The sequence below is a fragment of the Cupriavidus sp. HPC(L) genome, from assembly GCF_000307735.3.
GTDB lineage: Bacteria > Pseudomonadota > Gammaproteobacteria > Burkholderiales > Burkholderiaceae > Cupriavidus.
Genome location: NZ_AMPR02000223.1, coordinates 1 through 114,333, shown reverse-complemented (window position 1 = coordinate 114,333; position 114,333 = coordinate 1). Strand labels below are relative to the sequence as shown.

The window sequence follows — 114,333 nt, the reverse complement described above, 5'->3', positions numbered from 1 at the left end:
GGCGGACGCGCGGCGAACGGATTGACGGCGTCCGCAACGCGTTGGCCCAGCGTGTCCAGGTCCACCGGCCGGCAACGCGGGCGGCTCCCCGCGAGCGTGTCGACCCATTGGGCGGTGGCCGGCTCGTCGATCCGCTGTCCGGGTTCCCGCACGGCGCGAATGACCGTATCCGGGTCGACGCGGCCATCGGCATCGGGCGTCAGCGCATCGAGCGCGGCGGCGAGGCGGTTCAGGTCCGTCGTGGTTTCGCTGTCCATCAGCATCCGGAACATGTCATCGGCCTGGCGCTCGTCGTCGAACGCACGCCGCACCGCGTCCTTCTGCAAGGGGGCGGCGTCACCGCGCGGCCGGTGCCAGATCGCATCGGGATCGTCGGGCGGCGCCGGGCAGGCGGCGGCCGCCTCGAGCAGCACGCGATGGGCAATCACGCCATCGCGCGTCAGCACCGAGCGCGCAGGGCCCGGACGCAGCGCGCGCCGCGCGGCCGACGACCAGATCGCCGGCACCATGCCGGGCGTGCGTCCGGTCAACACCGACGACACTGTCTGCTGCGCGCTGACCGGCATGCGGCCCAGCATGGCGCCGAGCACTGCGAGCTTGTCGACGGGGTCGGGCGGCATATGGCGGAACCACAGCGAGCGCGACACCTCGACGCCGAGCGCGACGTTGCCGATGCGCTCGCGTGCGATCGCCAGATCGCCCGCACGCGTGGCGGCGGCCTTGGCGATGCGGTCCTGCCACGCAATGGCGGCCCATGCGCCGAGACCGGCCGCGCCGCGATGGCGCGGATCGGTATGGAGCTGCGCGCTCCATCCGGCCGCGGGGCTGGTGCCCGGCATCGTGAACGGCGCGTGGTAGCGCGGTGCGGTCAGCAGCCAGCGGCCCGGCGGTACCGGCGGCATTGCGGTCAGCGCGGCGGTTTCCGCGGCGAGCCAGGGCGCGAGGGGCTCGCCTGGTGCGCCGACCATGCTGACCCGTTGCAGCGCGCCGCCCATCGGCAGCGCGACCGTCGTGGGCTCGCCGGCGGCGGCGGGGCCTCGCCGCTGGTATCGCAGCTTCGCCCGGCCGAAGTCCTCCTTCAGCTCGCCGTCGACCGGCGTGCGCAGCCGCTTGGCGATGTCCCGGAAATCGCCGCCTTCGCCGGTACGGAAGCCCCAGCTGTCGTAGCAGGTCACGCGCACCGGCTGCCCGGCGGCGACGGGCCATGCATCGCGCAGCGTGCCGTCGGGCTCGACCACATACGCGGGTACCAGGCAGGCGACGTACGCCGTTTGCGCTTCGAGCTTCAGCGGACTCAGGATGCGGCTGTACCAGTCGCCGTCGACCTCGTGCAAATGCGCCCACTGGGGCGACTGATCCAGCCGATGGTCGTCTTGCGCCTGCGCGGACAGCGTAACGCGGCCATCGCCGCCGGGCACGACGTCGGTGGGCAGCCCCACCACCAGTACCAGCCATGGCCGGATGGCGCTGGGCAGCGCGGGATCAGGCGAATACCGCCACGGCAAGTCCAGCGTATCCGGGTGGCTGAATTCGACCAGCGCCCGCTTGGTGTTCTCCGCATCGGACGCGCCGGGCGGCGGGTAGCGCCGGGTGATCGTCCCGGGCGCCAGCCGTTGCACGTCGCCGGGGCCGAACAGCTCGTAGGGGGCGGGTGCGGTGATCGAGCGCGGCGTTCCGCCGGTGACGATCTCTTCGAGCGTCAGCGTGGCGCCGGCCTGCAGGCGTCCCGCGACCACATTGCCGTTGGCGCCGTGGCGCAGCGCGGTGACCCGCCAGGAAAGGAACTTCGCCATGCTCAGACTCCGGACAGGTCGACCGGCGACAGCAGGTCGGCCATCGGCACCGCGCCCCCGGTACTGTTGTGGCGGGCAAAGGCATGCGCGGCGGTGGCGCTGGTGTAGCTCGCGAATTCCGTCGGCGGCACCGTGGTCCACACTTCGCGGGCCGCGTGGATCAGCTGCGCCGTGTTGCCGAGCGCGGGGGGACGATGGCTGGCCGCGACCAGATGCGCGATCGCCCTGAGGTCGGTGCGCTGGGCGATCCATTCGTCCTCGAGCCCGGGCAGGATCACGACCAGGTCGACTTTCCGGTCGTCGTTCTGCGCCGCGCTGTCGTGGGGCGGGCCGCCGCTCAACACCACGCCGGCATCGAGCACGTCGAACGGCGGACGGTTCAGCTGCTCGGCCTCGTTCAGGTTGCAGTAGTGCCCCGGCGCGAAGCGTTCGAGGACCGGCTCGCCCGGCGTCAACACACGCGCGCCCCCGCGTGCAGGCAGCGGCAGGCCGTCCACTCGGTCGATCGGCAGGCCCAGCGGCGCGCGCCGTTGCGACCATTGCAGCGCGCCGGTCGGCGGCACCGCGGCGATGCCCGGGCGCGTGGGGCGCGGGGCCAGCACCACCGCGGGATCGTCGATCGACGCGGCCCGCACATTGCCGGCACGGACGATCTCCTGCTGCAGGATCGTCAGCAGCTCGCCTGGGCTCGCGGCCATGTCGGCCGGGCCGCTGCCCAGCGAGAAGGTCTCGTCCCAGGAGACGTCGAACAGGAAGGTCTCGATGGTCAGCCGGCCGCGGATCACCAGCGGGCCGGGACCGGACACGGTGCCGTCGAGCCGCACGCCGCCGAAGCTGAAGCCCCCGGCGCGCACGTCGAATCCCGCGGACGCATTGGCGACGAAGGCGAACGGGCGGAACTGCACCAGCGCGTCGATCTGCAGGAAGCCATGCGCGGTCAGCCCCATCGAGAACGTGATATCGAACCGCCCGCCCAGCTGGATCGTGTTGGTCGTGAACGCCAGATAGCCTTCGGCGCGGATCGACAGCGGCCCACCCAGCGTTTGCATCGACAGCCCGACGCGGCGCAAGGCCGGCAACTGCGCCGGCTCGGGGTTGAAGCCCGGATAGAAGCCACCGATCGACACCACCGCATACGCCTGGCTGCCCCAGTGCAGCCGCAGCGCGGCATCGCCGTACACCGAGAAGACGCCGAGCACGTGGCTGTCGACCAGGCTGGCGTCGAGCGATATCAGCGCCTGCGCCGGATCGACGATGCCCAGCAGGTCCAGCCGCAACTGCACCAAGCCAGGCACGCCGGGAATGCCGGCACGCGCGACGCCGAGCAGCACGACCTTGCCGCTCGGGACCTCGGCCACCAGGCCGAGATCGAGCGACAGGAAGCTGCCCGCGCCGGCCGATAGCCACGCGAGCCGCAAGGTCGGCGCGACCAGATGGCTGCCGCGGAACGCGGGAAAGAAGCGTTGCAGCGCCTCGATCGCAAGGCTCGGGTTCGCCGGCGGGCGCGTGGCCAGCAGCGTGTCGGCCGCCGCGCCGGACCGCACGGCCAGCGCCAGCGCATCGGTATCGGCGCGACGGTGCACGCCGACCAGGCCGCCGACGCGGTCCAGCGAGAAGCCGAACGACAGCTGGATCGGCGGGACGAACGACACGCCCATCAGTGCCAGAAACGATGGCACGCCGTCGGGCAGGCGCTCGAGCACGGCCGACGCGCTGACCGATACCGCGCCCAGCGGCACGTTCAGCGCGCCGCCAAAGCCGGTCCCCGAAGGCAGGCGCACGATCGCGCCGCCGCCGGGCAGGCCGCCGCCGAACGGCGAGGGCAGCGAGACCGCAATGCCGGACGGTTGCCGGGGTCCGACGGCGAACGGCGGCAACGCGGAGTTGTCCGGCAGCCTGGGCTGCAGTACCAGCGCGGACGAGGACAGCGCCAGCTTCAGCGGGCCGAGCGGCAGTTCGCCATTGAGGCCGTGGGGGCTGTCCCAGTTCAGCGCGCGCACCAGGTCCTGCAGGCCCGGGATATCGGGCAAGCCTTCGAGCAGATACCGGTTCAGATGGGCCGCGAGCCTGTTGCGCGCGGCGGTCCATGCATCGACCGCCGCGGTCCAGGCGGCCGCCGACGGCGCCTGCTGCGCGAACTGGTCCAGCTGCTGTGCGGCGGCCTGCAGCGCATCCAGATCCGCGGAGGGAGCCGCCGGGCCGAGCGTGCGCCGCAGGCTGTGCCCCAATTCCACCGCGTACCGGATGACTTCGCTGCTGGCCATGCGTCGTGCCCTGGCGGACTGCGTCGATCGAGGACCGCCCGATCAGGCCGGGCGAGCAGGCGGTCCGTGCGATCCGGGTGGGGCAGTGCCGCGTGTTGCCGCGCGGCACCCCCGATGCCTCACACGATGGAAGGACAGGGACGTCTTATCTGAGGCGACAGCAACGGGGGACGCAAATGAATTCTGTGCAGGTCTGATACTCGCGCGGTTTTATTCGTATCAGCGCTGAAACAGTGCGAGGGCGCGGGGGTTTTTACGCCGCAGCGATCGAGACCGCGTTACCGGCGAGCCGCGTGCCGCCGCTCACGCCAGATCAACGCGCCATAGACGAGTCCCGCGGCAACGCTGGTCTGCCCGCTGTAATGGACCAGACCGAGCGCCCAGCCGCGGTGCGTGACCAGCAACCACAACGCGAGCAGCAGTCCCAGCCAGCCGGCCGCGCGCAGCAGCCGCGTGCGCGACCGTGGCAACGAAGCGGCAAAGATCGCTTGCTGATGGCGCTCCATCGCGAGCGCCAGCGCGCCGAAGGCGGCCAGGCACAACAGGAAGGCGAGCAGGTCCATCATGCGCCGTCCTCCGACAGCGTGGCGGTGGCCGTGGCGGTGACGGACCCCGCGCGCGTCCTTGGGGCGGGCCTGGCCTGCGGCCGATGGCGCGCGGTGCGCACCGCCAGCATCGCGTGCAGGGCGGCGAAGGCCCAGATCATCAGATCGAAGCCGGCAAACACCCAGTCGCCGTCGGCCAGGCTGCGCCACAGCCCCCGGTCGGTCGTCAGCGCGTTGAGCACGGGCAGCAGCGCGAGCAGCAGGGCGCCCAGCCACAGCAGTTCGATCCAGGCCTTCCTTGCCGGACGCAGCAGCGCGTACAGCAGCGTCGCCGCCCACGCGATGAAGAACAGATGGATCTCCGATGCGGCTCGGGCTGCGAGCTCGGCCGGCAGCAGGCGATTGCCCCACAGCATCGCCGTCATCGCGATCGACAGGCCGGCGATCGCCGCGATATTGAGCCGCTCGACCAGCCAGAAGCCGAAATACGGCCGCTCCGGATTCCGCAGCTTCTGGCGACGCTTGACGGTCCACATCACCAGACCGGTGCCGACCATCGCCGTGCCGGCCAGGCTGACGATGAAGTAGAGCCAGCGCAGTTGAAGATCGCTGAATCGCCCCAGGTGCAGCGCATACATGACGCCGCGCACCTCGGCCGCCGGTCCGACGCTGTCGCGCGCCTCGAGCAGCTTGCCGGTGGTCCCGTTGAACACCAGGTACTGCGGGCTCATCGACACGCGCGCGGCCTCGCCGCGCAACACGGTGACGCGGGCCGAGGCATCGCCGGCATGGGCGATCGTTACGCGGCTGATGTTGTGCTGGCCCCAGCGTGCCTGTGCCTGGCGCACCATGTCGTCGATCGGGGCGAGCTGGGCCGGCACGCCGCTGGGCTTGACGGGCGGCGGGGAGGCATTCATTTGCGCGGTCAGCTGCTGCCGCTCGGCCGGCGTCTTGAATGCCGCCTGCTGGCCCCACGGCATATACATCGCCATCAGCGTCACCAGGCCGGTATAGGTGATCATCAGGTGGAAGGGCAGGCCGAACACCGACAGCGCGTTATGCGCATCGAGCCAGGAGCGCTGGCCCTTGCCCCAGCGGAAGGTAAAGAAGTCGACGAAGATCTTCTTGTGGGTGATTACGCCGCTGACGATCGCCACCAGCATGAACATCGCGCAGAAGCCCGCGAGCCAGCGCCCCCACAGCACCGGCATGTAGTGGAACTGGAAGTGGAAGCGATAGAAGAACTCGCCGCCGTTGGTATCGCGCGCCGCAACCTTCTGGCCGGTGGCCGGATCGAAGGTGCCGCTGTCGAAGGCGCGCTTGCCGGACGGCGCGCCCGGCGTGCGCCAGAACGCGCTGACGACGTTATGCCGGTCCGTGGGCATCTCCATGCCCCACAGCGGGCTGCCGGCGGCCACGGTCCCCAGCGTGTCGGCAACGCGCTGGGCCACCACCGCGGGATCGGGCACCTCGAGCTGATGGGCTAGTTCCGGCCGCATCCACTGCGAGATCTCGTCCTTGAAATAGCTGACCGTCCCGGTCAGGAACATCGCGTACAGAATCCAACCGACCAGCAGTCCGGCCCAGGTATGCAGGTCGGACATGGTCTGGCGGATACCGCGGCCCTGGGCGGCTTTGTTGTTGTGGGCCTTCGCGGTAGACGTCACGATGCACTCCCTACGGCGCCGGCATACCAGGCGGCCAGCAGCAACGGGGCGGCCGCCACCAGCAGGCCGGCCCACGCGCGCCCCGCGCTGCGTACCGCGAACACCCAGATCACGGCGCCCGCGTAGATGGCGAAACTGGCCAGCATGCCGGTCAGCACGGCCTGCGGCTTGCTGATCGGCAGCGCCAGCGCGGCGACGCTGGCCAGCGCCGCCAGCGCATAGCCGCCCAGCACCGCGGCGACGATGCGCGAAACGAGCGAGCCGATCTTCAGGGCTCGGGGCACGGCGGCTTGCATTTAGTGGTTGGCCTTCTTGGTCGGTGCGGGAATGGCGGGCACGGCGGGCAGGCCGTCGGGTTTGACGTAGGTCAGCGTGCTGACATAGTCGACGCGATGGTATCGCTCGGGCCCGCCCTGGCCCTGGCGCTCGCCCGGGGTTTCGTCCTGGTGGCTGACCTCGGCGACATAGACCCCTTGCCACGGCATGTCGAAGGCGACCTTGCCTTGCTCGTCGGTCTGCTTTTCCTTGGCCCATCCCGACTGCGTGACCAGCGCGACCTTGGCCTTGGGCAGCGGCTTGCCGCGGAAAAAGACCTGCAGCTCGCCGGCCTTGCCCGCCGGCACCACGTCCAGCACCAGCTTCGGCGCCTGTGGCGCCAGCTCGGTCACCAGCCGCGCGGCCGGGAAATACCAGCCGGTCAGTTGCTGGTCGCCGCGCTTGAACGGATACAGCGGGTAGTGGGGCGCCTGGGCGACGATCGCGTCGCCGGCCTTGGCCCGGAAGGGCAGGGCATAGCCGTCGCCGGTCTTGACACCGTCGGCAGCCCGCTCTTCCTTGGACGACAGCAGCGCGGCGCTCGGCACACCGAGCTTGTCCAGCGTGCCTGGCGAGACCTCGCGCAGGTTCTCGGCGAACTCGCCGAAGCGGACGCTGGCGTTCTGGCCCGGCGCCTGTTCGATCCAGATCTGGTGCGACTGCGCCGCGGTGGCGAACGCCATCAGCGCGAAGGCAAGCGATGCGGTAGGTTTCATGGAATCGTCCTTGGATAGTCCTGGATAGCCGTTAGAAGTCGAATTGCGCCGACAGCATCAGCGTGCGGGGAGCGGCCACGGTGACATAGGTCCCGCTGGCCAGCCAGTAGTTGTCGTTGAACAGGTTCAGCACATTGGCGCGCAGCACCACCGGCGTGCTGCCGATGCGGGTCCGGTAGCGGGCGCCGATATCGTAGCGGGTATAGCTGGGCAGGCTCAGCGTATTGGCCGCGTTGAAGTACATCGACGAGGTATGCAGCACGCGGCCGGACAGGCTCAGGCCCTGCACCCACGGCGTATCCCAGTCGACGCCCAGGTTGAAGGTGCGCTTGGGCACGTTGTTGGCGTCCTTGCCGTCGTTGACGCCGCCGGCGGTACGGGTCAGCTTGGCGTCGAAGAAGGTCGCGCTGGCCATCAGCCGCAGGCCGCGCATCACTTCGCCGTAGGCCGACAGTTCCAGGCCGCGGTTGCGCTGTTCGCCGTCGAAGCTGTAGATGTTGGTGGCGGGATCGGTGACGGCGCTCGGGCGTTCGATCTGGAACACCGAGACGGTGGTGGTGACGCGGCGGCTCCAGTCGACCTTGACGCCGGCCTCGTACTGCCTGGACTTGTACGGCGCGAAGACCTCGCCCGCGTTCTCGGTGCCGGCCGGCGCGACGCCGCCGCGCGTCAGGCCCGCGGTGTAGTTGCCGTAGACCGACACGTTGGACAGCGGCTTGATCACGATGCCGGCGAGCGGCGAGACCGCGCTGTCGTCGTACTTGCCCGACTGCACGCCAGCCGTGAAATTTTCCAGCGCCACGCGCTGGTGGCGCAGGCCGCCGGTGATCAGCACGCGATCGTCGGCGAAGGACAGCGTATCGGTCAGCGAGAAGCTGGTCAGTTCGGTTTCGGAGGCGCGCTGCGGTTCGTCACGGGTGCCGCGCACCGGCGGAATCGGCACGGGGTTGTAGATGCTGGACGGCACGCCGTCGCTGAGCGGATTCGCCCGATAGAAGTTGCCGGCCTCCTGATCGAGCCGCGTCGCGCTGAACGTAACGGTATGGCCGACGTTCCAGGTTGCAAAGCTTGCGCGCGCGCCGACCTCGGCCGTGCGCGTCTTGCTGTACGCGTCGTACCAGGCGTTGTTGACGGTGAAATTGCCCAGGGCATCGACTCGTCCCGACGGGAAGTCCTGATACGTCGATCCCTCGTGATAGCCCGCCGCGCCCCATACCATCAGGTTAGGCGCGAGGTCGTATTCGACCCGGCTCATCACGGCCGTGTCGTGCAGGTTCAGCTTGGTGCCGGGGTAGAAATTCCGGTGACCGGACGGCGCCTCGGGAATCGACGTGACGCCGGCCAGGAAGCCGATCTGCGGCCGGAAGTTGTCGATGCCCTCGTGCTGGCTGTAGGCATCGAGCGACCAGCGCAGCTTGCGGCCGCGATAGTCCAGCCCGATCGCGCCGACCGTCTGTTCGGCGCGGCCATCGTCCAGCGTCGTCTTGCCGTTCTGGTAGGCGCCGTTGAAGCGCACGCCCCATTCCTTGTTGTCGCCGAAGCGGCGGCCGATGTCGGCCTGCACGCCGGGCTGCGACTTGCTCTGGAAGGTGCCGGTCAGGCGGGTCAGCGGCTCGTCGCCGGCACGCTTGGTGACCACGTTGATCGCGCCGCCGATGCTGCCGTTCGGGCCGATGCCGTACATCAGCGTGCCCGGGCCCTTGAGCACCTCGACGCGCTCCATCATCAGCGCCGGCATCCGGCTCGCGGAGGCCATGCCATAGAGGCCGTTCAAGCCAACGTCGCCGCTTGACACGGTGTAGCCGCGGATCTGGAAGTCCTCGCCGAAGCCGCCGCTCGAGGTCAGCGTGCGCACCGAGGCCTCGCCGACGACCACGTCGGCCAGCGTGCGGGCTTGCGTGTCCTGCAGCATCTCGGCCGTGTAGTTGGTGGTGCTGAACGGCACGTCCATCACGTCGGCCGTGCCCAATACGCCGAGGCCGCCCCCGCGCGCGACCTGGCCGCCCGCATAGGGCGCGGGCAGCCCGCCGTCGTTGGCGGAGGCGACCACGGTGGCCGTCGGCAGCGTCGCGACGCCGTCGCCGGCCTGCGCAGACCGCGGCGCGCCAGTGACGACGTAGGTGCCGTTCGCCTGCTCGACCGCCACCAGCCCCGAACTGGCCAGCAGCGTGTCCAGCCCGCGGCGGACCGTGTAGTCGCCCTTCAGGCCGCCGCTGCTGCGGCCGGCGGTCAGTTCCGGTTTGAACGACAGCATGATGCCGGCCTCGCGGCCGAAGCGGCTGAGCGCGTATTCGAGCGTGCCGGCCGGGATGTCATAGCTGCGGCTGGCCGCGGCCGGCTGTGCATGGGCGATGGCCGGGAGGGACAGCGCCGGCGCGGCAACGGCGGCGCCGAAGGCGATCTGCCGCGCCGCGCGGGCCAGCAGCTTGCGCCGGAATCGGTGAGTGGGCTGGCGCGTCGGCGCCGTGACGTGGACCCGGAGGGAAGCCATGATCTGACCTTTCTGAAGGAGGAGAAGTTGGAGTGCTCACCTCCATGACCCGCGAAAAACCAAAACGGATCAGCTCGCGGCAAATTTTTTTCAGATCTCCGGTAATGGGCTGGCTGGCAATCCTGCGTCGTCCCCGCGAAGACGGGGACCCAGTGGCTTGCCAGGACGCTGGATTCCCGCTTTCGCGGGAATGACGTGGTGGGTTTTCGGGCATCGTCGGCATCGGGTCGCTACGCGGCAGGCTTGGGGGTCAGCCGGATCTCGCGTCTTCCCCACAGCCGTGTCACCACTTCGGTGCGCACATCCAGCGTCGTACCCAACGCGCTCAACACCTTGCCGATGTCGTCGACCGGGAACGAGCCGGACACGCGCAGGCCCGCCAGCGCCGGGTCGCATGACAATGCGTCATTGCTGTAGCGGCCCAGTTCCACCAGGAAATCGTCCAGCCGCATGCTGCGGGCGACGATGAACCCTTCGGCCCACGACGCGCCGGCGGTCTCGGCCGGGGCAGTGGACGTGATGCCGTCCGCGGTGTAGCTGGCGCGATAGCCGGCCGGCAGCACGATCGAGCGGCCATCATTGTCTCTGCCATTGGGGCGGATTTCGACCTTGCCCTCGAAGACGCTGACGTCGGTATCGTCGCCGCGCTGGCGCACGACATAGCGCGTGCCGAGCGCCTGCGCCGTGCCCTGCGCGGTTTCGACGAGGAAGGGCCGGGATGGCGATGCATCGTCCTTCGCCGTGGCGATCAGGATTTCACCGGCCAGCAGCCTGACGCGCCGTTGGACCGCCTCGAATTCGATATCGACCGCGCTGGCGGTGTTCAACCACAGCTGCGTGCCGTCCGGCAGCATCACCACGCGCCGTTCCCCGACCGCGGTGCGATGGTCCGCGGCCCATTGGCGCCACGCTGTTTGGTCACGCGCGCTCCAGGCCAGTCCACCGGCGAACAGCGACAGCGCCAGCACCTTGATCGCGCGCCGGCGCCTGGTCGGTCCTGGGGATCCCGGCGGGGCGAGCGCGGCCCGCGCGAGTTCGGCGGTCACCGGCGAGGACAGCGGCCGCAGCCGGTCCTTGACCGATTCGATCCGCTGCCAGGCCCGTTCGTGATCCGGATGCGCGGCGCGCCAGCGCTGCCAGGCCTCGACGACCTCGTGCGCCACGTCCTCGCCCTGCAGCTCGAGCAGCCATTCCAGCGCGCGCTCGGCCACGTCGGCCGGGATATTGGCCGCGTCGGCGGTGGTCTGGTACCAGGTGGAGGCCAAGGCGGCGATATCCGGGTTGATGCGGTCGTTATCCGACGAACGACAGGTCGGCGAAGAAGCATCGCTGCAGCGCCTTGACGACATAGCGCTTGACCGTCGGAATCGAGATGCCCAGCGCCTGCGCGACCTGGGCGTGCGTCTGCCCGTCGAGCTGGGACAGCAGGAAGGCTTCCTTGACGATCCGCGGCAGCCCGTCGAGCAGGCAATCGAGCTCGAACAGGGTCTCGAGCAGGATCGCCCGTTCCTCCGGCGACAGTTCGGCGCGGCTTGGCGCCTGCGCCAGGGCTTCCAGATAGGCGCGTTCGAGCTTCTCGCGCCGCCAGTGGTTGGACACCAGGCGCTGCGCGACGGTGGTCAGGTAGGCGCGGGGCTCGTCCAGCCGGCTCGGTACGCGGTCGCTGTTCAGCAGCCGCACGAAGGTGTCGTGCGCCAGGTCGCCGGCCTGCTCGGCACTGCCCAGGCGCCGGTGCAGCCAGCCCTTGAGCCATAGATGGTGGTCGCAATACAGCGACTCGATGCTCGTGGGTGGCAGGCAGACCGGCGTAGACATGTTCCAGCAGGGGGTTCCGCTCGACTGCCGCTCCGGCGGGTCGGAAGTGGGCAAGGCGCAACGGAGGGCGGAATGAAAAAGGGAGGTGATGAAAACAGGATGATGTAAATAGTAATCATTATTAATAACAGAGTTAAACGAAATCTGTCAAGGCAGCATCGGGGCCAGCCGCAAGGAGGGCGTGCGCATCGTCCGCCGTCCGCCCGTTGCCACATTTCTGCCATGCCGCCGCCATAGTCCGCCGCGACAATCTTCGGCTTCTCCCCCAGCAAAGGAGCAGACCCGTGTCCTCACTCCAATCCAGGTTGACCAGGCTGGCGGCCCTGGCGACGGTTGCCGTGCTGGCTGCCTGCGGTTCCGATGACGACGGCGCGGGCAATCCCGGTCCGGGCTCGCCGCCGCCGGCCGCGGTCGCGCCGGGCACCCGGGCCACGCTGGCCTTGCTGGAGACCGCCGATCTGCACAGCAACGTGCGCAGCTACGACTATTTCAAGCTGGCCGAAGACCAGACCATGGGCTTCGAGCGCGTCTCGACGCTGATCAAGCAGGCGCGCGCCGAATTCCCCAACACGATGCTGCTGGACAACGGCGACACGATCCAGGGCACCGCACTGGCCGATTACCAGGCGCAGGTCAGCCCGCTGTCGTGCGGCGATACGCTGGCGATGTACAAGGTGATGAACGCAGCCAGGTTCGATGGCGGCGGCATCGGCAATCACGAGTTCAACTACGGCTTGCCGTTCCTGAACCAGGTCACCGGCAACCGCTTCAACGTCGACGGGCTGCCCGAGCCGGCGGCGCAGACCGCTTGCGCCGGCCCGACGTTTCCGCAGGTGCTGGCCAACGTCTACAGCGTCAAGTCGAAGGGGCCGCTGTTCCAGCCCTACACGATCATCACGCGGCAGTTGAGCGCCACGGCGCCCGACGGCAAGGCCGTGACGGTGCCCGTCAAGGTCGGCATCATCGGCTTCGCGCCGCCGGCGATCATGACCTGGGACAAGCGCTGGCTCGACGGCAAGGTCTACACGGTCGGCGCCAGGGAAGCCGCCGAGCAATACATCCCGGAAATGCGCGCCAAGGGCGCCGACCTGGTGGTGGTGATCTCGCATGGCGGCCTCGATGCGTCGACGTATTCGCCCAACATGGAGAACGCGAGCTGGCATCTGTCCAAGGTGCCCGGCGTCGATGCGATGCTGATCGGGCATTCGCACCAGATCTTCCCCGACGCCAACAGCACCGTGGCGCAATTCAACCTGCCGGGCGTCGACAAGGCCAAGGGGCTGGTCAACGGCGTGCCGACGGTAATGGCGAACTACTGGGGCAAGCACCTTGGCGTGATCAAGCTCGAACTGGCCCATGACGGCACGCGCTGGACGGTCGACAAGAACGCGACCACGGTGCAGGCGCGCTCGATCCAGAAGGCCGACAAGAGCTATGTCGAGGCCGACCCCGAGGTCGCCGCCGCGATCGAAGCCGAGCACCAGGCCACCATCGCCTACGTGAAGACGCCGATCGGCACCACCGACTACCGGATGAACAGCTACTTTGCTGACGTTGGGGATCCGGGCGCGATCCAGATCGTCAACCAGGCGCAGGCCGCCTACGTCAAGGACTACATCGCCGCCAACCTGCCGGAGCTGGCATCGCTGCCGGTGCTGTCGGTGTCGGCGCCGTTCAAGAGCGGTTTCGGCGGGGGCAGCGACTACACCGACGTGCAGGCCGGCAACCTGGCCATCAACAACGCCGCCGATCTCTACCTGTATCCGAACACGGTCTACGCGGTGAAGGTCAACGGCGACGAGTTGAAGGCCTGGCTCGAGACCGCGGCGCGCCGCTTCAACCAGATCAGCACCACGGCCACCACCGAGCAGAAGCTGATCAGCAGCTTTCCGGGCTACAACTTCGATATGTTCACCAGCGCGGACCTGAGCTACGAGATCGACGTAACGCAGCCGGTCGGCAGCCGCATCCGCAATCTCAGCTACCTCGGGGCGCCGGTGACCGCCAGCCAGCAGTTCATCGTCGCCACCAACAACTACCGCGCCAGCGGCGCCGGCAACTTCCCGGGGCTGGACGGCAGCAAGACCGTCTACGCCTCGCCCGATGCGAACCGCGACGTGCTGATTGCCTACATCAAGAAGATCGGCACCATCACCCGTGCCGCCAACGGCTCGGCACGCAGCTGGCGTTTCACCAAGGTCGCGACCGCGGGCAAGGTGGTGTTCAGTTCCGCGCCGGGGCAGCTGCCGCAGGCGCAGGCCGCCGGTCTCACCAACATCACGCTGGAGAGCGCCGACGACGGCTCCGGCAAGAACCTGGCGAAATATGCGATCGACCTCGACAGCTGAGTGGCCGGGCGGCGGCAAGCGCTTCGCGTGGCGCCGGCTGCGTCCGTTGCCGGTCATCGGCACGATGGCGGTATTGCTGGCCGCTGCATGCGTCGCCGGTGCGGCGCTTTGGCGCCACCATGCCGCGCACCACGACGACGCGCGCCGGATGCAGCTGGCGCAATGGCAGACCTTGGCCACGGCGGCCGGCGACGTTGACGCGCTGGCCGCGCTGTGTGCCGCGGCCGAGCGCGGCGAGACCGCCGCGCAGACCGCGCTGGGCGAAGCGCTGGGGTCGCGGCCAAATGCCGCCGAGCGAGAACAGGCACGCCAGTGGCTGCTGCGCGCGGCGGCGACGGGCGACGCGCGTGCCAATTTCGTGCTCGGCAAGGCCGCGTTCCTTGGCGGTGCTGGCGGCGACGGCGGCGCGGCGATAAACGGCAAGCCCGACCATCCGGCGGCCTGGCGGCATCTGCGCGCCGCGGCAGAGGCGGGCCATGTCGGCGCGGCCTACTACCTCGGCCTGCTCCATCGCGGCGGTTACGGCGCCGAGCCGAACCCCGGGGAAGCGGCGCGCTGGTTCACGGTGGCGGCCGAGGGCGGAGTGGCGCAGGCGATGTTCATGCTGGCCAACGCCTATCGCGAGGGCAGCGGGGTAGCGCGCGACGACGCCAAGGCCGTGGCCTGGTACGAAGCTGCCGCGGAGCGCGATCATCCGGAATCGATCCAGGCACTGGCCATCGCCTACCGCCATGGCGAGCTGGGCCTCGATCCCGACGAGCGCAACTTCCGCTTCCACCTGGTCGAGACGGCGCACGCGCTGAAGCATCCGGCCCTCGAGCCCTGAAATCGCCCCGGATTGAACATCTGCCCAGTCGATCGGGTTCGCCGCCCCCGCCGCGCGACTAGGCTGGGCTGGCCGGCGGCTTGCTGGTGCCCTTGAGCAGTGTCCGGGAGAGCGCCAGGATATTGGCCTCGGCCGCATCCTTGCGCCAGATCAGCCGGGTCACCATGCGGCCTGATTTGGCGGGCAGCGGATGCAGGCTCAGCCGGGCTCGCTCGCTGTAGATGCCGACGATGCTGCGCGGTACCAGCGCAACGCCCATGCCGACCGCCACGCAGCCCAGGATCAGGTGATAGGAGCCGACTTCGACGACGCGCCGCGGCCGCGTCCGCGAGCGGGCGAACCAGTCCTCGAGGCAGCGGCGATGCGGACAGCCCCGCGGAAAGGCCAGGATCGTCTTCGAGGGGATGTCCTTGGGCGAGGCGATCGGCGGATGGCCGGCGCCGGCCACGATGACCAGTTCTTCCTCGTAGATCGGCATCGCGTTCAAGCGCTTGTCGGAGACCGGGTCGGTGGTCAGTGCCGCATCGAGCCGGCCATCGATGACCAGTTGCGCCAGCTCGGCCGGATCGCCCGACGACAGCTCCAGCGCGACGTCCGGATACATCTCGTGGAACAGGCCCAGCGGCGCAGGCAGGCGAACCGCCGCCGTGCTCTCCATCGCGCCGAGCCGCAGCGTGCCGCTGGGCCTGTCGTTGCGGGTGGCCTCAGCCGCTTCGTCGGCCAGATCGAGCAGCCGTTCCGCATAGTCCATCAGCACCTTGCCCGCCGGCGACAGCGCCAGCTTGCGTCCGTCGCGATGGAACAGCGTCACGCCGAGCTTGTCTTCCAGCTGCTGGATGCGGACGGTGATGCTCGATTGCGCACGATGCAGAGATTCCGCGGCCTTGTTGATACCGCCGGCCTGCACGACGGCGGCGAAGGTCTTCAGGTCCGACAACTCCAGCATATCGATTTCTCCGAATGATCCGTTCGGGATAATTCATTTTACGCGATGGAAAGTCGCTCATACAGTTTCGGTAAGGCAACTGCATGGACGAGGCTCAACCGATGACCGTATCGCGTTTCGCAATCCCGAACGGCATGGCCGCCGCAGCGGCCGGCGTGTCCGCCAACGTCGTGTTCGGCGCGTCGTCGCTGTACTGGCGGCTGCTGGCGAGCATTGCACCGACGACGCTGGTCGGCTATCGCATCTTCATTTCGCTGGCGACGTTGCTGGCCATCCTGTGGCTGACGGGGCGGCTGCGGGCCCTGCGCGGCAAGCTGGCGCCGCGCGTTCTGGCGCTGCATGTCGCCGCATCGTGCCTGGTGGTGGTCAACTGGGGCGTCTTCATCTGGAGTTCGATCCACGGCTACGTCGTCGAGACCGGTCTCGGCTATCTGACGGCGCCGTGCATCTCGATCGCGGCCGGGATCATCGTGTTTCGCGAGAAGGTGGACAAGCTCGTCGGCGGCGCGCTGCTGGTCATCGCGGCCGCGATCGCACTGCTGTTGTGGCGCAGCGGCGAACTGCAGCACTGGCTATACCTGACCGCCGCGATCAGCTGGGGTGGCTATGCCTGCCTGAAGAAGTTCACGCCGCTTGACGCGGTCAGCGGCCTGCTGATGGAGACGGTGTTCCTGTCGGTCGGCTGCGGCCTGGCACTGATGTTCTCGGACCTGACGCTTTCCCTGCCGGCGGATATGTCGAAGCCGCATCTGGCCGCGCTGGCCATGGCCGGGCTGGTGTCGGCGGTTCCGCTGATGTTGTTTTCCTATGCGGCCAACCACCTGTCGCTGTCGATCAGCGGCCTGCTGCAATTCATCCTGCCGACCACGCAGTTCGTCGTGGCGACGTTCGTCTACCGGCAGCCGGTATCGGCCAATACCGTGATCGCACTGGCAATGATCTGGCTGGCGCTGATGGCCATCGCGATCCGGCCGCTGCTGTCGGGACGCCGCCCCGCGAGCGCGGGGCGGCCGTGACGATGCGCTACTTCTGGTATGCCGGCACCACGAAGCCGGCAAAGCGCTGCTGCGTCACGGCCTTGAACGCGGCGGAGCGGTAGGCATCCCGGATTTCGGCAACGAAGGGCTTGTTCAGATCGCTCGTTTTGACGGCCACGAGATTCATGTAGTAGTCGGGGATCTTTTCCAGCGCCAGTGCCGAGGTCAGCTTCAGCCCGGAGGCCAGCGCGAAGTTGCCGTTGACGAAGGCATAGTCGACATCGTCGAGCGAGCGGGGCAGTTGCGCCGCTTCGAGCTGCACCAGCTTGAGCTTGTGCGGATTGCCGGCGATGTCCCGCTCCGATGCACGGACCGCGTCCGTACCGGGCTTCAGCGTGATCCAGCCGATCTGCTGCAGGATCGCGATGGCGCGCGCCAGATTGGTCGGGTCGTTGGGCAGCGAGACGGTCGCGCCCGGCTTCACGTCGCTCAGCGCCTTGTGCTTGCGGCTGTAGATGCCGATCGGTGCCGTCGGCACGTGGATTACCTCGGACAGCTGCAACTTGCGGTCGGCCGAAAAGGTCTTCAGATAGACCGAGTGCTGGAAGGCATTGGCATCGAGCGCACCGTCCGCCAGCGCCAGGTTTGGCTGCACGTAGTCACTGAATTCGACGATGGTCACCTTGTAGCCTCGGCCTTCCAGGATCGGCTTGATGCCGTAGCGGATCTGGTCGGCATAGGGGCCGGCGGTCGCACCGAAGCGGATTTCCTTCTTGTCAGGGTCCGCGGCACTGACGGACTGCATGGCGCCGGCCGCCAGCAGAAGGGCGGCCAGTATCCGGACTCGGCTTGCGACTCGCATCGAATTCTCCCGTTGGTTCTCGATTCTGTTCTGCGACTGGTTCTGCTGCGGCGCGGTTGCGCCGGGGAACATGCCGGCCCATTGTAGGGACGGGCGAGACGGGAGCGAAGCTGCAAATTGGCATGCGCATATGCGGCGGGCGCATATGCGCAACGAACGGGCTGCGTCGGGGGCGACCTACCGCGCCATCACCTTGTCCGGCGTCATCGGCGTCGTTCGCAGGCGCCTGCCGGTCGCATGGAAGATCGCGTTGCTGATCGCGGCCGCGACGCCGACGATGCCGATCTCGCCGACGCCCTTGGCGCCGATGCGGCTGACGATGCGGTCGTCCTCTTCGATGAAGACGACATCGATATCGCGGATGTCGGCGTTGGCCGCGACGTGGTACTCGGCGATGTCATGGTTCATGAAGCGGCCCAGCGCATGGTCGGCATGCGTTTCCTCGTGCAGCGCCTGGCTGATGCCCCAGACCACGCCGCCGATCACCTGGCTGCGGGCCGTCAGCGGATTGACGATGCGGCCGGCCGCCACCGCGCTGACCACGCGCATCACGCGCACCAGCCCCAGCGCCTCGTCGACGCGTACCTCGCAGAACACGGCCGAATGGACCGCTCGGACGGTCTTCTTCTGTTCCGCAAGATTGGGCACCAGCAGATAGCGCACGCCCAGCTTGTCCTTGCCGTTGGCCGACAGCAGATCGGTCAGCGGCATCGCAGCGGCGGGATCGGCGCGCAGGCAGATCATGCCGTCGCGGAATGCCACCTGTTCGAAGCCGCAGCCGTGGAAGGCGCTGTCGCGCAGTCCTCGGGCCAGGCGCCACAGCTGGCGTCGCAGGCGTTCGCAGGCACCGTCGACGGCCGAGCCGACGGTCGCCACATGCGAGGAGCCGCCCTCGATCGGCGCGAATGGCAATTCCGAATCGCCGAGGCGGAACACCACCCGTTCCAGCGGCAGGCCCATCGCGGAAGCCGCGATCTGCGTCATCGCGGTATAGGTGCCGGTGCCGATGTCGCTGGCCGCGCTGGCGACTTCGAGCATGCCGTCCGCATGCAGCGTCGCACTGGCGCGCGCGGCCATCTGCATCGCGTCCCAGGTTCCCGTGGCCATGCCCCAGCCGACCAGTTCGTGGCCGTCCCGCATCGAGCGCGGCTGCAGCGGGCGCTTGTGCCAGCCGAAGCGCCGGGCGCCCTCGTCATAGCATTCACGCAGCGACTTGGTCGAGAAGGGCAGGCCCTTGTTGCCGTCGCGCTCGGCGTAGTTGGCGAGCCGCAGCGCCAGCGGGTCGATGCCGACGGCGTACGACAGCTCGTCCATCGCCACTTCCAGCGCATGCACGCCGTGGGCCGCGCCCGGCGCGCGCATGTCCATCGGTGTGTAGTGGTCCAGATCGACCAGCCGATATTCGAGGCGAACGTTTTCGCTGGCGTAGAGCTGTCCCGACCAGTTCGCGACGACCTCGACGTAGTCCTCATGGCGCGACGTTTCCGCGGCGACCTCGTGGATCACGGCCTTCAGCCGGCCCTCGGTGTCCGCGGCCAGCCGAACGCGCTGCCAGGTTTCCGGACGATGGCCGAAGGTGAACATCTGCTGGCGGGTCAGCACCACGCGCATCGAGCGTTGCAGCTTCAGCGCGCCCATTACCGCCATCAGCAGCGGGTACTGCGGCCGCAGGCCCGAGCCGAAGGCGCCGCCGACGAACTGGTTGCGCACCACCACCTTGCGCTTGGGCAGGCCGAAGACGCGCGACACCATCCACCGGCAGTTCTGCGAGCCCTGGGTCTTGTCGTGGATCAGCAGATGGCCGCGGCTGTCGCGGATCACCGTGCTGGCGTGCATCTCCATCGGGTTGTGGTGCTCGACGCCGGCGTAGTACTCGGCATCGATCTTGACCGGCGCGGCGTCGAAGGCCGCATCGGCGTCGCCTTTCGGCTTCGGTGTTGGCGAATAGCCGGCCTTCAGCGAGGACGGCTCGTGGCTGTGCTGCAAGTTGGCCAGCAAGTTCGTTTCGTGCGGTGTGGCCTCGTACTGGACCTGGACCAGCATCGCGGCGTAGCGCGCCAGTTCGAAGGTCTCCGCCACCACCAGCGCGACCGGCTGGCCGCTGTAGTGAATCTCGTCGTCGTACAGCGGCCGGAACGGCGAGCCGGCCGGGGCCGTCATGTCCTTGTAGAACAGCCGCAGCGAGCGGACCTTGGGACGGTTCTCGTGCGTGATCACGTCGATGACCCCGGGCACCGCCAACGCCTGGCTTGCATCGATCGAAACGATGCGGCCGCGCGCAACGGTGCTGTTGACCACCACGCCGTAGGCGAGATCCGGCGCGGGATGCTCGGCCGCGTAGCGCGCGTGGCCGGTCACCTTGGCAACGCCGTCGATGCGGGGCGTCGGCGTGCCGATCCCCGACTGCCCGGAGCCGGGCAGCGCCACCGGCTGCTGATTCTCGTCGATCGGTTCGAGCACGGTCTTGGTCATGCCAGTGTCTCCTCGCGATAGGCGTCCTGACCGGTGTTGGTCAGAATGCCGGCCGCCGCCATTTCCAGCGCGCGCACGATCGCGCGCTCGGCCAGTGGAATCTTGAAGCCGTTGTTTGGGCCGTTGTTTGGGCCGTTATTCGGGGCATGGTTGGTGCCGCCGTTGCGCGGGCTGTCCGGCCAGCTTTCCGGCAGCGCCGGACCGCCCCAGGCGCGCGCGTCGCGCAGCACGAAGCGGGCCGCCTCGGCGAACGCTTCGGCGTCCGCCGGCTTGCCGACCAGCAGGCCCTCGGCCTCGGTGTCGCGCCAGGGCTTGTGGGCGACGCCGCCCAGTGCGAGCCGGGCGGCGCGGATGCGGCCGTCGGCCTCCAGATCGAGAGCCGCCGCCACCGACACCAGCGCAAAGGCGTACGAGGCGCGCTCGCGCACCTTCAGATAGCAGCTGTGAGCGGCGAAGGCCTCGGCCGGCGGCAGCGACAGATGCGTGATGATCTCGTCGGGCGCCAGCGTGGTATCGATGTCCGGCCGATCGCCCGGCAGGCGATGGAATTCGCCGAACGGAATCTCGCGTGTGCCGCTGACCGATTCGACATGGACCGTCGCGTCCAACGCCGCCAGCGCCACGCACATATCCGATGGGTGGGTCGCAATGCAATGCTCGGTGGCGCCGAGGATCGCGTGCTGGCGGGCCAGCCCGGTCGCGGCCGGACAACCGGTGCCCGGCGCGCGCTTGTTGCACGGCACGCCGGCATCGTAGAAGTAGTAGCAGCGCGTGCGCTGCAGCAGATTGCCGCCGTTGGTCGCCATATTGCGGATCTGCGGCGAGGCTCCGGCCAGGATCGCGGCGCGCAGCAGCGGATAGCGCTCGCGCACCAGCGGATGCTCGGCGGTGTCCGCGTTGCGGGCCATCGCGCCAAGATGCAGGCTGCCGTCGGGCTGTTCCTCGATCTCGGCCAGCGGCAGCAGGCCCAGGTCGACCAGCGTGACGGGGCGCATCACGTCGACCTTCATCAGATCGACCAGATTGGTGCCGCCCGCCAGGCAGCGTGCGGACGCATTGCCCGATGCGCGCTCGGCGGCCTCATGGATCAGTGCAAGCGCCACCGGCATGGTGTCGGCGCGTTCATAGCGGAACGGGTTCATGGCGTCTGCTCCGTTGTTGCCGATGACGGCGTTGCGCCGGCAGGAATCGCGGCGGTTTCGTCTGCGTTTTCCGTTTGGCGTGCGCCTTCGTCCCGTGCGCGGCCGTTCAGCACGACCCGGGACACCGCCTCGACGATCTGCGGATACGCGCCGCAGCGGCACAGATTGCCGCTCATCCGCTCGCGAATCTCCGGCACGTTGCGCGGCGGGGTTTCGTTCATCAAGCCAGCCGCCGAGCACAGTTGTCCTGGCGTGCAATAGCCGCACTGGAAGGCATCGCATTCGATGAAGGCCTGCTGCAGCGGATGCAGCGCATGCCCGTCGGCACCGAGCCGGGCGAGTCCTTCGACGGTCGTGATGTCGGCCTGGTCGTAGGCGACCGCCAGCGCCAGGCAGGCATTGATCCGGCGGCCGTCCGCAAGAATCGTGCAGGCGCCGCACTGGCCATGGTCGCAGCCCTTCTTGGTGCCGGTCAGGTCCAGCTGCTCGCGCAACAGGTCCAGCAGCGTGACCCAGGGCTCGACGTGCAGCGTGTAATCGGCGCCATTGATGCGAAGACGTACCGGCAGCCGCGAGGGCACGGGGCGAGGCTCGTTCCGCGGGGAGCGGGTGATCGGTTTGGGCTCGGGTGCCAGCATGTCGGTCCTCCATGTGTCGCCATCAGGCCCCGACAGATGCGGAGCACCTTGGGCGGCCACGCAAGGGCTGCGCCAATGCGGCAGGAGAGGCGGCAGAAGGCGGCTGGCGCGGCGGCTGGACGCCAAGGCGGCACCAATCCCCGGCAAACGTGTGCCGTGCTACATCCGGGAGCTGCTTTGGCGTGCGGAGGATACGGTGAGGCGATGCAATCTTGACGCGTAGTCGTTGGTAAAAACGTCAGGCATCGCAGCAGGGGTTCGCCAAGGGAAGGGCAGGGTACGGGGATGGCGGCGAGCCATCAATCGATCCAACGCGCGCCGCCCGTTCGACCTCACTTCAACTGCTGGATCCGGATCATGTTGCCGGCCGGATCGCGCACGCCGAAATCGCGCACGCCGTAAGGCTGGTCGGTCGGCTCCTGCACGATCTCCGCGTCGCGCTCCTGAAGGCGCTGGAACACGGCATCCAGGTCCCTGGCACCGAGCAGCAGCATTGCGAAGGTTCCCTTGGCCATCATCTCGGCGACGGTTCGCTTCTCGTCGTCGGTGACGCCCGGCGTGGCATTGGGCGGGTACAGCACGATCGAGGTGTCGGGCTTGCCCTTCGGGCCGACGGTGATCCAGCGATAGCCGCCGAAGGCAACGTCCTTGCGCACCTCGAAGTCCAGGGCGTCGCGATAGAAGGCCAGCGAGACCTCCGGGTCGGTGTGGGGCAGGAAGGTCGAGTGGATGGTGATGTCCAAGATCAGGCTCCATGGTGTTTGAGGACAGGCGTCGGCCGCGCCGTCGCGGCGTGGGCTCGAAGCCATGTGAGCCAGTCTAGACGGGCTCTTTTTCCGGTGCTTCTCGATTCCTGATCGGTCGCGTGACCTGCCTGGCGACGCAGGCGGGAATGCCCTCGGCCTGGCCGGCGCAGTCGCGCCGGTAAACGCTCGGGGAGACGCCGACCAGTTCGCTGAACCGCGTGCTGAACGTGCCCAGCGACGCGCATCCGACCTCGAAGCAGACCTCGGTCACGCTCAGGTCGCCGCGGCGCAGCAGCGCCATCGCGCGCTCGATGCGCCGGGTCATCAGGTAGGAGTAGACGGATTCGCCGTACGCCAGTCGGAATTGGCGGCTCAGATGGCCGGCCGACATGTGGACGCTCCGGGCGAGTGCCTCGACGTCGAGCGGCTTGGCGTAGTCGCGGTCGATGCGGTCGCGGACGCGGCGCAGGCGGGCCAGGTCTCGTAGCGTGGTGTCGGGGGCGGCGGCGGGCATCGCGGTATCGTGCCATGCGCAAAGTCCGGACTCAACCTCGGGGCGGGGCCTACCCGATTGGCATGGGGAAGCCGATCGCCCACACTGCGGTCGTGAACCGGACTGGAGTCGGACATGGCCAAGACCGCTGCCCTCGGATCGCTGCACCGCCGTCTGAGCCTGTCGCTCGGCGGCCTGGCGCTCCTTGTCGGACTTCTGGGGGCGCTGGGCGCGTGGATCGTGGTCCGTCAGCTCGCCAGCGAGTTCAACGAGGATCTGCGGCACGCCGCCGCCGCGATCCGCGCAGCACCACCGGTCATGCCGGCGCCGTCCCACGGCAAGCCCCCGCCGGCCCCGCCTGTGCTGGTGCAGACCTGGGGGCCGGAGGACGGCGTCCGTCCTGGCCACAGCAGCGCCCCGTGGGTGCTGCTGCCGCGGATGCAGCTCGGCTTCTCCGACGTGGAAGCCGGCGGACTCGTTTGGGACGTGTTCGCGATGCAGGCCGGCGATGCCTACATGCAGATTGCCCAACAGCGAGCGGTCCGCGCGGCCAATGCGCGACGGGTGGCGGCGTGGGCCGCGATTCCCGTCGTGGTGTTGCTGCCGGTGCTGGTATGGGCGATCCGTGTCAGCGTCAGGCAGGCGCTGCGGCCATTGAGCGTGATCGGCGAGCGCGTCGCGCAGGCCGACCTCAATCATCTGGAGCCCGTCGATACCGGCACCGCGCCGGAGGAACTGCGCCCCTTCCTGGAATCGGTCAACCGGATGATGGTCCGGCTGTCCGGGCTGATCAATACGGAGCGCAGCTTTATCGCGAACGCCGCGCATGAATTGCGCTCGCCGCTGACCGCCCTCCAGCTGCAGGTCGAGAACCTGATGCAGGCGCCGCGCGACAACATCGACCAGCAACTCGAAGAACTGCGCCGCGGCATCCGGCGTACGGGAACGCTGATTACCAGATTGCTCGAACTGGCTCGCGCGGAAATCGGCACGCCGCGCGCGCTGGATAACGTGGCGGTGGCCGCTGTCGTCACCGATGTCGTGACCGACCTGCTGCCGCTTGCCATCGACCGCGGCGTCGACCTGGGCGTGGAGCGGCTGGACGACGTGCGGCTTGCCGCCACGGAGACGGATCTGCGTATGCTGATCAAGAACCTTGCGGACAATGCCATCCGGTATGGCGGCCGGGGAGGGCGGGTAGACCTGAGCGTGCGCCGCGACGAAGGCGGTGGCGGTGGCGGGGACAATGTCGTGATCGAAGTGGCCGACACCGGGCCGGGCATTCCCGAGGCCGCTCGCCTGCGGGTCTTCGAGCGCTTCTACCGCGGCGGCGCGACCGACGAAGAGGGCAGTGGACTCGGACTCGCCATCGTGCAGACGATTGCAGCGAACCTGGGCGGCCGCGTCGAACTGACGGGGCGCGCGGATGGCGGGCCGGGACTTGTGGCGAGGGTGGTATTGCCGCTGCGAACCGCACCGCCCGCCGCCAACCCGGCCACGGCAGCCACCGCCTGATATTGAACACGTATCGCCGGCCTTCCATGGGCCGGATGTGCGATGAAACGGGCCGCGCCGAATTTGTGCGGCCCGAATTCGTTCAGCCAGCAGAAAAGACGCTATGCCGGTAGAAGACCAGCGTTTCGATAACTGTCGACCAACATGTCGTACACAGCAATGTCGGCATGGCTTCTTGCAAAGAGTTGAGCGCCCGCGATGGCGGCAAAGATCGCGCGTGCCCGCTGGCCGCTCTGAGCCGGATCGACTACGGCCGCAGCCGACAACACCTTGCTCAGCCAGGCAATATTCACGTCTTGAAAGGCCTTGACTTCGGCCTTCACCACTTCCGGCAGATCATCCGTTTCCGCGGCCATGAAGCTGCATAGGCAAATGCGATTGCCGCTTTCGAGCGCCTTGCGAAACAACTCGGGATAGCGATGCAGGCTTGATAGCGGATCCGGCGATCTGGCGAGCAGTTCTTCAAGAGCGTCCGCTGTGCCTTGCCAATAACGCCGCGCTACGGCCGCGCCAAGATCGGCCTTGCTATCGAAATGGTGGTAGATGCTGGCGGCCTTGATGCCCACCGCCTCCGCGAGATCACGAAAATTCAAGCCGCCGTAGCCGTGCGCCTGCGCGATGCGAGTGGCCGCGGCCAGGATTCGCTCCCTGGAGCCGGAGCCGGAGCCGGAGCCGGAGGCGGGGCCAGGGGTCTCGCTCGCGCTCGTGTGCTTTGTCATCGTTTGTGCCTCTCGGACCACAATCAGTTCTTGACGTGCCGCATTGTACCTTCTATCTTCGACCCTAACGATCGTTAGGTAGATAGACTGCGGAGGTCAACGCGCCCTCCATCGGACCCGCCATTCACTTTGGAGAACGGCAATCGTGACTTCCCATTCCAACAGCATCACTGCCACAACGATATCCCCGATGCGGATCTACGATTTCCCGACCGGGCCTTATCCAACGCGCGTTCGCATTGCCTTGGCCGAAAAGAACCTTCAGTCGCGCGTCGAATTCGTGATGGTCGATCTTTACCAGGGCGAGCACAAAAGGCCGGAGTTCATTGCCACCAGGAATTACTCGGGCACACTGCCGGTGCTCGAGCTCGGCGATGGCACGTGCATTGCGGAATGTACGGCCATCACCGAATATCTGGACGCAGTCGATGGCCAACCGACTCTGACCGGCCGGACGGCGCGCGAAAAAGGCATCATCCACATGATGAACAAGCGCGCCGAACTGGAATTGCTTGATGCCATCAGTGTCTACTTCCATCACGGCACCCCAGGGTTGGGGCCGGATGTCGAAATCTATCAAAACGCGGAATGGGGCTTGCGCCAGCGCGACAAGGCAGTGAGGGGCATGCACTATTTCGACTCGGTCCTCAAACGGCAGCCGTATGTCGCTGGCGAGGCCTTTTCGATGGCGGATATCGCGGTGATCGGCGGATTGATCTTTGCCGCACTGGTCAAGCTGCCGGTGCCTGCGGAGTGCGAGGCGCTGCGAGCCTGGTACGCGAGAATGCTGCAACGCCCGACGGTCGGCAGCCAGCCGGTGTTCTCGGCGCTGTCCCGCGCATCGGCTTGAAGATCGCAGCCGTGATGGTGGAGCGCTGGCCTCGCTCCTGTCGCGAGAGTGTGCGACAGTGGCAGGGCCCGACAAGGGCCCGACAACGGCATCCGCTCGATCCGCTAGACCGGCCCACCAATGTGGACAGCGGCCGCTGCGCGAGCGCGGCGTCCGATGACGGATTCTTGACGCTTCAGGAGACACGACATGCTCAGCAAGAACACGATCTGCTTGTGGTACGACAACGACGCGCTCGATGCCGCCACCTTCTATGCCCAGACTTTTCCCGACAGCGCGGTCGGCGCCATCCACAAGGCGCCAGGCGATTATCCGTCCGGGAAGGAGGGCGATGTCCTGATGGTCGAATTCACGGTGATCGGCATTCCTTGCATCGGATTGAACGGAGGCCCGCAGGTCAAACACAACGAGGCCTTCTCGTTCCTGATTTCTACCGACGACCAGGCCGAAACCGATCGCCTGTGGAACGCGATCGTCAGCAATGGCGGACAGGAAATCGAATGCGGGTGGTGCAGGGACCGGTGGGGATTGTCATGGCAAATCAGTCCGCGTGCCCTGACTGACGCGATCACCGGTCCGGATCGCGCGGCGGCCAAGCGCGTATTCGACGCGATGATGACGATGAAGAAGATCGACATCGCAGCGATCGAGGCGGCACGGCTCGGTGGACAAGGCGCTTGATGCAGCAGGCCTGACTCTCGTTGCGATAGCGCCCGTTCAAGTCTTGTGACCATGCCGACCGAAGACATCTCGCCAGTCACCGAACCGATTGCCAGGCTGTCCGGTAATGAGCCATTTTTCATTGTCTTCAATGGCGGCTCCGGCAGTGGCGACGCGATGGAGACGCGCGCGGCGATCGAGAAGCGACTGAGCGAAGCAGGACGCGCCCATACTATCTTCACGGTGGACCGGCCCAGGCAATTGCCACGGATCGCCGAGATGGCGGTCGAACGTGCGAGACAAGCCAACGGCATCGTCGTCGCCGCGGGCGGCGACGGCACCTTGAATGCGGTGGCCGCAGCCGTGTTGCCGACGGGGCTGCCTTTCGGCATCCTGCCCCGCGGCACGTTCAATTACTTCGGCCGCACCTACGGCATCTCTCGGGAAACCGACGAGGCCTTGGCAAGCTTGCTGGACGCCCGCATCGAACCGGTACAGGTCGGCCTGCTCGACGGACGGCCATTCCTGGTCAATGCCAGTCTGGGGCTGTATCCGCAACTGCTGGAAGACCGCGAGGTCTACAAGAAGATGCTCGGCCGGCGGCGCTGGGTCGCGCTGCTGTCGGCGCTGGTCACACTGGCGCGTGCGCCGGCGCAGCTCACGCTGGACCTGCTGTCCCATGGGGAGCACCAGGTAATGCGAACGCCGACGCTGGTGGTCGGCAACAACAGCTTGCAGCTGGAGCAGGTCGGCATACCGGAAGTCGCGCATCTGGAAGACAACCGCCTGGTCGCCATGATCGCAAAGCCGGTCGGCACGCTCGCGCTGTATGGATTGTTGCTGATGGGCGCAATCGGCCGGCTGGGCGATACTTCAAGGGTCATCAGCTTCAGCTTTGAAACGTTGACGGTGCGCGTGCGCGGGCGGCGGCGCATCAAGGTCGCGATGGACGGCGAGATCCACTGGGCCCGCACGCCGTTGCACTTTTCGGTATCGCCGAAGCGCTTGCAGCTGCTGATCCCACGAGACCAAAGCCGCCTGGACCGTTCATGACAGTCAGCCGCGTCTTGCACCTGTCCGACACGCACTTCGGTACCGAGCAGACGCTGGTCGTCGAGGCCGTGCTGGAGTTGGCGGACAGCATGAAGCCGGATGTCGTGGTTCTGTCGGGCGATATCACGCAGCGAGCGAGAAGGGGACAATTTGCTGCGGCACGGGCCTTTATCTCGAAACTGAGTCGGCCGACCTTGGTGATACCGGGCAACCACGATATTCCGCTATTCAATGTCGCGGCTCGGATCCTGGATCCATATGGAGGCTACCGGCGCGCGATAGGCATGGACCTCGAACCGGTCTTCAGCAATGACGGTGTGCTTGCAATCGGCGTGAACACCACCAGGCCGTCACGACACAAGAATGGCGAAATCTCGCGCGAACAGGTCGACCGCGTGTGCGCGCAGTTGCGCCAAGCTCAGCCTCACCAACTGCGCATCGTCGTCGTGCATCAACCGGTGCGAGCGGTCGTCGCGTCGGATACGCGAAATCTGTTGATCGGGCGCGAAGCGGCCGTACCTGCGTGGGTCGATGCCGGCGTGGATATCGTGCTCGGCGGCCATATCCACCTTCCGTATGTGGCGCCGCTGCCGGCCCACTCCACGCGTCGCGCCTGGGCGGTACAGGCTGGCACCGCGGTCTCGCACCGGGTGCGCGGCTCCATTCCCAATTCCGTCAATCTCATCGAACATCGATTCGAAGACGGGCAAGTCAGCTGCCGGGTTCAGCGCTGGGATTACGACCGCAGCGGCAGAGCGTTTGTCGCCGTGAACAGCACCAGTCTGGAATTGAGCCGATAACGAATCCGCGAAAGGAGAGGACAGACTTTCGCGTGGCCGAAGTGCCGGTTCGCCAGTGTCGAATTCCGCTACGGTCGCGCACCATCTATGTTGTTAGCTCGTGGCGCAACTTCCGCCCCGATGCACTGGTTCCGGTCGTCGCGCACGCAGCCGGAGCAATCGAGCGCCGAAGGGTTCAATCGGGGAGACAGGCATCATGCCAAGACAACCATCGCACGAACTCACGCCGCGCCGTCGCGCCGTGCTTGTCACCGTGCTGGCAGTGGGGCTGCTGACCAGCGCCATGACGCCCGTGCGCGCCGACACCTGGCCTGCGCGTCCGATCCAGCTGCTGATACCCTATCCGCCGGGCGGCAGCGCCGATCTGCTGGCACGTCCGGTCGCCGCCAGATTGCAGGAGCGTCTGGGACAGCCCGTCGTTCTGGAATATCGTCCGGGTGCCGGCGGCACCATCGCGACCCAGGCGCTGGCGCGCGCGAAAGCGGATGGTCACACGCTGATCATGGTGCTGGCCGCGCACGCCATCAACGCCAGTCTGTATCCCAAGCTGCCTTACGACACGCGCAAGGACTTTGCGCCAGTGTCGCTGGTCGCCAATCTGCCGCTGATCGTGGCGGGCAGTTCCTCCCTGCGCGCCAATACCATCGGCGAGCTGATCGCCGAGGCAAAGGCGGCGCCGGGGAAACTGACGTTCGGGTCGGCCGGCAACGGCAATACCGGCCACCTCGCCGGCGAGCTGTTCAATTCGATGACCGGCGTCAAGATGACCCATGTCCCCTACAAAGGCAGCGCCCAGGTCGTGACCGCCATGCTGGCCGGAGAGGTGCAGTTGACCTTCGACAGTATTTCGACTTCGATGCCGCACATACGCAGCGGCAAGCTCCGGGCGCTCGCCGTGACGAGCGGCAAGCGCGCATCGCTGGCCCCGGAGGTGCCGACGCTCGCCGAGGCCGGCGTGCCCGGCTTCGACATCAACGGCTGGTACGCGATACTGGCCCCGGCCGGCACGCCAACCGCGGTGGTCGACAAGCTCAGCAAGGAAATCGCCATCGTGATCGCCGAGCCCCAACTGAAGAAACAATTGGCCGCAAATGGCTATGAACCAGTTGGCTCGACCCCGGCCGCGCTCGGTGCGCATATCGACGCCGAAATCAACCGCTGGAGCAAGGTGGTCAAGGAGTCCGGCGCGCGGTTGGAGTAGGGGGCTCGGCCGGCGCCGCGGACCTGTACTGGTTCATGCTTTTCCGATACACGATATAGACTGGTCTGTCGTCGCTCCCGCGCTCCATGACGTGCGCCGGACGGCCTGACAGGTCAATTCAACATCGGAGGAAGACATGGCCAAGGGTTATTGGGTCGCGATGGTTGATGTTGCGGATATGGAAAGCTATCAGCAATACATCGCCGCCAATAAAACGGTATTCGAAAAATTCGGCGCCCGTTTCCTGGTCCGCAATGGTCAAAAGACCGTCGTCGAGGGCCACCCGCGATCGCGCGTGGTCGTGCTCGAGTTCGACAGCTACCAGCGCGCGCTGGAGTGCTACCAGTCGCCGGACTATCAGGCATTGATCGCGCTGCGAGCACCGTATTCGCAGGCGGATCTGGTGGTCATCGAGGGCTACGAATAGCATCAGTGCGATATGATTTGCGCTTGTCCCGCAGTGCTGCATAGCCATTGATGTTCGCGTCCACCTTCATTTTCCGTGCAGGCCAGTACGATGCGGAATTTCATCGCCTGGATCAGCAAATTGCCGAGGTGGCCCGATCCATTCCGGGATATCTCGGGGAAGAGACCTGGGAAAACAGCGCCGCGGGGCTGATCCAGAATGTCTACTACTGGGACACCGAAGAAGCGCTGCTCGAGCTGATTCGACATCCCGCGCACATCGAAGCGAAGGCCAAACAGGCACGCTGGCTCGACGGCTATCGCGTGGTGATCGCCGAAATCAAGCGACAGTACGGGGACGGCAAGCTGAGCGGGCCGGTGGGCTAGCGCTACGGCGGATCTTTCCGACTCCACGATCACAGCGCGGCCTGCAGGCTCAAGTCCAAGCTTTCGGCGGCCGATAAGAAGAGAGCCGGGACACCGGCATCTCGTTCCTCGATCCGCCAAGAGCAATAACAATGAGCACAATCGAACCTGTTTTGCCCGCCGTGACCTTCGGAATCCCCGTGCAGCGCGACGCTACGAGCGCGGAGGCGTCCACCGATTCGCCGGACACCGTCAGCGCCACGGCGAGCAACTCCCGCAGCGAGAACGGCGCCCGTCAGAACTCCGTGAACGGCGTCAACGTTCGCATATCCGGTCCCGGACAAAGCCTGGCGCAACGCAGCGCGGCCGCATCCGGCAATCAGGACATCGAGGAAAGCGGCCTTCCTGAAACCATTCAGGACCTGCTGAAACGCATTCGTGAGCTGCGTAAGCAGTTGCAGGAGAAGCAGCAGGAGCTGCAGGCGCTGATGGCCGACCAGAGTATGACGCCACAACAGCGACAGTTGCGCCAACAGGCGCTGCAGTCCGAGCTGGCCTCGATCAACGGCGCACTGACCGAAGCACTCGGCATGTTGAATCGGACCCTGCGAGAGAGCAAAACCCCGCCGGAACAGATGCAGAAGGCCGCGACCCTGGCCATGCTGTGATGGGTCGTTGCGGCGTGCGTTGGATTCAGGAGCGGCCGGCAATCGATATAGAAGGCCCGACGGTGCGGCCCCGTGGTGTTCGGGAGTGGGTATTTTCGGTATCCGGAAAGCGCAAACTGCGACGTGACTAAAACAGCACTTCAAATTTATTGCCGATAATACTTCTTATGTTAAGTTGGCGGCGGCCGCATCGTCTCTGTCCCCGCTGGCGCTTGTCGGCCCTCGCCATTACCTGTACTCCCAGCGCGCAGGCGGCAGACTGTCCCGCTGTTGGACGCCAAGATAAGCTGTTCATCAAATTAGTCAAAGTGCCACGTTTTGTCTGGAATCTTGGACAAATGCCAGCCTTCACTGATACGACATCTCTCTTGGAACGTCACCTGCTCCTGCAGCTCGGAGACCGCATCAAGCGGCTACGGAAGGCGCAAGGCCTCAGCACGGTCGAAATGGCAAAGCGCGTGGGCATCTCTCGTACAACTCTCGCTGCAGTCGAGGCCGGCGACCCGGCGCCTTCCGTGGGGACATATCTGCGCGTTATGTCGGTCCCTCGGAGTGGCGGTCGACCTCGCCCTGCTGGTCAGCGATACGTTCCAGCCGGCGCCGGTGGGATTCTGCCGCGGCGTCCTCCCGGCGCGCTGCGCCACAGGTCGAGGTACGGGTCAGAACGGATCTCAGCCGCCATCAGGCGCAGGACCTGCAGAGTTTGGCGCTACACAGAGAGGCAGTTCGACTGATCGAGGCCGATCCTGCCCTACTGTTCCGGGCACAGGAAGGACCTCGAGCACATCATCCGGGCTGCGGCCGAAATAACGAACCTGAGCGCAGTGGCACCGTCAGGTGGTAGACAGTCCCATGCGTCCAGAAAGGGCTTTCGTCATCTCGCCAATAAGGGCGCTTCGGTGCGCAAACGTTTTCTTGGCGCCGTCCAGCCGCTTACAGCTTCCCTGCCCGGCGTGCCGACGTCCGCGACAACGCCGCCCAGTCCAGATGGCCTTCATCGTGCGCGAGGCTTTCGATGTGGGCGTCACGCAATGCGCTTGCCAACGGCAGCGGTACGTTGACTTGCTCGGCAGCCGCCAACGCAAGACGTATGTCCTTGAGGCCAAGTGCCAGCTTGAACCCGGCCGGCTCGAAGCGCTCCTCGGCGATCGCCTTACCGTAGCCCTTGTAGACCGGCGCGGCGAACGCCGTCGACGTGACCAGTTCAAGAAAATCGGCCTTGTCCACGCCATGTCCCTGCGCCAGCGCGACCGCCTCGCCCATGGTGCCGATCGCGCTGCCGATCATGAAATTCACCGCCAGCTTGGCGGCATTGGCCTGCTCGGGCCGCTCGCCCAGGTACCAGGTCTTTTGGCCCAGCACGTCGAACAGCGGTTGCACTGCCGCTACTGTCGCGGCAGCGCCGGCAGCCAGGATATTGAGTTCGCCCGCTTCGGCGACATTCACGCGGCCGAGCACTGGTGCGGCGACGTATCCAACGCCTTGCTCGCGGTGTAGCGCTGCCAGTTCGGCGGCCAGGGCGACCGATACCGTGGCCATGTTGACGTGGATTGCGCCGGGCTTGAGGGCGGCCAGCGTTCCCGCCTCGAGCACGGCGGCGCGTGTGGCAGCGTCGTCGGCCAGCATCGAGATCACGACATCGGCATCGGCGGCGGCTTCCCGCGGTGTGGCGGCGCTTTGCGCGCCGAACTCCGCCAACTTCGTCATCGGTGCTGGCGAGCGGTTCCAGCCCCGCACCGCGTGGCCTGCCTTGACCAGATTGACTGCCATCGGCAGGCCCATCGTGCCGAGGCCGAGAAATGCGACTTTCATATGGGTTTCTCCTTGCTCAAATGGAATCGATCATTTCCTAAATAGACAAAAAAATCAGGCCAGCGCCCTGAGCGCGGCCTCTACCACTGCATGCATGTCTTCGCGGCTGCGGCGGGTCTTGCCGACCACGCGCATGCCTTGCGTCAGACACAACAGCATCCGCGCGGTGGCCTCGACATTGACGTGGGCAGCAATGGAACCATCGTCTTGTCCCTGACGGATCAGATCGGCGAGGAATGCTTCGTTGCGTGCCAGCGCCGTGCAGACGTGGTCGGCCAGTGGTTTCTCGAACGCCGACAGCGCCACCGTGCTGCCGACGACAAGGCATCCTTGCCGTCCCATCGCCCCCTGAGAGGATTCGGCATAAAAGGCCAGCGTCTTGCGCAGCCGTTCCAGTCCAGTACCGCCCTCGCCAATGGCATGGCGCAGCTTCTCCATCCGCTGCGCGCGATACCGGTCAAACGCCGCCAGGAAAAGCTGCTGTTTGTCCTTGAATGCCTTGTAGAGACTGCCCTGTGCCAGACGCATGGCCTGCGTCAGATCGGAGATCGAGGCACCGTGGTAGCCGCGTTCGCTGAATACCCGCACGGCCCGGTCGAGCGCCTGATCGACGTTGAATTCACGCGGTCGGCCTGGGCTGCGGGAGCGGGGGCCGGAGGGGGCTTGCGGTTGGGAGGCCATGCTCAGGATATCGTTTATTTTGGAATCGATCGTTTTCTAATATAACACGGGTAACTCGCCAGCGTTAATCGCCAAGACTGCGGTGCCTCCTGTGCCAGGATCGCCCCGCGCCCTCCGCTCCCGAGCTGGACCAGCGAACGAATCACCAGCCCCGCTCGTCCTCCTCCTGCCATCGCCGACGCTGACGCTGCAGCCGCCTCAATGCCGGGATGCCGAGCCGCCATGCACGCCGGGCTTGCGGTCCCGTATGGGGATCGACCAGCAGGCTCAGCGCACGCGCGTAGTCGCGCACCAGGCCCGGCGTCCATGCCATCGTCTTCGCGCGTTTGCGGATCTGCGCGGCAAGCCAGAGTTCCGGCGTCAGCATCGTCGTCAGCAGCAGGCCCCAGCTGTGCCGATTACCACGCCGGCGCATCAGCGCGCCCTCCACTGCTGCCTCCAGCCCGCGCGCCACGCTGACTGCGCAATTGCGATACGTCAGGTTGTAGGTCGTATCCGAGCACCAGGCATCCCGGAATCGCTCGAGCCGCGCCGGATCGTAGTTGCGCAGGTGCACGCGCGCGGTGGAATCGCCCCGGCGGGCCGACTCCGTTCGATAGTCAGGTTCGAAGTGCCCCTCCACATCGTTGTCGCTGGACGCGCGCAGCGCTTGCGCGACGCTGTCGGGCGTACGATTCAACGGCGTGGCCGGGTCGAAGCTGATGTAGATGCCTTCCGGCGATTCCAGCGCGGCGTGGCCGGTCCAGATTGCGCCGTTGGCGTCGACGGCAGCGATATATCGGTCGACCAGCGGACGGCGCCGTAGCGGACGCTGTACCGACCCCGACGGCGTCCAGACATGGACCGTCAGAGCCGGGCCATCCTTGGCGGGGAGCGTCGTGGATGGTTCGGGCTGCGAAAACAGCAGCGTCTTCGTGACCTTGTGCACGGGCTCTTGCGCCGTGCCAGTACGAAACGGCGGAGAACCGGCGTCCGCGGCGCCGCCCTTCTCTGCCCCGCCGCGCCGCCGTCGCGGACCGTGCATCAGGCTTTCGATCGTTGTCGTCTCGGGAACCCGCATCGCGCGGTAGGCCAGCATGACCATGCCCCAGCCGCCGAACAACATCCACAGCGACAATGCGTAAGGCACCGTGCCCCGATAATCCGTCGGATAAGGCTGGAAGAAGAACATCGCAATCAGGATTTCCAGCGCGCCCATGCCAACGGCGAGGCGCCAGCGCGGGAACCGGACCACGCTCGCCGATATGCATTGCAGCAAGCCATCGAGCAGGAACAGCGTGCCGAAGATCATCGACAGCCAGAAGTGACCGTGATGGTGTCCAGCCAGGATCAGCGATGCCGCGAGCATCAGCGACAGTCCCTTGAACACGCGCATGGTCCGCATGCCGCCCGCGCCGACGAACGCGACGGCCAGCGTACCGATGCCGCCAGCCATCAGCAGCACCGCAAAGAGTTCGAGCGGAAAATAGACCGCGCCGTCCAGTCCATCGATGAACAACACGATGCCGGCCAGCAAAAAGGCGATGCCGAGCCAGAACATTCCGCGTGCCCGTTGGCGCAGATAGTCGAATCCCAACAGGATCAACGCGAGCCGGATCATCGTTTCCCCAGGGCGATGTCTTCCACGCGGATTCTAGTCACAATGTTGCGCCCGCGCGACCTTGTACTACTATCGTCATCGACGCATGGCGGCCGCGCGGGCGGTTCGCTCCGGCAGGAATTCGGATCGATGGGGGATACCGATGCAGTCTGCAGGCACCCGCTTCATCGTCGTGGCGATCCTGATCGCCGTTGTTTATCTGGCCGTCGGCGTGCTGTCGCGCGCCATGGCCGCCAGCGATACGCAAGCGGTCGCCGTGTGGCTAGCCTGCGGCGTCAGCTTCGGCGCCTGGCTGGTGAGTCCGCCCGGCATGTGGGCGGCAGTGCTGGCCGGCACCGTGGTTGCCGCGGCGATCTGGGGCGTGGCCGGACACGCCCTGCCCTTCGGCGCCGCGCTTGCATTCGCGTTGATCGAGGCAGCCAGCATTGCGATCGGCGCCTGGATCGCCTCGCATCGCCAGCAGGCCGCACGGCCGCTGACCGCGGCGGCACTGCTCGTGGCAGGCGCCATCGTCACCAGCGTGGTGGGCGCGACGCTGGCCGTGGAGTTCTGGCGCTGGCTGCAACCGGAGCGCGCGATCGACCTATCCCGCGAATGGCGCGCCTGGGCGTTCTCCACGATCGTCGGCATCCTGCTCGTCGCGCCCGTGATCGTCGGCTTCAAGGGATTTGCGGTCAAGCGCTCCGGCGGCATGCCAATGAAGCAATTCGGCGTCGGCGCGGCCATGTTCGCGTTGTTCCTGCTGACGACCCTGATCGTCTTCGACGGCAGCGTGCATCAGCGCTTTGGCGACGTCGCGGCGACGCTTACTTACCTGCCGATGCCGTTCCTGCTGCTGGCCTCGATGTTCTGGGGCCCGCGCGGCGGTGCCGTTGCCACGATGGTGGGCGCGCTGCTGATCATCTGGCTGACCGCGCATGGCGGCGGACCGTTTGCGATCCGCGAAGGTTTCCCGGGCGAGTCGGTGATCGAAGTGCAGGCCTATGTCTGGGTCTGGGCCGTGCTGCTTCTGGCCGGCCGCGCGCTCAACGAGGCGCGACGAATCGCACTGGCCAAGGCACGTGAATGGCAGCTGCGCTACGAACGGACGCTGCAGGCCAATGGCGTGGCGAGCGTCGAGTTCGATGCCGTCACCGGCGTGGCGTGGTGGGGAGAATCGGCCGAAGCCGTACTCGGCGCCGAGGCGGCGCAGCTGCGCAATATCCGCGACTGGCTCGACCGCGTCGACGATGCGGACCGGCCGCTAGCGCAGGCCGGCTGGGAAGCCGTGTCCGCCGGACATCGCGATATGAGCACCGATGCGTATGACATCCGGCTTGACGGCCGTGATCTGCATGTGCAGGCGCGGCTGGCTCCGGTACGGGGACCAGATGGCGCGGTCGAACGCGTGGCATGCCTGCTGCGTCTGGTTTCGCCAGTCGGCGCGGAACGCCATGCGTGAGCCCGGCGTCTTCCTGATCCACGGGCTGGGCGGCACGCAGTACGACCTGGGCTCGATGCACAAGCGGCTCAAGAACGCGGGGTTCGTCACGCATTCGCTGACCTTGCCCGGTCACGGCACGAAGCCGGAGGACCTGGTCGACGTGCGCGCGGAGGACTGGCTCGAAGCGGTACGGGCCAAGTACCACGAAATCATCGATCAGCACGACGTGCTGCACCTGATGGGGATGTGCATGGGCTCGCTGCTGGCCGTGGAAACCGCCAAGCGCGAACGCCATGCCAAGGGCAAGCTGGTGGTGCTGGCGCCGCCGGTCTATATCGATGGCTGGGCCACGCCTTGGTATCGGGGCGCGCGCAGCCTTCTCTATCGGCTGCCGGGTGTGCCCGCGCGGATGAAGGTCATGGAAGAAGACCCGTACGGCATCAAGAACGAGCAGTTGCGCGCCATCGTCAAGGCCAAGTTCGAGCGCGGCGAGAACTTCCACTATGGATGGGTACCGCTCGCTTGCATCCGCGAAGTCGACCGCTTGCGCGCGTTCGTCATGACGGGGCTGGACCGAATCGTGTGCCCGACGCTGGTCGTCCATGCGCGCGAGGACGAGCTGACCAGCCTGCGTTCGGCGACTTACCTGGTCGAACACATCGGCGGCCGGAAGCGCGCCGGGCTGGCCCGCATGGTGGTGCTCGAGGACAGCTACCACATGGTCTGCGTGGACAACGACCGCGAGATCGTCGCCCGCAACGTGCTGGAATTCTTCGATGTCACGGCCGCGGTCTCTCTGGGCATGGGACCGGTGGATGCGGCCATGGCGCCCGCCGATGTGCTGTCGCTGCTCGAATCCGTGCGGCGCCTTCTCGAATCTGGGGACTTCGCCGGTCTCTACGCCGCCGGCATTCCCGACTTTGCATGGCTGCAACCGGGCTCGAACCGCGCGACAGGCGTCTACCGCGGCGCCAAGGGCCTGGCCCGGCTCAAGGGCTGGGCGATGGGTCAGCCGCCATTGCGCTTCGGCGCCTTCGGCATGCCGAGCTTGAACGCCGGCGTGGCGGTGTTGCCGGCCACGCTGATGGCCGGCAATGCGCTCGCTTCGCCGGGCGTACTGGCGCTCGCGATGCGCGCCGGCAAGCTGCTCGAAGCACGCTGGTTTCCCGACGACGTCACGCTGGAAGACCGCTTCTTCGGCGGCGAGCCGGTTCCCGAAGGTCCGAGCCCGCAGGAAAAGGCGTTCGCCGAAGCCGCGGCGCTGTCGAAGACGCTACGCCAGGCGCCAGACAACGACACGCTGCTTGCCCTCTACGCGCTCTACAAGCAAGGCAGCATTGGCGATGTGGTAGGCGAGCGCCCGGGCGTCATGGATGTCGTTGGCCGCGCCAAGTACGATGCCTGGGCTGCACGCAAAGGCATGACGACGCAGGCGGCGATGCAGGCTTACGTCAGCCTGGTGCAGGAGCTGCGGGCGAGAGAGGAAGCGGCGGTGCCTTAGCGGTATATCCTTACCCCCAAGCGACCTCCCGCGTCGTACGTCGGCACCGTGTTGCGCGGGTACGGGAATACCGCCTACCGGTTCAATGCTTCGCGTCGTCTCTTAAAACGGGCTCACCCGTGCGAGGATTGGTCAGGGTGACATTCTCGAGCGCCTTGATTCGCCATTCGCCCGCCTGTCGCGTCAGCACGGCGAGGATCAGCGTGTCGACAGCATGCGGGCCCGCGGGGTGAGCCGTTCCGACTGTCAGCCGGCTCCAGAAATGCATGACCGCCGCATCAGTACCGATTGCCACCACGTCTATCAATTCGTTCTCGAGCGTGGAATCACTGTAGATGGTTGCGTGAATCGGGGCGTGCATCTCGATGATCGCCTCGACGCCGCGAACGTATCGCCCAAACCGGTTCACGAACGTCGCATCCTGATGGAACAATGCTCCAAAGGATTCCATATCGTGCCGGTTCCAGGCATTCTGAAAAGCTTGCAACGCTTCTTCGGGATGTTTCATATCGCTGCTATCGCAGAAAGTCGCATTTGGCTTGGCAAATTCCATGATAACAAGCGGCAGAAAATCAGGATCTGATCGCTCGATCCCATTCACCGCGGAGCCACCCTGCCCTTTCCCTGCCCAGCAGCCTCCAACACCTCGCGCACCGCATTGGCCGCATCGATAGCCCGCGGAAAGCCGGCGGTGACCGTGGTCAGGTAGACCACCTCCTTCAATTCTTCGGGGGTTACGCCCAGGCGCAGCGCGTAGCCGGCGTGGATCTTCAGCACCTGCAGGTTTCCCTGCGCCGCGAAAGCGGCGATGGCGGCGAGCTGGCGGGTGCGGTCGTCCAGCCCGGGCCGGGACCAGACATCGCCAAGGGAGTAGTCGACGATGGCGTCCGCCAGCGGTGGGAAGTCCTTGCGCAACGCGTTCAGCACGGGTTGGCCCGCCCCGCCGGAAAGCTTGTCCATAGTAGCGTTGCCGCGCTCGCGCGGCGTGCCTTGCGCCGGCAGGTTACCGGTGACCCCTTGGGCGTACGCCACGCTGAACGTAGCGCTGACGTAGATTGCGGTCAGGACAAGAGCGGGATCGGCGGAACGAAGACGGGAAAGGAAAGCGAAGCGATGGCGATCTGGCATGGCAGGCCCCTCGGCGATGGCGTTGTCTGACCGATTCATTGTCGAGCTGCGGTCGGCAGACGCGAATGCCTATTGGTCCGCGATGCTTGCCCGATTCTCTTGGCAGCCTCGGTCCCATCGGTCGGGACGCTGTGCCTGGCCTCCGGTGCGGTCAGACGGCGCCCGATACCGCATCTCGGCGGCTCGGCGTACAACGGAATGCAAGCCAAGCACTGACAGGAGGCGACCATGGCAGGAAATGTCCACGTTGTGCCGACCGACGGCGGTAAATGGGCGGTGCAGATCGAGGGAACGGACGGCACCGGCCCTACCTACGCGACACAACAGGAGGCGATCGCCTCCGCGATCGAAGCGGCGCAACAGGCGAAGGTCGAATTGTTCGTCCATGGCGCCGACGGCCGGATTCGCGAGCGCAACAGCTTCGGCAACGACCCTCGCGACATCAAGGGGTAGCGACGATCCCGGCACGCCCCCCGGGGCCCTCTCCTGCCAACCCGTTCCCCGGAGTATGTCTTGCAGTGGATTCTCGACCACAGCCAGTTGATTTCCGCGTTCACGGGCGTGGGAACCTTGCTGGTATGGGTCATCTATCTGCAGGTGTTCGTCAGCAGTTACCGGCGGCAACTGCGCGCCACGCTGTTGATCACGCGCGGCCCGGGGGACGGCCTTGCCGCGCGCTGTTTCGTGACGAACATGAGCTGGGGCCCGCTTTATGTGCAAAGCGTCCTCATTGCGCTGGAGACGCCAGACAGAACGATCGTCATGCCGGCGACCGAAACCCAGGACGAAGAACAGCGGGCCTACTCGCGGCCATTGGAGCGTACGCGGCAAGGGCCGCTGCAGCCGGCGGCGATCCGGGACATCGGCTCGTTCGAACATCTGATGGCGCCCGCACTGCGGGAGCTGCCTGAAGGGGTTGCGGCGGTGCAGGCCGTGACGATCGTTGTCCTCGGCGTCTACGGTTCCGAGGACCTTCCGGTCGGTGCGCGGCGTCGATTCGTCGTGACGCCCGCGGCAGACAGGCTGCGCTTGCATGGCGCTACCCTGGATACGGAACAGATCAGGAAGAAGGACGAACGCCGGAAGCTGCTCGCCGACCTGCAACGCGACCAATAGCCCCGGCAGGCCGGCGAATGGCCGGCCATGCCGTGTCACTGGCCAGCGGGCTCCAGCCCCGTGATGCGGACGATGGGTGCAGCGGCAGGCGACGCCAGGAACTGGATCAACTGCCGGGCTGCCTCGGGTTCACGCGCGTCGGCCGTCAGGCCAGCCGAAAAGAACACGCGCTGCTGTGCTTCGGCCGCGATCGGGCCCAGGAAATCCAGCTGGGTGAACGGCAGCAGTTCGCTGACCTGCTGGAAACCGAGATCGGCATCGCCTCGCAGCACGACGGCGCCCACACGTTCGCTCAGAATGCGGTGCACCTTGCCTTTGACCTGTTCGGCGACACCGAGACGCTGAAACAGCTCGGTCGACAGATAGGTGCCGCTGGCACTTGCGGAATACGCGATTGACCTGGCATCGAGCAAGGCCTGCCGCAAGCCTTCCACGGTACTGACATCGGGCCGCGGCTCGGTGCCCTTTCTGACCACCGCGCCGATCAGCGAGCGACCGAGGTCAACCCGTGAATCCGGCTGGACCCGCCCTTCGCGCTGCAGCGCCGCAAGGCCGCTATCGGCCAGAATCACGATATCGAATCGCTCGCCACGCGCCAGCCGGTTGGGAATGGCGTCGGCCGCGTTGCCCATCGAAGCACCATAGGCGCTGATCACGCGATGACCGGTCGCCTGCTCGAACAAGGGCACCAGCAGCTTGTACGCTGCCGTGAAGCCGCCCGAGGTCACGACATGAATATCGGCCGCCAACGCCTGGCCGGACCAGATCAGCACAGCAAAGGCAAACGCCAGTGCGCGGTGCCATGGTGCCATCAACAGGGACATCGCCAATCTCCTCTGGAACGTTCCAGGCCTTACGCCGCTTGCCTGCGTACACTGCGCAACCGCCGGACAAGAAACGGTGCAATCAGCATCGTGATCGACGCCGCCAGCAAGCCCGCCGAAATCGGGCTCGACCACAGCACCGCCACGTCGCCATTCGAAATCGACAGCGCGCGGCGCAGGTTCTGTTCCAGCATTTCGCCCAGCACGAAGCCGAGGATCAGCGCGGACATCGGGAAATCCATCTTGCGCAGGATGTAGCCGAACACGCCGAGCACCGTCATCAACACCAGATCGAAGGTGGTGGCATGCACGGCGTAGACGCCGATGGCGCTGATTGCCGCGATGGCCGGCACCAGCATCCACATCGGCGTGGAAAGTGCCCGCGCAAACAGATTGACCAACGGGATGTTCAGCACCAGCAGCATCACGTTGCCGATAAACAGCGACGCAATCAGTCCCCAGACGATATCCGGCTGCTGTGTAAACAGCATCGGGCCGGGCGTGATGTTGTACAGCGTCAGCGCGCCCATCATCACGGCGGTCGTACCGGAGCCCGGCACACCCAGCGTCAGCATCGGCACGAAGGAGCCGGTCGCCGAGGCGTTGTTGGCGGCTTCGGGTGCTGCCACGCCGCGAATATCGCCATGACCGAACGTCCCGTTGCCGCCGTAGATGCGCTTCTCCGTCATATAGGTGATCGCGCTGGCAATGGTGGCACCCGCCCCCGGCAGCACGCCGACGAAAAAGCCGATGACCGACGAACGTACCGTGCACCACCAGGTCTGCGCGGCTTCACGGGCGTTGAACATCATGCGGCCGGTGTTCTTGACCAGTTGCTGTCCCGTTTCGGTATGCTGCTCTAGCATCAACATCAACTCACTGACCGAGAAGAAGCCGATGACCACGACGATGAACTGGATGCCGTCGGACAGGTGCACGTTGTCGAAGGTGAAACGGTACACGCCGCTATTGGCGTCCACGCCGACGGTGGCCAGGGTCAGACCGATCAATGCCGCCAGCAGCGTGCGCACCGGCTTGTCGCCGACCATGCCGGCCAGGCACGCGATGGCAAATACCATCAGCGCGCAGTACTCGGCGGGACCGAAGGCGACCGCCCAGTCGGCCAGCACCGGCGCAAATATCACCAGGCCGATGGTGGCAATCACCGATCCCACGAAAGAGCTCCATGCCGAGATGGACAGCGCCACGCCGGCCAGCCCCTTGCGCGCCATCGGGTAGCCGTCGATCGCGGTCATGATCGCACCCGCGTCGCCCGGCACATTCAGCAGGATCGACGAAATGCGGCCGCCATACTCGCATCCCATGTAAACCGCCGCGAGAAGAATCAGCGCGGTCTCCGGGGGCAGCTTCATCGCATACGCCAGCGGCAGCAGAATGGCGACGCCGTTGATCGGGCCCAGCCCCGGCAGCATGCCGACCAGCGTTCCGATAAAGGCGCCGATGGCCGCGACCAGCAGGTTCGACCATTGCGACGCGATGCCGAAGCCATGCAGCAGATGTTCGAACGCACTCATAGCAGACCCTCGATCAGGGAGCCAATCGGCAGCGTGACTTCCAGCCAGCGATCGAACAGGAAGAACAGGCTGATGCCCATGACGGCCCCCGTTGCCACGCAGGCCCGCCAGCCGCCGCCGAACAGCCGGCCCAGCACGATCGTCAGCAAGGCGGTGGCAATGGCGAAGCCAAGCCACTGGAACACCAGCGCATACGCCAGCAAGGTCAGCACCATGATGGCGAGCCGGATGACGCCGCGGCGCTCTGGCCAGGCCACCCTGGTTCCCGGGAAGAGCAGCAACCAGACGCTGCACAGTGCCATCAGCACGCACAGCAACAGCGGAAATGCCCGCGGGCCGACCGGCTCGTAACTGAACTCGGCGGTAAAGCCGGTGGCCACCCACGCGGCGGCGGCGCTCAGCAGCAGCCACGCGATGGCGAAAACGCGATCACTATTCATCGATGTCTCGGCGTATTGGAAGGGCCGCGAACGCGGCGCCAGGAGGAATGCCGGGCGGCATGCGCCCGGCAAAGGCCGCTTGCCGGCCTACTTCAGCAGGCCAAATTCACGCGCCAGGGTCTGATAACGGGACACCTCGGCCCTGACATAGGCGTCCAGCTCCGGACCGGTCTTGGCGAACGGGAACAAGCCACGCGCGTCGATCGCCTCGCCAAATTGGCGGGAAGCCAGCAAGGTCCGGAACGCGGTGCTCCACCATTGGAATTCAGCGTCCGGCACCTTCGGCCCCATATAGAAGCCGCGCACGATCGGCCATTGCACATCGAAGCCCTGCTCTTTCGCGGTCGGAATGCCCGACAGCTTGCCCGGCAGCCGCTTGTCCGACAGCACCGCGAGCACGCGAATCTTGCCGGCCTCGAGCATGCCGGCGACTTCGCCGATATCGCCGGGCACGACCTGCACATGGTTACCCAGCAACGCGGTGATGGCCTCTCCGCCGCCTTCGAATGCGACGTAACGCATCGCGCGATGTTCGACGCCGGCCTGCTTGGCCACCAGTGCCGCCTTCATCCAGTCCTGGCTGCCGACCGAGCCGCCGGCGCCAAACACCACCTTCTGCGGATCGGCCTTCATCGCGGCCATCAACTCTTTCAACGTCTTGTATGGCGAGTTGGCCGCGACCGCGACCATGCCGTAGTCCGTGCCGATGGCGGCCAGCCACTTGACGTCGTCAGGGCCGTACTTGCCAAACTTGCCATGCGCAAGATTCAGCAACGAGCCGCTGGAGAACGCGACGATGGCCTGGCCATCGGCCGGCCGCTGCGCCACCACGGCGTTATAGGCGACCGCACCGATGCCGCCCGGCATATAGGTGACGCGCATTGGGGACTTCAGCTGCCCGGCGTCCTGCAACGCGCTCTGTGCGAGCTTGCAGGTCAGGTCAAATCCGCCTCCCGGCTTGGCGGGCGCAATGCATTCCGGTCGCGATGGCTGGGCTTGCGCGCTGGTCGATAGCAGCAAACCGGTCGCGAGCACGGCGGCAACAAGCTTGGGAACGGCGGTCATAGGGTCTCCTGGTCCGGTCGTTGTGGTCGTTGTTATGGCGCGCGAACACGAATTGACTTCCGCGCGATTGGCCGTATCGTAGAGCCCGATCCTGTCGCAAGCCTGTCATTGCGACTGTCACGGCCTAGCGTTTACCCTATTCCATGCGTTTATTGCTGATCGAGGACCATCAGGAGCTGGCAGCCTGGATGGTCAAATCCCTGCGGGCGGACGGATTCGATATCGATCATGTCCCCGATGGCGAAACGGCTCTGTCGATGCTGCAGGACCAACCTTATGGCCTGATCCTGCTCGACCTGTCATTGCCGGGCATCGATGGCCTGGAGGTACTGCGTATTGCGAGGGCTCGCGGCATCGGCGCGCCCATTCTGATCCTGACGGCCCGCACCGAAGTTGCCGACCGCATCAAGGGCCTGGACCTGGGCGCGGACGACTATATCGCCAAGCCCTTCGACCTCGGTGAATTGAGCGCGCGTATCAAGGCGCAGTTGCGTCGCACCCATGGTGGCCAGCCCGTGACGCGCTTCGGCGACCTCGCCTTCGACTCGGTCGAGCGCGCCTTTCTGCTGCGCGATGAACCGCTGACGCTGTCGCGGCGAGAGCATGCGGTGCTGGAGGCCCTGTTCATTCGCGCGGGCCGGGTCGTGACCCGCGAAAGCCTGCTGGGACGGGTGTTCTCGCTCGACGATGAAGTCAATCCCGAGGCCATCGAGCTCTACGTGTCGCGCGTGCGCAAGAAGCTGCGCAATGGCAAGACGACGATTACCGCCGTCCGGGGTATCGGTTACCTGCTCGAAGCGAACCATGGCGACGGCTGACAGGCGGCACAGTCTGCGCCGGCGTCTGCTGTGGCGCCTGACCATTCCACTGGTGGCGGTAGGACTCTTTACCGCCTTCACGTCGTATCGCACGGCATTGGCGGAAGCGAACCAGGCCCATGACCGCACGCTGCTGGCCTCCGCGCGCGCCATCGCCGAACGGCTGGATTATCGCAACGAGCAGCTCGTGGTCGACGTTCCCTACGTTGCCCTGGATACCTTCCAGGTCGATACGCGCGGCCGCATCTATTACCGGGTGCGAGATCCGGCCGGGCGTTTTGTCTCCGGCGATCGCGATCTACCCGCGATGCCCAACGATGTGCCGCGCAGCGACGACTACCCTGCTCTCGTGCATTTCTACAATACCGACTATCTCGGCACGCCCTTGCGTGTCGCGGCGTTGTGGCAACCGGTGGCAGGCGCTGGCGATGGCGGTATCGCTCTGGTCGAGGTCGGCGAAACGCTGGAAATGCGCGACGATATGGCGATGCGGCTGCTGGCGACCACGCTGTGGCAGCAAGCGCTGCTGATTGCCGCCTCGATTGCGCTGATCGCGCTGGCCGTACATGTCGCGCTTCGACCGCTGAAGAACATCGAGGAAACGCTGCGCGCCCGCGGCGCCGACAGTCTGGACCCCATCGACGTCCCCGAGCTGCCGCGCGAAGTCCATCCCCTGCTCGCGTCGCTGAACGGCTATCTGCACAGCCTGCGCGCCATGATCTCGCGGCAATCGCAGTTCCTCGACGACGCCTCGCATCAATTGCGCACCGCGCTGGCACTGGTCAGAACTCAGGCAGACCATGCCGTGCGCACCTATCAGGCCAAGCCGGAATGGCGCGAGATCAGGGACGCAATCGACCGCACCATCAGGCTGACCAACCAGCTGCTGACGCTGGCACGCAGCGATGCCCAGCCGCCGCATTCTGCCGCTGGCGCCGCGGCACATCCGCTCGACCTGACGGCGTTATGCAGGACGGTGTCGGCCGAGTGGTATCTGGCCGCACGCGACCGGCAGCTGGACTTTGGCCTGATCGCTCGCGACGAGGCGCAGGCCTACGTCAATGGCGACGAGGGCATGCTGCGCGAGATGCTAGCCAACGTTCTGGACAACGCCGTGCAATACACGCCGGCGGGCGGACGGGTGGAAGTGACGGTGATTGCCGGCACCGCCACGCACCTGGTTCTGGTGGACGACAGCGGCATGGGGATTGCACCGGCGCTGCGGGACAAGGCCTTCGATCGATTCGCGCGCCTGGGTAACGTGGCACAGCCGGGCAGTGGTCTGGGCCTGGCTATCGTGCGCCAGATTTGCGAGGCGCATGGCGGGCGGGTACTGCTGGAGGACGGGCCCGATGGACGAGGACTTCGGGTCCGGATCGAATTGCCCGCCGCCCCCGCGCCCGGCATTGCGTCTATCGCCCAACTTCGCCTAAGTTGATTGGGTGCGGATAGCTGCGTACGGGCGAGTCGAATATTGCGCCCGGCGCTGGCGAACCGCTTGGCCGGGAGGTCACGATGTTCGCGATCTGGGCGCTGGTAATCGGTGGGCTGATGGTAACGATGGGCCTCATCGGCTCGGTTGTGAAACGGATGCCGATCGCCCCTTCGGCGCTATACCTGCTGTTTGGCGTGGCGCTCGGACCGGTTGGCGCCGGGCTTATCTTGCTCGATCTCCACGATCCGGACCACGTCGCCGCGCTGGAGATCGTCACTGAAATCGCCGTGCTGATCTCGCTGTTCGGCGTCGGGCTGCGCTTGCGCGTGCGCATGTCATATCGGATATGGCGATTGCCGGTCCAGCTTGCCAGTGTGGCGATGCTGCTCACCATCGCCGGGGTATGCGCGGTAGGGGTCGGTTGGCTCGGCCTGCCGCTCGGCGTCGCGGTCCTTGCCGGCGCCATCCTTGCGCCCACCGATCCCGTGCTCGCCTCCGACGTGCAAATGGAGGACACCGAAGACCGCGACATCGTTCGTTTCAGCTTGACCGGGGAAGGCGGCCTCAACGATGGCACGGCATTTCCCTTCGTGATGCTTGGCCTGGGCCTGCTCGGCCATCACCAGCTGGGCCCCGGTTTGACGCGATGGATTGCCGTCGACCTGATCTGGGCAACGGTAGGAGGCCTCGCGATCGGCGCCGCGCTCGGCCTGCTGGCCAGCAAGACGATTCTTGCCTTGCGCATGCGCTTTCATGAGGCTGTCGGGCTGGAGAGCTTCTTCACGTTGGGGCTGATCGGCGTCTCTTATGGCGCCGCGTTATCGGCGAGCACGTATGGCTTCCTGGCGGTGTTTGCGGCCGGGGTGGCAATGCGCCAGGTGGAACGCGACGAAAACCCGAACACGCCGCCGGACGAAGTGCTCGGTACCGTCCCCATAAAGGGTCTCGAACAGGTCGCCACTCACGAGCACAAGGCCGCGGCGTATCTCACGCAGACCGTATCCGCGTTCTCCCTCGACGTGGAGCGTTTGGCGGAGCTATGCGTCACGCTTCTGATCGGGGCCATGCTGACTCGGGCGACGTTCAGCGTTCCGGCGCTGGGCTGCGCCCTGCTGCTCATCCTGTTGATCCGGCCGCTCTCGGTCTATCTCTCCACGGCCGGCATGGGCTTGCGGCCGGCGCAACGGCGGCTTACCGCATGGTTCGGCATCCGTGGCATCGGCTCGCTGTACTACCTGGCCTATTCGCTCGCCCATGCCCCCGAAATGGCGCAGGCCGACCTACTGCTGCAGATCACCTTGTGCACGGTCGTCGTGTCGATAGTGCTGCATGGTTCGACCGCCACGCCACTGATGGCGATGTACCAGCGGGTCCGGAGGTGACGTGGCTCTGCGCAACATCATGCCAGTAGTGCGCAGCGATGCGACATTGGTATTCATTGGTTGGGAATCCTGCTAAGTTTTCCGCGGCCATTTATCCCCAGACGGTCCATTCAGGATGCAATCCCACCATTCCTTCCCTGACAAGCGCAGCCAGCCGTGCTCAAGTGCGTCCGCCATGTCGGATAGATAAGCCGGAAGGCTTGGTGCCAGGACATACCTTCCATCGCCACTGTCGGGCATCCACAAGACAAGTTGCCCCACCGTACCAATCGGTCCAGGCACCAAATCAATAAACATCCTTACGCCGGTCACGCTTCTCGCAATGGGAATCCACTTCGGGTTCCAATAGTCGAAACGAACGGCCTGGTTCGCACGAATAGAATCGTCCGGCTGGAACCACATGTCAGCATTGCCGTCAGATGCGATGCCCTCTTCGCGCAGCGTCGACAGGAACGCCATATCTTGTCCGATGCGGTCCAAATCATGCCAGTAGAGGAATGGGAAGAAAGCGAGAGAATTCCAGTCCTGGAAGTGCTGGCCACCGTGGCACGAATAACACTGGCGTACGTCGTCCGGCAACCTCAGATTCAGAGTTTGCTCCAGTGCTTCGAAATCGGAAGAATGCGCTGGCGGCAGCAGGATCGTGTACATCGGCGCAGCACGCTCCCGCAACAGCAAGTCCAGGCGTTTCCATAGTTGTACCACGGCGGTGTTCATTTGCTAGCTCACGGTGTTACATGGACCCAAAACGCATCGCCACCATACTCGCGAACGAATGCTGGATACGGGTCCAAGCGGCTTCCAGCCTGACCAGTCTCATAGGAGAGATCAATAACACGCTCCTGCCGGTAGAACGTTCCGAGGTCGGTTCCCCCTTTTCCGTTATGTGCCGCAAGAATGTATTTCGCAGAAGTGGTCGATGGCATCTCGAAAGCCCCTTGATATGTACTGGCAAAGGGATACTCGTCGCATTGGCACGTGGGCACACCGCCTGTTGGGGAGCATGAGCTGCTTGCCCTGGGATTTTGAACGATAAGCGAGCTCGGGCTCCCGCACGAGGCGTATCGGTTAGCAACGTTCATGATAGGTATCTGCGTCCGCTGTAGTACGAGGCCAGTCCCACGTACTGAGTCGTCAGCAATGGCCCGAAATCCGGGCTTCATCTGAAACTTGCCGGGAGCGCCAGCAGTCTGGGCTTCCATGATGTGAGCCGCATACTCCTCTGCCCCAGGCGAAGATACGGTAAGCACGGCGGCGGCTTGGGGAAAAACGCAGCCGTTATCTCCGCTGTACGCAACCCCGCGGTCGCAGCGTAGCAGGATACCCGACGAGTCCAGCCGTGGATAGAACGAGATGGTCTGCCCATAGGCGCTCTGGGACGATGCACCATCGGGCGCAAAGGCGAACGTGTCGAACTTGACCGGGAAAGTCAGCGCGTCCCGCTTCAATTCGGCGGTCTGAACCCAATTGAAGGTGATGGTGTACTCGCTACTGACCTCCCCGCCATTCAAGGGAACGCTCAGAGGGCTGCCAGCCACGGTGCATTCCGGCGTGTAGCCCGAGACCTCCTGGGATTCGCCGCAGGCAAAGATCGGCATGACCTTGATGAGTGGCTGCTTGACGGGTCCCTTGTACTCAGGGTTAGGGTTGAATCCCTCCGCCTTGACGCTCACGGCCACGCGCTTGCTGAGGCGGTTGTAGGGACCATAGACGCTCATCTTGGTACGAAAGCGGACCGTTCCGATCGAATCGCCGATGACGTCACCGGTCCCATCGACTTGTGGATTGGCGTAGCTGTAGACGCCGTCCTTTTCCTTGAGCTCGACGTAGAGGTCGAACTGGTCGCTCAGGCCCGAACGGCAGTCCACATGCCGGTTCACCAATGCAAGCTGCTGATTGTCGCTCGAGGTGTCCTCGCTCATGAAAATGTAGTCAGCGTCGTTCTGGCACTTGTCCTGAGTGATGGCAGGCACGTCGACCTGGACTACCGCAGCGGGTCGGAGCATCGGCTCCTGTGTGGAAAGGGTTGCCTTGGCGTCCGGTGCACCGTCTCCTTTGCAGCCGGCAATCAAAGCAACAAGGGTAGCCGCAGCAAGCGTTGCGGCGCGGGAATCAAAAGCAAACCATTGGCTCCGTGAGCGCATGAGCTGTTTTCCAAATTCGTTTTATCCCCACGGCCGTCGTGCACACAACCGTTCCTGACAACAGACTTGGCACCAAATGCGGCGCAAGAATATCACTGGATAATTTGGAATCGCTCGAAGCAACGGATGAAACAAACTTCCATCTGGATTAAAAGAATGGCTTGCCGATGTATTTGATCAAAGGCATTTTCTCTTATTTATGCTAATTCCCTCCTAACTTTTTCCGTCAACTGAAATTCAGCAAACGGAATCCATCCCCATACGAAAGAGGGATATAAATGCAATCCTTTATCGTGTAGCGATGTTTCGGTCAGATCACTGGAGCCGGCGCCCGGATCAGCCGCACGGCGACGCGACGGCCTTGTTCCCCGCCGGGAGGAGAATGAAACTACGTCGGCAATAAGAAACTGTCTTTTGCCAAATGCCCCTTCTGAAGACTCCGCGTGGGTCGCGATCTGGAATTCGCATGTGCGGTGCATTGTCCGCAATTCGTGGATAGTCCATCCCAACGCGCCCTCTCAATTTCCCACTGTTTTGCCGCCTACACTGGTCCCCTCGACACGCACGGGAGACCGCAATGGCACACCATTCGATCCGGAACAAGACCGTCCTGATTGCGGGCGGCGCAAAGAACCTTGGCGGCTTGATTGCCCGCGACCTCGCCGAGCAAGGCGCGAAGGCCGTGGCCATCCACTACCACAGCGCGGCCAGTCAGGCCGATGCCGAAGCGACACTGGCGGCGATCGAGCGCGCCGGAGCCCGGGCCGTTGCGTTCCAGGGCGATCTCGGCAGTGCGACTGCGGTCGGCAAACTGTTCGCCGATACGGTGGCCGCGGTGGGCAGGCCGGACATCGCCATCAATACGGTGGGCAAGGTATTGAAAAAGCCGATCCTCGAGGTCAGCGAAGCCGAATACGATGAGATGGCCGCGGTCAACGCGAAGTCCGCTTTCTTCTTTCTGAAGGAGGCCGGTCGGCACGTCAACGACAACGGCAAGATCGTGACGCTGGTGACTTCGCTGCTGGGCGCATTTACACCCTTCTATTCCGCCTATGCCGGCACCAAGGCGCCAGTCGAGCATTTCACGCGGGCCGCCGCCAAGGAGTTCGGCGCGCGCGGTATCTCGGTAACCGCGGTTGGGCCGGGGCCGATGGATACCCCGTTCTTCTATCCCGCAGAGGGCGAGGACGCGGTCGCCTATCACAAGACCGCGGCGGCGCTGTCCCCGTTCTCGGCGACCGGCCTGACCGATATCGAAGACGTGGTTCCCTTTATCCGCCATCTCGTCAGTGACGGCTGGTGGATCACCGGTCAGACCCTGTTGATCAATGGCGGCTACACCACGAAGTAAGCGGTCGGCGGTTTGACGACGTTCGCCGCGGATTCTCTCCTGATTCCCCGTACCCCCATTTACGGCCTGCGTGCGCCCGATTCCATCGGCGCATGAGCAGGCCGTTTTCTTGCGCCCCGGCTCCCGGTACGACGGTCGATGCCGTAGCATGGCGGGCAACGGAAGAAATCGTATGGACCGATTGGATCAATACCGCGTCTTTGTCCGCGTGGCGGAAATGGGCAGCTTCATCAAGGCCGCGCATGCGCTGGATCTGCCGCGCACCACGGTGTCGGCGGCCATCCAGCAGCTGGAACAGGGCATTGGCGTCCGCCTTCTGCACCGCACCACGCGGCAGGTGCAATTGACCGCCGACGGCGTGCTGCTGCTCGATCGCGTTCGCCCGCTTCTTGACGAGGCCGACGACATCGGCCAGATGTTTCGCGCCAGCCAGCGCGCCGTCTCGGGAAGACTGCATGTGGACATGCCGAGCCGCATCGCACGGCGTCTGGTCGCGCCGGCGTTGCGCAACCTGTTGCGGCGATATCCCAGGCTTCAATTGGTCATGGGGTCGACCGACCGCGCGATCGACCTGGTACGTGAAGGCGTCGATTGCGCGATCCGGGTCGGGACGCTGCAGGACAGCAGCCTGGTGGCGCATCGGCTCGGCATGCTGACCCTGATCAACTGCGCCAGCGCGGACTATCTGCACGAATACGGCATGCCGGCGCATCCCGGCGATCTTTCGCAAGGCCACTGGGCGGTGGGCTATGCCTCGCCGACCACCGGACGCGAGTTGCCATGGGAATACATGTCGCACGGCACGCTGCATCATGCGACGATTCCGAGCCGCCTCGTCGTCAACAATGCCGAAAGCTATATCGCCTGCTGCACCGCCGGAATTGGCTTGATCCAGATCCCGCGTTTCGACGTACAGCACCTGCTGGACCGAGGCAGGCTCGTGGAAGTCATGCCCGAATTCCGTCCGCCTCCGATGCCGATTTCGCTCATCTATCCGCATCGCGGCCATCGATCGCGCCGCGTCGGCGCGTTTATCGAGTGGTTCGAGGAGCTGATCCATCCGCATCTCCAGGGGTGAGACCGGAGAAGCGCCACGATCGCGCCGCGAACCACCTGCACTCGCACCTGCATCGCCTCACTTTTTCACGGTCGAGGAAACGCCCTCCCCTTTTTCGGCCCCATAGGTCTTGACGAGGTAATCGACAATCGCCGGTATGTCCTCGTCTTTCAGCGGGGCGCCGAACGGCTTCTTCATCTTCTTGACGGTGGCTTCCCAGTAGGTCCGCGACGAAGTCACGGGCTGCGTCGAGACATATTGCGCGGAATGGCAGGTCATGCAATTTTGCAGCGCAAGCGCGTATCCCGGCAGGGTACTGGGCTGGTACATGGCCGTTTCCTGAGGGAGCTTGACTCCGAGCGCTGTCGCACTCGATGTTGCTGCGAAGGCAATGAGCGCAGCAACGATGGAACGCAATGTCGTTCTTTTCATGGCGCCCTCACCTGACGATGACGCGCGTGGATTCCACCACGTTGCGCATATATCCAGCGGGATTCCAGTTCGCCGTCAGAGGCTGCATCTCGCCGGACCGGCTTTTTGCCCGAACCCGCAGGTCATAGGTGCCCTTCCTGTCAGGACGGAACGCAATGGTCCACTCCCGGAACGAATACCGGCCCAGGTCCTTGCCAAGCGACGCCGCACGCCAGCTGGCGCCGCCATCGTCGGAAAATGCGACGTCCTGGATGCCGTGCCCGCCGTCGAACGCAATGCCCTTGACGATGACGTCCCGGCCTATCGGGACGACACTGTCCTGCATGTGGCTCGTAATGAAGGAGCGCACATTGAAGCGGCCGATCGGAACGGTGCTAGTGGGCGCGGTCCCCGGCGAGACGCAAGCGCAGTCATTGGCTGGAATCCGGTAGGCGGCGTTCATCCAGAATCCGTCGAACGGCTTATCCAGTACCTGGATGTGGGACAGATGCTTGACCCAATACGTACCGTAGTGCCCAGGCACGACGAGGCGCAACGGGTAGCCGTTCAGCATGGGCAGGTCCTTGCCGTTCATCGCCCAGGCCAGCATGACTTCGCCATCCATCGCGTGATCGACGGTCAGCGCCTTGACGAAGTCGGGTCCTGTTTCCAACGGAGGGCGGTCCAGTCCATCGAAACTGACCTGTACCGCGCCGGGCTTGATGCCTGCCTTTTCCAGCAGCGCCCGCAGCGGAATACCGGTCCAGCGGGCATTGCCCATCGCGCCATTGCCAAGCTGACCGCCATTGACGCGTGGATCGGAGAATCCCCGGCTATTTCCCGAGCATTGGTTGACGGCGACCAATTCGACGGGATCGGCAATCTTGCGCAATTCCCGCAGCGACAGCTCCATCGCGTTGCCGACATGGCCATCGATCTTCAGGCGATAGCTGGCGGGATCGATATCCGTGGGAATGCCGCTCCAGTGATAGCGCACGAAGAATGCGTCATTGGGAGTGATCACGCCTTCGCGAAACACTTCAAACGGTGTTTCCAGCTGCGGTGGCCGGCTTGTCAGCAGAATCAGCGGGCGCTTCTGCGGAAATGCGATCAGCTGGCGGTGGCCGTTGTCGAACGGCATTTCCCTGGTCCGCGTCGCTCCGAACACGGTCGGTGCCACCAGGCCGAGCGTTCCCTGAACCGCTAGCGCCGCACCGCTTTTGATGACGGTGCGGCGGCTTGGATCGGTAACGCTGCGCTTATGCTGGTCCCCCATTCAAGTCTCCTCGTCTTTCGAATATTGAATGGCGAGCAGCGTAAAAGATCGGGGGATACAAGTAAAACCGGTAATTTTGGTATCGCTTACCGGGAAATCAAATGCCTTTCGCCGTTCCCTGAAGCCTTATCGCCTATCGAAACGCCGCTCACGGCCTCTTGAGCCTCAAGGTCGCGTCCATAGCGTTGGTTGACATGCAAACCATCTACCCGGCAAAATAGTTTGCATGCCACCCATTCCGCCGTCCCAGCCCCCCGATTCCTCCGCCGTCGAACAATCCCCCGCGCGTCTCGGCCGTCTGGTCGGCGCCGTTTATCGCCGCTGGCGAAAAGCCGTCGACCAGAGCTTTCGCGAGCTGGGGCTGACCGATGCTTCGCGTGCGCCGCTGGTCGCGCTCTATGAATCGTCGGCGCCGAGCATGCGCCAGGGCGAGCTCGCCGAATACCTGGCGCTCGACAAGTCGTCGTTGGTCAGGGTGTTGTCGCAGTTGCGCGAGATGGGTCTGGTCGAATGGGAGGCGGACGAGTCCGACCGGCGCGCCAAGAGCATTCGCCTGACGACGAAAGGCCGGGCAATGGCCAAACGCATGCTGGGCAAGAGTCTGGAAATCGAAGCGCAGATCCTGCAGGCGCTGTCGCCCGAAGAATTGCACACGACCCGTGCCGCCCTCGAGAAAATCGCACGCCGCCTGACCGAAGTCTGAAGCGGCCCCGATCATGCAGTCCTCACAACAAGCGATTCCCCCTTCCGTCCGTGCCCCGATGTGGTTGCTGGTGTTGGTGACGCTCAGCGGCACCATGGCCATGCATATCTTCGTGCCGGCGCTGCCGCTCGCCGGCACCGACCTGCACGCCAGCACCGCGGGCATGCAGCAGACCATCACGTATTACGTATTGGGACTGGCCTTTGGCCAACTGATCTATGGGCCGGTCTCGGACACGATCGGGCGGCGGCCCACGCTGCTGATCGGGCTGGCTCTATACCTGTGCGCCAGCATCCTGGCCCTGTTCGCAACGTCCCTGACCTGGCTGCTGTTCGCGCGGATGGCGCAGGCGCTCGGCGGCGCTGCGGGCATCACGCTGGGCCGATCGATCGTCCGCGACACCGCCGCGCCTGACCGTGTGACCAGCGAACTGGCGCTGCTGAACCTGCTGACGCTGGTAGGCCCGGGCCTGTCGCCGGTCGTGGGATCGTTTCTCGCGGACCAGTTCGGCTGGCGTGCGATCTATGTATTCCTGGTCGCCATTGCCGGGGTGATGGTGTACTGCGCCTGGCGGCTGCTGCCCGAGACGAATCCGGAGCGCCGATCGCTGCAGGTGTTCACGATCGCGCGAGACTACGGCCGCCTGCTGCGCAATCGGCGCTATCTCGGCTTCATGGTGGGCGGGTCCTGTTCGACCACCGCGCTCTACCCGTATCTGGCGACCTCGCCGTACATCGTCCATGACCAGCTGGGTCTGCCTGTCTGGCAGATCGGCTGGTTTGCCACGGTCACGATCGTCGGCGCCAGTGTGGGAACGATGATCACCAAGCGCCTGGCGGGCCAGCTCAGGCCGGAGGTCTTCCTGAATGCCGGCGCGGGGCTGAGCCTGTCGATGGCATCGGCGTTGCTGCTGGTGCAGCTTGGCGGCTGGCTCACCGCCCCGCTGCTGATCGCCATCACCTTCATGCTCACGGTCGGCGCGGGACTGGCCAGCCCCGCGGCATTGTCGCGTTCGATCTCGGCGGTGCCCGGATTGACCGGCGCGGCCGCCGGCCTCTACGGCTGCGGGCAAATGGCGATCGGCGCGTTGGGCACCAGGCTGGTCGGATTCGGTTCGACGCCGGCGACGGCCTGCGCCATCGTGCAGATCGCGATCACCGGCGCGGCGCTGTGCGCATACCGCGCCGCCGCGCGCGCCGATACTGACTGACGGTCTTACTCCGCCGCGATCTTCATCGTCTTGACGTCCCGCTCCCAGCGCACCAGCTCGTCGTTGATGCGGGCGCGGAATGCCGCCGGCGTGCTGCTCTCCGGTTCGACGCCCTGCTGCGCCAGCGCGGCGACCACGTCGGGCTTGGCCAGCGCCTTGGCGGTTTCGCGCGCCAATTGCTCGACGATCGCCGGATCGGTGCCGCCGGTGGTGAACAGCCCGTACCAGCTGGAGAAGTCGTAGCCCGGCACGCCGGCTTCGGCCATGGTCGGCACATTGGGCAGCGACGGGATGCGCTTCTTCGTGGTGACCGCCAGGATCTTCGCCTTGCCGGTCTTCAGCGCCGCCATCGCCACCGGGACCGAGCCGAACACCATGTCGACGTTGCCGGCGTACAGGTCGTTCATCGCGGGGCCGTTGCCCTTGTAAGGGATGTGCAGCAGGTCGATGCCGCCCAGCTTTTCCATCAGCGCACCGGAGACATGCAGCGTGGTGCCATTGCCCGACGAGCCGTAGGTATAGGCGCCGGGCTTCTGCTTCGCGCCGGCCAGCAGTTCCTTGACGTTGTTGAACGGCAGACCGGTCCTGACCATCAGCACATTGGCCGCCTCCGCAACCAGCGACACCGGAGCCAGGCCGGTGCGCGGATCGTAGGGCATCTTGCGGGTCAGTGCCGGCATGATGGTCTGCGCGCCGGCGCTGCCGAGCAGCAGCGTGTAGCCGTCGGGCGTCGCCTTGGCGACCATGTCGGCGCCGATCAGGCCGCCGGCGCCGCCGCGGTTTTCGACCACGACCGACTGGCCCATGCTCTGCTGCAGTTCCTTGGCCAGGATGCGGGCGATGGTGTCGTTCGCCCCGCCCGCCGCGAAGGCAACCACCATGCGGATCGGCTTGGATGGGTACTTGTCCGCGGCGACTGTCAGCGAAGGCATCGCGCACAACGCGGCGACGGCGAGCAAGGTACGGCGGCGAACGGGGTTGCGAACGGTGTTGCGAACGGTGTTGCGAACGGCGGGCATGGCAGGCTTCTCCTCTTATGGTTGCCCGATGTTACTGGCCCGCTCAAATAAAGAAAATTAAGACTTTATTTGCCGTCTCCCAAGAAAAACTTAAGGCCACTGCCCGCCCCAAAACGGATCCCCAAGGTGTTACCCAAGGGGGCATCCGAAGCACTATGTCGGGGAACGTTGCCCCACTGTGGACGCGTCGGCCTCCTGCGTCCGCTCGCTCGACCAGCCGCCGCCGAGGGCCCTGAACAGGGCGGCCAGCGCGCTTTGCCGCTGCGCGGCCACGTGGATCAGCGCCGTTTGCGCGGCATAGTGGCTGCGCTGCGCCTCCAGATAGCGCAGATGATCGTCGACCCCGGCGCGGTAGCGCGCCTCGGACAGCCGCAACGTCTGCTCGCTGGTCTGCGCAACGGCGCGGCGGGCCACTTCTTCGCGGCGCAGCGTGTCGGTCGCCGCCAGCGCGTCCGAGACTTCACGGAACGCGGTCTGGATCGTCTTCTCGTAGTTGGCCACCGCGATGTCCTTGCGCACATGGGAAAGATCGAGGTTCGCGAGATTGCGGCCCCCCGAGAAGATCGGCAGCGTCAGTTGCGGGGCGAACGACCATACCGTCTGGCCCGCGCCGAACAGGTTGGACAACTCGCCGCTGGCGCTGCCGAACATGCCGGTCAGCGTGATGCGCGGAAAGAACGCCGCGCGTGCCGCGCCGATGTCGGCATGGCGTCCGCGCAGCCGCTGTTCCGCGGCGAGGATGTCCGGCCGGTGAATCAGCAGCTCGGACGGCGTGCCGGGCGCCAGTGTCTGCACCAGCAGCACGTCGTCGCGCGGCGCCTGCGGCAATTGCGCGGCGATGTCCGGCACGCCGACCAGCAGCGCGAGCGCATTGGTGGCCTGGCGAAACTCGCGGTCGGTCCGTTCGAGGTCGGCGCGCGCCTGGTCGGTCAGCCCGCTCGCCTCGTAGAAATCGAGCGCGGTGGCCGTGCCGGCCTGGCGGCGCTGGGCAATCAGCCGCAGCGACGCTTCGCGCGTCTGCAGCGTCTGCGTGGTCAGCAGATGGCGCCGCTGGGCGCTGTCCCGCGCCAGATACGCCTGGATGACCTCGGCGACCAGGCTGATCCGCGCGCTGCGTGCGGCCTCCTCGGTCGCGAAGTATTCCCGCAGCGCGGCTTCGGACAGGTCGCGCACGCGGCCGAACAGGTCGAGCTCGAACGCCGGCACTGCGACGCCGGCCTGCACCGTCTGCTGGACCGAGCCCATGCCCGGCTGGCGCAGGTCCTCGGCCACGCGTTGCCGCGTGCCGCCCGCCTCGGCCTGCAGCCCCGGGACGCGGTCGGCACGTTGCACGCGATACATCGCGCGCGCCGCCTCGATGTTCAGCACCGCCTGCCGCAGGTCGCGATTGTTCTCGAGCGCCAGCGCGACCAGCTCGCGCAACTTGTCGTCGACGATGAAGCTGTCCCATTGCAGCACGGCGGCCGATGAGGGCGCTGCCTGTGCTTCGCCGGCCGCCATCCCGGCCATCTGCGTCATCGGGCCGGACGTCCATTGCGTTGGCACTGGCGCCGCCGGCCGCTCGTAGACCGGCGCCAACGAGCAACCGGTCAGGGCTGCAGTGACGCTCAACAGCAGGCACGGCAACGTCGTGCGGGATCGAATCGATTTCATTGCGCGCCCTCCGTCGTCGTGGTTGCAGTCGGCGTCGTGGTTCGTGCGTTGTCCCCTGCATTGTCCCGATACCGCTTGAAGCGCGACAGCACCCAGACAAAGAACACCGGGGCAAACACCACACCCAGCGTAGTCGCGGTCAGCATGCCGCCGATCACGCCCGTGCCGATCGCGCGCTGGCTGGCCGCGCCGGCGCCGGTCGCGATGGCCAGCGGCACGACGCCCAGAATGAAGGCCATCGACGTCATCACGATCGGGCGGAACCGCAGCCGCGACGCCTCCAGCGCGGCGTCGATCAGCGGCATGCCCTGCTCGCGCAGCGACTTGGCGAATTCCACGATCAGGATCGCGTTCTTGGCCGCCAGACCGATGATCGTGATCAGCCCCACCTTGAAATAGACGTCGTTCGGCATGCCAAGGGCATTGACCGCCAGCACCGATCCCAGCGCACCGATCGGCACGATCAGCATCACCGAGGCGGCAATCGCCCAGCTCTCGTACAGCGCGACCAGCAGCAGGAACACCACCAGGAAGGACAACCCGAGCAGCAGCGGCGCCTGCGCGCCGGCCTGCCGTTCCTGGTACGACAGCCCAGTCCATTCGTAGCCGATGCCTGCCGGCAGCCTGGCGGCGATCCGTTCGATCTCGGCCATGGCCTCGCCGGTACTGAAACCGGGCGCGGCGTCGCCCATGATCTTGATCGTCGGATAGCCGTTGTAGCGCGACACCTGCACCGGCCCGATCTCCCACTCTGGCGTGGCGAACGCGCTCAGCGGCACCTGTTCGCCGCGCACGTTCGGCACGTTCAGCGACAGCAGCGCTTCGGGCGTCATGCGGTCGCGCACGTCGGCCTGCACGACGACCCGCTGCAGCCGCCCGACGTTGGCGAAGTCGGCCACCGTCGCGGAACCATAGGCGCTGGAAATCGCGGTATTGATCGCCTCGAAGCCGACGCCCAGCGCCTCGGCCTTGTCGCGATCGATATCGAGGCGAAGCTGCGGCGCGTCCTCCAGACCTTCCATCATCGCGTACGCCAGCACCGGCGAGGCGCTGGCCTCCTTCAGCAGCGTATCGCGCGCCGCCACCAGCGCGGCGCGTCCCAGGCCGCCGCGATCCTGCAGGCGCAGCGCGAAGCCGCTGGCATTGCCCAGCCCTTCGATCGGCGGCGGATCGACCGCCATCACGCGCGCCTCCTTCAGCCCCGCAAACTGCGCGTTGAAGGCGGCCACCTCGTCGCTGGCATGCTGGCCGCTGCCCCGCTCCGACCAGTCGGTCAGCGTCGGAAAGCCCAGCGCCGCGTTCTGGCCGCTGCCCGAGAAGCTGAAGCCCAGCACCATCGTGGTCGACTCCATCGCCTTGCGGCCGAGCAGCCAGCTCTCCAGTTCCTTGACCACGGCCTCGGTGCGCTGGTTGGTCGCGCCCGGGGGCAGTTGCACGTCGACCACGAAGTAGCCCTGATCCTCGATGGGCACGAACGATTCCGGCAGCCGCGTGTACAGCAGCGCCAGCAGCGCCACCACCATGCCGTAGACGATCATGCAGCGGCCGGCGCGGCGCAGCAGCTTCGAGTTCAGCGCGGTGAAACGCTCGGTCAGCCGGCTGAACCGGCGGTTGAACCAGCCGAAGAAGCCGCGCTTCTCTTCATGATGGCCTTGCGCAATCGGCTTGAGCAGCGTCGCGCAAAGCGCGGGCGTCAAGGTCAGCGCGAGAAAGCCCGAGAACAGGATCGACACGGCCAGCGACAGCGAGAACTGCCGGTAGATGACGCCGACCGACCCTGACATGAAGGCCAGCGGGAAGAACACCGCCGCCAGCACCAGCGTGATGCCGATGATGGCGCCCGACACCTGGCTCATCGCCTTGGCGGTCGCCTCGACAGGCCCGAGCCCTTCCTCGGCCATGATGCGCTCGACGTTCTCGACCACGACGATGGCGTCGTCGACCAGGATGCCGATTGCCAGCACCATGCCGAACATCGTCATCATGTTGACGGAGAAGCCGATCGCATACATCACCGCCAGCGTGCCGGCCAGGCAGACCGGCACGACGATGGTCGGAATCAGCGTGTAGCGCAGGTTCTGCAGGAACAGCAGCATCACCAGGAACACCAGCACCACCGCTTCGACCAGCGTATGGATGACCTTCTCGATCGCGACCTCGACGAAGCGCGAGGTGTCGTAGGGGACCGAGTACTCGATGTCGTCGGGGAAGGACCTGGACAACTCCTCGAGCTTGGCGCGGACCGCACGGGCGGTCTCCAGCGCGTTCGCGCCCGGGCGCAGTTGCACCGCGGCGCCGACCGCGCGCTTGCCGCTGGTCAGCATGTCGAAGTTGTAGTCCTGCAGGCCGACCTCGAGCCGCGCGACGTCGGCGAGCGTCACCTTCGAGCCGTCGGGATTGGCGCGCAGCACGATCGCGCCGAATTCCTCGGTGGTCGTCAGCATGCCCTTGACGGCGATGGTCGCGCTGAGCTCCTGGTCCGCGCTGCCCGGCGGGCTGCCGAAGCTGCCGGCGGGCACCTGCACGTTCTGCGCGGCGATCGCCTCGTTGACATCGGCGACCGACAGGCCGAAGCCGAGCAGCTTCTGCGGGTCGATCCACACGCGCATCGCGGCCTCGGCGCCGAAGAACTGCACCTTGCCGACGCCCGGCACGCGGCGGATCTCGTTGTTGATCCGGCGCGCCGCGTAGTCGGCCAGCGTGACCATGTCCTTGCCGGCGTCGTCGCCCTTGAAGTTGATCGAGTAGACCAGCAGGAAGCCCGCGCTGACCTGCTCGGTACGCAGGCCCTGGCGGGTGACCGCGGCCGGCAGGCGTGCCTCGGCCTGCTTGATCCGGTTCTGCACGTCGACCTGCGCCAGATCGGGATCGACGCCCGGTGCGAACGTCACGGTGATTTCCGCGATGCCGGCCGAGCTGCTGGACGAGTCGTAGTACAGCATCCCCTTGGCGCCGTTCAGTTCCTCCTCGATGACGCTGGTCACCGAATCGACCAGCGTGGTCGCGGACGCGCCCGGGTAGACCGCCGAGATGGCGATCTGCGGCGGCGCGACGGTGGGATATTGCGACACCGGCAACGACGGCATCGCGAGCAGGCCCGCCAGCACGATGAAGATCGCCAGCACCCAGGCAAAGTTGGGGCGATGAATGAAGAATCTTGGCAGCATGATGTCTGTTCAGTGGCGCGGCGCCTGCGCGCCTAGCCTCGTTCCGCCGCAGGAGGGTTCGAGGGGCCGGACTGTCCGGCTTCCCCGGTCTGCCTGGCTGGCGCCGCGGGGGCGATGGTGACCTTCTGCCCGGGACTGGCTTCGCCGCCGACCACGATGCGGTCGCCCGGCTTCACGCCCTCGAGGATCTGCCACTCGGCGCCCTGCATCGGGCCGGTGCGGACCTGGCGGGTCTCCGCCACGTCGCCCTTGCCGACGACCAGCAACTGGGCCTTGCCGTCGGGACTGCGGCGCACCGCCCGCTGCGGCACCAGCATCGCGGCGGGATCGACCGCGTGCGTGACATGCACGCGTACGTACATGCCCGGCAGCAGCAGGCTGTCGGCATTGGGCAACTGGCCGCGCAGCGACACCTGTCCGGTGCCGCGCTCGACCGAGATGTCCGAGAACAGCAGCCGCCCTTCGCGCTTCTTGTCGGTGCCTTCGATGGTCACGACGATCGGCACACCGCCTTCCGGCTCCCGCTGCAGCCGGCCCTGCTCCAGCGCCTCACGCATGCGCAGCACATCGGCGACCGGCTGCTTGAAGTCGACGTAGACCGGGTCGAGCTGCTGGATGGTCGCCATCGGCGTCGCCTCGCCCTGCCCGACCAGCGCGCCTTCGGTGACCAGCGCGCGGCCGATCCGGCCGGAAATCGGCGCCCGCACCGTTGCATACTCGAGATTGAGCCGCGCGGTTTTGACTTCGGCGGCCGCGCTGCGGCGGGCGGCCCGCGCGCTCTTGAGCGTGGCCTGCGCCGCATCGAAATCCTGCCGGCTGACCGCCTCGATCTCGACCAGCGGCGCATAGCGGCGCACCACCGCGTCGGCGTCGGCCAGTACCGCCTCGGCACGCGCCAACTCGCCTTCGGCGCGCGACAGCGCCGCCTGCAACGGGGCCGGATCGATCTGGAACAGCGGATCGCCGGCCTTGACGTCGCTGCCTTCCTTGAAGTTGCGCTTGAGCACGATGCCGGCGACCCGTGCCCGCACCTCGGCGACACGAACCGGCTCGATGCGGCCCGGCAGCTCGCTGCTGACGGCCATCGGCCGCGGCTGCGCCGTCAGCACATCGACCGAGGGCGCCGCCGGGGCGGCCGCCTGTTCCGCATTGCCGCATGCCGCCGTGACGATGACCGCGGCGGCTACCGCCAGCGTGCGCCATCCCCGCGTTGGGAAGTGATTCATGTCTACCTTCTTCAGTGTTCGGCAAAGGAGCGCATGCTACGCTCATTCATCATATGAATCAATAAAGATTCATATGGTATGGGAGTTGCCTGTTTTGCCGGATAATCCGGGACCGACGCGCTGCGTCCCCGCAAACGCCGCAGAAAGTGCTTCTTGAGATACAAAGAATGGATTTCACCTTGTCATGACCGCCGTCCCCGCATCGAACGAAGACAACAGCCGCCTGCTGGCCGCGCTCGCGCTTGCGCTGGTCGACCAGCCGCGCGGCACGCTGCAGGACCTGGCAAAAGCCGTCGGCATCAGCAAGGCGACGCTGTACCGGTTCTGCCGGACACGCGACGAACTGATTTCCCGCCTGATCGACCATGGCGTGCGCGTGCTGGCCGACGTGGTCCAGTGCGCCGAACTGGACGACCCCTCTCCCCTTGACGCACTGCGACGCCTGAATGCGAACATGATCGAGCAACGCGAGGTGGCGGCGTTCCTGATCTATTACTGGCGGGAGGTGGTTTCCGGCGTCTCGTCGGATTGGCAGACCGACTGGGAGGGCAAGCTGGACGCCTTCTTTCTGCGCGGCCAGCAGCAAGGTGTGTTTCGGATCGACATTACCGCGCAGGCACTGACCGAAATCTGGGCATCGGTGCTGATCGGCCTGCTCGACGGGGAGCGGCGCGGGCGGATTGCCCGCGCCGGGCTGGCGGGTCTGGCAGAGCGGGCTTTCCTGCAGGGGGCCGGGGTGGCCGCGACGGCGGGTTGATTGGCGAATGTCAGGACGCGGTCGGCGTCATCCCCCGCAGATGCCCGGCAGCAGCCCGTCGAGCAACAGCATCACGTGGGCCGACGCGTACAGGCCAAGGCCGAATACCGCATGGGTGACGAGGCTGCGCAAGCGGGCGACGCCGGGCTTGGGCGTGCGGCGGGCCGCGATGCCGGCGCCCATGCCGGGTTGCATCAGCAGGAAGGGAAACACCACGCTGGCGAGCCCGACGATCAGCGCGGGGCCGAGGGTCGGACGGCAGGCCCACTGCGGTCCCCAGATGGCCAGCAGCGCCGCCGCGAACAGGATGCCGGTCACGTAGTGCGCAGTCCAGCCGATCCAGCGTTCGGCCGGAATCGCCGGCGCCTGACCGATTGCCTCGTGTCGAAAACGGCCGCGTGGCATATGGCCCAGCCAACGGCCAACCATGCCGTAGTCCAGCGGCTTCATGCCGAGCCCGACCCGTTGAATCTCGGCCCAAAGGTCCATCGTCAGCGTTGCGCCGGCGCCGATGGCGACGGCCAGCAGCGGCAGCTTGTCATGCATGGCCGTGCTCCTCGCGCGCGCCCGCCGTCGCCTCGACCATCCAGCACGCCGAGGTAAACCGGACCTCGCCGCCGTCGACGTAGGGTGCGAAGGCCCGCAGCACCGTCGCGACGACGGTGTCCCGCACGTTGGCATCCAGCGTCCCGAACACTCGCCCCAGCGGCCCCACGCTGGTTACGTATCGCTGCAGTTCGCTCGCGGCAAAGGTGCATGCCAGATCGACCGGACGGATGCCGATACCGGCCCATCCGGCGGCCGACAGGATGCCGCCGACCTTGTCGGCATCGGCAAACGCGAATTGCCCGGGCCCGTCGGATGCGCGCGCCGGCAGCGCGGGCAGCAACGGCGCGGCCGCCTTCTCCGCGGTCGTCATGAATCGGTTCTCGTCAGCGCCGCGCCAGGCAATGAAGCGCAGTGCGGCACCGTCGCGCGCGGCGCGGCGCAGATTGGCGAAGGCGGCGACGGGATCGTCGAAGAACATCACACCGATCCGCGAGATCACCGTATCGAAGCTCGCCCGCGGGAACGCGTATCGCTGCGCATCCGCGCAGAGGAAGCGCGCCGTGGCGCCCTCCCGCTTGGCGCGATGCCGGGCCGCTTCGATCATCGGCTCCGACAGGTCGATGCCGGTGCACCGCCCGCGCTCGCCCAGGTCGCGCGCGACGGCGAGCGTGGTGGCGCCGGTGCCGCAGCCGACGTCCAGCACCTCGGTGCCGCCGCTGTCGCGGACGGCCTGCACGAGCAGCGCCTCCATCGGCTCGAACATCCGGTCCAGCACGTGCTGCGCCGTTACCCATCCCTGTCCGGCCGCACCGTTCCATAGTGCAGCCTGTTCGTCGTAAGCCTGCCGTTTTCCGTCCATCGTCGGCTCCTCGCAGTTGCATTGACCGTTGCATCGATCGTTGCATTGATCGTCCATGCGAGCCATCATGGCACTTCAAGTCAACTTGAAGTCAAGGGCTGCGGACATGGACATTGCAGAAGTGGCGCAACGATCTGGCGTTCCCGCCTCCACGCTGCGCTTCTATGAGGAAAAGGGACTGATCGCGTCGGTCGGCAGGCGCGGATTGCGCCGGCTGTTCGAGCCGGCGGTGCTGGACCGGCTGGCACTGATCGCGCTGGGCCGTGCCGCGGGGTTCTCGCTCGGCGAGATCGCGCTGATGTTCGCCAGCGACGGCCGGCCACGGATCGACCGCGCACGGCTCGCCGCCAAGGCCGACGAGCTTGATCGCACGATTCGCCGGCTGACCGCGATGCGCGATGGGCTGCGGCATGCCGCGGTGTGCCCGGCGCCGAGCCACCTGGAGTGTCCGACGTTCCGGCGCATGCTGCGCGCGGCGGCGGCCGGTGCGCTGGGGGGCAGCACGACGGAAGGTCCGGCGCGCGGGCGGGCCGCCGCCATGCGAACGGGGATCGCTAAACCCCGGACGTCCGGGCGCCGGAACGATGCTTGAATCGATTCAATGCGCCCGCCTGGCCAGCACCTCGTCGCGCGGCCCGGCATCGACGACCTTTCCCCCTTCCATCACGACGATCGAATCGAAGCGCGCGAGCAGGCTCGGCCGATGGACCGAGGCGACGATGCAGGCCGAAGGAAAGGCGGCGTGCATGCGGTCGAACACGCGAGCCTCGGCCTGCGGGTCGAGCGCGCTGGTCGGCTCGTCGAGCAGCAGCAGCGAGCTTCCCTGCGCCGCGAGCGCGCCGCGGGCCAGTGCCAGCCGCTGCCGCTGACCGCCGGACAGGTTGCCGCCGCGCTCGTTGATGGCGCTGGCGAGGCCATCGGGAAGGCGGTGCAATACCTCGTCGAATCCGCCCGTATGCACGGCGCCGCCCAGCGCCGACGCATCGACCGGCAGGCCGAAGGTCAGATTCTCCTCGACGCTCGCCTCGAATACCTCGGCCTCCTGCGGAATCAGCGTCGCCAGCGTACGCAGCTCCGTCCAGCCGACCGCCGCGCCGTCGCGCCGCAGTTCGCCGTGCTGCGGATGATAGAGACCGGCGAGCGTCCGCAGCAGCGTGCTCTTGCCTCCGCCGCTCGGGCCGATCAGGGCCACGCGCGCGCCCCGCCGCAGCACCAGGTCGATGCCGTGCAGTCCACCGCGCGAACCGTCGGCGTAGTGCACGGTGGCGCCGCGCAATTCCAGCGTTTGCCACGGCGCATCGGGCACCACGGCCGGCACCACGGCGTCCGGATCGCCGGGGGCGTCCCAGATCGGCTCGGCGCTGCCGTAGTCGGTGTGCATCCGCGCGAAGCTCTGGAAGTTCGCGGCCATCGAACCGACGACCGAGGCGGCCTGCTGCGCGTACTGGTAGATCATGAAGACGGTACCCAGCGCCACCGCCTGCCCCGGCGAGCGCTCCTGCAGCACGTACATCACCACCAGGATCCAGGTCAGTCCCATGCCGAGCAGGTCCACGGCGAACCACTTGCCTTCGTTGACCATGACCGCACGGCGCAGCGGTGCCATCACGGCCGCCATCCTGCGGCCGAGCAGCTTGCGCGAGGCCGCCTGCAGGCGCAGCCCGATCACCGTACCGGCGTTGCCGACAAAGTCGAGCAAGGCGGCGGCATAGCGGCGCTCGGCATCGTTCTCGGCGCGGGCCAGCTGCATCAGCGTGCGGTCGAAGCGCAAGATGATCAGCGCGATCACCACGTAGCCGGTGACGGCGATCAGGCCGCTGGTGCGCGACAGCAGCGTCAGCGCGACCAGCGGACCGACGAAATTGAAAGCGTTCTGCAGGTAGACGAACTGGTTCTGCGCGAAGTCCGACAGCGCGCGGCTGGATTGCACCACGCGGTGCTGCAACTCGCCCGAATGCCGGCCATCGCGCCAGGCCAGCGGCGCCGCGGCGATGCGCGCATAGAGTTGATCGCCCAGCCGCTCGCGTACGCGCACCCCGACGTTGCGCTCGAGCACGCGGCCCGGGCCGTGCAGCAGCCAGGAAAGCAGATAGACGCCGATCAGATAAAGAATCCAGCGGCCGGCCGTGGCGAGGCTGTCCTGCTGCAGCGCGTTGATCGCCTGGGCGGCCAGCCATGGCATCGTCAGCCGCAGCAGCTGCGCGGCGGCGAGCAGCGCCGTGGCGCCGATCAAATGAAGCCGCACGCCGCTCGCATGACGCCACAGCGCGCGATACAGGTCGCGCGCCGCGCCTGCGAGGCCGATGGCCGGTGGTCGGGCGGTGGAGTTCGACTCCGTCATGCAGTCCTCATCGTCTTGTTCGGTGTCTTCAAGGTCTTCAGATGCGACGCCGCCTGATCGGCGGCCCGGACGAAGGATACCGCCGCGCATTTGCCGAAGCACGCATGACCCTTGACCCCGGCGCAAGAATCATTTGCCGGTCACCGGGTTTTTTCGAACGGACGCGTTGCCCACAATGGCCTCATCGCGGCATTGGCATGGCCGACCGCCACGCCGATCCGCAACCGTAACCGAGAGGAACCCATGCTGTTTACACCCTATCGCCTTGGCAATCTGACCACCGAAAACCGTATCGTGATGCCGCCGATGACGCGTTCGCGCGCCGGCGATGGCGGCGTGGCGACCGGCCTGATGGCCGAGTACTACGGGCAGCGCGCCTCGGCCGGCCTGATCATTTCCGAAGGCACGCAGATCAGCCAGCAGGGCCAGGGCTACGCGTGGACGCCGGGCATCCACACGCCGGAACAGGTGGCCGGCTGGCGCAAGGTCACCGACGCGGTGCACGCCGCCGGCGGCATCATGTTCGCCCAGCTCTGGCACGTCGGCCGCGTGTCGCACACCTCGCTGCAGCCGGGCAATGCGGCGCCCGTGTCGTCGTCCGCGCTGGTGGCCGAAGGGGTCAAGGTATTCGTCGATGTGGAAGGCAAGGGTCCGGCCGGCGGCGCCGGCGAGATGGTGCAGCACTCCGCGCCGCGCGCGCTGACGGTCCCCGAGATCCACGGCATCGTTGCCGACTACGCGCAAGCTGCGCGAAACGCGCTGGACGCTGGCTTCGACGGCGTCGAGCTGCACGGGGCCAACGGCTACCTGATCAATCAGTTCATCGATTCGCAGGCCAACGCGCGCACCGACGAATACGGCGGCTCGCTGCACAACCGGCTGCGCTTTCTGAAGGAGGTCGCGCAGGCCGTCACCGATGTCGTCGGCAAGGACCGCATCGGCGTGCGCCTGGCCCCGCTGACGACGCTGCAGGGCGCGGTCGACGACACGCCCGAGGCCACCTATCTGGCGGCCGCCCACGCGCTCGGCAAGATCGGCGTCGCGTACATCCACATCGCCGAGGCCGACTGGGAAGACGCGCCGGTGATGCCGGCCGCGTTCAAGGAGGCGCTGCGCGAGGTCTATCCCGGCACGCTGATCTATTCCGGCAACTACAACAAGGCGCGCGCCGAGGAAGCGCTTGCCAGGGGCTGGGCCGACCTGATCGGGTTTGGCCGCAGCTTTATCGGCAATCCCGACCTGCCCTACCGCCTGCGCCACGACCTGCCGCTCAACCCGGGCAATCGGGCCCACTACTTCGGCGGTGGCGCCGCGGGCTATACCGATTACCCGAAATACGCGGTCAGCGCGGCGAGCGTGGCCGCCTGACGCGGCGGCCCTTCTTCGACTCAGCATGGAAGGCGGGTCCGCATGACCGCCTGGAGGATCTGCCATGTCGGCATTGGACACACTGACCGCAGGCGGCTTCAGCATCGGCGTGGAGCTGCCCCTGGACAACGACTGGTCGCCGGCGGGCCAGGTGGCGCGCCAGCGCGACGGACGCCTGCCGGGTGAACCGGATCTGTCGGAGCACCGCGCGCTGGCCCAGCTGGCGGATCGCGCCGGCTTTCGCGCGCTGTGGGTGCGCGACGTGCCGCTGTACGATCCGCACTTCGGCGACGCCGCGCAGGTCTTCGAGGCCTTCTCCTATCTCGGCTACCTGGCCGGCATCACCGAGCGCATCCTGCTCGGCACGGCGGCCATCGTGCTGCCGCTGCGGGACCCGCATCTGACGCTGAAGTCCGCGACGACGATCGACCAGCTGAGCAACGGCCGGCTGCTGCTCGGCGTGGCCAGCGGCGATCGGCCCGTGGAGTATCCGATCTTCGGCCGCGACTTCGACAAGCGCGGCGAACACTTCCGCGAGCACGTGGCGCTGCTGCGCGACGGCGCCGCCGGCCTGCCGAACGGCATCGCGTTATTGCCTCGCGCCACCGCGCTGCCCTTGCTGGTCGCCGGTCTCGCGCAGCAGACGCCGAGCTGGGCCGGACAGCATATGGACGGCTGGCTGGCCTATCCCGGGACGCCGCAGGACCATGTCCGCCGCAGCGCGCTATGGCGCGAGGTTGCCGGCGACAAGCCGTACATCAGCTTCATCCATCTGGATTTGCTGGCCGACCCGGATGCCCCGATGCAGCGGCACCGCTTTGGCGGTGCGGTCGGCCGCCATGGCCTGATCGAGGAGCTGCACGCGATGCGCGAGGCCGGCGTCCACCATGTCGGCCTGCATTTCCGGCGCAACCAGCGGCCGGTACGCGACGCGATGGAGGAAATTGCCGCCTACGTGCTGCCGCATTTCCATGCGGACGCCGAGCGGCCGGTCACCGACGCAAAGGCGGCATGACGCGACCGCGGCCGGGTCGTGCAAGCCCGCTCAGGCAATCTCGGCCAGCCGCGCGCCCGCGGCCAGGAACGTCCCGGCGCCCGCCTGCCACGCGACACGTCCGTCGCGATGCGCGTGGACCTGCATCTCCATCTTCATCGCTTCCATCACGGCGATCAGATCGCCTTCCTTGACCTCGTCGCCGAGCGCGACCTTCCACGCCTGCACCGTGCCGGCGATCGGCGACGGCAGTTCGGCGGGGTTGCTCGCGGACACCTGGGCCGCCGCGGTACCTTCGGCAGCGGAGCCGGCCGGCGCGTCTGCCAGACCGCGCAGCAGTTGGGCCGGCAAGCCCAGCACCATGCGGCGGCCGTCGACCTCGATAGCCGTGCGCAGCAGGCCGTCGTCCTGCTGCGGTTCGGCACGCGCCGCCGCGGCCAGCGGTTCGGCGAAGTCCGACTCGATCCAGCGCGTATGGACGTTGAAGCCGTCGCTGCCGACGAAATCGGCATGATCGATCACGGCGCGATGGAACGGCAGCACCGACGCCACGCCCTCGATGCGGAATTCGCGCAGCGCTCGGCGGGCACGCGCCAGCGCCTGTTCGCGCGTGGCACCGGTCACGATCAGCTTGGCCATCAGCGAATCGAAGGTCCCCGGCACCACGGAGCCGGCCTGCACGCCGGAATCGACGCGCACGCCCGGGCCGGACGGCGCGTCGAAGCGCCGCACCGCTCCAGGCGTGGGCAGGAAGCCGCGGCCCACGTCCTCGGCATTGATGCGGAACTCGATCGCATGGCCGAGCGGCGCGGGCGTTGCGGTGATCGACAGCGGCAGGCCATCGGCCACACGCAATTGCTCGACCACCAGGTCGACGCCGGTGGTCTGTTCGGTCACCGGGTGTTCGACCTGCAGCCGCGTGTTGACCTCGAGGAACGAGATCGCACCGCTTGCGCTGAGCAGGAATTCCACCGTACCGGCGCTGGTGTATTCCGCGGCCGCGCAGATGTCGCGCGCCGCGGCGTGGATGCGCTCGCGTTGTTCGTCGCTGAGGAACGGCGCCGGAGCCTCCTCGACCAGCTTCTGGTTCCGGCGCTGCAGCGAGCAGTCGCGCGTGCCGAGCACGACCACATTGCCATGCCGATCGGCGAGGACCTGCGCCTCGATATGGCGGGGCCTGTCGAGGAACTGCTCGACGAAACACTCGCCGCGGCCGAAGGCGGTGACCGCCTCCCGGACGGCCGAAGCATAGAGTTCCTCGACTTCGTCCATGCGCCAGGCGATCTTCATGCCGCGGCCACCGCCGCCGAACGCCGCCTTGATGATGATCGGCAGGCCGTGCTGCTCGGCAAACGCCAGCACCTCGTTGGCGTCGGCGACCGGTTCGGGCGTGCCGGCGACCAGCGGTGCGCCGACGCGCAGCGCGATCTTGCGCGCTTCGACCTTGTCGCCGAGCCGCGCGATCGTGGCCGGCGACGGGCCGATCCAGGTCAGGCCGGCATCGATGACGGCCCTGGCAAAGGCCTCGCTTTCGGACAGGAAGCCGTAGCCGGGATGCACGGCATCGGCGCCGCTGCGGCGGGCGATGTCGAGCAGCTTGGCGATGTTCAGATAGGTGTCGGCGGGACGGTCGCCGTCGAGGCCGTAAGCCTCGTCGGCCAGGCGCGCGTGCATCGCGTCGATATCGGCGTTGGCATACACCGCCACCGAGCCGACACCGTAGTCGGCGCAGGCGCGGATGATGCGGACGGCAATCTCGCCGCGGTTGGCAATCAGGACTTTCTTCATCGCGAGTTTCGGTAAAAGGCGCCGGCTCAGTCGGCAGACGGGTGCAGTGCTTCGAACGGGCCGATCGGGTTGAAGCGCAGCCAGGCGCCGACCGGAATCTGACCGGCGCGGTCCAGATGGTGAGGCGCCACGGCGCCGATCACCGGATAGCCGCCGGTCAGCGGATGGTCGGCCAGGAACAGGATCGGCTGCCCGCTGGGCGGCACCTGCAACGCGCCCAGTGCGGTGCCTTCGCTGGGCAGTTCGCCGGTGACGGCGCGTTCCAGCGGCACCTCGCCGGCCAGCCGCAGGCCGACGCGGTTGGACTGCGGCGTGACCTGCCAACGCTGCGCGGCCAGCCGCGCGACGGACTCGGGGGTGAACCAGTCGGTGCGCGGGCCCAGCACGACGTCGAGCACCACGTCCTGTTCGACCGTCGGCAGATCGGCCGCGGGTTCTTCCGGCATGCCGACCACGGCGCCCGGCGGCGCGGGCAGGACACCCAGCCGATCGCCGACGGCCAACGGCGCGGGACCGATGCCCGCCAACGTGTCGGTCGCGCAGCTGCCAAGCACCGGCACCATGGCAAAGCCACCACGTACCGCCACATAACAGCGGGCGCCGGCGACCGGCTGGCCGACGCTCAACGTGTCGCCATCGGCCAGGGCCACGGCCTGATGCGTCGACACCCCCCACTGGCGGCCATCGGCCGCCCGCACGGTCAGCGGCGCATCGGCACCGGTCACGGCCAGCACGGTCTCGCCCCGGCTCTGCAGCCGCAAGCCGCCGCCGACAGTTTCCAGAGCGGCGACGTCGCTGCGATTGCCGACCAGACGGTTGGCCATCCTCAGTGCGGTCTGGTCCAATGCGCCCGAGGCCGACACGCCCTGCCCGGCCTGGCCGTGGCGGCCGAGGTCCTGGAATACGGTCTGCAATCCGGTGCCCTTGACCTTCAGCGCCGCGGCGCGGGCGGATTCGCGTTGCGAGCCCTGCAAGCCCTCCGGGCCCTGCGCACCTGAAGCGGGTGCGGGGTCGTGCAGCGACGTCATGCGGCTCTGCGCGGCATCGTCCAGTGTCGCGATATCGACAAAGCGCACCCGATATCCGGGCCGCAGCAGCGCCGGCGGCTCGCGCTCCAGATCCCACATCGCCACCGGCGTGGTGCCGATGATCTGCCAGCCGCCGGGGCTCGCCTTCGGATAGACACCGCTGAAGGTCCCGGCCAGACCCACGGCCCCGGCCGGAATCCGCGTGCGCGGCGTACGGCGGCGCGGCACGTCCAGCGAGGGATGGCCGCCGCTCAGATAGGCAAAGCCGGGCGCGAAGCCGGTAAACGCGACCGTGTATTCGCTGCCGGTATGGCGGCGCACGACCTCGTCGGTGGTGATGCCAAGCCGCTGCGCGACCTCGGCCAGGTCGTCGCCGTCATAGCGGACCGGGATCTCGATCAGCGTGCGGCTGCGCTCGACGCGCTGCGACAGGTTGCGCGCGGCGATCGCGCGGACCAGCGCGGCGGCATTGGTGGCCCAGGAGCGGTAGTGCACGAGAATCGTGCGCGCGGCCGGCACCAGCTCGGCCACGCCGTGCAACGGATCGCGCTGCAGCGAGGCCAGCAGCGCCAGCGTCTGCTCCAGGTCGGCCAGCTCGACCAGCAGCGCATTCGTGGAAACGGGCAGGAAACGCAAGATGATCTCCGGATGCGATCCGCGCTCAGGCGAACGCGGACACCTTCACGCCATCGCGTTCCAGCGCCTCGCGCACGGCGCGCGCCATCTCCAGCGCGCCCCCGCTGTCGCCATGCACGCAGATCGACTGCGCCTCGACGCGGGCCACGCTGCCGTCGATGGCGACCACCGTGCCTTCCCGCACCAGGCGCAACATCCGCTGTGCGACCTCGCCGGCGTCGTGCAGCACCGCGCCCGGTTCGCGGCGGGAGACCAGCGTGCCCTGCGGCGTATAGGCGCGATCGGCGAAGGCCTCGGCGACGACGCGCAGGCCGGCATCGCGCGCCCAGCCCACCAGCGGCGAGCCGGCCAGCGCGACCAGCACCAGTTCGGGGTCGACCGCGCGGATGGCTGCGATCACGTCGCGCGCCTGGCGCTCGTCGCTGGCGATGGTGTTGTACAGCGCGCCATGCGGCTTGACGTAGCGCACCGTCGTGCCGACCGTCGCCGCCATGCCGGCCAGCGCGCTGATCTGATAGATGACGTCGGCAATCAGGTCCTCGCTCGCCACGTCCATGTTGCGGCGGCCGAATCCCTGCAGGTCGGGATACGACACATGCGCGCCCACCGCGACACCGCGCGCCGCGGCGGCCTTCAGCGTCCGCAGGATGCCGGCCGGATCGCCGGCGTGGAAGCCGCAGGCCACGTTGGCGCTGCTGACGACGTCGAGCATCGCCGCATCGCTGCCCATGCGCCAGGCGCCGAAGCTCTCGCCGAGATCGCTGTTCAGATCGATTTGCATGGCGTCGGACCTCAATGCGCGGGCTCGGCTTCGCCGACCAGTTCGCGCCCTTGCGTCTCGGGCAGCAGCAGGCAGGCGAGCACGACCAGTCCATAGGCGCCGGCCGCCAGATAGCCGATCGCGACACCGAGCGACATCGTGGCGCCCATATGTCCGATCAGCGCCGGGAACACGGAGCCGACCGCACGCCCGAAGTTGTAGCAGAAGCCTTGTCCGGAACCGCGGATATGGCTCGGATAGAGCTCCGTCAGGTAAGCGCCCATGCCGGAGAAGATGCCCGACAGGAAGAAGCCCAGCGGAAAGCCCAGCACCAGCATCGCCGCATCGGTGATCGGCAACTGCGTGTAGCAGATCACCAGGATGGCTGCGCTGACCGCGAACAGCATGAAGCACCGGCGGCGGCCCAGGTGATCGGACAGCCAGGCGCTGGTCAGGTAACCGGCGAAGGAGCCGGCGATCAGCACCATCAGGTAGCCGCTGGTGTTCAGCACCGACAGGTTGCGCTCCATCTTCAGGTAAGTCGGCAGCCAGGTCGTCACCGAGTAGTAGGCGCCTTGCATGCCGGTGGCCAGCAGGCTCGCCAGCACGGTCACGCGCAGCACGCCCGGCTTGAAGATCAGCATGAAGTTGTTGCTCTGTCCGGTGGCGGCGAGCTTCGCCTTGGTCTCGCGATACACCTCGGGCTCGCTGATATTGCGGCGGATATAGAGAATGAAGACCGCCGGAAGCACGCCGATCCAGAACAGCACGCGCCAGGCGTATTGCTGCTCGAAGACCGCGTAGACCGCCCAGAAGGCGATGGCCGACAGGCCCCAGCCGACCGCCCAGCTGCTCTGCACCAGGCCGACGGCCTTGCCGCGATGGCGGGCGCGGATCATCTCGGCGATCAGCACCGAGCCGACCGACCATTCGCCGCCAAAGCCCAGGCCCTGCAGCATCCGGGTCACGAACAGCTGCTCGGACGACTGCGTGAAGCCGCTGAGGAAGGTGAAGAAGCTGAACCACAGCACGGTCAGCTGCAGCACGCGCACGCGGCCGTACCTGTCGGCCAGGATGCCGGCCAGCCAGCCGCCGATCGCCGAACTGATCAGCGCGCCGGTCGCGATATAGCCGGCCTCGGCCTTGGTCATGCCCCACACCAGGATGAAGGTGGGGATCATGAACGTGTAGATCATGTAGTCGAAGGCATCGACCCCATAGCCGACGAAGGCGGCAAAGAGTGTCTTGCGCTCTGCCTGCGTTGTTTCTTTAAGCCACATGGTTGCGCTCACTTGGGATAACGGCGAAACGTGGGATGCTCGTCGCGCTGTCTTCACGACCCTGCGGCGACGGCGTCGAGGCAGTGAGCGGACCATCGAAACAGCCGCCCCTCCACCGCAGCGCTGTTTAGCAAGGCACGTGCCATGTTGATATATATGCACGTATTACTCAACCACCGTGGCTAGATTGTTCAACAATCATCCGGCAGGATCGATTCTGGTATACACCTAGCCGCACCCAGGCCCGCGGCGCGGCACCAATCAGGGGCATTTTGTTGAACAAAGGTGGGGTAACATCGCGCGAAACCGGCCACGCGTGCGGCGGGGTGCGGGCGCGCCCGCCGCGCCTCCCGATTCCCCAGCCGGACGACCGGTCCCTTGCAGCCAACATGACAACCAGTTCCGACGTAAAAAACCTGGCCGAGCGGGTCACCGAGCAGATTCGCCAGCGCATCCTGCATGGCGACTTCGCGCCGGGGCAGCGGCTGTCCGAGGCCGCGCTGAGCGAAAGCCTGCAGATCTCCCGCAATACGCTGCGCGAGACGTTCCGCGTGCTGACCAAGGAAGGCCTGCTCAAGCACGAGCCGAACCGCGGCGTCGCGGTGGCCATTCCGAGCATCGCGGCGATCATCGACATCTACCGGGTTCGCCGCCTGATCGAATGCCAGGCGATCGCGCAGGCCTACCCCAGCCATCCGGCGCGCAAGCACATGCGGCAAGCGGTCGAAACGGGGTTGCAATGCCGCGACCGCGGCGACTGGCAGGGGGCAGGCACCGCCAACATGGAGTTCCACATGGCCATCGTGGAACTGGCCGACAGCGAACGGCTGAACGTGATGTTCTCCCACCTGCTGGCGGAGCTGCGGCTGGCGTTCGGCATGCTGCAAGATCCGGAATTCCTGCACGGCCCTTACGTCGAGATGAACCAGCAGATCCTGCAGCTGTTCGAGTCGGGCAAGCTTGCCGAGTGCGCGACGGCGCTGAACGACTATCTGGTGCAGTCCGAGCGCATCGTGCTGTCGGCCTGCGCCCGGCATCCGATCTTCAAGGGGCGCTGAGGTTGCGCCGATGGCGCAGCCGCGCCGCTACATCACGCGCCCGAACCACCACAGCGACAGCAGCGCCGCGCCGGCGGCCAGCACCGCGCCGAGCGCGGCGAACAGCGCGGTGATTTCCGCCTGCTCGGTCTTGCCGAGCGTCAGCTTCGCGTTGATCGCGCGATAGACCTGTTTCAGCCTGGCGGCATCCTCGAGCCGGAAGTATTCGGCCCCGGTGATATTGGCGACCTCCTTCAGTACCGCCTCGTCCAGCTTGACGCGCGCCGACCAGCCGTCGGCGGACAGTACGACGCCCTGGGTCGTGCCCACGCCCACGGTAAAGACGCGCACGCCGTAGGTGGCCGCCAGTTCGGCGGCCTGCACCGCGGTCGGACCGGCGTTGCTTTCCCCATCGGAGAACACGACGATCGCGCCGGCCGCATAGGACCCCGGACCAGCGGGGGCCTCGGGGTCGGCGGAATTCGCTGCCCCCTGCGCCCCTGCCTGCGGCCCTGCCTGCGCCGGACCCGGCGCGCCGAACGGGGTGCCCGGTGGACCGCGCTTTTTCAGCGGCGAGGCGTCGCCCTCCATCAGGCGCGCGGCATCCTCGGTCGCCTGCGGGCGCAGCGCCGTCAGCGCGATCAGCAGCCCGTTGCCCAGCGCGGTGCCGCCCTGCGGCTGCAAGCGGTCGATCGCCGTGGCTACGTCCTGCTTCCTGCGGCTCGGCGCCTGGGCGACGGCCGATGTCCCCGCCATCGCCACAAGGCCAACGCTGACGCCCGCAGGCTTGGCCTCCAGCAACCCTTTGGCGGCGTGCTGAGCGGCGCGCAGCCGGTTCGGTTGAACGTCCTTCGCGCGCATGCTGCCCGACAGGTCGATGATCAGCATCACGGTCTCGATGCGGGACGGCAGCACCATCAGCGCATGCGGGCGGGAGATCGCAACGATCAATGCCGTCAGCGCAAGCAGGATCAGCACCGGGGACACGTGCCGGCGCCAGCCCGCGACACTGCGGTTGGCGAAGCCGACCGTCTTCAGCGCCGGATAGTGGACCGCCGTGCGCTGGCGGCGCGCGTCCAGCCACAAGTAGGCCAGGGCCAGCAATGGAATCAGCGCGAGCAACCACAGCATCCTGGGCCACAGGAAGCTGATGGCGGGAAGCCGGCTGATCGCCTCGCTTACGCCGTCCATGCGGCCCCCTGCTTCACTGCCGCCTTCGATGCGCCCTTCACCGTCCCCTTCGCCGTCCCCTTCACCGTGCCCTGCCGGTGACGGCGCTGCCGCGAAAAGTCCAGCAGCGCCAGGTCCAGGCGGGCGTCGGTCGACAGCGTCAGGCAATCGACGCCGGCGCGCGCGAAGCCCAGCCGCAGTTCTTCCTCGCGCGCTTGCGCGGCCGCGAGGAAGCGCTTGCGAAAGGCCGGATCGTGCGTATCGACGAACATCTGCTCGCCGGTCTCGGCGTCCTGCAGCACCAGCAAACCCAGATCGGGCAAGGCTTGCTCCAGTGGATCGACCAGCCGTACAGCGATGACCTCATGACGCCTGGCCAGCATCGCCAGCGAAGCCTGCCAGCCCGGGTCGCTGATGAAATCCGAGACGACGAACAGCACCGAGCGGCGCCGGGCCACCGCCCGCGCATGGTCGAGCAGCCCGCGCAGCCGGGTGTGGCCGGGCGAGGCGGCGGGCGTCGCATGCATGCGGTCGAGCAGATGCAGCAGTTGCCGGCGACCGGCGCGCGCCGGCACCACCGACGCCGTCATGTCGGCCGCGCCGTTGTAGAGCACGGCGCCGACGCGGTTGCCATAGCGCGTCAGCAGCAGCGCCATCACGGTGGTGAAGTCGCTCAGCAGATCGCGCTTGCGGACCTCGCCCGAGCCGAACTCGACGGAGCCGCTCAGATCGAGCAGAAACCAGACCGCGATCTCGCGATCCTCCTGGAACATGCGCACATGCGGCGTCTGCAGCCGCGCGGTCACGTTCCAGTCGATGTGGCGGACGTCGTCGCCGGCCTGGTACTCGCGCAGGTCGGCCAGGTCCAGTCCGAAGCCGCGAAACAGCGTCCGGTAGTCGCCCTGCAGCATGCCGTCGAGGCGCCGCACGACGGTCCATTCCATCCGGCGCAGCAAGGCGTCGGTACGGCTGGCGGCGACCCCGCGCGGCGCGCCCCGCGTGGTGGCCTTGTCGGAGGCGGGGTCCGGGCCGGACCGGCGCCTAGCGCGCAGCCGCCCGAACATGGGATTCCAGCGGACGCTCGGGCACCGGCATCGCCTGCACGATGCGGCCGATCAACGCATCGGCGGTGACGCCGTCGGACATGGCCTCGTAGGACAGCGACAGCCGGTGGCGCAACACGTCCGGCACCAGGTCGATGACGTCTTCCGGCACCGCATAGTGCCGGCCGCGCAGCAGCGCCAGCGCACGCGCGCCTTCGATCAGGCCGATCGTCGCGCGCGGACTGGCACCGAAGGTCACGTAGCGGTCCAGATCGTCGAGCCCGTAGCTGGCCGGCCGGCGCGTGGCCGACACCACGCGCACCGCGTACTGGATCAGTCCCGGATCGACATAGACGTTGCGGCATTCCTGCTGCAGCTCGGCCAGCTGCTCGGGCGTGGCGACCGGGCTTACGTCGATCCGCGGACCGGTGACGCGATTGACGATCACGACCTCCTCGTCCTCGCTCGGATAGCCGACCAGCACCTTCATCATGAAGCGGTCGACCTGCGCCTCCGGCAGCGGATAGGTGCCCTCGGTCTCGATCGGGTTTTGCGTAGCCATGACCAGGAAGGGCATCGGCACCCGGTGGGTCTCGCCGGCGATGGTCACCTGCTTTTCCTGCATCACCTCGAGCAGGGCGCTCTGCACCTTGGCCGGCGCGCGGTTGATCTCGTCGGCCAGCAGCAGGTTGGCGAAGACCGGCCCGCGCACCGTGGAGAACTCGCCGGTGCCCTGGTGATACATCCGCGTGCCGACCAGATCGGCGGGCAGCAAGTCCGGCGTGAACTGGATCCGCTTGAACGTTCCGCGCATGGTTCTGGCCAGCGTGTTGACGGTCAGCGTCTTCGCCAGCCCGGGCACGCCCTCCACCAGCAGATGGCCGCCGGCAAGAATCGCCACCAGCACCCGTTCGAGAAAGTGGTCCTGTCCCACCACCACGCGCTTGACCTCGTACAGCAGGCGTTCCATCAGGTTGGCGGTCTCGATGGCGTCCCGGGCTTGGTCGTTCATGGGCCTGTCGCTCCGATCTGGAAGGTCTGGAAGGCTAGAAGGGCGAAGCGCCGACGGAACCGCCCGCGCTTTCGATCGTGATGGCAAAACCGATGCCGAGGAAATTGCCGCTCTGGTTGGGATTGAGGATGGCGGTAACGATGCCGACCACCTCGCCCTTCATGTTGACCAGCGGCCCGCCCGAGTTGCCTGGATTGGCGGCGGCGTCGAACTGGATCAGCTTGTCCAGCTGCTGTTTCTCGTCGGGAGATACGAACTGGCGGTCGAGCCCCGACACCACGCCGGCCGTCACCGACGGGCCGATGCCGAACGGAAAGCCGACCGCGACCACTTCGCTGCCCGGCGCCAGTTCGCGGCTGGAGCCGAGCGTCGCCGGCGGCAGGTCGTCGGGAATCGATCTGGGCTGCAGGATCGCGAGGTCCTTTTCCGGCACGGCCTGCAGCACGGTCGCCTCGGCCGTATGCCCGTCGTGGAACCGGACCTCGACGCGGCGGGCGCCGGCGACCACGTGGTAGTTGGTCAGGATCACGCCGCTCTCGGTGACGACCACGCCAGTGCCGATGTGCCGGCCGTCGGGCAAGGCTTCCGGCGCGCCCTTCTCTGCGTGGGGACCCGGGGTGCCGGGCGTGCCGGGCGTTCCTGGCGATTTGCCCTTGGCGGTTTCGTCGCGGGGCGGGCGTTTGGCGGGGGCGGACGATTCGGGCGGCTTGCCGGGACGATCGCGCCCGGCCTTGTCGGCACGCGATTTTGCCGGGGGGGCTTCGGCGGCCGGATAGCTGCGGACCTCGACCACCGACTGGCGGATCGCCTCGGCGGCGCGCGCGGCGCGCGACGGCAGATCCTTGTTGTGCAGCGTGTGGAGCACGGCGGAATCGATGTCGGATTGCGTCAGCGCCCGCTGTTTCGGCTGCAGCAGCCAGGCGGAGCCGACGCCCGCGGCGAAGACGAGTGCGATCGCCGCCAAGGCTGTTCCGTAGATCGTCACCCGTTTCATCGCTGCCTCGAGTTCACGCGTCGGAAACTACAGTACCATCGTTCTTAACCACGCGCCAAGGAGCAGGGCATGCAGTTTCTCTGGCCTCAAATGCTCTGGCTGCTGCTCGTGCTCCCCGTGCTGGCAGCGGCTTACTTCTACGTGCTCGCCCGGCGCAGAAAGGCCGCCCTGCTGTACGCCAGTCTCGCGCTGCCGCGCGCGGCGCTCGGTCCGAGGCAATGGCTTAGGCGCCACCTCCCTCCCCTGCTCTTCCTGCTGTCGCTCGGTACCGCGTTGCTCGCCTGCGCGCGTCCCAGTGCGACCATCACGCTGCCGGCCGACACCATCACGCTGGTGCTCGCGATGGACGTCTCGCGCAGCATGGAGGCGACCGACGTCGCACCGACCCGCCTCAGCGCGGCCCAGCAGGCCGCCACCAATCTGGTCACCGGGCTGCCGGCCAACGTGCGGCTTGGCATCGTGTCATTCGCGGCGACGGCCTCGGTGGTGCTCAGCCCGACCGACAACCGGCAGGACATGCTCGAGGCGATCGAGCGCTTCCAGCTCCAGCGCGGCACCGCGACCGGAAGCGGCCTGATCGAAGCGCTTGCCGTGCTGTTCCCGGACGATGGCATCGACCTGGAGTCCGTGCTGTTCGGCAGCGCATCGGAGCTGATGGAGAACCAGGGCCGATCGTTGGACGAATCGGCGGCCGCCGAGGCCGCACGCAATCGCGAAAAGCGCGCCAGGCGCGACGACCGGCCTGCGGCGGAGCCCGGCTCCTATCGGCACGGCGCGGTAATACTGCTCAGCGATGGCCGCCGCACCACCGGCCCCGATCCGGTCATCGCGGCCCGCATGGCCGCCGAGCGCGGCGTTCGCGTCTATACGGTCGGCTTCGGCTCGCAGGATGGCGGGGCCGCCAGCGGTTCGACCATGTCTTACTACATGCAGCTGGACGAACCGGCCTTGCGGGCGGTGGCAAAGCTCACCGGCGGCGAATACTTCCACGCAGGCTCCGAGGCCGACCTGAGCCAGGTCTATCGCCAGCTCAGCACGCGGTTTGCGCTGGAGCGCAGGGAGACCGAGATCGGCGCGCTGTTTGCCGGGGCCGCGGTGCTGCTGCTGGTGGCGGCGAGCGTGCTGTCGGTGCTGTGGTTCCGGCGCTGAAGCCTGGGTCGTGTAGACGAAATGGTAAGACTCGGGACCTTTTATAGATGAATTGGTAAAGGGAGTAGAGAAATTGGTAAGTTGGCACGGCACCGTCCCATCAGGTCTTGTCAAGCCCGATACCTTCGAGGGCACGACGCCCCATAGATGAAACGGTAAGTCCGAGGGCAAAAAATAGATATTCTAGTAAGTCGAGTAGAAGGTTTGGTAAGCTGCCGCGAGCAAACCGCCCAAAGTTGCATCGCAAAATATGGCACTTACATCACTCGGTTACATGGCGCTGGTCCAGAAGTTCGATCTGCGCGTGCCGCCGCTACGCTCGACGTACGAGCTGGCCGACAAGACAGGCGTGTTGACTCGGCACACTGGCCCCGATGGCACCACTCGTGTGATTTACCCGCGAAACAGGTACCGCGGCGGCGACTCGATCGTCGATCACCTTCTCTTTGCGCTGAAGAAGGAACAGTTGGACCTGACTGTCCTGGCGGCACTGTTCGAGCACCCGGAGGCCATCGCGGCCGTGCAGGAATGGCTCCGAGCCGCGCCCACGTCGCGCTATGCCCGATTGAGCGGTTTCTACGCCAAATGGTTGGCTGGAGCCCAGTTCGACTACAACGTGCCTTCCGGCGCGCCCCGCATTCCGGCGCTCGACGAACGCGCGTATATCACCGGCCCCGTCAAGAACGATACCCAGTTCGGCGTCCAGAACAACCATCTCGGACCGCCTGCATTCTGTCCGGTGGTGCGACGCACCGACGAACTCGCGGCCTGGATTGCGTCTGACCTGCCAGACAAGGTCGCCGCGGCGATTGAGCGCCTTGAGCCAGAGGTGCTGGCCCGGGCCGTCGATTATCTGTATCTCGCCGAAACCCGTTCGACATACTCGATCGAGAGAGAGGTGCCCGATAACCAGCGCGTGGCGAAATTCCGTCGATTGCTTCAGTTTGCCGGCGCACCTGGACCTTTGACCGAGGACCAGCTATGCGAATGGCAAAACGAAATCATCTCGGGCCCGCGTAGCGAGTATTCGTATCGCGACAGGCAAAACTGGCTTTCGCGCGGTGGCCGCATGCGGAATATGGCGGACTATATTCCTCCGAATCCCGAGCAACTTGACGCAATGATGGAAGGCATTTCGCAGGTGGCCAGCCTGATTCAGACAGGGACTGTCCATCCCATCGTTGTGGCTGCCTGTGCATCTTTCGGCTTCGTGTTCGCTCACCCCTTCTACGATGGCAATGGGCGTCTGCACCGCTTCCTGATCCATCACCTGCTCCGGCAGGCCGGGGTCACCCCGGAAGGCGTCGTCCTGCCCATATCTGCACGCATGCTCAAGGAAATCGACACCTATGCCGGCTTGCTGAAGGCGTACTCGGCACCGCGCACCGCACTGCTCAATTACGTATTGGACGCCGACAGCGACACGATTCTGATCAAGTCGCCTCAACCGTATTGGCTGTATGCGTCGTTCGACGCGACTGCGTTGTGCGAGTTTGTGTTCAGGTGTATCGAGCAATGCGTCGAGCACGATCTGGCGCAGGAAATCCAATACCTGCGAGCCTACGACGCCAGTCTAGAGCGCATAGAAGGCTGGCTTGATCTGCCACAGTCGCGGCTTTCCAACCTGATCGATCTCATCGTGCAGAACCACGGAGAATTGTCGAAGCGAAAGCGCAAGCTGTTCGAAGACCTGACCCACGATGAAGTCGAACGGATAGAAAGCATCGTCCGGGACGAGTTCGACGAATACCTCAACACCTTCGGGCAGTCAGGCTGATACGCACCATCCCCGTCGGCCATGCGGCCACGGCGCTCCCCACTAAGCCGCCAGCCGATACTCGAAGAACGGCCGCTCGCGGTCATCCAGGATCGCGTACAGCGCGGCCAGATTGGCAGGGTCCGGGTTGAGCCACGCGTCGACGTGCTGCGGCTTGATCGGAATGACGCAACGGTCGTGGCCGGCCGCGGCGACTTCGGGCGGCGGCTCGTCGGTGATCGCCGCGAACGAATAGAGGTCCGGTTCGCCGGCCTCGCCCTTGTGTCGCGACCACAGGCAGGCGATCAGCAGATCCTGCGGCGGATCGGGACGGAACTCCAGCACGACGCTCTGCTCCTTCTCGTCCGGACCGAGTTCGCGGTGCTCGAGCCGATGCCGGGCCACGTGTTCATGAAAGGCGCGGATCGGCAGGATGCCGTGGCGGTAGCCGAACAGTTGGCGCCATGCCGTCTCGAGATTGTCGCGGCGTGCGTTGTACGTCCCGGGCTTTTTTCTTTCCATCGACACGTCCCAGCCGGGAAGCCGGCAGCGGTAGCGCATCGGCACGATCGTGCGCCGGCCGTCCACCTCGATCATCACCGGCGCGTAATAGCCCGGGAAGATCATCGCGTCCTCCGGGGCGGGCGTGGCGCGTTGCAGGTCGGCCAGGTTCTGCTGCAGCCGGGCGATCTTGTCGGCGGCGATGCGCTGCTCGTTCTCCGCCTTGCGGGTCGGCCGCCCGGCAAGCGCGCGCTCGGCCTCCGCCAGGCGCGCCCGCTGGCGGAACAGCTCCGCTTCCAGCCCATTGGCTTGTTCGCGGTCGCCGGCGGCGATCAGCGCGGCCAGCTCGCGCTCTTCGGGGTCGCCCTCCTCGCCTCCCCCGCCGCCCTGCGCGAACGCGACGCGCATCGCCTTGGGCAGCTTCTGCCACTCCTGGTCCTTGCGCTTTTGCCAGAACAGTTCGAAGAACTGGCGAAGGCCCATCACCGCGCCGTACTGGCGCGTGAACTTCCTGAAGTCGGCCTTGATCTGCGCGGCGTAGCACATCGGACTCTCCCTTTGGCGCTCACGAGTACACCATCGTCGCAGCCATCGCAGGGAGCGGACATCGGTATTGAGCCGAGGCAGCTCGATCCCGCCTATAATACTGTACATTCATACAGTATGGTTTCCCGATGGAACTGCTCACCAAGCTGGAGATCCTGGCGGACGCGGCCAAATACGACGCCTCCTGCGCCAGCAGCGGCGCACCGAAACGGGATTCGCTCGGCAAGGGCGGGCTGGGCGCCAGTACCGGGGCCGGCATCTGCCACAGCTTCACGCCCGATGGGCGCTGTGTTTCACTGCTCAAGATCCTGCTGACCAACTTCTGCCAGTACGACTGCCAGTACTGCGTCAACCGGCGCTCGAGCAACGTCCCGCGGGCCCGCTTTTCGCCGCGCGAGGTCGTCGATCTGACGCTGGACTTTTACCGGCGCAACTATATCGACGGCCTCTTCCTCAGCTCCGGCATTATCCGCAGCGCCGACTACACGATGGAGCAGCTGGTCCAGGTGGCGCGCTCGCTGCGCGAGGAACACCAGTTCCGCGGCTATATCCACCTGAAGACGATTCCGGACGCCGATCCCCGGCTGATCACGCAGGCGGGCCAGTATGCGGACCGGCTCAGCGTCAACATCGAGCTGCCCACCGACGGCGGCCTGCAGCGGCTGGCGCCGGAGAAGAATGCGCATACGATCAAGCGCGCCATGGGGTCGATCCGGCTCGCCCAGGAAGAGGCGGAGAGCGACAAGTCCGCGCCGGGCCGCGCGCCGGCCGGCCAAAGCACGCAGATGATCGTCGGCGCGGACGAGGCCGATGACCGCACGATCCTGCAGACCGCGCAGACGCTGTACGGCGCCTACAAGCTGAAGCGCGTGTATTACTCGGCGTTCAGCCCGATTCCCGACAGTCCCTCCGGCCTCCCCGCGCAGGCGCCGCCGCTGCTGCGCGAGCATCGCCTGTATCAGGCGGATTTCCTGATGCGCGGCTACGGCTTTCAGGCCGAGGAGCTGTTCCAGTCCGCCGGCGACCTCCCGCTCGACATCGACCCGAAGCTGGCCTGGGCGCTGGCGCATCGCGAGTCGTTTCCGGTCGACCTGAACCGTGCGCCGCAGGCCTTGATCGCCCGCGTGCCCGGCATCGGCATGCGCAATGCGAAGCGGCTGGTGGAGCTGCGCCGCTCGCGCGCGATCCGTTATCAAGACCTGGTGCGGCTGCGCTGCGCGATGGACAAGATCAAACCGTTCATCGTGGTGCAGGACTACCGGCCGGCGCAGGCGGACCGGCCTTCGGAGCAGTTGCGGCGGGCGCTGGCCGCGCCGCCCGTGCAGCTGGCGCTGCTATGAGCGGCGCCAGCTCGCCGGTACTGGTGGTCGACGGCGGCTACGCGGGCTGGCGTGCGCAGGCCTTGCGCGCGCTGGCGGCCGGCTGGCCGCCAGAGGCCGTCACCTGGGTGGAGCGCGGTTCCGCAGCGTGCACGGGAACGGAACAGCTGAGGCTGCTCGATGCCGACGCCGCGCCACCTTCCGGCGATGGCGAGCCGTCGGCGCAGCGCCAGGACACCGCCGGCGCCGCCCCGGCGATCCGCGTATCGAAGGCGTTGGCCGCCCTGCTGCAGCAAGCCGCGCGCTACCGCTCGCCGCAACGCTGGGCCTTCCTCTATCGGGTGCTGTGGCGATGGTGCCAGGGCGATCGCGCGGTGGCCTCGCCCGCCGACGAAGACGGCGCGAGGCTGCACGCGATGGCCAAGTCGGTGCGGCGCGCCCACCACGACATGATTGCCTACGTGCGGTTTCATCGGCGCAGCAATGGCGGGAGCCCGGAATACCTGGCCTGGTACGAGCCCGAGCACGACGTGCTGGCCGACGCCGCCGACCACTTCGCGCGCCGCATGGGCGGCTCGTCGTGGTGGATCGGCACGCCGCAGGGCGCGGCGCTCTGGGACGGGCATACGCTGCAGTTGTCCGAGACACCGGCCAGCGGGGTGGCCGGTGCGGTGGCCGGCATCGATGTCGACGCGCTGCGCGCAGGCGCCAGCGCCGACGACATCGAGCCGCTGTGGCTGGCCTATTACCGCAGCATTTTCAATCCGGCCCGCCTGAACGAAGCCGCGCTCGAGCAGCACATGCCGGTGCGTTTCTGGAAGGGGCTGCCCGAGGGCCGCCTGATACCGGCGATGATCGCCGACGCCCGCAACGGCGCCCGACGCGTCGCACAGGCTGGCGCGGTCGGCACGATGAGGGGCAAGCCGGTCGCGGTGAATCCCGAGGACGCGCAGCCGCTGCGCCCGGCGCCCTCTTCGCTGGACCAATGCCGCCGCTGCGAGCTGTGGCGCCATGCGACCCAGGCCGTGCCGGGCCACGGTCCGCAGACGGCCCGCATCATGCTGGTCGGCGAACAACCGGGCGATCAGGAAGATCTCGCCGGGCGCGCCTTCGTCGGGCCGGCGGGCAAGGTGCTGGACGAGGCGATGCGCCGCGCCGGCGTGCCGCCCGATTCCCTCTACGTGACCAATGCGGTCAAGCATTTCAAGTGGATCGCCCGGGGCAAGCGGCGCCTGCACAAGACGCCGGCGCAGCTCGAGGTCGAGGCCTGCGCCCATTGGCTTGACGAGGAACGGGCGCGGGTGCGGCCCTCGGTCATCGTCACGTTGGGCGCGACCGCGCTCGGCGCGATGCTGGGCCCAGAGGCCAGTCTGCGCGACCACCTGAACGCGCCGGTGCGGCTAGGCGACGCCTGGCTGGTCGCCACCTGGCACCCGTCCTATGCGTTGCGGGTCGATGACGCCGGCAAGCGCGAGGACATCGTCTCGGCGATCGCCCAGGCCATCGCGAAGGGCCGCGAACTCGCCGCCGCCGCGGTTACTCCGCCATCGCCGCCATCGCCGCCGTCGCCTTCTCCCGCAGGAAGGCGATGAGGGTCGTCACGGCCCGCGTCTGGTAGCGGGCCGGCATATACAGCAGATACATCGTGGTCCGCAGGAAGGCCAAGTCCCGCGGCGGCAGCGGCAGGCGAACCAGCGTCCCGGCCGCCAGATCCGTGGCCACCATGTATTGCGGCACCAGGCCGACGCCGATCCCCTGCAGGATCGCGTCGCGCAAAAAGAAGAAGTTGGCCGACATCAGCCGGGGGCGAATATGCGGCCGGGCGCCGGCGGTTCCGCCCAGTCCGGCCAGTTGCAGCCGCTCGCCGGTCAGCTCCGAGGTGATCAGCGGCAGGTCGCGGAACTGCGCGAGCGAGCCCGGCATGCCGACCTCGCGGGCCAGCTCCGGCGTCGCGCAGGCGACATACTCGATGTCCCCCAGGCTGTGCGCCACCGCATTGGTCGGCGTCTCGCCCATCACGCGGATCGAAAAGTCGACCGCGCCCTTGATCAGGTCCTCGATGTCGTTGTCGAAGATCACGTTCAGCGTGATGGCCGGATACATCCGCATGAACTCGATGAACCAGGCCGACATCGTGTGCTGGCCGAAGCCGCTCGGCACGGCGAGTCGCACCGTGCCGCTGAGCCGCTTGCCCAGGCTCTGTACGGATTCCCGCGCCGCCAACAGCTCGCGCCGGATCGCGCGGCCGTGTTCGTAGAGTTGGCGGCCCAGCTCGGTAGGCTCGAGCTGGCGGGTACTGCGCCTGAGCAGTTCCGCGCCCAGCTGCCGCTCGAAATGGTTCAGGCGCTTGCTGACGTTCGCCCGGCTCATCCCCAGTTGCCGGGCGGCCCGGCTCAGGTTGCCGGCGTCGATGATATCGACCAGCAGAGACAGCGCGCTCAAATCCATTGTCAACTCCGAGGTGTCAGGTATGGTGATTACCCGTTGCAATTGTCAAACTTTATCAACATATAGACAATCTGCGCTGACCAAGAACACCGGATCGTCCCCGGGGAGGGGACGCTGACCATGCATCACGAAAACAATGCCGCATCGCTGCCGCTGGCCGGCGTGCGGGTACTGGACCTGTCCCGCGTGCTGGCGGGGCCGATGTGCGCGATGGCGCTGGCCGACCTCGGCGCCGACGTCATCAAGGTCGAACACCCGGCCCGCGGCGATGACACCCGCGACTGGGGCCTGCGCATCGGCACGCGCAATACCTCGTACTTCAACAGCGCCAACCGCAACAAGCGCTCGATCACGCTGGACCTGCAAAGCGAAGCGGGTTTGAAGCTGGCCCGCGAGCTGGCCGCGCGCAGCGACGTGGTGATCCAGAACTTCAAGGTCGGCGGCGCGGAAAAGCTGGGCCTGGGCTACGAACAACTGGCCGAGCGCAATCCCCGGCTGGTGTACTGCTCGATCTCCGGCTACGCCCGCTTCACGCCCGAGGCCGAACGGCCAGGCTACGACCTGGTCGTCCAGGGCGAGGCCGGCGTGATGGCCACCAACGGCGAAGCCGGCCAGGGACCGCTGAAGTTCGGCGTGGCCGCGGTCGACATGTTCACCGGCATGTATTCGGCGCAGGCGATCCTCGCCGCGCTGTATGCGCGCCAGTCGAGCGGACGCGGACGCCATGTGCAGATGGCCCTGTACGACTGCGGCCTGATGATTACCTCGTACTACGGCATGGAGGCCCTGCTGCAGGGCGGGGATCCGGCCAAGTTCGGCAATGCGCATCCGTCGATCGTGCCCTATGGCGTGTTCGATGCCGCCGATGGCCCGCTGGTGATCACCGTCGGCAACAACGGCCAATTCCAGCGGTTCTGTCGCGACGTGATCGGCCGGCCCGAATGGGCCGAGGACGAGCGCTTCGCCACCAACACCGCGCGCTCGCGGCATCGCGATACGCTGCTGCCGCAGCTGCGCGAGGCGCTGCGGCAATTCACGCGGGCCGAACTGCTGCAGCGCCTGACCGCCGCGCAGATCCCCTGCGGCGAGGTGCTCGGCATGTTCGACGCGCTGCAGTCCGAGCGCACCGCGCAGGCCGGCCTGCTGCATCGCTACGAGGACAGCGAGGCGGGTACCCAGTCGGTGCTGGCGCCGCCGTACGCCATCGACGGCCAGCGCATGCCGGTGCGGATGCCGCCGCCGCACATGGGCGAACACACCGAGCAGGTATTCAAGGAACTGCTGCAGCTCGACGACGGCGCAATCGCGGATCTGCGATCGCGCGGCGTCATCTGACGATCGAAATTCCCAATCGACGCTCTCAATAGACGGAGACAACAGCATGACCAAGCTGACCCTCAGCCGCCGCCAGATGCTCAAGGCCGGGGCCGCCGCCTCGATGGCCGCGATGATGCCCGCCGCGTTCGCGCGCAACGGCTGGCCGGACAAGATCATCAAGATGGTGGTGGCCTTCCCCGCCGGCGGCCCGACGGACACCGCCGCGCGCATCGTCGCGCAGAAGCTGTCCGAACGGCTGGGGCAGCAGGTCATCATCGAGAACAAGCCCGGCGCGTCGGGCTCGATCGGCACTGCCAGCTTCATCAAGAGCGCGCCCGATGGCTACAACCTGTCGATGTTCGGCATGCCGGCGCTGCTGGCCCCGCTGATGTACAACAACAGCGCGTACGACGTGAAGAAGGACTTCCAGTCGGTTGCGACCGTCTACGTGCTGCCGATGGCCATCGTCATCAACCCGAACGTGGTACCGGGCGTGGAGACGCTGGCGGACCTGATCCGCTTTGCCAAGGCCAGCAAGACGCCGCTGAACTACACCAGTTCGGGCACCGGCAGCTTCGGCCATCTGGCGATGGAGCAACTGAAGGACCTGGGCGGCTTCGACATGATGCACGTGCCCTACCGCGGCAGCGCGCCGGCCGTCGCCGATCTGCTCGGCGGCCAGGTCGGCACCATGTTCGCCGACGTCGTGGCCGCGCTGCCGCATATCCGGGCCGGCAAGCTCAAGGCGATCGCACTGAGCTCGCCCAATGCCAAGGTGCTGCTGCCCGGCGTGAAGACGGTGTCCGAGCAGGGCTTCCGCGGCTTCGACTTCGATTCGTGGGGCGGCCTGATCGCGCCGCTCAATACGCCGCAACCGATCGTCGACCGGATCGCCAGCGAAACGCGCGACATCCTGTCCAACGACAAGGAACTGCAGCAGAAGCTGGTGACGGCCGGTGCCATTGCCTCGTTCCAGGACGGCAAGCAGATGCAGGCGCGGCTGAACAAGGACTACGATCGCTGGAGCGCCATCGTCAAGGCGAAGGGCATCAGCGCGACGTAATTGCGCCCCGGCCCGTCGGCGGATGGCCTCGCGCTGATAGAATCGCTCCGAACTTGCTATCCGGACTCGCTATCCGAACCGTAAATGGGCTTTGAAAAACTCGCCGCACTGAAAGCCGAACTCGCCAGGCAACGGGAGGGCTCGCGCCGTCCCGCCGAACGACGATCCGACGCACGCCGCCCCGCCAAGGAGGCGACGGCCCCTCAGGGCAAGGCCAAGTCGCAAGACGAGGGACAACATCGTCAGGGCAAGGCACCGGCACGCGACAAGGCGGTACATGGCGGCACCAAGCCTGGTGGCGTTGGCACCGACGCCGGCAAGCCGCAGCGCAAGGCGCGCCGGGAGCCGGCAGCCGCCCGGCGCACCGAAGAGCCGGTCGATCCGACCGTGCGCAACATCTGGAAGCTGCAGAAGCAGTTCCCGCTCGCGTTCCCCAAGGCGCCGGCCGCCAAGCTGCCGTTGAAGATCGGCATCTACGACGATCTGCTGCCGCATGCCGCGGCATTGCAGATGACCGAGCAGGAGCTGCGCGACGCCCTGAAGCAATGGTGCCGCGGCAGCCGCTACTGGGCGTGCCTGGCCGAAGGCGCGCCGCGGATCGACCTGGCCGGCGCGGAAGCGGGCCAGGTGTCGGCGCGCGATGCCGCTCGCGCGCGGCATCTGGAGCAGCTGCGCAGCCGGCGCGCGAAGCCATCTTCCCCGGCACCTGCCCAGGCTTCGCCAGCGGACGCCACGGAAGGCACGCCACCCGTCGCGGACGGCGAGCGGACAGACCCTGCCTGACCGCGACGGTCGCTGTCTCGCACGGATGTTTGCCGCGGCCACCGCCGTTCATCACCTCGATTCACCCCGCACCTGAGCGCCGCAAACATCCCCCCCGGTTCACCGTCAATCCCGGAACCGCTCATGCGGCCGGCAGCGGAAACGCCAGCTCCAGCACCGTCAGCCCCGGCCGGCTCGAAACCGTGGCCCGCCCGTCGTGCAGCCGCATGATCGAATCGACGATGGCCAGGCCCAGGCCGGTCGACTGCGCCGAATTGCTGCGCGCCGGATCGCCGCGGTAGAAGCGGCCGAAGATATGCGCCAGCCGTTCGGGCGGGATGCCGGCGCCGCCGTTGGCGACGCGGATGCGGGTCGCTTCGCGCTCGGCGCTGACGATGACCGAGACCCGGCTGCCCTGCGGCGCATGGCGCAGCGCGTTGTCCAGCAGATTGGTCAGCGCGCGGCGCAGCAGGGTCTGGTCCGCGCGCACCGGCGCATGCCCTTGCAGCGACAGCGAGATCGCGCGCTCGGCCGCCACCGCCTCGAAGTACTCCGCCACGGCCTCGACCTCGGCGCGCGCATCGAGCGTGCGCGGCGCCAGCGCGACCTGCGCGTGATCGGCACGGGCGAGGAACAGCATGTTCTCGATCATGCGGGACAGGCGGTCGTACTCTTCGAGGTTCGATTCGAGCAGCGCCTCGTATTCTTCGACATTGCGCGCCTGGGCCAGCGTGACTTCGGTCTGCCCGATCAGATTGCTCAGCGGCGTGCGGAAATCGTGCGCCAGGTCGGCGGAGAACTCGGACAGCCGCGAGAAGCTGTCCTGCAATCTAGCCAGCATGCCGTTGAAGGCGTCCGCCAGCTCGCGCAACTCGCTCGGCGCGGTGCCCGCATCGAGCCGCGTCGCCAGCCGGCTCGTCGTGACGGCCGACGCTTCCTCCGCCATCCTGCGCAGGCCGCGCAGTCCGCGGCGCGCCAGCAGATAGCCGAGCGCGGCGGCCGCAACGGTCGCACAGACCGTCGCCCAGAACACATGGAACTGGTAGTCGCGCATCAGCACCGCGCGATAGCCCGCGTCACGCAGCACGACGATCTCCACGGTCTCGTCGCTGTCGCCGAGCCGGCCGAGCGCGGCGATCGCGCGCGACGGCACGCCATTGCGCGGATACCAGCTCTGCAGCATCGAAGGTTCGGGATGCACGTCGGCTGGCACGGCCGTCAGCGGCGGCACCACCTCGTGGCGAGGATTCAGTGTCACCAGCGGTTCGCCCTGGCGGCTACGGACCAGCAGGATCAGGCCCTCGTGGCCGAGCGCGATATCGGCAAACCGGTGCGTCCCCTCGCGCACGGCCCGCTCCGAGTCCACCTCCGACAACAGATGGCGGACCAGCACCACCTCGCCGACGAGCTCGGCCTCGTCCCGTTCCTGCAGCTGGGTCGACAGCGCTGAGGCGAGATAGGTGCCCATCGCCGCCATGATCGCGGCGGCCAGCGCGCCGAAGGCCAGCGCCATCCGCGCCGTCAGCGATTGCGGAAGCAGGCGCGTGCCCAGCGACTTCGCGATGGCCACCATGGCGCTACCGCGCGATATCGTCCAGCACGTAGCCCATGCCGCGCCGCGTGTGGATCAGCTTGGCCGGGAACGGATCGTCGACCTTGGCGCGCAGCCGCCGGATCGATACGTCGACGACGTTCGTGTTGCTGTCGAAGTTCATGTCCCACACCTGCGAGGCGATCAGCGAGCGCGACAGCACCTCGCCGCGCCGGCGCGCCAGCAGATGCAGCAGCGCAAACTCCTTGGAGGTCAGCTCGATCTTCTGTCCCGAACGCGTGACGCGCCGGCGAACGGCATCGATGCGCAGGTCCGCCACCTCGATCCACTCGTTCTCGCGCACGGGGCCGCGGCGCAGGATCGTGCGGATCCGGGCGACCAGCTCGGCAAAGGCGAACGGCTTGATGATGTAGTCGTCGGCGCCGAGCTCGAGCCCCTTGAGCCGGTCGGCCAGATCGTCGCGGGCGGTCAGGAACAGCACCGGCGTGTCCTGGTCGCGCCGCAGCTCCCGCAGCATCTGCCAGCCGTCCATGCCCGGCAGCATCACGTCCAGCACGATCAGGTCGTAGGGGTGCGCGCGGGCGTGCGACAGGCCATCGACGCCATCGCGGGCAAGGTCCACGACGAAGCCGGACTCGGTCAGGCCCTTGTGCAGATAGGCGCCCGCCTTCGGTTCATCCTCGACAATCAATACACGCATCGACATTCAACGAATCGCCGGACCGCCGGCAAGACGGTAACGGTACCGCAATCCTGGCGCTCACGGCCGAACATGACAAATTTGTCATGTCGTCGTCAGCCTGCAGCCGCCGGTGACAACCGCCGACCCGATGGCCGGCGTCCACGCCGGGATCGCATCGCCGATGGCATCTCCGACGCGCATGACAGCATTGTCATGTCGCCGTCATGCTGTGGTGGCGGAGCGCTCCCTAGACTGTCTTCACCGGTCGCAACCGGCCAACCCTTTCGGAGAACGCTGACGATGAAGATGCTCAAGCACGCCCTGCTCACCACCACGCTGGCCCTGGCCGCACTGCCCGCCTTTGCGAGCGCGGGCGGCGCCGCCGATATCGGCGCACGCAACGTCTATCTGGACGGCGCCCATCAGGGCCGCGTCGATCCGTTCACCGACGGCGCGCGCGCGGGAACGCGCGATGTGTTTACCGACGGCGCCGCTACCGCGCCGTCGCCAGATGCGCATTGACCTTGACGATCGGCGGGTCCTGGATGCGCGTCGGGTCCCAGACGATCTCGTCGACCTTGCCCGGCTCGAACAGCATGCAGATCGTCGATCCGCCGTATTGGAAGCAGCCGAGTTCCTCGCCCTTGCTGACCCGCTGGCCCGGCACCACCTCGACCCTGCATGACGACACCTCGCCCATGCCGATGAACACGCAGGCGATCTGTCCGACGGCTGGGTCGTCGGCCTCGACGACGATCACCGCGCGGGCGGCCATCGCGCTGGTATAGCCCTGCGAATCGTTCAGGCCCTCGGGATCGGGGCCCTGCGCCTCGGCGCACGAGTAGTAGGTGCCGGCCAGGTTGTACGCCTTGACGATGGTGCCGCCGACGGGCGCGTGCCAGCGGTGATAGCTGTAGGCGTTGAGGAAGGCCTGGTAGACCGTGCCGCCGACGAAGCGGCGCGCCAGGTCTTCCTCGTGCGCGCCAACCATGTCGCGCAGCGAATACGGCTGCGACTTGATCCAGAAGTCGTCCACCAGCTTGACATCGCGGCGCAGCGCGTACGGCTTTGCCTCGCATGGGCTGACGACGATCTTGCCGTCGTCGGCGCCTTCGACCGGTCTGACGCCGTCGCGGAAACGCCGCGTGAAGAAGTCATTCCAGGACAGGAAGCCCCAGTACGGCAGCTCGCGATGCGTAACGAATTGGGAGAGCCCGATCTTGGCGTCCGCCTCGGCACTGAACCAGCCATCGGGCGATCCGGTATTCAGGTGCGCCCGCGAGTGCGGCCCGCCGAGGAACGCCGACCACGCCGTCAGCACGCGCCGGATCTGCTTGTTGAACACCGGATGCCGGAACACCGCGTAGCCCGACGGCATGCACATCGGCCAGTCGAACACGGCATTGAGCGGGCACACCACCAGGCTGCTGTCGCTGAACGGCGGCGCGTACGACATCAGATAGTCGACCACCAGCATCAGCTCGTCGATGTCGCGATATCCGAGCGCGTAGCCCGCATCGGTCGCCTCGCCGATCGCTCGCGTCAGGCCCATCCGCAGCGTAGCGTCGTCGCGCAACAAGGTATGCAGCGCAGCTACCGCTTCTGAGCGGGGACCACTGCTGCTTGCGTGCTCGCTGGCCTGCCGGCAAAGCCGCAGCCTGAATTCGGCCACGGCGGACTCGTCGGCGGGAAGCCAGTTGCCGAGGCGCTTGCGCTCGCTGGCAGGGGAAGAAGGCGCGTTCCGTGATGGCATGGCGTCGCAACGCCGCGGTCGATTCCTGTCCCGCGGCCAAGGTCATGGTGATGCCGACCAGTATGCGCAGCCGGACCTGCGCGTGTCATCGGTGCGCGTCTGACATGGGCAGTGCCTCGTCGGCAGCGGCGCCGTCGCTAATAACTTCTTAAACCCGCATCGGCACGATTCGCACCGTGGGACGCCAGCCCTTGGCGGCCCCGGCAACAGCAAGGTATCCCGTGCCGATTCCCATGCTTCCTCCCCGCTCCGCCACGACTGCGCCCGCGGCGCCGGCTGGCTCGCCTGCGTCCGCCATCGACGGCCCATGCCTGTGCCTGCGGTGCCGGGCACTGGCGCTCGCACGTGCCCGCGTGGAGCAGGCGCAGCCGATCGCCCGCCCTGCTGACCTCCCGATCCACCCTCGCCTTACCCATCCAGAATGAACGAAACCAGATCTCGTCGCCGCGCGACACCCATTCGCTATCCGGCCGCTGTGGCGGCCATTGCCTTGCTGGCCAGCCTGTGGACGCCACAGGGCTGGGCGCAGGTTGCCGATGCCGCGCTGCAGCCCGGCGAATCGCAGTGGGGCCTCGGGGTCGGCGCCGCGGCCCGGCGCAAGCCCTATCGCGATATCGGCACCGACTACAGCGTGATTCCGGTGCTGTCGTACGAGAACCGGTGGGTCCACGTGTTCGGCCTCACTGCGGACCTGAAGCTGCCTTCGCTGGGCCCGGTCTCGTTCCGGCTGCGCACGCGCTACGGCCTGAGCGACGGCTATGAGGCCTCGGACTCTGGAGCGCTGGAAGGCATGGCCGACCGCAACGCCAGGCTCTGGTTCGGCGGTGCGGCGATCTGGCACAACCCCATCGCCAATGTCTCGGCCGAATGGCTCGGCTCGGCCGATGGCAACCGGGCCACGCTGCAGGTCAGCCGCGGCTTCCAGTACGGGAACTTCCGGCTGACGCCGCATGTCTCGGCGCAATGGCTCAGCAGCCAGAACGTCGACTACTACTACGGCGTCAGGGCATCGGAGGCGCGCATCGGCCGGCCCCAATATCAGGGCGATTCAACCGTCAACTTCACCGCGGGCTTGCGCGTGGATTACCGCCTGGCGCGCCATCACGGGCTGTTCCTGGACGTCAGCGCCACGCGGCTGGGTTCGGGAATCAAGGACAGCCCGATCGTCGACCGCTCCAACATGACCACCGTGCAGGTGGGCTACCTGTACCGGTTCTGAGCCGCCGGGGAACGACACCGCAGCCGATGCCGATGGCGGCATCGGCTCGGCCGGCGTGAAGACGACCCGTACGCGAAAACCCCGGCCGTCCAGGCCGGGGCCCGTCTCGATGCTCGCCCCGTGCGATTGCGCAATGGTGGCGACCAGCGACAGGCCGATGCCGCTGCCGCGGACCCGATTGCCGCTGGCGCGGTGAAAGCGCCGGAAAATCGCCTGCCGTTCGGCGGCGGGCACGCCCGGCCCGTCGTCGGCGACCTCCAGACAGACGGCACCGCCTGCGCCGCCATTCGCGGTCCCGCAGGCGACATGGATGCGGCCGCCCGGCGGCGTATACCGCAGCGCGTTGTCGACGAGATTGCGCAGCAGGATGCCGATCTCGTCGACATTGCAGGCGATCCACCCGCCCCCGGTCTCCACCGACAGCTGGCGCGCCTGCAGTTCGGCCTGCACCTCGAACTCGCTGGCGACATGCAGCACCAGATTGCCGAGGTCGGCCGGTTCGTGCGGCGCCTGGCCACAGGCATTGAGGCGGGCCAGATCGAGCAATTGTTCCGCCAGCCGCGTCGTCCGCTTGGCCGTGGCCAGCAGCTTTTCCAGCGCGGTGTCCTTCTCCTTCCCGCTGGGGGCGCGCATGGCGACCTCCACCTGAGCCTGCAGCGCGGACAACGGCGTGCGCAGTTCATGCGCCGCGTCTCCGATGAAACGCCGCTCGCTCTCCACCGCCTGATCGAGCTGCGCCAGCACGCGGTTGAACGACTGCACCAGCGGCTGCAATTCGGTCGGCAAGGACGTCGATGGGAGCGGTGTCAGGTCGAACGTCGTGCGATCGCGCACCAGCCGCTCCAGCACCGCGACCGGCTTCAGCGATCGGCGCATCGTGTGCCACAACAGCACGCCGACCAGCGCCAGCAGCACGCTGTTGGCAATCAGCGCGTGCATCGTCGCCTCGCGTACCTCGGCGTCGATGATGGCATGCGGAATCCCCACCTGTGCCTGCATGGTGCCGGTGCTATCGGAGATGGCATACACGCGCCAGCGTTCGCCGTCGATGACACGCGTGGCAAACCCGTCGACGAAGTCCGGCTTCAGCGCGGCCGCCGGCGAAGTGGCCTGGGCACGCGGCCGCGGGCTCTGCACGGTCAGCAGCTTGCGCTGCGACCAGATCTGGATCACCAGGTCGAACTCGGGCGATCCGTCGTCGTCGCGCACCTCGCGGCCCGGCCCGACCAGATTGAACGCCTTCTTGTTGGCCGGCAGCGCGCGGACGATGCGGGCGGCGAAAGCCTGCAGCTTGTCGTCCCAGATGCTGGAGCGGCTGTGCTGCAGATACACCATCAGCGCGGCCAGCGACACGACCCAGCACAGCACGATGACGCCGACCATCACCGCGAGCAGCCTGCCCTGCAGCGACTTCATGCGCCGGACTCCCCGATCATGTAGCCATGGCCGTGCACCGTGGTGATCAGGCCCTCGCCGAGCTTGCGGCGCAACTGATGGATGAACACCGCGATGGTATTGCTCTCGATCGCGCTGGCGTTGCCGTATACCACGCGCTCCAGGTGTTCCCGCGTGATGACGCGGCCCGGGCGCTCCAGCAGCGCCAGCAGTGTCCGGTACTCCTGGGCGCTCAGCGGAACGCGGGCCCCCGCCCGCGTAACCACCCGGCGGCTGCGATCGAGCTCGATTTCGCCCCAGCTGAACACGGGAACCACCCTGCCCTGACTGCGCCGGATCACCGCGCGCACCCGCGCCCACAGTTCGTCGACTTGGAATGGCTTGACCAGATAGTCGTCGGCGCCGGCATCCAGCCCTTCGATCCGCTCGCTCAGCTGGCCGCGCGCCGTCAGCATCAGCACCGGCGTGACGTCGTAGCCGGCCCGCATGGCCCGCAGCACCGTCAGGCCGGACTCGCCCGGCAGGCCGATATCGAGCAGCACCGCCGAATAGGCATGGTCGACCAGCGCGGCGCGGGCCGCGGCAGCGCAATCCGCATGGTCGATCCGCCAGCCGTTCTGCCGGGCGCCATCGCAGATGACCTCGGCCAGCATGGGATCGTCTTCGACCAGCAGCAAATCCATGGCGCTTGTCATTGGGAACGTATGGAGAGTCGGAATGGAGAGTTGGAATGGGGGTCGCGGGCACGCGAGGATGCCAGCGCGACATTAAGCGTTGATTAAGACGTGGAAGAACGTTGCGTCGGGAGCAACATTCGTTCCGGCGGCGCGGGCCCTCAGATCAGCGGGAAGGCCTTGACCACATGCCGCAGCAGGCTGTCGGCCACCGGCGACAGCGGCCGGCCGGCACGGGTGATCACGTGGATGCGGCTGTTGTTGAGAATCGGGCTGGCGAGCGGCAGCGACACCAGCTGCTTGAACTGCGGCCCCTTCAGCGGCACCGAACGTGGCGTCAGGATATAGCCCAGGCCCATCGCTGCGAATTCCCACAGCACCTTGAACGAGTTGGTCACCAGCATCGGCTTGAGCGTGATGTGTTCTTCCAGTTCGGCAGCCTGCACGTGCTTGCGCACGCCGAACGATTCGGCCAGCGCGGCGCCCTGATGGGGTGCAAGGTCGGCGAGCGTCAGCGCACGGCGCCGGCGCGCGAGCGGATGGTCCTTGCGGACATGGGCGCGGATCGGCGAGACCCGCGAATAATGCGAGCGCAGCCTGACATCGTTCGGCGGCTGGAAGGCAAAGCCGATATGCGCGAGGTCTTCGAGGATATGCCGTACCGTTTCATCGGTGCCGGCCACCTGGATGCTGTAGGTCACGTCGGGATGCTTGCGCAGGAATCCTTGCAGCACGGGCTCGAGCACCAGGTCGACGAAGCCCTCGCCGAATACCAGTTCCACATGGCCTTGCTGCGCGTTCTTCAGATTGTTGATCTCGGCCAGGAAGGTATCGCTCAGATCCTGCTGGCGCCGCGCGAACAGCGCCAGCAGCCGTCCGGCATCGGTGGCCACGACGCCGCGCCCTCTGCGCTCCAGCAGCGTCACGCCCAGGTCCTGCTCCAGCCGGGCCACGGCCCGGCTCACCACCGACGGATCGACCTCCAGCACGTCGGCGGCGCCGCGCACCGTGCCCGTCTCGATGATCTGCAGCAGGCACAGCGCCCGCTTGCGGTCCAGCACATGCTCCATGACGTCTCTCCCCCTTGTTGTCCGCCGCCCCACTCCCATTCGGACGCGCGAGCACCGGTTTTATTAGTGTTGCCATTTATACAACGATTTACCTCCATCATTGTCATGGATGCGGGAAGGCCGCGGAAGCAGAATGGTGCGCACCATTCGAATCGCCTACCGCCATGAACGCCTCGAACCTGGATGCCCTGCGGCAGTCCATCGCCACGCTGTCGACCGAATTCGTCGCGATCCGCCGGCGCATCCACGCCCATCCCGAGCTGGCCTTCGAGGAACGCCAGACCAGCGAGCTCGCCGCCGAACGGCTCGCCGCATGGGGCTACCAGGTGCATCGTGGACTGGGAACCACCGGCGTCGTCGGACAGCTGGCCAAGGGACGCGGACAGCGGTCGCTCGGCATCCGCGCGGACATGGACGCACTGCCGATCCAGGAAAAGACCGGCCTGCCCTACGCCAGCACCGTCGCCGGCAAGATGCACGCGTGCGGCCATGATGGCCACACCGCCATCCTGCTATGCGCGGCCAGGTACCTGGCTGAGTCGGTCGACTTCAACGGCACGCTGAACCTGATCTTCCAGCCGGCGGAGGAGAACGAAGGCGGCGCGCTGCGCATGGTCGAGGAAGGGCTGTTCGACAGGTTCCCTTGCGATGAAATTTACGCGCTGCACAACTCGCCCGGCCTGCCGGTCGGGCAGATCGGCGTCATCACCGGGCCGGCCATGGCCTCGTTCGACCGCGCGACGGTGACGCTGCGCGGCCGCGGCGCGCACGGCGCAATGCCCCACCATGGCATCGACGCGATGCAGTGCGCCGCCAGCATCGTGCTCGGGCTGCAATCGATCGTCAGCCGGGAGATCGATGCGCTGAAGCCGGCCGTCATCACCGTCGGCTCCATCCAGGCCGGCAGCACCTACAACGTCGTGCCGGAAACCGCGACGATCAAGATCGGCGTGCGCACGCTGGACCCGAAGGTGCGCGACCTCGTCGAGGAACGCATCCGGAGGTTCGTGGCCGCGCAGGCGGACAGCTTCCGCCTGCAAAGCGAGGTGGTCTACGAGCGCAAGTATCCGGTGCTGGTCAACCATGCCCTCCAGACCGAGTTCGCACGTCAGGCGGCGATCCGCCTGGTCGGGGCCGACAACGTGGTCGAGCGGCCGCCGGTGATGGGCAGCGAGGACTTCGCCTACATGCTCGAGCACCGGCCCGGCGCCTATGTCCGGCTCGGCAACGGCCTGGGCGAAGACGGCGGCTGCATGGTCCACAACCCGCTGTACGACTTCAACGACAGGGCGCTGCCGGTTGGCGCCGCGTTCTGGGCCCACCTCGCGCAAAGCTACCTGGTTTGACCAACGTTCCCCGGGGGACATCGATGCCATCTCTGAATCGCCGCCGTTTCCTTCAATATGCCGGCTCTATCGCCGGGACCTCTGCGCTGGGCGCGATGCCCGCGTTGGCGGACAGCTTTCCGGTCAAGCCTCTCGCCCTGGTGGTGCCCTATCCGGCCGGCGGTGCCAGCGACACGTCGGCGCGCATCTTCGGAGAATCGATCGGCAAGACCGTCCGGCAGCAGGTCGTGGTCGAGAACTACGGCGGCGGTACCGGGCTGATCGGCGCGAACAAGGTGCTGAGCGCGCCCGCCGACGGCTACACCTTCTTCCACGGCTCGATCAACGAGGTCTTTCTGGCGCCGATGCTCAATCCGGCCGCGCGCTACAAGCCGCAGGACTTCATGCTGGCCGCGCCGATCAGCGACGCCGCGATCGTGCTGATGGTGCGCAGCGGCATTTCGGCCGAGACCTTCGACCGGTTTCTGGAACAGGCCAGACAGGGCAAGGCCAAGCCGCTGACCTATGCCACCGTCGGCATCGATTCGATCTACCACCTGATGGGGGACGCGCTGGCGGCAAAACTCGGCACGACCTTCCTGCATGTGCCATACAAGGGCGGCGCGCCCGCGCTGCAGGGCCTCGCCGGCGGCGAGGTGGACTTCGCCATCCTGCCCTACCAGTCCAGTTTCGACAGCATGCAGCAGCAAGGGCGGCTGCGGATCCTGACCAGCTTCTCGAAGGCCCTGCCGCCGGCGCTCAAGCACATTCCGCTGATCACGCAGAGCCGGCTGGTGCCGGACTTCGAGTACACGATCAGCGGCGGCTATTTCGTCAAGACCGGCACGCCCGAGAGCCGCGTGGCGGTGCTGCGCAGGGCGATCGGCGAGGCGCTGGCCAAGCCGGACATCCGCGCCCGGCTCGAAGCGGAGGGCCGCACCGTCGCGCAGCCGATCGGCAGCCAGGCGCAGGCGAATCAGGTCTTCGAGCGCTACCTGGCGCGGGTCACGCAACTGGTGCGAAGCGTGGGGCGCAAGACCAACGGCGCGTAGGCCATGACAGCGGCCAGCAACAGGCATTCGTGCAGTGCGGCAGTCGAGCACGGGGGTCTCCGGTATCCGCGTGCCGCGCCCATTGACGCGTATGTCTGCATTGTTCTTCGTGCCTACCCGCATTGACATTTGGGATCGATGCGCAATCCCTTGCCAGGCGCGCATTCGCTTGTGCGGCAAGGCCTGGCCGGCATTGGCACACCGCTTGCCTTTTGCCACAAAACGTCATAGCTTTCGTCATGCCAATCGACCAAACAGTCCTTGTTCGTCGATCGGCGCGAGGGGTCGAGAATCAGCCTGACAAAGCGCGGACACTGAAATCGCGCAGCGGGCTGATTCGATAAATCGAACTGGGAGGAATCGATTTGTTCGGCGGCGTCGGCATTTGCTCGGCGCCGCCTCGGTGTTTCGTCGGCGGCCATCCCCACGGCTTGCCGAATCCGAATACGACCGGCTCTTGGGCGCCCCCTCGATGATCCATTTGCCCCCACGTGTGCAAAGCCTGACGATCCGCATGCGGACGGTCGCGCTGTTCGCGGCCTTCATGCTGGTGGTCTTCGTCTTGGTGACCTGGGCAGTCTCGTACCAGATGGTCAGCCATTCGCGGCAGGACCGCCAGCAGGTGCAGGCGGTCTATGTGGCCAGCAAGGAAAAGGAGCTGCGCCACTACGTCGAACTCGGGCATGCCACGCTCGTGCGCATCGCCCACGGCAGCGGCGAGGAGGCGGACCTCCAGCAGCAGGCGCTGGCCGCGCTGTCCCGCATGCACTTCGGCAACGACGGCTACTTCTTCGTCTACGACCGGCTCGGCAATGTGCTGCTGAACCCGGGCAGCATGGGGATCGACGGCGTCGATTTCTGCGATCCGGCCGATACCGGCAGCGACCAGGCGATGATGCTGATCAACAAGGCGCGCGCCGGCGGCGGTATTGTTCGATACAACTGGATCAAGCCTTCGTCGCGCACCGAAGCGCCCAAGATGTCCTATGTCCGCGCCGCCGACCAATGGGGCTGGATCCTCGGCGCCGGCCTCTATATGGACGACATCGAGCGCGAACTCGCTGCCTTCGACGCCAATGCGGCCCGCACGCTGCGCGATACGCAGATCCGGATCAGCGCGTTCGCGCTCGGCTCGATCATGCTGATCAGCCTGGGCGGTCTCGCGCTGAATCTGCACAACTCGCGGATCTCCGGCGAGAAGCTGCGCCGGCTGGCGCGGCGCGTGGTCAGCTCGCAGGAGGAGGAACGCGCCCGCGTCGCGCGCGAGCTGCACGACGGCGTGGTGCAGGTGCTGGTGTCCTCCAAGTACCTGCTGGAGACCGCCCAAGTCCATCTCGAGCAGGAACAGGAACAAGGGCAAGGACAAGACCAGAAACAGGTCGCGCCGCCGGCACGCCGCCACGCCCCGCACGAACTGCTGGCGCAGGGGTTGGGCCGCCTGCAGGAGGCGCTGGTCGAGATCCGGCGCGTCTCGCACGGCCTGCATCCGGCCCTGCTGAGCGACCTGGGTCTGGCCGCCGCGCTGCGCATGCTGGTCGAACAGTTGCGGCCACAGTGCCCGGTCGATCTGCGCTTCGCCGAACACGGTGCGATACCGGCGCTGTCCGAGGCGCAGGCCACGGCGCTGTTCCGCGTCGCACAGGAGGCGCTGAACAACGCCCTGTCCCACGCCCATGCCGGCTGGGTCCAGATCGCGCTGAGCGGTACCGACCGCCATGTCGAGCTGACGATCGAGGACAACGGCCGGGGCTTCGATCTGAAGAAGGTGCGCGCCGACCGCCAGGGCGGCATCGGCCTGCGCAATATGCGCGAGCGCATCGAAAGCCTGGAGGGCAGCGACTTCGCGATCCATACCGGAGCGGACGGCACACGTGTCGAGGTACGCCTGGCGCTGCGCCCGCCCGAGCCCGCCGTTCCGCCCGCGGTTCAGGCCGATACCCCGCCCGCTATCCAGCCCGCCGCCCCCCTGCAAGGAGCCCTGCTGCATGACCTCGAACCTGCGTGTGCTGCTCGTCGATGACCATCCGTTCGTGCTGGACGGCGTCCGCCTGCGTCTGGAGGCCACCGGCGAAATGACGGTGGTCGGCGAGGCGTCCAACGTCGAGGACGCCATCGTGGTGGCCGAGCAGCGGCGTCCCGACCTGGTTGTATCGGACATTCACATGCCGGACGCCAACGGCCTGCAGCTCGCCACGCGGTTTGCCGAGCGGTTTCCTTCGATACGCATCGTCGCGCTGTCGATGCACAAGGATCCGGAGTACGTGCGCCGCGCCTTCGCGCTCGGCATCGCGGCCTACGTCCTGAAGGAAGCGCCGGCACACGAGCTGGTGACCGCGATCCGCACGGTCGCCGCGGGCGGCACCTATCTCAATACCGAACTGCAGGCGTACCTGCGGACCGACGAGCCGCCGCCGTCATCGCGGCGGACGCTGACACCCAAGGAAGCCACGGTGCTGAAGCTGGTGGCCGAGGGCTACTCCAACAAGGAAATCGCCGAGCGGCTCGGCACCTCGGTGCGGACGGTCGAGACGCATCGCCTGCATGTCCGTCGCAAGCTGCAGGTCGGCGGGCGCGCGGAGCTCGTCAAGTACGCGGTTCACTTCTCCGATCTGCATGCCGTCGGATTGGCCGACGAGGCATTGGCGACGGACTGCTGAGGCTTTTCTCCTTCCTGGGCACCATCCCTGCGATGGTGCCGCCGCACGGTGCGAGCGCACTGTCGCGGCGCAACGCGCAGGCGCGCCTCGCTTGCGCATTGCCCTTCTGCGTGCCTTCACACCGCGCTCTCGGTATTACTGCGTAGGGGAAAGTCGTCCTGATGCTTGGACCGTAGTTTGCGTAGACTTTTTTCGGACAGGCGCCATGCGTTCAAATGTTCGAATGGTCGAATATTCAAATACGCAATGCGCCGATGCGCCGATCGTTGGACCGAGATCGTTGGACCGAAACGGGAGAGCACCATGGACGAGCTGAAGCAAACGCAGAGACCGGCAGTCGCGACGCAATGGCAGGCGGAAGACCTGGCGACGTGGACACCGAAGCGGCGCGAATTTCTTCGGATGCTGGCCTATGGCGCCGGCTCGCTGGCGCTGGGGCCGCTGATCAGCGCCTGCTCGAACGATGCATCGGCGCAGGCATCGGACCTGCGCTCGCAGCTGACGCAGGACGAAGCCTTCTGGGCACAGGTTCAGGGCATGTTCGTGCTCAAGCCCGAGAAGGTCTACATGAACATCGGCACCGGCGGCTCGATGCCGCAGGTCGTGCTCGATACCTTCGAGCAGGAGAACTTCGCCAAGGCGGCCGATTCCTCCAGCGGCTACGGCAACCTCGCCGACCTGCGCGAGGCGGTGGCCAAGGGCTTCGGCGTCGATCGCGACGAGCTCGCCTTCTCGGCCAACACCTCGTCGGGCATGTGCCATGCGATTCTCGGCATCAAGTGGGAGCCGGGCGATGTGGTGGTGACCACCAACCACGAGCACGGCGGCGGCCTGACGCCGCTCAATATCGCGGTCGACCGCTATGGCATCGAGGTGTCGATGATCCAGCTGCCGACCGGCAACCGCCAGAGCGCCAGCACCTATGTGCAGCTGTTCGACGAACGGATCCGCGCCCTGAAGGGCCAGGGCAAGCGGGTGCGCGCGATGATGTGGTCGTCGCCGACCTACAAGACCGGCACCATGCTGCCGATCGCCGACCTGATGGAGGTGGTCAAGGCGCACGGGCTGATCAGCATCGTCGACGGCGCGCACCTGCCTGGCATGATGGCGTACGACTACGGCGCCCTCGGCATGGATTTCATGTCCGGCGCCGGCCACAAGTGGCAGTGCGGCCCCGGCTCGACCGGCATCCTGGTCATCCGCAACAAGATGCGCGCATCGAACCCGCTGCCGCTGCCCGACTGGTTCCCGATCCATACCAGTTCCTACGCCAGGCAGCAGCCGCGCGGCGCCTACGATATCGCCGCCACGGTGACCTCCTGCGGCAGCCTGCATGTGCCGATGTTCCGTGCGCTGGCACGGGCCTGCGAAATGTGGGATTCGATCGGCAGGAAGAAGATCGAGACCTACGATCTGACGCTGTCGGCCTATCTGAAGGAAAAGATCGTCGAGCGCTGGGGTATCGATTCGCTGTACTCGCCGAAGGACGATCCGAAGCTGGTGTCGGCGCTGACCTGCTTCAACCCGTTCCGCAATCGCGACGATGCAATGAACCAGCAGAAGGCCACGACGTTCGTCAACCGGATGCTGAGCGACTTCTCGCCGGGCTTCGTGATCCGCTCGGTCAATTTCGAAGTCATCGGCGCGCCCGCGCAGCACTACGGCATTCGCATCTCGACGCATCTGTGGCACGACGCGAACGACATCGACCGGCTGGTGGACTCGATGTGGAATCTGTCCGGCGCCATGGCATAACCGACCTCCCTCCTTTCCAACAAGAGTCAGCCCATGAAACGATCGATCGCTTTGATTGCCGCCGCGATTTGCGGCGTGGCATCGCTGTCCGCCTGCGCCCAGCAAGGCGGCGCATTGCGCGCCGTCTCGTCGCCCGATGCGCCCAAGGCCATCGGGCCCTATTCGCAGGCGGTCCGCGCCGGCAACGTGCTGTACCTGGCCGGGCAGATCCCGATTCATCCGAAGACCGGAGAATTGATGAAGGACGCGCCGATCGAGGTGCAGACCCGGCTGGTGCTCGACAACCTGAAGGCCGTGCTGGCGGCCGACGGAATGACGATGGCCAACGTCGTCTCGACCACGGTCTATATGAAGGACCTGAACGACTTCGCCAAGATGAACGAGGTCTACGGGACCTACTTCACCGGCGTCACGCCGGCGCGCGCGACGGTGCAGGTGGCCCGGCTGCCGCGCGATGTGGCGGTGGAGATCGGCGCGATCGCGGTCAAGCCCTGAGCGGGTCCCGTCCGTGGTATTGAATGCGGGGCACGGCGTCAGCCGGCCCCGCTTTCCGCGTTGCCGCGATCCGTTTCCATCCCGCCACCGGATCGCGTCGATCACGAGCGTCAACGCCTTCGACGCATTGCGGCGGTTCGGATAGTAGGCGAACAGCCCCGGAAACCTGGGGCAATGGGCCGCCATCACGCTGCGCAGGCGCCCCTCGCGCAGATCGGGTTTCGTCAAGGTTGTGCCGCAGCAGGTCTTCGGCCGAGGTCGGCAGGCCGTGCGCTTCGAAGTAGTCCGGCGAGCCGACGCATCAGTGCTTGCCGATTGCGCACGATGCGGGAAACGCCATATGCGAATATCATTGCGCCGGAGCGCAATCCGGGCGCATGCCGTCGCTGCCCGGGCTCCGACAATCATTCCTCGAACCCTACCCCACCGACCTCTATTCCGCCATGGCACGCCTCCAACTCAATGGCCAGATCAAGGAAATCGACGTTCCGGGCGATACCCCGCTGCTATGGGTATTGCGCGACGAGCTCGGCATGACCGGCACCAAATTCGGCTGCGGCATGGCACTGTGCGGCGCCTGCACGGTGCATATGGACGGCTCGCCGATTCGCGCCTGCATTACCGCGGTCTCCGCCGCGGACGGGCACGCCATCACAACGATCGAAGGCGTGGAAGCCGATCGCGTCGGCCGCGTCGTGCAGAAGGCCTGGGTAGAGAACAACGTGGCTCAGTGCGGCTATTGCCAGGCCGGCCAAATCATGTCGGCGGTCAGCCTGCTGAAGGCCACGCCCGCGCCGAACGAACGCCAGATCGATGAAGCGATGAGCGGCAACATCTGCCGCTGCGGCACCTATCCACGGATCCGCGCGGCGATCAAGCAGGCGGCCGGCGAACTGGCCAAGGGGGGCAAGTGATGCGCGCGAACGAGCCGACCATGACCTCGACGATGACCTCGGCAGTGACCCCGAACCTTTCGCGCCGCGGCTTCCTGCAAGGGACCGCGCTCGGCACGCTGTCGCTGGTCGTCGGCGCCAATGGCGTCATCGGCCTGGCCCGCGCCGACGACGACGCGCCAAAGAAATACGGCGCGGACTCGATGCCGGGCGGCACCGTGTCCGATCCGCTGGTATTCGTCTCGATCGCCGCCGATGGCACGGTGACCATCGTCGCGCATCGCGCCGAGATGGGCACCGGCGTGCGGACCAGCCTGCCGATGGTGGTCGCCGACGAGATGGAGGCGAACTGGGACCGCGTGAAGATCGTCCAGGCCGAGGCCAACGAGACGCGCTACGGCAATCAGAACGTCGACGGTTCGCGCAGCGTGCGGCATTTCCTGATGCCGATGCGGCGTGTCGGTGCGGCGGCGCGGCAGATGCTGGAGGCCGCCGCCGCGGCGCGCTGGTCGGTGCCGGTCGGCGAGGTCCGCGCGCAACGGCATGAGGTGGTCCACCTGCCGACGGGCCGGCGCCTGTCCTATGGCGAGCTTGCCGCCGACGCCGCGAAGCAGCCGGTCCCCGCGCAAGGCACGCTCAAGCTGAAGACCCCCGACCAGTTCCGCTATATCGGCAAGGACCGTGTCCGCCTGGTCGATCTGGAAGCGATCGGCAAGGGCCAGGCCACCTATGGCATGGACGTGCGCCTGCCCGGTATGGTCTATGCCGTGGTCGCCCGGCCGCCGGTGGTCGGCGGCAAGGTGCGTGCGGTTCGCGCCGACAAGGCGCTGGCCGTACCGGGCGTGCTCAAGGTCGTCGAGATCCCGCCGTTTGCCGGCGCCCCCGCCTTCCAGCCGCTGGGCGGCGTCGCCGTGGTGGCGCGCAATACCTGGGCCGCGATGCAGGGCCGTGCCGCGCTCGAGATCGAGTGGGACGACGGCCCCAATGCCGGTTACGACTCGGTCGCCTATCGCCGCACGCTGGAAGCCGCGGCGCGGCAACCCGGCAAGGTGGTGCGCAACGAGGGCGATGCGCCGGCCGCCTGGAACAAGAGCGCCGAGACCGAGCGCTACGCGGCCGAGTACTACCTGCCTCACCTGGCCCATGCTTCGATGGAACCGCCGGTGGCGACGGTGCGCGTCAGCGGCAAGACCGCCGAGGTATGGACGTCGGTCCAGAATCCAGTCGCCGCCCAGACCGCCGTCGCCAAGCGGCTCAAGCTCGAGCCCAAGGACGTGCGCGTCAACGTGGTGCTGCTGGGCGGCGGCTTCGGCCGCAAGTCCAAGCCCGACTTCGTCGACGAGGCCGCGGTCGTGGCCCAGGCCATGCCCGGCACGCCGGTCAAGCTGGTATGGACACGCGAGGACGACATCCATCACGACTACCTGCACACCGTGTCGGTGGAGCGGCTCGAAGCGGTGGTCGGCAAGGACGGGCGCCCGCAGACCTGGCTGCACCGCAGCGCCGCGCCTACCATCGGCTCGCTGTTTACGGCGGGGGCCAAGGGCCAGCAGCCGTTCGAGCTGGGGATGTCGGCCATCAACATGCCGTACCGGATTCCGAACGTACGCGTCGAGACCGCGGAAGTCGAGGCCCATGCGCGCATCGGCTGGTTCCGCTCGGTGTCCAATATCCCGCACGCATTTGCGGCGCAGTGCTTCATCGCCGAACTCGCCCATTGCGCCGGCAAGGATCACAAGCAGTTCGCGCTGGACCTGATCGGCCCGGCGCGCAAGATCGATCCGCGCACGATGGCGGACAGCTGGAACTACACCGAATCGCCGGAGCGTTATCCCTATGACACGGGCAGGCTGCGCGACGTGATCGAGGCCGCCACGCGCGGCGCGCGCTGGGGCCGCAAGCTGCCGCGCGGGCATGGCCTGGGCCTGGCCTTCTGCTACAGCTTCATGAGCTATACGGCCGCGGTGATCGAGGTCGCCGTCAACGACAAGGGCGAGGTGCAGGTCGTCGCCGTCGACATGGCGATGGACTGCGGCCCGCAGATCAACCCGGAACGGATCCGCTCGCAGCTCGAAGGCGGCGCGATCATGGGGCTGAGCCTCGCGCTGTCCAGCGAGATCAGCTTCGAGAAGGGACGCGTCAAGCAGAGCAATTTCCACGACTACGAGGTGCTGCGCCACCACGCCTCGCCGCGGGTGATTCGCACCCATCTGGTCAACGGCAGCCACGACGTGCCGCCGGGCGGCGTCGGCGAGCCGCCGGTGCCGCCGGTCGCACCGGCGCTGTGCAACGCGATCTTTGCCGCCACCGGCAAGCGGATCCGTTCGCTGCCTGTGCGCACGGTCGCCTAGCACCGGGCGCTTGCCGCCTGACCGGCACGAACGCGCGCAGGGCCGATCGCCTTGCGCGCGTTTTTTTTGCCGCTGCGTGACCGGCAGCTGCCGCGCCGCTAACCCGCCACCACTGGCAGGCGGAACTCGAATTCGCTGCCGCCCTGCTCGACCCGCCTTGCCTGCAGCGTGCCGCCATGCGCCTCGACGATCGAGCGGCAGATCGCCAGGCCCATGCCCATACCGTTCGCCTTGGTCGTGAAGAACGGATCGAAGATCCGTTCGGCGGCGTCCGCGGCGATGCCCTCGCCGCGGTCCTGCACGCTGACCACCACCTGATCCTGCTGCCCCTGCTGCCCCCGCTCCCGCCGCGACGCGACGATCAGTTCGCGCCGTTCGGCCGGCGTGCCATCGATCGCATCGAGCGCGTTGGTAATCAGGTTCAGCACGACCTGCTGCAGCTGCACCCGGTCGCCTTCGACCGTCGCCGCGCCGGCCTCGAGCCGCACGGTGACGCGGGCATCTCGTTCGTCGATATCCATCCGCACCATCTCGAGCACTTCGCGCACCACGTCGTCCGGCCGCAGGTGGGCCAGCACCGGCGGCGCCTGCTTCGCCAGCGACCGCAGCGCGCGAATGATGTCGGCCGCGCGCAGCCCGTTCTGCTTGATCTGGACGAGCCCTTCGGTGACCTCGCCGAGCTCCGGCGCCGGCCGGTTCAGCCAGCGCAGGCTCGCATCGACCGATGCCACGATCGCGGTCAACGGCTGATTGACCTCGTGCGCGATGGACGCGGCGAGGGTGCCCATCACGGTCAGGTGCGAGGTGCGGGCCAGCTCCGCGCGGGCCGTGCGCAGGTTCATCTCGGCGGTCAACCGGCGCGTGTTCTCGTCGATCAACTGTTCGTAGAGCCGCGCGGTCTCGAGCGAGATGGCGACCTGCGGCGCCAGTACCTCCAGTTCCGCGATGCAGTCGGCATGGAACACGCCCGGCGCCAGGTTGTTCTCCAGATAGAAGGCGCCGATCAAGCCGCCGCCCCGGATCAGCGGCACGCACAGCACCGAACGCAACGGCCCGACGGTGCCGGCGCGCTCGCGGATCGACGGCGCCTCGACGGCCGCGTCGGCCAGCGCCAGCGTCCGCTGCGTTCTGAGCACGGTATTGAGCACGGTCAGCGGCAACGCCCACTGAGTCGGCGCGGCGGTGGCGAGCGTCACCGCGACGCGTCCATCGGCGACCCGCGCCGTTGCCTCGATCATCGGCCGGTCGCCATGCATCAGCAGCAGCACGCCGTACTGCGCGCCGGCATGCATCACGACATTGGTCATCAGCGTCTCGATCAACCGGTCCATCACGACCTCGCCCGACAGCGCCTGCGCGGCCTCTATACCGAGAGAGCGCGTCGCCGCGGGCAGCGCCGCACCGGAACGGACCACGGGGCTTGCCTTGCCGTCGGAACCGGCGTCGAGATCGGGATAGCGCGCCAGCAACCGTGCCGCCTTGTGGTCTGCGCCCCAGCGCCGGTAGCCGTCGTGCGCGCCGCGGTAGTGCTGACGGGCCGCGGTATGCAGACCGTGGCTCTCGCACAGCATCGCGGCCAGTTCGTTGGCCAGCGCCTGTTCATGCACGAAGCCGGCGGCCTGCGCGGCGTGGGCCGCGCGCTCGTAGCAGACCAGCGCGGCCAGTGGGTCGCCGCGCAGCCGCGCGATCTCGCCATCGAGCAGCGACAGCTTGCTCTGGAACGTCAGCGCATTGAGCGAAGCCCATTGCGCAAAGCGCTCGCGCTGGCCCTGCAGCGCGGCGATGGCCTCGTCGGGATCCAGTGCGGCCGCCGGACCGCGGGCATACGACAGCGCCAGAAACAGGCGGCAATCCGCCACGTTGATATGCGCGGGAGCGGACCAGATCAACGTTTCCGCCTGCGCCAGGCTGCGGCTCGCGTGCTCCCAGTCGTGCAGGTATGCCGCCGCCATGCCGTCATACAGCCAGATCCAGAAGCGCGTCGGCAACGAGTTGCTCAGGCGCAGCCGCTCCTTGACACTGGTCCGCACCGCCGCCATCGGTCCGTCCTCGGCCATTGCATCGTCGCCGGCGCACAGGCGCTGCGCGAAGTGGCTCTGCGCGTGCAGGATCAGTTCGATGTCGCGGTACTGAACCAGCCTCGTCAGTTCGAGACCGCGCTCGATCTCCTCCTTGACCAGCCGCAGATGCTCGCCCATCGCCAGCAGGTCGGAGGCGATATGGTTGCAGGCGTAGCACGCCATGCCGATGTCGCCGGACGCGCGCCCCAGCGCGACCGCGCGCTGCGCGTGTTCCAGCGCGTACGGAAGCGGCCGGGTCCAGGCGCTGACCTGGTCGAGCGCGACCAGCGTGGCGATGCGCTCTGCCTCGTAGCCATGGCGGTCGATCAGCGCCAGCGCGGCGAGGCCATAGGCCAGGCCGTCGTCGTATTCATCGTAGAGACTGGCGACGAACACGCCGAACCACGACAGGCCGTAGGCCGATTCGGGCGTCGCGCCGTGTTCCAGCGTCAGCTCGACCATCTTGGCGACATGCAGGAAGCTGATGCCGTCGGACACGAACAGCGACGAGATCAGCGTCGACAACAGACCCATCGCCGTGCGGATGCGCGGATCGTCGGTCGTCGGCAAGGCGCCGAGATCCGCGATCGCGCGGTCGCCCAGCGCGGCCACGACGGCGTCGTACGCCGCGCGATGGTGAATCCGCGCCGGATCCCGCTGCAACCGCACGTCGAGCAGCGCGAGCCCGGACAGCGCCGCATTGATCGCGCCTTCGTAATCGCAGCGCACGGTCAGCAGGACGGCCTCGAGGCGGTGCACGGCGGCCCGGTCGATCGGCCGCAGCTCGCGCATCAGCAGCGCATCGATCTCCCGCCGGGCGCCGTCGAGATCGGCCTGCGCCAGCAGGCATTCGCAGCGCAGCACGCTGGCCGCGTAGGCCAGCGCGTAGGGGGAACGATCGTCGGGCCGCGCATGGGAGGCGTCATGCGGCCCCTCAGGAGGACCCTCAGGCGGCCCCTCAGGCGGACCGTCATGCAAGCGGTCTTCCAGTGACCGCCACGACGCCGGCATCAGCCGGAACGCCGCATCGGTATAGCGCGTGGCCTGTTCGATCGCGGCCGCGCGCTTGGCGCGCCGGCCCGCGACGATCGCGACATGGATGAACGCGGCGCGCTGCTGCCCGGTCAGCGGATGGTCGCCCGCGCGCTCGATCTGGTTGCAGATCTCGAAGGCGTAGTCGGGTAGCTCCTCCTGCCAGTGCTCGATCATGCTGGCCGCGATGTGCGCGTGCATCGCCGGCCGCCGGTCCGGCGCGATCATCGAGTACGCCGACTCCAGTACGCGATCGTGCCGGAACGCATAGCCCTCGGGCAGCCGGTCCAGCAAGCCCGCGTCGACGAAGGGCCGCAGCCGCTGGCCGATCTGCAGCGGACAGATGCCGGCAATGCGCGCCAGCAGCCCCTCGCCGCAGCGTATGCCGACGCACGCCAGTTGCTGCAGCAGCAGCGTGCCGGCGGTCGGCAGCCGCGCAAAGCGCCGGATCATCAGGTCGATCACGCTGTCGGTATAACGCAGGCGCACCAGGTCGGCCGCGTTCCACTGCCACAGCGAAGCCGCACCGTCGTAGGCCAGCACCCCTTCGTCGATCAGCGTGCGCAGCAGCTGGTAGGTAAAGAACGGGTTGCCACCGGTCTTGGCACGCACGGCGCGGGC

At 66.9% G+C, this 114,333-nt stretch carries 98 protein-coding genes and 2 pseudogenes (1 of these 100 only partly in view); 46 read left to right on the top strand and 54 right to left on the bottom strand.

Annotation, left to right across the window (positions count from 1 at the left end; genetic code table 11):
* The 9 genes from B551_RS13910 to B551_RS13870 all read right to left on the bottom strand — a co-directional run.
* On the bottom strand, positions 1-1,793 hold the 5' portion of the coding sequence (locus B551_RS13910; RefSeq protein WP_023264335.1) for a hypothetical protein. The gene continues 754 nt to the left of window position 1, outside the view; only the first 1,793 of its 2,547 coding nucleotides appear in the window; it begins with the start codon at positions 1,791-1,793; the stop codon falls past the left edge of the window.
* Between the two features lie 2 nt (positions 1,794-1,795).
* Complete coding sequence (locus B551_RS13905; RefSeq protein ID WP_023264334.1) at positions 1,796-4,057, bottom strand: DUF6603 domain-containing protein; 2,262 nt, start codon at positions 4,055-4,057, stop codon at positions 1,796-1,798.
* Between the two features lie 278 nt (positions 4,058-4,335).
* Positions 4,336-4,623, bottom strand: coding sequence for a DUF3325 family protein (locus tag B551_RS13900; RefSeq protein ID WP_006579432.1), 288 nt, complete (start codon positions 4,621-4,623; stop codon positions 4,336-4,338).
* Positions 4,620-6,206, bottom strand: a complete 1,587-nt coding sequence (locus tag B551_RS13895) for a PepSY domain-containing protein (protein ID WP_052511370.1) — start codon at positions 6,204-6,206, stop codon at positions 4,620-4,622. Before B551_RS13895 ends, B551_RS13900 begins: the two co-directional genes overlap by 4 nt.
* Positions 6,207-6,265: 59 nt before the next feature.
* Positions 6,266-6,565 carry a DUF3649 domain-containing protein gene (locus tag B551_RS13890; protein ID WP_006578879.1) on the bottom strand — a complete coding sequence of 100 codons (300 nt, stop codon included), beginning with the start codon at positions 6,563-6,565 and terminating at the stop codon, positions 6,266-6,268.
* Positions 6,566-7,300, bottom strand: coding sequence for a DUF4198 domain-containing protein (locus B551_RS13885; RefSeq protein ID WP_006578878.1), 735 nt, complete (start codon positions 7,298-7,300; stop codon positions 6,566-6,568). It lies immediately after the preceding gene.
* Positions 7,301-7,331: 31 nt separating this feature from the next.
* Positions 7,332-9,791: a TonB-dependent receptor gene (locus B551_RS13880; RefSeq protein ID WP_023264331.1), complete on the bottom strand. Its 2,460-nt coding sequence runs from the start codon at positions 9,789-9,791 to the stop codon at positions 7,332-7,334.
* Positions 9,792-10,021: 230 nt separating this feature from the next.
* Entirely contained in the window at positions 10,022-11,056 is a 1,035-nt protein-coding gene (locus tag B551_RS13875) for a FecR domain-containing protein (protein ID WP_006578505.1), read from the bottom strand.
* 28 nt (positions 11,057-11,084) lie between these two features.
* Positions 11,085-11,606, bottom strand: a complete 522-nt coding sequence (locus B551_RS13870; RefSeq protein ID WP_006578504.1) for a sigma-70 family RNA polymerase sigma factor — start codon at positions 11,604-11,606, stop codon at positions 11,085-11,087.
* A 284-nt stretch (positions 11,607-11,890) separates the two neighbouring features.
* Between B551_RS13870 and B551_RS13865 the strand changes: the two genes are divergently transcribed.
* Together B551_RS13865 and B551_RS13860 are read left to right on the top strand one after the other, a co-directional pair.
* Positions 11,891-13,954, top strand: a complete 2,064-nt coding sequence (locus tag B551_RS13865) for a bifunctional 2',3'-cyclic-nucleotide 2'-phosphodiesterase/3'-nucleotidase (RefSeq protein WP_043439558.1) — start codon at positions 11,891-11,893, stop codon at positions 13,952-13,954.
* Entirely contained in the window at positions 13,932-14,780 is an 849-nt protein-coding gene (locus tag B551_RS13860; protein ID WP_043439556.1) for a tetratricopeptide repeat protein, read from the top strand. The genes B551_RS13865 and B551_RS13860 overlap by 23 nt, the downstream gene beginning before the upstream one ends.
* 58 nt (positions 14,781-14,838) lie before the next feature.
* Here B551_RS13860 and B551_RS13855 read toward each other — a convergent pair whose 3' ends face one another.
* Positions 14,839-15,726 carry a LysR family transcriptional regulator gene (locus tag B551_RS13855; protein ID WP_006577531.1) on the bottom strand — a complete coding sequence of 296 codons (888 nt, stop codon included), beginning with the start codon at positions 15,724-15,726 and terminating at the stop codon, positions 14,839-14,841.
* Between the two features lie 83 nt (positions 15,727-15,809).
* On the opposite strand from B551_RS13855, the gene B551_RS13850 reads away from it, so the two are divergent.
* Complete coding sequence (locus tag B551_RS13850; RefSeq protein ID WP_231906376.1) at positions 15,810-16,742, top strand: EamA family transporter; 933 nt, start codon at positions 15,810-15,812, stop codon at positions 16,740-16,742.
* Positions 16,743-16,749: 7 nt separating this feature from the next.
* On the opposite strand, the gene B551_RS13845 is transcribed toward B551_RS13850, so the two are convergent.
* From B551_RS13845 to B551_RS13820, 6 genes are all read right to left on the bottom strand, one after another.
* Entirely contained in the window at positions 16,750-17,565 is an 816-nt protein-coding gene (locus tag B551_RS13845) for a MetQ/NlpA family ABC transporter substrate-binding protein (RefSeq protein WP_043439612.1), read from the bottom strand.
* Between the two features lie 177 nt (positions 17,566-17,742).
* Entirely contained in the window at positions 17,743-20,037 is a 2,295-nt protein-coding gene (locus tag B551_RS13840; protein WP_023264329.1) for a xanthine dehydrogenase family protein molybdopterin-binding subunit, read from the bottom strand.
* Positions 20,034-21,179, bottom strand: a complete 1,146-nt coding sequence (locus B551_RS13835) for a xanthine dehydrogenase family protein subunit M (RefSeq protein ID WP_023264328.1) — start codon at positions 21,177-21,179, stop codon at positions 20,034-20,036. The genes B551_RS13840 and B551_RS13835 overlap by 4 nt, the downstream gene beginning before the upstream one ends.
* Positions 21,176-21,817, bottom strand: a complete 642-nt coding sequence (locus tag B551_RS13830) for a (2Fe-2S)-binding protein (protein WP_083492600.1) — start codon at positions 21,815-21,817, stop codon at positions 21,176-21,178. The genes B551_RS13835 and B551_RS13830 overlap by 4 nt, the downstream gene beginning before the upstream one ends.
* A 332-nt stretch (positions 21,818-22,149) precedes the next feature.
* On the bottom strand, positions 22,150-22,560 hold the full coding sequence (locus tag B551_RS13825; protein ID WP_006575701.1) for a VOC family protein: 411 nt from the start codon (positions 22,558-22,560) through the stop codon (positions 22,150-22,152).
* Between the two features lie 76 nt (positions 22,561-22,636).
* Positions 22,637-23,077, bottom strand: coding sequence for a helix-turn-helix transcriptional regulator (locus tag B551_RS13820; protein ID WP_006575700.1), 441 nt, complete (start codon positions 23,075-23,077; stop codon positions 22,637-22,639).
* A gap of 114 nt (positions 23,078-23,191) precedes the next feature.
* On the opposite strand from B551_RS13820, the gene B551_RS13815 reads away from it, so the two are divergent.
* Complete coding sequence (locus B551_RS13815) at positions 23,192-24,571, top strand: HAMP domain-containing sensor histidine kinase (RefSeq protein WP_006575699.1); 1,380 nt, start codon at positions 23,192-23,194, stop codon at positions 24,569-24,571.
* 101 nt (positions 24,572-24,672) lie between these two features.
* Here B551_RS13815 and B551_RS13810 read toward each other — a convergent pair whose 3' ends face one another.
* On the bottom strand, positions 24,673-25,290 hold the full coding sequence (locus B551_RS13810; RefSeq protein WP_006575698.1) for a TetR/AcrR family transcriptional regulator: 618 nt from the start codon (positions 25,288-25,290) through the stop codon (positions 24,673-24,675).
* Positions 25,291-25,480: 190 nt separating this feature from the next.
* On the opposite strand from B551_RS13810, the gene B551_RS13805 reads away from it, so the two are divergent.
* From B551_RS13805 to B551_RS27095, 9 genes and pseudogenes are all read left to right on the top strand, one after another.
* Positions 25,481-26,140 (top strand): glutathione S-transferase, encoded by a 660-nt coding sequence (locus tag B551_RS13805; protein WP_006575697.1) that lies wholly within the window; start codon positions 25,481-25,483, stop codon positions 26,138-26,140.
* Between the two features lie 189 nt (positions 26,141-26,329).
* Entirely contained in the window at positions 26,330-26,821 is a 492-nt protein-coding gene (locus B551_RS13800) for a VOC family protein (protein WP_006575696.1), read from the top strand.
* A 51-nt stretch (positions 26,822-26,872) separates the two neighbouring features.
* Positions 26,873-27,853 (top strand): diacylglycerol kinase family protein, encoded by a 981-nt coding sequence (locus B551_RS13795; RefSeq protein WP_006575695.1) that lies wholly within the window; start codon positions 26,873-26,875, stop codon positions 27,851-27,853.
* Positions 27,850-28,653 carry a metallophosphoesterase gene (locus B551_RS13790; RefSeq protein WP_006575694.1) on the top strand — a complete coding sequence of 268 codons (804 nt, stop codon included), beginning with the start codon at positions 27,850-27,852 and terminating at the stop codon, positions 28,651-28,653. The genes B551_RS13795 and B551_RS13790 overlap by 4 nt, the downstream gene beginning before the upstream one ends.
* 283 nt (positions 28,654-28,936) lie before the next feature.
* Positions 28,937-29,854: a tripartite tricarboxylate transporter substrate binding protein gene (locus tag B551_RS13785; protein ID WP_253281359.1), complete on the top strand. Its 918-nt coding sequence runs from the start codon at positions 28,937-28,939 to the stop codon at positions 29,852-29,854.
* A gap of 136 nt (positions 29,855-29,990) precedes the next feature.
* Entirely contained in the window at positions 29,991-30,281 is a 291-nt protein-coding gene (locus B551_RS13780) for a DUF1330 domain-containing protein (protein ID WP_006575692.1), read from the top strand.
* 50 nt (positions 30,282-30,331) lie between these two features.
* A complete protein-coding gene (locus B551_RS13775) occupies positions 30,332-30,646 on the top strand; it encodes an antibiotic biosynthesis monooxygenase (protein WP_006575691.1) in 315 nt (104 codons plus the stop codon).
* A gap of 131 nt (positions 30,647-30,777) precedes the next feature.
* A complete protein-coding gene (locus B551_RS13770; RefSeq protein ID WP_023264327.1) occupies positions 30,778-31,293 on the top strand; it encodes a DUF1931 family protein in 516 nt (171 codons plus the stop codon).
* 338 nt (positions 31,294-31,631) lie between these two features.
* Positions 31,632-32,065 (top strand): annotated as a pseudogene (locus tag B551_RS27095) (helix-turn-helix transcriptional regulator); the annotation flags it as partial.
* Between the two features lie 161 nt (positions 32,066-32,226).
* Here the strand turns inward: B551_RS27095 and B551_RS13760 are convergent.
* The 3 genes from B551_RS13760 to B551_RS13750 all read right to left on the bottom strand — a co-directional run bounded on the left by B551_RS13760 (position 32,227) and on the right by B551_RS13750 (position 35,386).
* Positions 32,227-33,105, bottom strand: coding sequence for an NAD(P)-dependent oxidoreductase (locus B551_RS13760; protein WP_006575689.1), 879 nt, complete (start codon positions 33,103-33,105; stop codon positions 32,227-32,229).
* Between the two features lie 54 nt (positions 33,106-33,159).
* Positions 33,160-33,786, bottom strand: a complete 627-nt coding sequence (locus tag B551_RS13755) for a TetR/AcrR family transcriptional regulator (RefSeq protein ID WP_023264326.1) — start codon at positions 33,784-33,786, stop codon at positions 33,160-33,162.
* A gap of 142 nt (positions 33,787-33,928) precedes the next feature.
* The gene (locus B551_RS13750; protein WP_006575687.1) at positions 33,929-35,386 is read right to left on the bottom strand and encodes an HdeD family acid-resistance protein; all 1,458 of its coding nucleotides are present in this window, start codon (positions 35,384-35,386) and stop codon (positions 33,929-33,931) included.
* Between the two features lie 142 nt (positions 35,387-35,528).
* Here B551_RS13750 and B551_RS13745 point away from each other — a divergent pair, with 142 nt between their 5' ends.
* Both B551_RS13745 and B551_RS13740 read left to right on the top strand, forming a co-directional pair.
* On the top strand, positions 35,529-36,827 hold the full coding sequence (locus tag B551_RS13745; RefSeq protein WP_006575686.1) for an MASE1 domain-containing protein: 1,299 nt from the start codon (positions 35,529-35,531) through the stop codon (positions 36,825-36,827).
* Positions 36,820-38,310, top strand: coding sequence for an acyl-CoA-binding protein (locus tag B551_RS13740; protein ID WP_023264325.1), 1,491 nt, complete (start codon positions 36,820-36,822; stop codon positions 38,308-38,310). The genes B551_RS13745 and B551_RS13740 overlap by 8 nt, the downstream gene beginning before the upstream one ends.
* A gap of 82 nt (positions 38,311-38,392) precedes the next feature.
* Here the strand turns inward: B551_RS13740 and B551_RS13735 are convergent, their stop codons facing one another.
* On the bottom strand, positions 38,393-38,863 hold the full coding sequence (locus B551_RS13735) for an SgcJ/EcaC family oxidoreductase (protein WP_253281357.1): 471 nt from the start codon (positions 38,861-38,863) through the stop codon (positions 38,393-38,395).
* A 44-nt stretch (positions 38,864-38,907) separates the two neighbouring features.
* The gene (locus B551_RS13730) at positions 38,908-39,477 is read right to left on the bottom strand and encodes a carboxymuconolactone decarboxylase family protein (RefSeq protein ID WP_006575683.1); all 570 of its coding nucleotides are present in this window, start codon (positions 39,475-39,477) and stop codon (positions 38,908-38,910) included.
* Between the two features lie 189 nt (positions 39,478-39,666).
* Here B551_RS13730 and B551_RS13725 point away from each other — a divergent pair, with 189 nt between their 5' ends.
* Positions 39,667-39,891: a DUF2188 domain-containing protein gene (locus tag B551_RS13725; RefSeq protein WP_023264322.1), complete on the top strand. Its 225-nt coding sequence runs from the start codon at positions 39,667-39,669 to the stop codon at positions 39,889-39,891.
* A 60-nt stretch (positions 39,892-39,951) separates the two neighbouring features.
* A complete protein-coding gene (locus tag B551_RS13720) occupies positions 39,952-40,554 on the top strand; it encodes a hypothetical protein (protein ID WP_006575681.1) in 603 nt (200 codons plus the stop codon).
* Positions 40,555-40,589: 35 nt separating this feature from the next.
* On the opposite strand, the gene B551_RS13715 is transcribed toward B551_RS13720, so the two are convergent.
* The 4 genes from B551_RS13715 to B551_RS13700 all read right to left on the bottom strand — a co-directional run bounded on the left by B551_RS13715 (position 40,590) and on the right by B551_RS13700 (position 44,418).
* On the bottom strand, positions 40,590-41,378 hold the full coding sequence (locus B551_RS13715; protein ID WP_006575680.1) for a substrate-binding domain-containing protein: 789 nt from the start codon (positions 41,376-41,378) through the stop codon (positions 40,590-40,592).
* 29 nt (positions 41,379-41,407) lie between these two features.
* Entirely contained in the window at positions 41,408-42,913 is a 1,506-nt protein-coding gene (locus B551_RS13710) for a tripartite tricarboxylate transporter permease (RefSeq protein ID WP_006575679.1), read from the bottom strand.
* The gene (locus B551_RS13705; RefSeq protein WP_023264321.1) at positions 42,910-43,353 is read right to left on the bottom strand and encodes a tripartite tricarboxylate transporter TctB family protein; all 444 of its coding nucleotides are present in this window, start codon (positions 43,351-43,353) and stop codon (positions 42,910-42,912) included. Before B551_RS13705 ends, B551_RS13710 begins: the two co-directional genes overlap by 4 nt.
* Before the next feature lie 87 nt (positions 43,354-43,440).
* The gene (locus B551_RS13700) at positions 43,441-44,418 is read right to left on the bottom strand and encodes a tripartite tricarboxylate transporter substrate binding protein (RefSeq protein ID WP_006575677.1); all 978 of its coding nucleotides are present in this window, start codon (positions 44,416-44,418) and stop codon (positions 43,441-43,443) included.
* A 143-nt stretch (positions 44,419-44,561) separates the two neighbouring features.
* Between B551_RS13700 and B551_RS13695 the strand changes: the two genes are divergently transcribed.
* The 3 genes from B551_RS13695 to B551_RS13685 all read left to right on the top strand — a co-directional run bounded on the left by B551_RS13695 (position 44,562) and on the right by B551_RS13685 (position 48,053).
* Positions 44,562-45,236, top strand: coding sequence for a response regulator (locus B551_RS13695; protein ID WP_023264320.1), 675 nt, complete (start codon positions 44,562-44,564; stop codon positions 45,234-45,236).
* The gene (locus B551_RS13690; protein ID WP_253281356.1) at positions 45,166-46,674 is read left to right on the top strand and encodes a sensor histidine kinase; all 1,509 of its coding nucleotides are present in this window, start codon (positions 45,166-45,168) and stop codon (positions 46,672-46,674) included. The genes B551_RS13695 and B551_RS13690 overlap by 71 nt, the downstream gene beginning before the upstream one ends.
* 77 nt (positions 46,675-46,751) lie before the next feature.
* Positions 46,752-48,053 (top strand): sodium:proton antiporter, encoded by a 1,302-nt coding sequence (locus B551_RS13685; RefSeq protein WP_006575674.1) that lies wholly within the window; start codon positions 46,752-46,754, stop codon positions 48,051-48,053.
* Positions 48,054-48,125: 72 nt separating this feature from the next.
* On the opposite strand, the gene B551_RS13680 is transcribed toward B551_RS13685, so the two are convergent.
* Together B551_RS13680 and B551_RS13675 are read right to left on the bottom strand one after the other, a co-directional pair.
* Complete coding sequence (locus B551_RS13680) at positions 48,126-48,770, bottom strand: SMI1/KNR4 family protein (protein ID WP_006575673.1); 645 nt, start codon at positions 48,768-48,770, stop codon at positions 48,126-48,128.
* Between the two features lie 8 nt (positions 48,771-48,778).
* Positions 48,779-50,197: a hypothetical protein gene (locus B551_RS13675; protein ID WP_083492598.1), complete on the bottom strand. Its 1,419-nt coding sequence runs from the start codon at positions 50,195-50,197 to the stop codon at positions 48,779-48,781.
* Positions 50,198-50,774: 577 nt separating this feature from the next.
* Here B551_RS13675 and B551_RS13670 point away from each other — a divergent pair.
* Positions 50,775-51,548: an SDR family oxidoreductase gene (locus tag B551_RS13670; protein ID WP_023264318.1), complete on the top strand. Its 774-nt coding sequence runs from the start codon at positions 50,775-50,777 to the stop codon at positions 51,546-51,548.
* Positions 51,549-51,720: 172 nt separating this feature from the next.
* On the top strand, positions 51,721-52,626 hold the full coding sequence (locus tag B551_RS13665; protein WP_006576962.1) for a LysR family transcriptional regulator: 906 nt from the start codon (positions 51,721-51,723) through the stop codon (positions 52,624-52,626).
* A 57-nt stretch (positions 52,627-52,683) separates the two neighbouring features.
* Here the strand turns inward: B551_RS13665 and B551_RS13660 are convergent, their stop codons facing one another.
* Together B551_RS13660 and B551_RS13655 are read right to left on the bottom strand one after the other, a co-directional pair.
* Complete coding sequence (locus B551_RS13660; protein WP_023264317.1) at positions 52,684-53,037, bottom strand: cytochrome c; 354 nt, start codon at positions 53,035-53,037, stop codon at positions 52,684-52,686.
* A 7-nt stretch (positions 53,038-53,044) separates the two neighbouring features.
* Positions 53,045-54,292 (bottom strand): molybdopterin-dependent oxidoreductase, encoded by a 1,248-nt coding sequence (locus B551_RS13655; RefSeq protein ID WP_043439543.1) that lies wholly within the window; start codon positions 54,290-54,292, stop codon positions 53,045-53,047.
* Between the two features lie 226 nt (positions 54,293-54,518).
* Between B551_RS13655 and B551_RS13650 the strand changes: the two genes are divergently transcribed.
* Together B551_RS13650 and B551_RS13645 are read left to right on the top strand one after the other, a co-directional pair.
* A complete protein-coding gene (locus B551_RS13650) occupies positions 54,519-54,995 on the top strand; it encodes a MarR family winged helix-turn-helix transcriptional regulator (RefSeq protein ID WP_006576965.1) in 477 nt (158 codons plus the stop codon).
* Positions 54,996-55,053: 58 nt separating this feature from the next.
* Positions 55,054-56,205, top strand: a complete 1,152-nt coding sequence (locus B551_RS13645) for a multidrug effflux MFS transporter (protein WP_006576966.1) — start codon at positions 55,054-55,056, stop codon at positions 56,203-56,205.
* 5 nt (positions 56,206-56,210) lie between these two features.
* Here the strand turns inward: B551_RS13645 and B551_RS13640 are convergent, their stop codons facing one another.
* The 4 genes from B551_RS13640 to B551_RS13625 form a co-directional block, all read right to left on the bottom strand.
* On the bottom strand, positions 56,211-57,224 hold the full coding sequence (locus B551_RS13640) for a tripartite tricarboxylate transporter substrate binding protein (protein WP_006576967.1): 1,014 nt from the start codon (positions 57,222-57,224) through the stop codon (positions 56,211-56,213).
* A 153-nt stretch (positions 57,225-57,377) separates the two neighbouring features.
* Positions 57,378-58,877, bottom strand: a complete 1,500-nt coding sequence (locus B551_RS13635) for an efflux transporter outer membrane subunit (RefSeq protein ID WP_052511367.1) — start codon at positions 58,875-58,877, stop codon at positions 57,378-57,380.
* Complete coding sequence (locus B551_RS13630; RefSeq protein WP_043439587.1) at positions 58,874-62,041, bottom strand: efflux RND transporter permease subunit; 3,168 nt, start codon at positions 62,039-62,041, stop codon at positions 58,874-58,876. The genes B551_RS13635 and B551_RS13630 overlap by 4 nt, the downstream gene beginning before the upstream one ends.
* A gap of 35 nt (positions 62,042-62,076) precedes the next feature.
* Complete coding sequence (locus B551_RS13625; protein ID WP_023264314.1) at positions 62,077-63,270, bottom strand: efflux RND transporter periplasmic adaptor subunit; 1,194 nt, start codon at positions 63,268-63,270, stop codon at positions 62,077-62,079.
* A 184-nt stretch (positions 63,271-63,454) separates the two neighbouring features.
* On the opposite strand from B551_RS13625, the gene B551_RS13620 reads away from it, so the two are divergent.
* On the top strand, positions 63,455-64,027 hold the full coding sequence (locus B551_RS13620) for a TetR/AcrR family transcriptional regulator (RefSeq protein ID WP_006576971.1): 573 nt from the start codon (positions 63,455-63,457) through the stop codon (positions 64,025-64,027).
* A 27-nt stretch (positions 64,028-64,054) separates the two neighbouring features.
* Here B551_RS13620 and B551_RS13615 read toward each other — a convergent pair whose 3' ends face one another.
* Both B551_RS13615 and B551_RS13610 read right to left on the bottom strand, forming a co-directional pair.
* Positions 64,055-64,573, bottom strand: a complete 519-nt coding sequence (locus B551_RS13615) for a DUF2938 domain-containing protein (RefSeq protein ID WP_006576972.1) — start codon at positions 64,571-64,573, stop codon at positions 64,055-64,057.
* Entirely contained in the window at positions 64,566-65,435 is an 870-nt protein-coding gene (locus tag B551_RS13610; protein WP_043439585.1) for a class I SAM-dependent methyltransferase, read from the bottom strand. The genes B551_RS13615 and B551_RS13610 overlap by 8 nt, the downstream gene beginning before the upstream one ends.
* A gap of 55 nt (positions 65,436-65,490) precedes the next feature.
* Between B551_RS13610 and B551_RS13605 the strand changes: the two genes are divergently transcribed.
* Positions 65,491-66,027 carry a helix-turn-helix domain-containing protein gene (locus tag B551_RS13605; protein ID WP_253281355.1) on the top strand — a complete coding sequence of 179 codons (537 nt, stop codon included), beginning with the start codon at positions 65,491-65,493 and terminating at the stop codon, positions 66,025-66,027.
* A 6-nt stretch (positions 66,028-66,033) separates the two neighbouring features.
* On the opposite strand, the gene B551_RS13600 is transcribed toward B551_RS13605, so the two are convergent.
* Positions 66,034-67,776 (bottom strand): ABC transporter ATP-binding protein, encoded by a 1,743-nt coding sequence (locus B551_RS13600; RefSeq protein WP_023264312.1) that lies wholly within the window; start codon positions 67,774-67,776, stop codon positions 66,034-66,036.
* A gap of 243 nt (positions 67,777-68,019) precedes the next feature.
* Between B551_RS13600 and B551_RS13595 the strand changes: the two genes are divergently transcribed.
* Together B551_RS13595 and B551_RS13590 are read left to right on the top strand one after the other, a co-directional pair.
* The gene (locus tag B551_RS13595; RefSeq protein ID WP_006578158.1) at positions 68,020-69,144 is read left to right on the top strand and encodes an alkene reductase; all 1,125 of its coding nucleotides are present in this window, start codon (positions 68,020-68,022) and stop codon (positions 69,142-69,144) included.
* Between the two features lie 64 nt (positions 69,145-69,208).
* Positions 69,209-70,159, top strand: a complete 951-nt coding sequence (locus tag B551_RS13590; protein ID WP_006578159.1) for a TIGR03571 family LLM class oxidoreductase — start codon at positions 69,209-69,211, stop codon at positions 70,157-70,159.
* 30 nt (positions 70,160-70,189) lie between these two features.
* On the opposite strand, the gene B551_RS13585 is transcribed toward B551_RS13590, so the two are convergent.
* From B551_RS13585 to B551_RS13570, 4 genes are read right to left on the bottom strand one after another with little or no spacing between them, the layout of a single operon-like run.
* Positions 70,190-71,926 (bottom strand): biotin carboxylase N-terminal domain-containing protein, encoded by a 1,737-nt coding sequence (locus tag B551_RS13585; protein WP_006578160.1) that lies wholly within the window; start codon positions 71,924-71,926, stop codon positions 70,190-70,192.
* A gap of 26 nt (positions 71,927-71,952) precedes the next feature.
* Positions 71,953-73,590, bottom strand: coding sequence for a 5-oxoprolinase subunit PxpB (pxpB, locus tag B551_RS13580; RefSeq protein WP_006578161.1), 1,638 nt, complete (start codon positions 73,588-73,590; stop codon positions 71,953-71,955).
* Positions 73,591-73,615: 25 nt separating this feature from the next.
* Positions 73,616-74,371, bottom strand: coding sequence for a LamB/YcsF family protein (locus tag B551_RS13575; protein ID WP_006578162.1), 756 nt, complete (start codon positions 74,369-74,371; stop codon positions 73,616-73,618).
* 11 nt (positions 74,372-74,382) lie between these two features.
* A complete protein-coding gene (locus tag B551_RS13570) occupies positions 74,383-75,630 on the bottom strand; it encodes an MFS transporter (protein WP_006578163.1) in 1,248 nt (415 codons plus the stop codon).
* 389 nt (positions 75,631-76,019) lie between these two features.
* On the opposite strand from B551_RS13570, the gene B551_RS13565 reads away from it, so the two are divergent.
* On the top strand, positions 76,020-76,688 hold the full coding sequence (locus B551_RS13565; protein ID WP_006578164.1) for a GntR family transcriptional regulator: 669 nt from the start codon (positions 76,020-76,022) through the stop codon (positions 76,686-76,688).
* A gap of 27 nt (positions 76,689-76,715) precedes the next feature.
* Here B551_RS13565 and B551_RS13560 read toward each other — a convergent pair whose 3' ends face one another.
* From B551_RS13560 to B551_RS13545, 4 genes are read right to left on the bottom strand one after another with little or no spacing between them, the layout of a single operon-like run.
* Positions 76,716-77,858: a VWA domain-containing protein gene (locus B551_RS13560; RefSeq protein ID WP_006578165.1), complete on the bottom strand. Its 1,143-nt coding sequence runs from the start codon at positions 77,856-77,858 to the stop codon at positions 76,716-76,718.
* A complete protein-coding gene (locus tag B551_RS13555; protein ID WP_023264311.1) occupies positions 77,846-78,901 on the bottom strand; it encodes a DUF58 domain-containing protein in 1,056 nt (351 codons plus the stop codon). Before B551_RS13555 ends, B551_RS13560 begins: the two co-directional genes overlap by 13 nt.
* Positions 78,879-79,892, bottom strand: a complete 1,014-nt coding sequence (locus B551_RS13550) for a MoxR family ATPase (protein ID WP_023264310.1) — start codon at positions 79,890-79,892, stop codon at positions 78,879-78,881. The genes B551_RS13555 and B551_RS13550 overlap by 23 nt, the downstream gene beginning before the upstream one ends.
* Positions 79,893-79,926: 34 nt before the next feature.
* A complete protein-coding gene (locus tag B551_RS13545; RefSeq protein ID WP_023264309.1) occupies positions 79,927-80,886 on the bottom strand; it encodes a S1C family serine protease in 960 nt (319 codons plus the stop codon).
* A 69-nt stretch (positions 80,887-80,955) separates the two neighbouring features.
* Between B551_RS13545 and B551_RS13540 the strand changes: the two genes are divergently transcribed.
* On the top strand, positions 80,956-82,035 hold the full coding sequence (locus B551_RS13540) for a VWA domain-containing protein (protein ID WP_006576087.1): 1,080 nt from the start codon (positions 80,956-80,958) through the stop codon (positions 82,033-82,035).
* 250 nt (positions 82,036-82,285) lie between these two features.
* Positions 82,286-83,812 (top strand): Fic family protein, encoded by a 1,527-nt coding sequence (locus B551_RS13535; protein WP_023264308.1) that lies wholly within the window; start codon positions 82,286-82,288, stop codon positions 83,810-83,812.
* 42 nt (positions 83,813-83,854) lie between these two features.
* Here B551_RS13535 and B551_RS13530 read toward each other — a convergent pair whose 3' ends face one another.
* Positions 83,855-84,838, bottom strand: a complete 984-nt coding sequence (locus B551_RS13530) for an SOS response-associated peptidase family protein (RefSeq protein WP_006576089.1) — start codon at positions 84,836-84,838, stop codon at positions 83,855-83,857.
* A gap of 128 nt (positions 84,839-84,966) precedes the next feature.
* Here B551_RS13530 and B551_RS13525 point away from each other — a divergent pair, with 128 nt between their 5' ends.
* Positions 84,967-86,178, top strand: coding sequence for a putative DNA modification/repair radical SAM protein (locus tag B551_RS13525; RefSeq protein WP_006576090.1), 1,212 nt, complete (start codon positions 84,967-84,969; stop codon positions 86,176-86,178).
* A complete protein-coding gene (locus B551_RS13520) occupies positions 86,175-87,749 on the top strand; it encodes a UdgX family uracil-DNA binding protein (RefSeq protein ID WP_023264307.1) in 1,575 nt (524 codons plus the stop codon). The genes B551_RS13525 and B551_RS13520 overlap by 4 nt, the downstream gene beginning before the upstream one ends.
* Here the strand turns inward: B551_RS13520 and B551_RS13515 are convergent.
* On the bottom strand, positions 87,694-88,605 hold the full coding sequence (locus B551_RS13515) for a LysR family transcriptional regulator (RefSeq protein ID WP_006576091.1): 912 nt from the start codon (positions 88,603-88,605) through the stop codon (positions 87,694-87,696). The two genes, B551_RS13520 and B551_RS13515, sit on opposite strands and share 56 nt — an antisense overlap.
* Before the next feature lie 120 nt (positions 88,606-88,725).
* Here B551_RS13515 and B551_RS13510 point away from each other — a divergent pair, with 120 nt between their 5' ends.
* From B551_RS13510 to B551_RS13500, 3 genes are all read left to right on the top strand, one after another.
* Positions 88,726-89,940 (top strand): CaiB/BaiF CoA-transferase family protein, encoded by a 1,215-nt coding sequence (locus tag B551_RS13510; RefSeq protein WP_006576092.1) that lies wholly within the window; start codon positions 88,726-88,728, stop codon positions 89,938-89,940.
* A 46-nt stretch (positions 89,941-89,986) separates the two neighbouring features.
* Positions 89,987-90,985, top strand: coding sequence for a tripartite tricarboxylate transporter substrate binding protein (locus B551_RS13505; RefSeq protein WP_023264306.1), 999 nt, complete (start codon positions 89,987-89,989; stop codon positions 90,983-90,985).
* 84 nt (positions 90,986-91,069) lie between these two features.
* On the top strand, positions 91,070-91,768 hold the full coding sequence (locus B551_RS13500) for a ProQ/FinO family protein (RefSeq protein ID WP_023264305.1): 699 nt from the start codon (positions 91,070-91,072) through the stop codon (positions 91,766-91,768).
* 121 nt (positions 91,769-91,889) lie between these two features.
* Here the strand turns inward: B551_RS13500 and B551_RS13495 are convergent, their stop codons facing one another.
* Positions 91,890-93,320, bottom strand: a complete 1,431-nt coding sequence (locus B551_RS13495) for a heavy metal sensor histidine kinase (protein WP_023264304.1) — start codon at positions 93,318-93,320, stop codon at positions 91,890-91,892.
* A 4-nt stretch (positions 93,321-93,324) separates the two neighbouring features.
* Entirely contained in the window at positions 93,325-93,999 is a 675-nt protein-coding gene (locus B551_RS13490) for a heavy metal response regulator transcription factor (RefSeq protein ID WP_006576095.1), read from the bottom strand.
* A gap of 282 nt (positions 94,000-94,281) precedes the next feature.
* Here B551_RS13490 and B551_RS13485 point away from each other — a divergent pair, with 282 nt between their 5' ends.
* Positions 94,282-94,503: a hypothetical protein gene (locus B551_RS13485; protein ID WP_006576096.1), complete on the top strand. Its 222-nt coding sequence runs from the start codon at positions 94,282-94,284 to the stop codon at positions 94,501-94,503.
* Here B551_RS13485 and B551_RS13480 read toward each other — a convergent pair.
* Complete coding sequence (locus tag B551_RS13480) at positions 94,475-95,734, bottom strand: phosphatidylserine decarboxylase family protein (RefSeq protein ID WP_023264302.1); 1,260 nt, start codon at positions 95,732-95,734, stop codon at positions 94,475-94,477. The two genes, B551_RS13485 and B551_RS13480, sit on opposite strands and share 29 nt — an antisense overlap.
* Positions 95,735-96,155: 421 nt before the next feature.
* Between B551_RS13480 and B551_RS27090 the strand changes: the two genes are divergently transcribed.
* Entirely contained in the window at positions 96,156-96,953 is a 798-nt protein-coding gene (locus B551_RS27090; protein WP_083492597.1) for a MipA/OmpV family protein, read from the top strand.
* Between the two features lie 69 nt (positions 96,954-97,022).
* On the opposite strand, the pseudogene B551_RS27085 reads toward B551_RS27090, so the two are convergent.
* From B551_RS27085 to B551_RS13465, 3 genes and pseudogenes are all read right to left on the bottom strand, one after another.
* Positions 97,023-97,829: pseudogene (locus B551_RS27085) on the bottom strand (sensor histidine kinase); the annotation flags it as partial.
* Between the two features lie 536 nt (positions 97,830-98,365).
* The gene (locus tag B551_RS13470) at positions 98,366-99,031 is read right to left on the bottom strand and encodes a response regulator transcription factor (protein WP_006576100.1); all 666 of its coding nucleotides are present in this window, start codon (positions 99,029-99,031) and stop codon (positions 98,366-98,368) included.
* Between the two features lie 152 nt (positions 99,032-99,183).
* Positions 99,184-100,092 (bottom strand): LysR family transcriptional regulator, encoded by a 909-nt coding sequence (locus B551_RS13465; RefSeq protein ID WP_023264301.1) that lies wholly within the window; start codon positions 100,090-100,092, stop codon positions 99,184-99,186.
* A gap of 164 nt (positions 100,093-100,256) precedes the next feature.
* On the opposite strand from B551_RS13465, the gene B551_RS13460 reads away from it, so the two are divergent.
* From B551_RS13460 to B551_RS13425, 8 genes are all read left to right on the top strand, one after another.
* On the top strand, positions 100,257-101,438 hold the full coding sequence (locus B551_RS13460) for a M20 aminoacylase family protein (RefSeq protein ID WP_006576101.1): 1,182 nt from the start codon (positions 100,257-100,259) through the stop codon (positions 101,436-101,438).
* A gap of 23 nt (positions 101,439-101,461) precedes the next feature.
* Positions 101,462-102,469: a tripartite tricarboxylate transporter substrate binding protein gene (locus B551_RS13455; RefSeq protein WP_023264300.1), complete on the top strand. Its 1,008-nt coding sequence runs from the start codon at positions 101,462-101,464 to the stop codon at positions 102,467-102,469.
* A 481-nt stretch (positions 102,470-102,950) separates the two neighbouring features.
* Positions 102,951-104,489 (top strand): cache domain-containing protein, encoded by a 1,539-nt coding sequence (locus tag B551_RS13450; RefSeq protein WP_253281354.1) that lies wholly within the window; start codon positions 102,951-102,953, stop codon positions 104,487-104,489.
* Complete coding sequence (locus B551_RS13445) at positions 104,455-105,126, top strand: response regulator transcription factor (protein ID WP_006576104.1); 672 nt, start codon at positions 104,455-104,457, stop codon at positions 105,124-105,126. Before B551_RS13450 ends, B551_RS13445 begins: the two co-directional genes overlap by 35 nt.
* 303 nt (positions 105,127-105,429) lie before the next feature.
* Positions 105,430-106,881 (top strand): aminotransferase class V-fold PLP-dependent enzyme, encoded by a 1,452-nt coding sequence (locus tag B551_RS13440; protein WP_006576105.1) that lies wholly within the window; start codon positions 105,430-105,432, stop codon positions 106,879-106,881.
* Positions 106,882-106,914: 33 nt separating this feature from the next.
* Positions 106,915-107,376 carry a RidA family protein gene (locus B551_RS13435; protein WP_023264299.1) on the top strand — a complete coding sequence of 154 codons (462 nt, stop codon included), beginning with the start codon at positions 106,915-106,917 and terminating at the stop codon, positions 107,374-107,376.
* A 443-nt stretch (positions 107,377-107,819) separates the two neighbouring features.
* Positions 107,820-108,290, top strand: a complete 471-nt coding sequence (locus B551_RS13430) for a (2Fe-2S)-binding protein (RefSeq protein WP_006576107.1) — start codon at positions 107,820-107,822, stop codon at positions 108,288-108,290.
* Between the two features lie 20 nt (positions 108,291-108,310).
* Positions 108,311-110,620 (top strand): xanthine dehydrogenase family protein molybdopterin-binding subunit, encoded by a 2,310-nt coding sequence (locus tag B551_RS13425; protein ID WP_253281353.1) that lies wholly within the window; start codon positions 108,311-108,313, stop codon positions 110,618-110,620.
* 98 nt (positions 110,621-110,718) lie between these two features.
* Here B551_RS13425 and B551_RS13420 read toward each other — a convergent pair.
* On the bottom strand, positions 110,719-114,333 hold a 3,615-nt coding region (locus B551_RS13420; RefSeq protein ID WP_023264298.1), incomplete at its 5' end, for an ATP-binding protein.

Bases quoted from the DNA above. Each gene is read 5' to 3' on its own strand.
- B551_RS13905 (WP_023264334.1), bottom strand. From the start codon at position 4,057: ATGGCCAGCAGCGAAGTCATCCGGTACGCGGTGGAATTGGGGCACAGC.
- B551_RS13900 (WP_006579432.1), bottom strand. From the start codon at position 4,623: ATGATGGACCTGCTCGCCTTCCTGTTGTGCCTGGCCGCCTTCGGCGCG.
- B551_RS13895 (WP_052511370.1), bottom strand. From the start codon at position 6,206: ATGTCCGACCTGCATACCTGGGCCGGACTGCTGGTCGGTTGGATTCTG.
- B551_RS13890 (WP_006578879.1), bottom strand. From the start codon at position 6,565: ATGCAAGCCGCCGTGCCCCGAGCCCTGAAGATCGGCTCGCTCGTTTCG.
- B551_RS13885 (WP_006578878.1), bottom strand. From the start codon at position 7,300: ATGAAACCTACCGCATCGCTTGCCTTCGCGCTGATGGCGTTCGCCACC.
- B551_RS13880 (WP_023264331.1), bottom strand. From the start codon at position 9,791: ATGGCTTCCCTCCGGGTCCACGTCACGGCGCCGACGCGCCAGCCCACT.
- B551_RS13870 (WP_006578504.1), bottom strand. From the start codon at position 11,606: ATGTCTACGCCGGTCTGCCTGCCACCCACGAGCATCGAGTCGCTGTAT.
- B551_RS13860 (WP_043439556.1), top strand. From the start codon at position 13,932: ATGCGATCGACCTCGACAGCTGAGTGGCCGGGCGGCGGCAAGCGCTTC.
- B551_RS13855 (WP_006577531.1), bottom strand. From the start codon at position 15,726: ATGCTGGAGTTGTCGGACCTGAAGACCTTCGCCGCCGTCGTGCAGGCC.
- B551_RS13850 (WP_231906376.1), top strand. From the start codon at position 15,810: ATGGACGAGGCTCAACCGATGACCGTATCGCGTTTCGCAATCCCGAAC.
- B551_RS13845 (WP_043439612.1), bottom strand. From the start codon at position 17,565: ATGCGAGTCGCAAGCCGAGTCCGGATACTGGCCGCCCTTCTGCTGGCG.
- B551_RS13840 (WP_023264329.1), bottom strand. From the start codon at position 20,037: ATGACCAAGACCGTGCTCGAACCGATCGACGAGAATCAGCAGCCGGTG.
- B551_RS13835 (WP_023264328.1), bottom strand. From the start codon at position 21,179: ATGAACCCGTTCCGCTATGAACGCGCCGACACCATGCCGGTGGCGCTT.
- B551_RS13830 (WP_083492600.1), bottom strand. From the start codon at position 21,817: ATGCTGGCACCCGAGCCCAAACCGATCACCCGCTCCCCGCGGAACGAG.
- B551_RS13820 (WP_006575700.1), bottom strand. From the start codon at position 23,077: ATGCCCGCCGCCGCCCCCGACACCACGCTACGAGACCTGGCCCGCCTG.
- B551_RS13815 (WP_006575699.1), top strand. From the start codon at position 23,192: ATGGCCAAGACCGCTGCCCTCGGATCGCTGCACCGCCGTCTGAGCCTG.
- B551_RS13810 (WP_006575698.1), bottom strand. From the start codon at position 25,290: ATGACAAAGCACACGAGCGCGAGCGAGACCCCTGGCCCCGCCTCCGGC.
- B551_RS13805 (WP_006575697.1), top strand. From the start codon at position 25,481: ATGCGGATCTACGATTTCCCGACCGGGCCTTATCCAACGCGCGTTCGC.
- B551_RS13800 (WP_006575696.1), top strand. From the start codon at position 26,330: ATGCTCAGCAAGAACACGATCTGCTTGTGGTACGACAACGACGCGCTC.
- B551_RS13795 (WP_006575695.1), top strand. From the start codon at position 26,873: ATGCCGACCGAAGACATCTCGCCAGTCACCGAACCGATTGCCAGGCTG.
- B551_RS13790 (WP_006575694.1), top strand. From the start codon at position 27,850: ATGACAGTCAGCCGCGTCTTGCACCTGTCCGACACGCACTTCGGTACC.
- B551_RS13785 (WP_253281359.1), top strand. From the start codon at position 28,937: ATGACGCCCGTGCGCGCCGACACCTGGCCTGCGCGTCCGATCCAGCTG.
- B551_RS13780 (WP_006575692.1), top strand. From the start codon at position 29,991: ATGGCCAAGGGTTATTGGGTCGCGATGGTTGATGTTGCGGATATGGAA.
- B551_RS13775 (WP_006575691.1), top strand. From the start codon at position 30,332: ATGTTCGCGTCCACCTTCATTTTCCGTGCAGGCCAGTACGATGCGGAA.
- B551_RS13770 (WP_023264327.1), top strand. From the start codon at position 30,778: ATGAGCACAATCGAACCTGTTTTGCCCGCCGTGACCTTCGGAATCCCC.
- B551_RS13760 (WP_006575689.1), bottom strand. From the start codon at position 33,105: ATGAAAGTCGCATTTCTCGGCCTCGGCACGATGGGCCTGCCGATGGCA.
- B551_RS13755 (WP_023264326.1), bottom strand. From the start codon at position 33,786: ATGGCCTCCCAACCGCAAGCCCCCTCCGGCCCCCGCTCCCGCAGCCCA.
- B551_RS13750 (WP_006575687.1), bottom strand. From the start codon at position 35,386: ATGATCCGGCTCGCGTTGATCCTGTTGGGATTCGACTATCTGCGCCAA.
- B551_RS13745 (WP_006575686.1), top strand. From the start codon at position 35,529: ATGCAGTCTGCAGGCACCCGCTTCATCGTCGTGGCGATCCTGATCGCC.
- B551_RS13740 (WP_023264325.1), top strand. From the start codon at position 36,820: ATGCGTGAGCCCGGCGTCTTCCTGATCCACGGGCTGGGCGGCACGCAG.
- B551_RS13735 (WP_253281357.1), bottom strand. From the start codon at position 38,863: ATGGAATTTGCCAAGCCAAATGCGACTTTCTGCGATAGCAGCGATATG.
- B551_RS13730 (WP_006575683.1), bottom strand. From the start codon at position 39,477: ATGAATCGGTCAGACAACGCCATCGCCGAGGGGCCTGCCATGCCAGAT.
- B551_RS13725 (WP_023264322.1), top strand. From the start codon at position 39,667: ATGGCAGGAAATGTCCACGTTGTGCCGACCGACGGCGGTAAATGGGCG.
- B551_RS13715 (WP_006575680.1), bottom strand. From the start codon at position 41,378: ATGTCCCTGTTGATGGCACCATGGCACCGCGCACTGGCGTTTGCCTTT.
- B551_RS13710 (WP_006575679.1), bottom strand. From the start codon at position 42,913: ATGAGTGCGTTCGAACATCTGCTGCATGGCTTCGGCATCGCGTCGCAA.
- B551_RS13705 (WP_023264321.1), bottom strand. From the start codon at position 43,353: ATGAATAGTGATCGCGTTTTCGCCATCGCGTGGCTGCTGCTGAGCGCC.
- B551_RS13700 (WP_006575677.1), bottom strand. From the start codon at position 44,418: ATGACCGCCGTTCCCAAGCTTGTTGCCGCCGTGCTCGCGACCGGTTTG.
- B551_RS13695 (WP_023264320.1), top strand. From the start codon at position 44,562: ATGCGTTTATTGCTGATCGAGGACCATCAGGAGCTGGCAGCCTGGATG.
- B551_RS13690 (WP_253281356.1), top strand. From the start codon at position 45,166: ATGGCAAGACGACGATTACCGCCGTCCGGGGTATCGGTTACCTGCTCG.
- B551_RS13685 (WP_006575674.1), top strand. From the start codon at position 46,752: ATGTTCGCGATCTGGGCGCTGGTAATCGGTGGGCTGATGGTAACGATG.
- B551_RS13680 (WP_006575673.1), bottom strand. From the start codon at position 48,770: ATGAACACCGCCGTGGTACAACTATGGAAACGCCTGGACTTGCTGTTG.
- B551_RS13675 (WP_083492598.1), bottom strand. From the start codon at position 50,197: ATGCGCTCACGGAGCCAATGGTTTGCTTTTGATTCCCGCGCCGCAACG.
- B551_RS13670 (WP_023264318.1), top strand. From the start codon at position 50,775: ATGGCACACCATTCGATCCGGAACAAGACCGTCCTGATTGCGGGCGGC.
- B551_RS13665 (WP_006576962.1), top strand. From the start codon at position 51,721: ATGGACCGATTGGATCAATACCGCGTCTTTGTCCGCGTGGCGGAAATG.
- B551_RS13660 (WP_023264317.1), bottom strand. From the start codon at position 53,037: ATGAAAAGAACGACATTGCGTTCCATCGTTGCTGCGCTCATTGCCTTC.
- B551_RS13655 (WP_043439543.1), bottom strand. From the start codon at position 54,292: ATGGGGGACCAGCATAAGCGCAGCGTTACCGATCCAAGCCGCCGCACC.
- B551_RS13650 (WP_006576965.1), top strand. From the start codon at position 54,519: ATGCCACCCATTCCGCCGTCCCAGCCCCCCGATTCCTCCGCCGTCGAA.
- B551_RS13645 (WP_006576966.1), top strand. From the start codon at position 55,054: ATGTGGTTGCTGGTGTTGGTGACGCTCAGCGGCACCATGGCCATGCAT.
- B551_RS13640 (WP_006576967.1), bottom strand. From the start codon at position 57,224: ATGCCCGCCGTTCGCAACACCGTTCGCAACACCGTTCGCAACCCCGTT.
- B551_RS13635 (WP_052511367.1), bottom strand. From the start codon at position 58,877: ATGAAATCGATTCGATCCCGCACGACGTTGCCGTGCCTGCTGTTGAGC.
- B551_RS13625 (WP_023264314.1), bottom strand. From the start codon at position 63,270: ATGAATCACTTCCCAACGCGGGGATGGCGCACGCTGGCGGTAGCCGCC.
- B551_RS13620 (WP_006576971.1), top strand. From the start codon at position 63,455: ATGACCGCCGTCCCCGCATCGAACGAAGACAACAGCCGCCTGCTGGCC.
- B551_RS13615 (WP_006576972.1), bottom strand. From the start codon at position 64,573: ATGCATGACAAGCTGCCGCTGCTGGCCGTCGCCATCGGCGCCGGCGCA.
- B551_RS13610 (WP_043439585.1), bottom strand. From the start codon at position 65,435: ATGGACGGAAAACGGCAGGCTTACGACGAACAGGCTGCACTATGGAAC.
- B551_RS13605 (WP_253281355.1), top strand. From the start codon at position 65,491: ATGCGAGCCATCATGGCACTTCAAGTCAACTTGAAGTCAAGGGCTGCG.
- B551_RS13600 (WP_023264312.1), bottom strand. From the start codon at position 67,776: ATGACGGAGTCGAACTCCACCGCCCGACCACCGGCCATCGGCCTCGCA.
- B551_RS13595 (WP_006578158.1), top strand. From the start codon at position 68,020: ATGCTGTTTACACCCTATCGCCTTGGCAATCTGACCACCGAAAACCGT.
- B551_RS13590 (WP_006578159.1), top strand. From the start codon at position 69,209: ATGTCGGCATTGGACACACTGACCGCAGGCGGCTTCAGCATCGGCGTG.
- B551_RS13585 (WP_006578160.1), bottom strand. From the start codon at position 71,926: ATGAAGAAAGTCCTGATTGCCAACCGCGGCGAGATTGCCGTCCGCATC.
- B551_RS13575 (WP_006578162.1), bottom strand. From the start codon at position 74,371: ATGCAAATCGATCTGAACAGCGATCTCGGCGAGAGCTTCGGCGCCTGG.
- B551_RS13570 (WP_006578163.1), bottom strand. From the start codon at position 75,630: ATGTGGCTTAAAGAAACAACGCAGGCAGAGCGCAAGACACTCTTTGCC.
- B551_RS13565 (WP_006578164.1), top strand. From the start codon at position 76,020: ATGACAACCAGTTCCGACGTAAAAAACCTGGCCGAGCGGGTCACCGAG.
- B551_RS13560 (WP_006578165.1), bottom strand. From the start codon at position 77,858: ATGGACGGCGTAAGCGAGGCGATCAGCCGGCTTCCCGCCATCAGCTTC.
- B551_RS13555 (WP_023264311.1), bottom strand. From the start codon at position 78,901: ATGTTCGGGCGGCTGCGCGCTAGGCGCCGGTCCGGCCCGGACCCCGCC.
- B551_RS13550 (WP_023264310.1), bottom strand. From the start codon at position 79,892: ATGAACGACCAAGCCCGGGACGCCATCGAGACCGCCAACCTGATGGAA.
- B551_RS13545 (WP_023264309.1), bottom strand. From the start codon at position 80,886: ATGAAACGGGTGACGATCTACGGAACAGCCTTGGCGGCGATCGCACTC.
- B551_RS13540 (WP_006576087.1), top strand. From the start codon at position 80,956: ATGCAGTTTCTCTGGCCTCAAATGCTCTGGCTGCTGCTCGTGCTCCCC.
- B551_RS13535 (WP_023264308.1), top strand. From the start codon at position 82,286: ATGGCACTTACATCACTCGGTTACATGGCGCTGGTCCAGAAGTTCGAT.
- B551_RS13530 (WP_006576089.1), bottom strand. From the start codon at position 84,838: ATGTGCTACGCCGCGCAGATCAAGGCCGACTTCAGGAAGTTCACGCGC.
- B551_RS13525 (WP_006576090.1), top strand. From the start codon at position 84,967: ATGGAACTGCTCACCAAGCTGGAGATCCTGGCGGACGCGGCCAAATAC.
- B551_RS13520 (WP_023264307.1), top strand. From the start codon at position 86,175: ATGAGCGGCGCCAGCTCGCCGGTACTGGTGGTCGACGGCGGCTACGCG.
- B551_RS13515 (WP_006576091.1), bottom strand. From the start codon at position 88,605: ATGGATTTGAGCGCGCTGTCTCTGCTGGTCGATATCATCGACGCCGGC.
- B551_RS13510 (WP_006576092.1), top strand. From the start codon at position 88,726: ATGCATCACGAAAACAATGCCGCATCGCTGCCGCTGGCCGGCGTGCGG.
- B551_RS13505 (WP_023264306.1), top strand. From the start codon at position 89,987: ATGACCAAGCTGACCCTCAGCCGCCGCCAGATGCTCAAGGCCGGGGCC.
- B551_RS13500 (WP_023264305.1), top strand. From the start codon at position 91,070: ATGGGCTTTGAAAAACTCGCCGCACTGAAAGCCGAACTCGCCAGGCAA.
- B551_RS13495 (WP_023264304.1), bottom strand. From the start codon at position 93,320: ATGGTGGCCATCGCGAAGTCGCTGGGCACGCGCCTGCTTCCGCAATCG.
- B551_RS13490 (WP_006576095.1), bottom strand. From the start codon at position 93,999: ATGCGTGTATTGATTGTCGAGGATGAACCGAAGGCGGGCGCCTATCTG.
- B551_RS13485 (WP_006576096.1), top strand. From the start codon at position 94,282: ATGAAGATGCTCAAGCACGCCCTGCTCACCACCACGCTGGCCCTGGCC.
- B551_RS13480 (WP_023264302.1), bottom strand. From the start codon at position 95,734: ATGCCATCACGGAACGCGCCTTCTTCCCCTGCCAGCGAGCGCAAGCGC.
- B551_RS27090 (WP_083492597.1), top strand. From the start codon at position 96,156: ATGAACGAAACCAGATCTCGTCGCCGCGCGACACCCATTCGCTATCCG.
- B551_RS13470 (WP_006576100.1), bottom strand. From the start codon at position 99,031: ATGGATTTGCTGCTGGTCGAAGACGATCCCATGCTGGCCGAGGTCATC.
- B551_RS13465 (WP_023264301.1), bottom strand. From the start codon at position 100,092: ATGGAGCATGTGCTGGACCGCAAGCGGGCGCTGTGCCTGCTGCAGATC.
- B551_RS13460 (WP_006576101.1), top strand. From the start codon at position 100,257: ATGAACGCCTCGAACCTGGATGCCCTGCGGCAGTCCATCGCCACGCTG.
- B551_RS13455 (WP_023264300.1), top strand. From the start codon at position 101,462: ATGCCATCTCTGAATCGCCGCCGTTTCCTTCAATATGCCGGCTCTATC.
- B551_RS13445 (WP_006576104.1), top strand. From the start codon at position 104,455: ATGACCTCGAACCTGCGTGTGCTGCTCGTCGATGACCATCCGTTCGTG.
- B551_RS13440 (WP_006576105.1), top strand. From the start codon at position 105,430: ATGGACGAGCTGAAGCAAACGCAGAGACCGGCAGTCGCGACGCAATGG.
- B551_RS13435 (WP_023264299.1), top strand. From the start codon at position 106,915: ATGAAACGATCGATCGCTTTGATTGCCGCCGCGATTTGCGGCGTGGCA.
- B551_RS13430 (WP_006576107.1), top strand. From the start codon at position 107,820: ATGGCACGCCTCCAACTCAATGGCCAGATCAAGGAAATCGACGTTCCG.
- B551_RS13425 (WP_253281353.1), top strand. From the start codon at position 108,311: ATGACCTCGACGATGACCTCGGCAGTGACCCCGAACCTTTCGCGCCGC.